This window comes from Paenibacillus antri (genome assembly GCF_005765165.1).
GTDB classification, from domain to species: domain Bacteria; phylum Bacillota; class Bacilli; order Paenibacillales; family YIM-B00363; genus Paenibacillus_AE; species Paenibacillus_AE antri.
Window position 1 is genome coordinate 1 of record NZ_VCIW01000017.1, and the last position, 115,343, is coordinate 115,343.

The 115,343-nt window shown below is 48.7% G+C and carries 118 protein-coding genes, 3 pseudogenes and 2 riboswitches (1 of these 123 running past the window's edge); of the genes and pseudogenes, 19 read left to right on the plus strand and 102 right to left on the minus strand.

Translation table 11 applies throughout. The features are described from left to right. Positions 1 to 194: hypothetical protein (locus tag FE782_RS32980; RefSeq protein ID WP_238392606.1), on the plus strand; the 194-nt coding region annotated here is incomplete at its 5' end. Between the two features lie 13 nt (positions 195 to 207). Here FE782_RS32980 and FE782_RS21780 read toward each other — a convergent pair. The 16 genes and pseudogenes from FE782_RS21780 to FE782_RS21855 all read right to left on the minus strand — a co-directional run bounded on the left by FE782_RS21780 (position 208) and on the right by FE782_RS21855 (position 13,985). Beyond that, a complete protein-coding gene (locus FE782_RS21780; protein ID WP_138196462.1) occupies positions 208 to 1,626 on the minus strand; it encodes a hypothetical protein in 1,419 nt (472 codons plus the stop codon). A gap of 95 nt (positions 1,627 to 1,721) precedes the next feature. Further along, the gene (locus FE782_RS21785; protein ID WP_138196463.1) at positions 1,722 to 1,952 is read right to left on the minus strand and encodes a hypothetical protein; all 231 of its coding nucleotides are present in this window, start codon (positions 1,950 to 1,952) and stop codon (positions 1,722 to 1,724) included. Positions 1,953 to 2,185: 233 nt separating this feature from the next. Next, positions 2,186 to 3,576, minus strand: a pseudogene (gene ltrA / locus FE782_RS21790) (group II intron reverse transcriptase/maturase). Positions 3,577 to 4,059: 483 nt separating this feature from the next. Next, positions 4,060 to 4,395 (minus strand): rhodanese-like domain-containing protein, encoded by a 336-nt coding sequence (locus FE782_RS21795; protein WP_138196607.1) that lies wholly within the window; start codon positions 4,393 to 4,395, stop codon positions 4,060 to 4,062. 55 nt (positions 4,396 to 4,450) lie between these two features. Next, the gene (locus FE782_RS21800) at positions 4,451 to 4,711 is read right to left on the minus strand and encodes a metal-sensitive transcriptional regulator (protein ID WP_138196464.1); all 261 of its coding nucleotides are present in this window, start codon (positions 4,709 to 4,711) and stop codon (positions 4,451 to 4,453) included. A 59-nt stretch (positions 4,712 to 4,770) separates the two neighbouring features. Then, complete coding sequence (locus tag FE782_RS21805; RefSeq protein ID WP_238392607.1) at positions 4,771 to 5,250, minus strand: DsrE/DsrF/DrsH-like family protein; 480 nt, start codon at positions 5,248 to 5,250, stop codon at positions 4,771 to 4,773. Between the two features lie 107 nt (positions 5,251 to 5,357). Further along, a complete protein-coding gene (locus tag FE782_RS21810) occupies positions 5,358 to 5,654 on the minus strand; it encodes a sulfurtransferase TusA family protein (RefSeq protein ID WP_338016912.1) in 297 nt (98 codons plus the stop codon). After that, positions 5,628 to 6,194, minus strand: a pseudogene (locus FE782_RS21815) (sulfurtransferase TusA family protein); the annotation flags it as partial. The gene FE782_RS21810 and the pseudogene FE782_RS21815, both read right to left, overlap by 27 nt. A 23-nt stretch (positions 6,195 to 6,217) precedes the next feature. After that, complete coding sequence (locus tag FE782_RS21820; RefSeq protein ID WP_138196466.1) at positions 6,218 to 6,538, minus strand: rhodanese-like domain-containing protein; 321 nt, start codon at positions 6,536 to 6,538, stop codon at positions 6,218 to 6,220. A 20-nt stretch (positions 6,539 to 6,558) separates the two neighbouring features. After that, a complete protein-coding gene (locus FE782_RS21825; RefSeq protein WP_138196467.1) occupies positions 6,559 to 7,344 on the minus strand; it encodes a sulfite exporter TauE/SafE family protein in 786 nt (261 codons plus the stop codon). Between the two features lie 93 nt (positions 7,345 to 7,437). Beyond that, positions 7,438 to 8,583, minus strand: a complete 1,146-nt coding sequence (locus tag FE782_RS21830) for an MBL fold metallo-hydrolase (RefSeq protein ID WP_238392608.1) — start codon at positions 8,581 to 8,583, stop codon at positions 7,438 to 7,440. 615 nt (positions 8,584 to 9,198) lie between these two features. After that, on the minus strand, positions 9,199 to 9,765 hold the full coding sequence (locus tag FE782_RS21835; protein WP_138196468.1) for a DUF1541 domain-containing protein: 567 nt from the start codon (positions 9,763 to 9,765) through the stop codon (positions 9,199 to 9,201). Between the two features lie 494 nt (positions 9,766 to 10,259). After that, on the minus strand, positions 10,260 to 10,895 hold the full coding sequence (locus FE782_RS21840; protein WP_138196469.1) for a nitrite/sulfite reductase domain-containing protein: 636 nt from the start codon (positions 10,893 to 10,895) through the stop codon (positions 10,260 to 10,262). 13 nt (positions 10,896 to 10,908) lie between these two features. Next, positions 10,909 to 13,341, minus strand: coding sequence for a heavy metal translocating P-type ATPase (locus tag FE782_RS21845; protein WP_138196470.1), 2,433 nt, complete (start codon positions 13,339 to 13,341; stop codon positions 10,909 to 10,911). 108 nt (positions 13,342 to 13,449) lie between these two features. After that, positions 13,450 to 13,650 carry a copper ion binding protein gene (locus FE782_RS21850; protein WP_138196471.1) on the minus strand — a complete coding sequence of 67 codons (201 nt, stop codon included), beginning with the start codon at positions 13,648 to 13,650 and terminating at the stop codon, positions 13,450 to 13,452. Between the two features lie 20 nt (positions 13,651 to 13,670). After that, complete coding sequence (locus tag FE782_RS21855) at positions 13,671 to 13,985, minus strand: metal-sensitive transcriptional regulator (RefSeq protein ID WP_138196610.1); 315 nt, start codon at positions 13,983 to 13,985, stop codon at positions 13,671 to 13,673. A gap of 155 nt (positions 13,986 to 14,140) precedes the next feature. On the opposite strand from FE782_RS21855, the gene FE782_RS21860 reads away from it, so the two are divergent. Then, positions 14,141 to 14,488, plus strand: coding sequence for a four-helix bundle copper-binding protein (locus tag FE782_RS21860; protein WP_138196472.1), 348 nt, complete (start codon positions 14,141 to 14,143; stop codon positions 14,486 to 14,488). Positions 14,489 to 14,628: 140 nt separating this feature from the next. Here the strand turns inward: FE782_RS21860 and FE782_RS33350 are convergent, their stop codons facing one another. The 6 genes from FE782_RS33350 to lgt all read right to left on the minus strand — a co-directional run bounded on the left by FE782_RS33350 (position 14,629) and on the right by lgt (position 19,280). Then, positions 14,629 to 14,937 (minus strand): DUF2933 domain-containing protein, encoded by a 309-nt coding sequence (locus FE782_RS33350; RefSeq protein WP_138196473.1) that lies wholly within the window; start codon positions 14,935 to 14,937, stop codon positions 14,629 to 14,631. A 233-nt stretch (positions 14,938 to 15,170) separates the two neighbouring features. Then, positions 15,171 to 16,562 carry a sensor histidine kinase gene (locus FE782_RS21870; RefSeq protein WP_138196474.1) on the minus strand — a complete coding sequence of 464 codons (1,392 nt, stop codon included), beginning with the start codon at positions 16,560 to 16,562 and terminating at the stop codon, positions 15,171 to 15,173. Then, the gene (locus FE782_RS21875; RefSeq protein ID WP_274388745.1) at positions 16,559 to 17,272 is read right to left on the minus strand and encodes a response regulator transcription factor; all 714 of its coding nucleotides are present in this window, start codon (positions 17,270 to 17,272) and stop codon (positions 16,559 to 16,561) included. Before FE782_RS21875 ends, FE782_RS21870 begins: the two co-directional genes overlap by 4 nt. Positions 17,273 to 17,314: 42 nt before the next feature. Then, positions 17,315 to 17,515 carry a hypothetical protein gene (locus FE782_RS21880; RefSeq protein WP_138196475.1) on the minus strand — a complete coding sequence of 67 codons (201 nt, stop codon included), beginning with the start codon at positions 17,513 to 17,515 and terminating at the stop codon, positions 17,315 to 17,317. An 84-nt stretch (positions 17,516 to 17,599) separates the two neighbouring features. Then, positions 17,600 to 18,394: a C40 family peptidase gene (locus FE782_RS21885; protein ID WP_338016910.1), complete on the minus strand. Its 795-nt coding sequence runs from the start codon at positions 18,392 to 18,394 to the stop codon at positions 17,600 to 17,602. Between the two features lie 82 nt (positions 18,395 to 18,476). Next, positions 18,477 to 19,280, minus strand: coding sequence for a prolipoprotein diacylglyceryl transferase (gene lgt / locus FE782_RS21890; RefSeq protein WP_138196476.1), 804 nt, complete (start codon positions 19,278 to 19,280; stop codon positions 18,477 to 18,479). 145 nt (positions 19,281 to 19,425) lie between these two features. Between lgt and FE782_RS21895 the strand changes: the two genes are divergently transcribed. Beyond that, positions 19,426 to 19,812 (plus strand): AI-2E family transporter, encoded by a 387-nt coding sequence (locus tag FE782_RS21895; RefSeq protein WP_138196477.1) that lies wholly within the window; start codon positions 19,426 to 19,428, stop codon positions 19,810 to 19,812. Between the two features lie 51 nt (positions 19,813 to 19,863). Here the strand turns inward: FE782_RS21895 and FE782_RS21900 are convergent, their stop codons facing one another. The 6 genes from FE782_RS21900 to FE782_RS21925 form a co-directional block, all read right to left on the minus strand. Next, entirely contained in the window at positions 19,864 to 20,958 is a 1,095-nt protein-coding gene (locus tag FE782_RS21900; protein ID WP_138196478.1) for a YncE family protein, read from the minus strand. A gap of 79 nt (positions 20,959 to 21,037) precedes the next feature. Beyond that, on the minus strand, positions 21,038 to 21,421 hold the full coding sequence (locus FE782_RS21905; RefSeq protein WP_138196479.1) for a NusG domain II-containing protein: 384 nt from the start codon (positions 21,419 to 21,421) through the stop codon (positions 21,038 to 21,040). A 28-nt stretch (positions 21,422 to 21,449) separates the two neighbouring features. Continuing rightward, positions 21,450 to 22,607 carry a murein hydrolase activator EnvC family protein gene (locus tag FE782_RS21910; protein ID WP_138196480.1) on the minus strand — a complete coding sequence of 386 codons (1,158 nt, stop codon included), beginning with the start codon at positions 22,605 to 22,607 and terminating at the stop codon, positions 21,450 to 21,452. A 217-nt stretch (positions 22,608 to 22,824) separates the two neighbouring features. Then, a complete protein-coding gene (locus tag FE782_RS21915) occupies positions 22,825 to 23,571 on the minus strand; it encodes a sulfite exporter TauE/SafE family protein (protein WP_138196613.1) in 747 nt (248 codons plus the stop codon). Between the two features lie 462 nt (positions 23,572 to 24,033). Beyond that, positions 24,034 to 24,570 (minus strand): hypothetical protein, encoded by a 537-nt coding sequence (locus FE782_RS21920; RefSeq protein ID WP_138196481.1) that lies wholly within the window; start codon positions 24,568 to 24,570, stop codon positions 24,034 to 24,036. 26 nt (positions 24,571 to 24,596) lie between these two features. After that, positions 24,597 to 25,679: a KamA family radical SAM protein gene (locus FE782_RS21925; protein WP_138196482.1), complete on the minus strand. Its 1,083-nt coding sequence runs from the start codon at positions 25,677 to 25,679 to the stop codon at positions 24,597 to 24,599. Between the two features lie 198 nt (positions 25,680 to 25,877). Between FE782_RS21925 and FE782_RS21930 the strand changes: the two genes are divergently transcribed. Beyond that, positions 25,878 to 26,561 (plus strand): YdcF family protein, encoded by a 684-nt coding sequence (locus tag FE782_RS21930; RefSeq protein ID WP_158299501.1) that lies wholly within the window; start codon positions 25,878 to 25,880, stop codon positions 26,559 to 26,561. A gap of 169 nt (positions 26,562 to 26,730) precedes the next feature. Continuing rightward, a riboswitch (cyclic di-AMP (ydaO/yuaA leader) is annotated at positions 26,731 to 26,862 on the plus strand. A gap of 4 nt (positions 26,863 to 26,866) precedes the next feature. Beyond that, positions 26,867 to 27,376, plus strand: coding sequence for a C40 family peptidase (locus tag FE782_RS21935; protein WP_138196484.1), 510 nt, complete (start codon positions 26,867 to 26,869; stop codon positions 27,374 to 27,376). A 90-nt stretch (positions 27,377 to 27,466) separates the two neighbouring features. Here the strand turns inward: FE782_RS21935 and FE782_RS21940 are convergent, their stop codons facing one another. Next, a complete protein-coding gene (locus FE782_RS21940; protein ID WP_138196485.1) occupies positions 27,467 to 28,588 on the minus strand; it encodes a sensor histidine kinase in 1,122 nt (373 codons plus the stop codon). Positions 28,589 to 28,874: 286 nt separating this feature from the next. Between FE782_RS21940 and FE782_RS21945 the strand changes: the two genes are divergently transcribed. After that, positions 28,875 to 29,102: a hypothetical protein gene (locus FE782_RS21945; protein WP_138196486.1), complete on the plus strand. Its 228-nt coding sequence runs from the start codon at positions 28,875 to 28,877 to the stop codon at positions 29,100 to 29,102. 57 nt (positions 29,103 to 29,159) lie between these two features. Here the strand turns inward: FE782_RS21945 and FE782_RS32985 are convergent, their stop codons facing one another. The 12 genes from FE782_RS32985 to FE782_RS22005 all read right to left on the minus strand — a co-directional run bounded on the left by FE782_RS32985 (position 29,160) and on the right by FE782_RS22005 (position 41,334). Further along, positions 29,160 to 29,258: a dihydroorotate dehydrogenase gene (locus tag FE782_RS32985; protein ID WP_138196487.1), complete on the minus strand. Its 99-nt coding sequence runs from the start codon at positions 29,256 to 29,258 to the stop codon at positions 29,160 to 29,162. A gap of 247 nt (positions 29,259 to 29,505) precedes the next feature. Beyond that, a complete protein-coding gene (locus FE782_RS21955; RefSeq protein WP_138196488.1) occupies positions 29,506 to 30,564 on the minus strand; it encodes a D-alanyl-D-alanine carboxypeptidase family protein in 1,059 nt (352 codons plus the stop codon). Between the two features lie 12 nt (positions 30,565 to 30,576). Further along, positions 30,577 to 31,434 carry a M56 family metallopeptidase gene (locus tag FE782_RS21960; protein ID WP_138196489.1) on the minus strand — a complete coding sequence of 286 codons (858 nt, stop codon included), beginning with the start codon at positions 31,432 to 31,434 and terminating at the stop codon, positions 30,577 to 30,579. After that, positions 31,431 to 31,862, minus strand: a complete 432-nt coding sequence (locus FE782_RS21965) for a BlaI/MecI/CopY family transcriptional regulator (protein WP_138196490.1) — start codon at positions 31,860 to 31,862, stop codon at positions 31,431 to 31,433. The genes FE782_RS21960 and FE782_RS21965 overlap by 4 nt, the downstream gene beginning before the upstream one ends. Before the next feature lie 99 nt (positions 31,863 to 31,961). Further along, entirely contained in the window at positions 31,962 to 33,812 is a 1,851-nt protein-coding gene (asnB, locus tag FE782_RS21970; RefSeq protein ID WP_138196491.1) for an asparagine synthase (glutamine-hydrolyzing), read from the minus strand. 351 nt (positions 33,813 to 34,163) lie between these two features. After that, positions 34,164 to 35,447, minus strand: coding sequence for a D-alanyl-D-alanine carboxypeptidase family protein (locus tag FE782_RS21975; protein ID WP_138196492.1), 1,284 nt, complete (start codon positions 35,445 to 35,447; stop codon positions 34,164 to 34,166). A 143-nt stretch (positions 35,448 to 35,590) separates the two neighbouring features. Beyond that, positions 35,591 to 36,232, minus strand: a complete 642-nt coding sequence (locus FE782_RS21980) for a glutamate ligase domain-containing protein (RefSeq protein ID WP_138196493.1) — start codon at positions 36,230 to 36,232, stop codon at positions 35,591 to 35,593. 119 nt (positions 36,233 to 36,351) lie between these two features. Further along, positions 36,352 to 37,038 (minus strand): Mur ligase family protein, encoded by a 687-nt coding sequence (locus FE782_RS21985; RefSeq protein ID WP_138196494.1) that lies wholly within the window; start codon positions 37,036 to 37,038, stop codon positions 36,352 to 36,354. A gap of 621 nt (positions 37,039 to 37,659) precedes the next feature. Further along, positions 37,660 to 37,863, minus strand: coding sequence for a hypothetical protein (locus tag FE782_RS21990; protein WP_138196495.1), 204 nt, complete (start codon positions 37,861 to 37,863; stop codon positions 37,660 to 37,662). Further along, positions 37,844 to 38,851: a C40 family peptidase gene (locus FE782_RS21995; RefSeq protein ID WP_138196496.1), complete on the minus strand. Its 1,008-nt coding sequence runs from the start codon at positions 38,849 to 38,851 to the stop codon at positions 37,844 to 37,846. Before FE782_RS21995 ends, FE782_RS21990 begins: the two co-directional genes overlap by 20 nt. A gap of 118 nt (positions 38,852 to 38,969) precedes the next feature. After that, a complete protein-coding gene (locus tag FE782_RS22000; RefSeq protein WP_138196497.1) occupies positions 38,970 to 39,878 on the minus strand; it encodes a WD40/YVTN/BNR-like repeat-containing protein in 909 nt (302 codons plus the stop codon). A gap of 259 nt (positions 39,879 to 40,137) precedes the next feature. After that, positions 40,138 to 41,334 carry a murein hydrolase activator EnvC family protein gene (locus FE782_RS22005; RefSeq protein WP_138196498.1) on the minus strand — a complete coding sequence of 399 codons (1,197 nt, stop codon included), beginning with the start codon at positions 41,332 to 41,334 and terminating at the stop codon, positions 40,138 to 40,140. 96 nt (positions 41,335 to 41,430) lie between these two features. On the opposite strand from FE782_RS22005, the gene FE782_RS22010 reads away from it, so the two are divergent. Both FE782_RS22010 and FE782_RS22015 read left to right on the plus strand, forming a co-directional pair. Continuing rightward, complete coding sequence (locus tag FE782_RS22010) at positions 41,431 to 41,835, plus strand: rhodanese-like domain-containing protein (protein WP_138196499.1); 405 nt, start codon at positions 41,431 to 41,433, stop codon at positions 41,833 to 41,835. A gap of 75 nt (positions 41,836 to 41,910) precedes the next feature. Then, positions 41,911 to 42,771: a C39 family peptidase gene (locus FE782_RS22015; protein ID WP_138196500.1), complete on the plus strand. Its 861-nt coding sequence runs from the start codon at positions 41,911 to 41,913 to the stop codon at positions 42,769 to 42,771. Here FE782_RS22015 and FE782_RS22020 read toward each other — a convergent pair. The 4 genes from FE782_RS22020 to FE782_RS22035 are packed head-to-tail and all read right to left on the minus strand — an operon-like array spanning position 42,735 to position 45,286. Next, positions 42,735 to 43,472, minus strand: coding sequence for a prolipoprotein diacylglyceryl transferase family protein (locus FE782_RS22020; protein WP_138196501.1), 738 nt, complete (start codon positions 43,470 to 43,472; stop codon positions 42,735 to 42,737). The two genes, FE782_RS22015 and FE782_RS22020, sit on opposite strands and share 37 nt — an antisense overlap. Before the next feature lie 13 nt (positions 43,473 to 43,485). Further along, positions 43,486 to 44,004 (minus strand): TlpA family protein disulfide reductase, encoded by a 519-nt coding sequence (locus tag FE782_RS22025; RefSeq protein ID WP_138196502.1) that lies wholly within the window; start codon positions 44,002 to 44,004, stop codon positions 43,486 to 43,488. Next, complete coding sequence (locus FE782_RS22030) at positions 44,001 to 44,858, minus strand: M56 family metallopeptidase (RefSeq protein WP_138196503.1); 858 nt, start codon at positions 44,856 to 44,858, stop codon at positions 44,001 to 44,003. The genes FE782_RS22025 and FE782_RS22030 overlap by 4 nt, the downstream gene beginning before the upstream one ends. Beyond that, entirely contained in the window at positions 44,855 to 45,286 is a 432-nt protein-coding gene (locus tag FE782_RS22035) for a BlaI/MecI/CopY family transcriptional regulator (protein WP_138196504.1), read from the minus strand. The genes FE782_RS22030 and FE782_RS22035 overlap by 4 nt, the downstream gene beginning before the upstream one ends. Before the next feature lie 252 nt (positions 45,287 to 45,538). Here FE782_RS22035 and FE782_RS22040 point away from each other — a divergent pair, with 252 nt between their 5' ends. Further along, on the plus strand, positions 45,539 to 47,221 hold the full coding sequence (locus FE782_RS22040) for a multicopper oxidase family protein (RefSeq protein ID WP_138196505.1): 1,683 nt from the start codon (positions 45,539 to 45,541) through the stop codon (positions 47,219 to 47,221). Positions 47,222 to 47,624: 403 nt separating this feature from the next. Further along, on the plus strand, positions 47,625 to 47,873 hold the full coding sequence (locus tag FE782_RS22045; protein ID WP_238392609.1) for an SHOCT domain-containing protein: 249 nt from the start codon (positions 47,625 to 47,627) through the stop codon (positions 47,871 to 47,873). A gap of 389 nt (positions 47,874 to 48,262) precedes the next feature. Here the strand turns inward: FE782_RS22045 and FE782_RS22050 are convergent, their stop codons facing one another. Beyond that, a complete protein-coding gene (locus tag FE782_RS22050; RefSeq protein ID WP_138196506.1) occupies positions 48,263 to 49,123 on the minus strand; it encodes a cell wall-binding repeat-containing protein in 861 nt (286 codons plus the stop codon). A gap of 166 nt (positions 49,124 to 49,289) precedes the next feature. On the opposite strand from FE782_RS22050, the gene FE782_RS22055 reads away from it, so the two are divergent. Next, positions 49,290 to 50,159 (plus strand): cupredoxin domain-containing protein, encoded by an 870-nt coding sequence (locus FE782_RS22055; RefSeq protein ID WP_158299502.1) that lies wholly within the window; start codon positions 49,290 to 49,292, stop codon positions 50,157 to 50,159. Between the two features lie 70 nt (positions 50,160 to 50,229). On the opposite strand, the gene motB is transcribed toward FE782_RS22055, so the two are convergent. The 10 genes and pseudogenes from motB to FE782_RS22100 all read right to left on the minus strand — a co-directional run bounded on the left by motB (position 50,230) and on the right by FE782_RS22100 (position 57,779). Then, entirely contained in the window at positions 50,230 to 50,991 is a 762-nt protein-coding gene (motB, locus tag FE782_RS22060) for a flagellar motor protein MotB (RefSeq protein ID WP_202914586.1), read from the minus strand. Between the two features lie 293 nt (positions 50,992 to 51,284). Beyond that, positions 51,285 to 51,524: a hypothetical protein gene (locus FE782_RS22065; protein WP_138196508.1), complete on the minus strand. Its 240-nt coding sequence runs from the start codon at positions 51,522 to 51,524 to the stop codon at positions 51,285 to 51,287. 159 nt (positions 51,525 to 51,683) lie between these two features. Continuing rightward, a complete protein-coding gene (locus FE782_RS22070; protein ID WP_138196509.1) occupies positions 51,684 to 52,190 on the minus strand; it encodes a DUF2269 domain-containing protein in 507 nt (168 codons plus the stop codon). 4 nt (positions 52,191 to 52,194) lie between these two features. Continuing rightward, entirely contained in the window at positions 52,195 to 52,473 is a 279-nt protein-coding gene (locus FE782_RS22075) for a hypothetical protein (RefSeq protein ID WP_138196510.1), read from the minus strand. A gap of 158 nt (positions 52,474 to 52,631) precedes the next feature. Then, positions 52,632 to 53,675: a HAMP domain-containing sensor histidine kinase gene (locus FE782_RS22080; protein ID WP_138196511.1), complete on the minus strand. Its 1,044-nt coding sequence runs from the start codon at positions 53,673 to 53,675 to the stop codon at positions 52,632 to 52,634. Position 53,676: 1 nt separating this feature from the next. Next, the gene (locus tag FE782_RS22085; protein WP_138196512.1) at positions 53,677 to 54,384 is read right to left on the minus strand and encodes a response regulator transcription factor; all 708 of its coding nucleotides are present in this window, start codon (positions 54,382 to 54,384) and stop codon (positions 53,677 to 53,679) included. A 146-nt stretch (positions 54,385 to 54,530) separates the two neighbouring features. Next, positions 54,531 to 55,592, minus strand: coding sequence for a C40 family peptidase (locus tag FE782_RS22090; RefSeq protein ID WP_138196513.1), 1,062 nt, complete (start codon positions 55,590 to 55,592; stop codon positions 54,531 to 54,533). Positions 55,593 to 55,743: 151 nt separating this feature from the next. Next, on the minus strand, positions 55,744 to 56,919 hold the full coding sequence (locus FE782_RS22095) for a hypothetical protein (RefSeq protein WP_238392610.1): 1,176 nt from the start codon (positions 56,917 to 56,919) through the stop codon (positions 55,744 to 55,746). Between the two features lie 162 nt (positions 56,920 to 57,081). After that, positions 57,082 to 57,453 (minus strand): annotated as a pseudogene (locus tag FE782_RS33355) (TniQ family protein); the annotation flags it as partial. A 2-nt stretch (positions 57,454 to 57,455) separates the two neighbouring features. Continuing rightward, positions 57,456 to 57,779, minus strand: coding sequence for a hypothetical protein (locus FE782_RS22100; protein WP_138196515.1), 324 nt, complete (start codon positions 57,777 to 57,779; stop codon positions 57,456 to 57,458). A gap of 150 nt (positions 57,780 to 57,929) precedes the next feature. Here FE782_RS22100 and FE782_RS22105 point away from each other — a divergent pair, with 150 nt between their 5' ends. Then, positions 57,930 to 58,271: a helix-turn-helix domain-containing protein gene (locus FE782_RS22105; RefSeq protein ID WP_138196516.1), complete on the plus strand. Its 342-nt coding sequence runs from the start codon at positions 57,930 to 57,932 to the stop codon at positions 58,269 to 58,271. Between the two features lie 34 nt (positions 58,272 to 58,305). Here the strand turns inward: FE782_RS22105 and ku are convergent, their stop codons facing one another. The 13 genes from ku to FE782_RS22170 form a co-directional block, all read right to left on the minus strand. Then, complete coding sequence (gene ku / locus FE782_RS22110; RefSeq protein WP_138196517.1) at positions 58,306 to 59,118, minus strand: non-homologous end joining protein Ku; 813 nt, start codon at positions 59,116 to 59,118, stop codon at positions 58,306 to 58,308. A 54-nt stretch (positions 59,119 to 59,172) separates the two neighbouring features. Then, positions 59,173 to 61,140: a TniQ family protein gene (locus tag FE782_RS22115; RefSeq protein ID WP_138196518.1), complete on the minus strand. Its 1,968-nt coding sequence runs from the start codon at positions 61,138 to 61,140 to the stop codon at positions 59,173 to 59,175. Positions 61,141 to 61,164: 24 nt separating this feature from the next. After that, positions 61,165 to 62,088, minus strand: coding sequence for a TniB family NTP-binding protein (locus FE782_RS22120; RefSeq protein WP_138196519.1), 924 nt, complete (start codon positions 62,086 to 62,088; stop codon positions 61,165 to 61,167). 93 nt (positions 62,089 to 62,181) lie between these two features. Next, entirely contained in the window at positions 62,182 to 64,269 is a 2,088-nt protein-coding gene (locus FE782_RS22125) for a TnsB C-terminal domain-containing protein (protein WP_158299503.1), read from the minus strand. A 3-nt stretch (positions 64,270 to 64,272) separates the two neighbouring features. Next, positions 64,273 to 65,016, minus strand: a complete 744-nt coding sequence (locus FE782_RS22130; RefSeq protein ID WP_138196521.1) for a hypothetical protein — start codon at positions 65,014 to 65,016, stop codon at positions 64,273 to 64,275. A 202-nt stretch (positions 65,017 to 65,218) separates the two neighbouring features. Next, positions 65,219 to 67,123: a DUF4962 domain-containing protein gene (locus FE782_RS22135; protein WP_138196522.1), complete on the minus strand. Its 1,905-nt coding sequence runs from the start codon at positions 67,121 to 67,123 to the stop codon at positions 65,219 to 65,221. Positions 67,124 to 67,139: 16 nt separating this feature from the next. Next, positions 67,140 to 68,414 carry a Gfo/Idh/MocA family protein gene (locus FE782_RS22140; RefSeq protein WP_138196523.1) on the minus strand — a complete coding sequence of 425 codons (1,275 nt, stop codon included), beginning with the start codon at positions 68,412 to 68,414 and terminating at the stop codon, positions 67,140 to 67,142. A 41-nt stretch (positions 68,415 to 68,455) separates the two neighbouring features. Then, positions 68,456 to 69,322, minus strand: coding sequence for a carbohydrate ABC transporter permease (locus FE782_RS22145; RefSeq protein ID WP_138196524.1), 867 nt, complete (start codon positions 69,320 to 69,322; stop codon positions 68,456 to 68,458). Beyond that, positions 69,316 to 70,227, minus strand: coding sequence for an ABC transporter permease (locus FE782_RS22150; protein WP_138196525.1), 912 nt, complete (start codon positions 70,225 to 70,227; stop codon positions 69,316 to 69,318). Before FE782_RS22150 ends, FE782_RS22145 begins: the two co-directional genes overlap by 7 nt. 77 nt (positions 70,228 to 70,304) lie before the next feature. Then, the gene (locus FE782_RS22155) at positions 70,305 to 71,861 is read right to left on the minus strand and encodes an extracellular solute-binding protein (protein WP_138196526.1); all 1,557 of its coding nucleotides are present in this window, start codon (positions 71,859 to 71,861) and stop codon (positions 70,305 to 70,307) included. Between the two features lie 197 nt (positions 71,862 to 72,058). Next, on the minus strand, positions 72,059 to 74,299 hold the full coding sequence (locus tag FE782_RS22160) for a helix-turn-helix domain-containing protein (protein WP_138196527.1): 2,241 nt from the start codon (positions 74,297 to 74,299) through the stop codon (positions 72,059 to 72,061). 207 nt (positions 74,300 to 74,506) lie between these two features. After that, positions 74,507 to 75,493 (minus strand): hypothetical protein, encoded by a 987-nt coding sequence (locus FE782_RS22165; protein ID WP_138196528.1) that lies wholly within the window; start codon positions 75,491 to 75,493, stop codon positions 74,507 to 74,509. Further along, complete coding sequence (locus tag FE782_RS22170; protein WP_138196529.1) at positions 75,483 to 76,058, minus strand: sigma-70 family RNA polymerase sigma factor; 576 nt, start codon at positions 76,056 to 76,058, stop codon at positions 75,483 to 75,485. The genes FE782_RS22165 and FE782_RS22170 overlap by 11 nt, the downstream gene beginning before the upstream one ends. A gap of 154 nt (positions 76,059 to 76,212) precedes the next feature. Here FE782_RS22170 and FE782_RS22175 point away from each other — a divergent pair, with 154 nt between their 5' ends. Together FE782_RS22175 and FE782_RS22180 are read left to right on the plus strand one after the other, a co-directional pair. Next, positions 76,213 to 77,118 carry an aldo/keto reductase gene (locus tag FE782_RS22175; protein WP_138196530.1) on the plus strand — a complete coding sequence of 302 codons (906 nt, stop codon included), beginning with the start codon at positions 76,213 to 76,215 and terminating at the stop codon, positions 77,116 to 77,118. A 69-nt stretch (positions 77,119 to 77,187) separates the two neighbouring features. After that, a complete protein-coding gene (locus tag FE782_RS22180; protein WP_238392611.1) occupies positions 77,188 to 79,689 on the plus strand; it encodes a WG repeat-containing protein in 2,502 nt (833 codons plus the stop codon). A gap of 74 nt (positions 79,690 to 79,763) precedes the next feature. Here FE782_RS22180 and FE782_RS22185 read toward each other — a convergent pair whose 3' ends face one another. Both FE782_RS22185 and FE782_RS22190 read right to left on the minus strand, forming a co-directional pair. Continuing rightward, on the minus strand, positions 79,764 to 80,255 hold the full coding sequence (locus tag FE782_RS22185) for a DinB family protein (RefSeq protein ID WP_138196532.1): 492 nt from the start codon (positions 80,253 to 80,255) through the stop codon (positions 79,764 to 79,766). A 94-nt stretch (positions 80,256 to 80,349) separates the two neighbouring features. Further along, a complete protein-coding gene (locus FE782_RS22190) occupies positions 80,350 to 81,825 on the minus strand; it encodes a protein adenylyltransferase SelO (RefSeq protein ID WP_138196533.1) in 1,476 nt (491 codons plus the stop codon). Positions 81,826 to 81,998: 173 nt separating this feature from the next. Between FE782_RS22190 and FE782_RS22195 the strand changes: the two genes are divergently transcribed. Further along, complete coding sequence (locus FE782_RS22195; protein ID WP_138196534.1) at positions 81,999 to 82,424, plus strand: DUF2935 domain-containing protein; 426 nt, start codon at positions 81,999 to 82,001, stop codon at positions 82,422 to 82,424. Between the two features lie 250 nt (positions 82,425 to 82,674). On the opposite strand, the gene FE782_RS22200 is transcribed toward FE782_RS22195, so the two are convergent. From FE782_RS22200 to FE782_RS22260, 13 genes are all read right to left on the minus strand, one after another. Next, complete coding sequence (locus tag FE782_RS22200; RefSeq protein ID WP_138196535.1) at positions 82,675 to 83,454, minus strand: creatininase family protein; 780 nt, start codon at positions 83,452 to 83,454, stop codon at positions 82,675 to 82,677. Then, positions 83,454 to 84,635, minus strand: a complete 1,182-nt coding sequence (locus FE782_RS22205) for a M20 metallopeptidase family protein (protein WP_338016911.1) — start codon at positions 84,633 to 84,635, stop codon at positions 83,454 to 83,456. Before FE782_RS22205 ends, FE782_RS22200 begins: the two co-directional genes overlap by 1 nt. A gap of 176 nt (positions 84,636 to 84,811) precedes the next feature. Further along, positions 84,812 to 85,156, minus strand: a complete 345-nt coding sequence (locus FE782_RS22210) for an ASCH domain-containing protein (RefSeq protein WP_138196536.1) — start codon at positions 85,154 to 85,156, stop codon at positions 84,812 to 84,814. An 81-nt stretch (positions 85,157 to 85,237) separates the two neighbouring features. After that, a complete protein-coding gene (locus FE782_RS22215; protein ID WP_138196537.1) occupies positions 85,238 to 85,873 on the minus strand; it encodes a pentapeptide repeat-containing protein in 636 nt (211 codons plus the stop codon). Between the two features lie 11 nt (positions 85,874 to 85,884). Further along, on the minus strand, positions 85,885 to 86,853 hold the full coding sequence (locus tag FE782_RS22220) for an NAD(P)-dependent alcohol dehydrogenase (protein ID WP_138196617.1): 969 nt from the start codon (positions 86,851 to 86,853) through the stop codon (positions 85,885 to 85,887). A 26-nt stretch (positions 86,854 to 86,879) separates the two neighbouring features. Beyond that, a complete protein-coding gene (locus FE782_RS22225; RefSeq protein WP_138196538.1) occupies positions 86,880 to 87,113 on the minus strand; it encodes a helix-turn-helix transcriptional regulator in 234 nt (77 codons plus the stop codon). 1 nt (position 87,114) lies between these two features. Then, positions 87,115 to 87,561 carry a hypothetical protein gene (locus tag FE782_RS22230; RefSeq protein WP_138196539.1) on the minus strand — a complete coding sequence of 149 codons (447 nt, stop codon included), beginning with the start codon at positions 87,559 to 87,561 and terminating at the stop codon, positions 87,115 to 87,117. A gap of 148 nt (positions 87,562 to 87,709) precedes the next feature. After that, positions 87,710 to 88,363: a FusB/FusC family EF-G-binding protein gene (locus FE782_RS22235; protein ID WP_138196540.1), complete on the minus strand. Its 654-nt coding sequence runs from the start codon at positions 88,361 to 88,363 to the stop codon at positions 87,710 to 87,712. 240 nt (positions 88,364 to 88,603) lie between these two features. Beyond that, positions 88,604 to 89,416, minus strand: a complete 813-nt coding sequence (gene nadE, locus FE782_RS22240; RefSeq protein ID WP_138196541.1) for an NAD(+) synthase — start codon at positions 89,414 to 89,416, stop codon at positions 88,604 to 88,606. A 1-nt stretch (position 89,417) separates the two neighbouring features. Further along, positions 89,418 to 90,893 (minus strand): nicotinate phosphoribosyltransferase, encoded by a 1,476-nt coding sequence (locus FE782_RS22245; protein ID WP_138196542.1) that lies wholly within the window; start codon positions 90,891 to 90,893, stop codon positions 89,418 to 89,420. Positions 90,894 to 90,905: 12 nt separating this feature from the next. Then, complete coding sequence (locus tag FE782_RS22250) at positions 90,906 to 91,460, minus strand: cysteine hydrolase family protein (protein ID WP_138196543.1); 555 nt, start codon at positions 91,458 to 91,460, stop codon at positions 90,906 to 90,908. Positions 91,461 to 91,504: 44 nt separating this feature from the next. Then, positions 91,505 to 92,281 (minus strand): NUDIX domain-containing protein, encoded by a 777-nt coding sequence (locus FE782_RS22255; RefSeq protein WP_138196544.1) that lies wholly within the window; start codon positions 92,279 to 92,281, stop codon positions 91,505 to 91,507. A 256-nt stretch (positions 92,282 to 92,537) separates the two neighbouring features. Continuing rightward, positions 92,538 to 92,864, minus strand: coding sequence for a hypothetical protein (locus tag FE782_RS22260; protein ID WP_138196545.1), 327 nt, complete (start codon positions 92,862 to 92,864; stop codon positions 92,538 to 92,540). 155 nt (positions 92,865 to 93,019) lie between these two features. Between FE782_RS22260 and FE782_RS22265 the strand changes: the two genes are divergently transcribed. Beyond that, positions 93,020 to 93,856 (plus strand): DUF92 domain-containing protein, encoded by an 837-nt coding sequence (locus tag FE782_RS22265; RefSeq protein ID WP_138196546.1) that lies wholly within the window; start codon positions 93,020 to 93,022, stop codon positions 93,854 to 93,856. 38 nt (positions 93,857 to 93,894) lie between these two features. On the opposite strand, the gene FE782_RS22270 is transcribed toward FE782_RS22265, so the two are convergent. Further along, the gene (locus tag FE782_RS22270) at positions 93,895 to 94,974 is read right to left on the minus strand and encodes an NAD(P)H-dependent flavin oxidoreductase (RefSeq protein ID WP_138196547.1); all 1,080 of its coding nucleotides are present in this window, start codon (positions 94,972 to 94,974) and stop codon (positions 93,895 to 93,897) included. 85 nt (positions 94,975 to 95,059) lie between these two features. After that, positions 95,060 to 95,653: a class I SAM-dependent methyltransferase gene (locus FE782_RS22275; protein WP_158299504.1), complete on the minus strand. Its 594-nt coding sequence runs from the start codon at positions 95,651 to 95,653 to the stop codon at positions 95,060 to 95,062. A 463-nt stretch (positions 95,654 to 96,116) separates the two neighbouring features. On the opposite strand from FE782_RS22275, the gene FE782_RS22280 reads away from it, so the two are divergent. Further along, positions 96,117 to 97,853, plus strand: a complete 1,737-nt coding sequence (locus tag FE782_RS22280) for an ABC transporter ATP-binding protein (RefSeq protein WP_138196549.1) — start codon at positions 96,117 to 96,119, stop codon at positions 97,851 to 97,853. Positions 97,854 to 98,208: 355 nt separating this feature from the next. On the opposite strand, the gene FE782_RS22285 is transcribed toward FE782_RS22280, so the two are convergent. Continuing rightward, a complete protein-coding gene (locus FE782_RS22285; RefSeq protein WP_238392612.1) occupies positions 98,209 to 99,189 on the minus strand; it encodes a phosphotransferase enzyme family protein in 981 nt (326 codons plus the stop codon). A gap of 73 nt (positions 99,190 to 99,262) precedes the next feature. Next, entirely contained in the window at positions 99,263 to 99,451 is a 189-nt protein-coding gene (locus tag FE782_RS22290) for a hypothetical protein (RefSeq protein WP_138196550.1), read from the minus strand. A gap of 217 nt (positions 99,452 to 99,668) precedes the next feature. Beyond that, positions 99,669 to 99,800, plus strand: a riboswitch (cyclic di-AMP (ydaO/yuaA leader). Between the two features lie 5 nt (positions 99,801 to 99,805). On the opposite strand from FE782_RS22290, the gene FE782_RS22295 reads away from it, so the two are divergent. Further along, on the plus strand, positions 99,806 to 100,429 hold the full coding sequence (locus tag FE782_RS22295) for a CAP domain-containing protein (protein WP_138196551.1): 624 nt from the start codon (positions 99,806 to 99,808) through the stop codon (positions 100,427 to 100,429). An 82-nt stretch (positions 100,430 to 100,511) separates the two neighbouring features. Here FE782_RS22295 and FE782_RS22300 read toward each other — a convergent pair whose 3' ends face one another. From FE782_RS22300 to FE782_RS22355, 11 genes are all read right to left on the minus strand, one after another. Next, on the minus strand, positions 100,512 to 101,279 hold the full coding sequence (locus FE782_RS22300; protein ID WP_138196552.1) for an ABC transporter permease: 768 nt from the start codon (positions 101,277 to 101,279) through the stop codon (positions 100,512 to 100,514). After that, a complete protein-coding gene (locus FE782_RS22305; protein WP_138196553.1) occupies positions 101,280 to 102,041 on the minus strand; it encodes an ABC transporter ATP-binding protein in 762 nt (253 codons plus the stop codon). It abuts the gene before it with no gap. Positions 102,042 to 102,056: 15 nt separating this feature from the next. After that, positions 102,057 to 102,728, minus strand: coding sequence for a pentapeptide repeat-containing protein (locus FE782_RS22310; protein WP_238392613.1), 672 nt, complete (start codon positions 102,726 to 102,728; stop codon positions 102,057 to 102,059). A 113-nt stretch (positions 102,729 to 102,841) separates the two neighbouring features. Continuing rightward, on the minus strand, positions 102,842 to 103,507 hold the full coding sequence (locus FE782_RS22315) for a TetR/AcrR family transcriptional regulator (RefSeq protein ID WP_138196554.1): 666 nt from the start codon (positions 103,505 to 103,507) through the stop codon (positions 102,842 to 102,844). 434 nt (positions 103,508 to 103,941) lie between these two features. Continuing rightward, a complete protein-coding gene (locus tag FE782_RS22325; RefSeq protein WP_138196555.1) occupies positions 103,942 to 104,397 on the minus strand; it encodes a phosphotransferase family protein in 456 nt (151 codons plus the stop codon). Positions 104,398 to 105,047: 650 nt separating this feature from the next. Next, positions 105,048 to 106,262, minus strand: a complete 1,215-nt coding sequence (gene fdhA / locus FE782_RS22330; RefSeq protein ID WP_138196556.1) for a formaldehyde dehydrogenase, glutathione-independent — start codon at positions 106,260 to 106,262, stop codon at positions 105,048 to 105,050. A 649-nt stretch (positions 106,263 to 106,911) separates the two neighbouring features. Continuing rightward, positions 106,912 to 107,781, minus strand: a complete 870-nt coding sequence (locus FE782_RS22335; protein WP_138196557.1) for a sugar phosphate isomerase/epimerase family protein — start codon at positions 107,779 to 107,781, stop codon at positions 106,912 to 106,914. 143 nt (positions 107,782 to 107,924) lie between these two features. Next, on the minus strand, positions 107,925 to 108,914 hold the full coding sequence (locus tag FE782_RS22340) for a Gfo/Idh/MocA family protein (RefSeq protein ID WP_138196558.1): 990 nt from the start codon (positions 108,912 to 108,914) through the stop codon (positions 107,925 to 107,927). A 242-nt stretch (positions 108,915 to 109,156) separates the two neighbouring features. Beyond that, a complete protein-coding gene (gene ant(6), locus FE782_RS22345) occupies positions 109,157 to 110,011 on the minus strand; it encodes an aminoglycoside 6-adenylyltransferase (RefSeq protein ID WP_138196559.1) in 855 nt (284 codons plus the stop codon). Between the two features lie 375 nt (positions 110,012 to 110,386). Continuing rightward, entirely contained in the window at positions 110,387 to 111,622 is a 1,236-nt protein-coding gene (locus tag FE782_RS22350) for an IS110 family RNA-guided transposase (RefSeq protein WP_138196560.1), read from the minus strand. 191 nt (positions 111,623 to 111,813) lie between these two features. Then, positions 111,814 to 112,590 (minus strand): recombinase family protein, encoded by a 777-nt coding sequence (locus tag FE782_RS22355; protein ID WP_138196561.1) that lies wholly within the window; start codon positions 112,588 to 112,590, stop codon positions 111,814 to 111,816. A 234-nt stretch (positions 112,591 to 112,824) separates the two neighbouring features. Here FE782_RS22355 and FE782_RS22360 point away from each other — a divergent pair, with 234 nt between their 5' ends. Beyond that, positions 112,825 to 113,031: a helix-turn-helix domain-containing protein gene (locus FE782_RS22360; protein WP_138196562.1), complete on the plus strand. Its 207-nt coding sequence runs from the start codon at positions 112,825 to 112,827 to the stop codon at positions 113,029 to 113,031. Between the two features lie 420 nt (positions 113,032 to 113,451). Here FE782_RS22360 and FE782_RS22365 read toward each other — a convergent pair whose 3' ends face one another. The 3 genes from FE782_RS22365 to FE782_RS22375 all read right to left on the minus strand — a co-directional run. Further along, positions 113,452 to 114,063, minus strand: coding sequence for a helix-turn-helix domain-containing protein (locus FE782_RS22365; protein WP_138196563.1), 612 nt, complete (start codon positions 114,061 to 114,063; stop codon positions 113,452 to 113,454). A 558-nt stretch (positions 114,064 to 114,621) separates the two neighbouring features. After that, entirely contained in the window at positions 114,622 to 115,002 is a 381-nt protein-coding gene (locus FE782_RS22370) for a hypothetical protein (protein ID WP_138196564.1), read from the minus strand. A 13-nt stretch (positions 115,003 to 115,015) separates the two neighbouring features. Beyond that, on the minus strand, positions 115,016 to 115,343 hold the end of the coding sequence (locus tag FE782_RS22375; RefSeq protein WP_238392614.1) for a polymorphic toxin-type HINT domain-containing protein. 752 nt of this gene lie beyond the right edge of the window; 328 of the gene's 1,080 nt are visible here — the last part of the coding sequence; its start codon lies off the right edge, out of view; the stop codon is at positions 115,016 to 115,018.

Here is a 115,343-nt window from a genome sequence, read left to right on the forward strand (position 1 = left end):
GCGGTGAATTGATAAAGAAGACAAAGAAAAAAAGACCGCTGAATGTCTCAGCGGCCAAACTTGAAAAAATTGTATGCGTTTTTCAGTGCTCTTCCTATGTATGGGGTGCCCTTTGGGTGATCATGTTGGAAATAAATGCTTTTAAACCCACTTTAGTAATAAAGAGAAACTACCTCCTGACTACTTTTCAATAAGATAGAATTAGATTCACTTCTTTCTTTGCATCTTTTTTTGTACTTTCTTCGCTTTCTTTCCCCTCTTTTCCTGTCTTCTTTTGTCCCTTAACTCTTTCTTCTTTTTAATACCCAATTTACTGAATTCATTAATAAAAACATCTGGACTAACGGGTTTCATCCCTTGACTTACATATACATGTTTTTCTGTTTGGTAAATCAATTCCCAAATTTGGACAACTGTCTGAAAAATCGATAGGCATTTTCCGGCAAACTCCACTAGAAACATTGATTGAATATCTGAAGGTTTATTTTTACCAACGGGATCATATTTGATTTCTTGAGTTATACCGTCAAACTCGTAAGTATTATGACCAATGGCGTTACGGATTTTATTATCAATTGCATTTTCTAGAATTAATTTATCAAAAATCTCAGTCCCATCTATATACTCAATTTTCTTGCCCTTATGTATTTCAAAAAACCTTTCAAAGTCGTACTGGGGCTTAACACTGGACATCTTTTTATAATCATTACGATATTTCAAATTATTATAGGCAACAATAATTGGAAGAAGTTCAGCTACAACTTCATATGTATCGATGTAAAATTCTTTAATGTCTTCAAAAGCAGCCGTGGTCATACCTTTTTCCCGAAACAACTCTTCATTTACCGTTACATAAAAGGTTAGACCATACGCGGGTATAAGAAATTTGAAAACTTCTGTAAAGTGCTCCATAATGCGTAATATTCGTTTTTCGTATCTCCTAAAATGTCCATTAAAAAAACTAGATAGTTCTAGTAAGTTCGATGGATTTTGTTCTAAAAGTGATTTTAGTTCTCTGAATATCATTTCGTTATGTTTATAGTCAATTATTGGTTGTAAAAAATACCTCGTTAGAAAATGAACACCTCGAAGATTTTCAAGTTTGTTATTCATAGGGAATTGCTTTTTGGGCAAAATGTTATGGACTTCCTGGACTAAATATTTCTCATTATCATTTTGCCAAAGTTCATTTATCCGTCGAATTTTATGCCAATCGTTTTTTATCATGTATAAAAAATTCAAAACGTTTCGTTTAAATCTTTCAAAGTTTTCATGCCCACTTTGAAGGTTATTAGTGTTATTCATTGCCCATAAACTTTCAAAAAATGGAGGGGGTGAATACCAATGCCGCTGGGCATCAAAGGGCTGCAATTTTTCAGTTAATAATTCTCCTGATGTTTCAATATAAAAATTTGCTTCATTCTCCGGGGAGATAAAAATTGCATTTTCAATATCAATTCTAAAGTCTGCATTTTCTTGGTCGAGAGTAGCGGTCCCCTTTATTAATATTTTGCAATGCCCACATGTATATCTGATGGGGTGACTGTCAAGCCAACCATATTGAGCGCGTACTAGGGTTATGTACCCACAAACATCACATTTAAAATAGGACCGAATATTCCCCATATTTTCCTCCACGCTCCAAGTTAATTCTATGATACTTATTTTATACACTAAAAAAATAAATTAAATCCCCTTTTATTAAAAGGTTGATACTCGCACTATTGCTTTTCATTCAGCCTTCCCGCTCGTGGGTATTCCGTCCTTCCGTTTTTTTGCAACAGTGCGGTTATTTTTTGCTTTGCGCTCAACACCCAAAACGTATAAAAATCAAATAAGTACTTGTTGCATGAGAAAAAATAAGCCGAAGGCGCGCGGCGACCATCAGCCTTGATATGAAATGTTTTGATTACGCTGAGATACTCTTCGAAAACCAGATCCACTACTTGCATCCCGAACACTCTCTTGAAATTTGCTTTAGAACTCGAGGGAAGAGGACTTGAAATAAGTTAAGTTGTCTTTTGTTGATCCTTACCGGCGGAAGACGACAAAAACTTGACCCTTTTGTCGATTTCAGAACATATATTCGCATTATTTGCCTCCCCAATCGAGTAGGTGAGGGCGGTGAGCCCTCGACCTCTCACACCACCGTACATGCGGGTCCGCATACGGCGGTTCCAAAAGGTTAATAAAGCTCCAAGTAACGAGAAAGCAAGCTTTTCAGCCCTTTCGCTTCCCAGTAGGAAGTCGGGAGGGCGTTGTTTGTGTTACGAGACATTTCCCATACTCCACGCCTAGAATTGGCCATGACGAAGCATGCCCACTCCGGGACGCCGAGTGCTCGCAACTCGCGTAGTCGAGTCCGCACGCGTTTCCATTGTTTCCAAAGGCACATGCGAAGTCTCCTGCGGATCCATTTATCAAACATTTCGCAATGGGTTTTGGCGGATGCGAGTCGGAAATAGCCAATCCAACCCATGAGGTAGCGGTTGAGTTGGACAATCCGGCTCTCCATCGACATAGAACGAGTTCGGTTGGTCAGTTCCCGGATCTTGTCCTTAAAACGAGCGATCGTCTTCGGTGCTAACCGTATGGTCGCCTGCTTGTTCGGCAGAAAGCTAAACCCGAGGAACTTCCGTTTCCAAGGTCGATCTACCGGCTCTTGTCTCGATTCACTCTCAACTTTAGCTTTCCTTCCACAAAGCGAATCACCGACTCCAATACGCGTTCACCCGCGCGTTTGCTGGCAACGAAGATGTTGCAGTCATCCGCATAACGGACGAACCGCAATCCACGCCTCGTTAATTCCTTGTCCAGATCGTCCAGCAGGATGTTTGCCAAGAGCGGGCTTAGCGGGCCGCCTTGTGGCGTGCCCTCCTCCGCCCTCTCCAGCACTCCTTCCGCCATGACGCCTGCGTTCAGGTAGTCTCGGATTAGCTTTAGAACTCGCTTGTCCGTTACTTTCCTCGCCACCCTTGCCATGAGCATGTCGTGGTTTACCCGGTCAAAGAATTTCTCCAGGTCCATATCTACCGTCCAACGGCATCCCCTCTGGATGTAGATTTGGGCTTGTTTCACCGCGTCGTGCGCTCGCTTCCCCGGCCTGAAGCCGTAGCTGTACCATGAGAAATGCGCGTCGAAGATCGGATTCATCACTTGCAGCAGCGCTTGTTGGAGAAACCGGTCCATCACGGTCGGGATTCCGAGCAGCCGTACGCCGCCTCCGGGTTTGGGGATTTCCACCCGTCTGACTGGCGCAGGTCTGTACGTTCCCGTGAGGAGTTCGGCTTTCACCGATTCCCATTGTATTTTCAGGTAAGCTTGTAGCTCCGCTACCGTTACGCCGTCCACTCCGGGTGCTCCTCCGTTCTGTACCACCCGCTTGTAGGCGAGCCGAAGGTTCTCTCCTTCGAGCATCTTCTCCAACAGGTCGTTCTGGTCTTCGCGAGAGGAATGGGCGACTGGTGCCGACGAAGAACTCGGCGCTCCGGCATACCCTTGCGGCTTCACCGCTGCCCTTTGCCGCGAGCTCCCTTGCGGGATATTCTGCTGTCGTTGCTCTTCGTGCGAACGCATCGGTTTCCTCTCTCCTTTCGGTTCGGCCCTTCCGCTTTCCGGCGTCCCATACTCGCGTACTATGGCCTCTGCTGACTCCTGCGGATTCAGCAGAGCCTCTCGACTCTGGTTACGAAGTAACTTCGCATATTCCGCAGGCCTCCCCAGATAAGAACGTCATCTGTCTGCCCGCGACCACCCAAGTCTACAGGATTAGCCCTTGGCGGCTTTGGATTTCGTTGTGTTATGGCAACTCATCCGACTAATCCTGCCTCAAATTGGGTTCGTGTACCTTGGCCCGTGCATTTGCCTTCGGCTTCCTCTAGATTCCGCCTCGCGACGGACACCCTTGCCTTTGGCTACGGTAGGCGCTCGCCAGCCCCCATTCGGGACTTTCACCCTAAAGATGACGCCCATGCTGGGCGTACATACATCAAGAAACGGCTGCCAAGTTAGGCAGCCGTTTCTTTGCGTATTATTTCGTCATTTGATTGTAGATTCCTATCATATCTCTAACTTTTGGATCGGACCGCTCCAAGACATAATGCCACCCCTAAGCTCTGCGACATCAGCGTAACCGTTGCTTCTAAGAATCTTAGCGGCTTGCTTGCTCCGCATCCCGCTCTGACAGTACAAATATACTGGACGATCTTTGGGGATGTCCCCCATGCGCTGCCGAAATTGGCTTAGCGGTATATTTACAGCTCCCTTTATATGGCTACGCTTATATTCATGGATCTCCCGTACGTCAATCACCTTATTGCCCTTGGATTCGCTTTGGAATTGCTCCGGCGTTAAGGTACGCAAACCTTTCACCGGAGCGAACTGTCTATACAGCATCCAGAAAACGAATAAGAGTAGTAAAATATAAAGTGCGTAATCCACGTTTCTTCACCTACCTGCTTTTTACCAAGAGTTCCACTGCTTCCTGGACGACCTTATGGGTGTCCCTGCCCTTCTCTTGCTCCTCCAGAATACATTGCTCCAAGTTTACCGCTACGACAAGCGCCATCGTTTTGTCGATGGCGCTGCGTACAGCGGAGAGTTGGCTTACGACATCCTTGCAGTTCTTGTTCTCTTCCATCATCTTCAGCACGCCGCGTACTTGTCCTTCGACTCGACGCAAGCGTCGTTTCATATCGTCATCGTATTTCATGGATGAAATCCTCCCCGTACCTGTATAGGTATATTATAATCACATCGGGGGGCCTGGCATCAAATGAATAAGTTCACTTTCGCGTCCGCAGCATCCCCTAAATACGCCGCAACTCCGGCATATTCGATTCCGTCCAGCAACTCTTCCTTTTGGAGACCTAATAAGTCCATCGTCATCGTGCATGCGACCAACTTCACGCCTTGCTCCCGTGCCAGCTCGATCAGTTGCGGCAGGCTTAGCGCGTTTTGCTTTTTCATCACGTGCTTGATCATCTTCGGGCCCATACCGGCGAAATTCATCTTTGAAAGCCCTAGTTTTTCCGGTCCTCGAGGCATCATCATCCCAAACATTTTCTCGAAAAAGCCTTTCTTCACCGGTACCTGTTGATCCTTCCGGAGCGTGTTCAATCCCCAGAACGTAAAGAATATCGTCACTTCATGGTCGTAAGCTGCCGCGCCGTTCGCGATGATAAAAGCCGCTATGGCTTTGTCCAAGTCCCCGCTAAATAAAACGATTGTCGATTTTTCTTTTTCAGCCACGTAAGCCACCCTTTCATCTACCATTACTTTCCGGATAAGTTGGACTCAAAAGTGCAACTCTAATCGAGAACTTTCTCTCTTTATCGATAAAATGGGGTAATTTCAGTTCACCCCTTCTTTACGACGAACTTGAACACGCCGTTCTCTTCTTTGGCTTCTACGAGTTCGTGGTTCGTTTGGTTTACCCATGCTTTGAAGTCGTTCATGGAGCCTTTATCCGTCGTATGAAGCTCCATCGTTTGCCCGCTTTGAATCGAATCGATCCCCTTCTTTGCTTTGACGATCGGCATCGGGCACGCCAAGCCTTTCGCGTCGATTACGATATCCGCCATTTTATATTCTTCCTTAAAATCCCTTGATGTGGTTGGCTCGTCGCGCTCCGTGGGTCCTTCCCACGTGGACATGCCTGGCACGACATTCGTCACTTTGGAGTACCCTCGGTCGGAAAGCAATTGGCAGGCAAGATCGCTTCGGGTGCCTGTTCTGCATACGACGATATATTCGTCGTCTTTCGGGAGCGAATCGAGCTTTCTCTCCAGTTCGCCCATGGGAATCGAGATTGCTCCCGGAATTCGGTTGAAGCTGTATTCCGCCGGTTCTCGGACATCCAGTACTTTAAAGTTTCCGCCAGATTTTAGTTTTTGTCTCAATTCTTCGTTGCTGATGACGTGCGGATGCTTCGTTTCTGACTTGGTCTCGTTTTCCGAGGACTTGCGCAGAAAGTGGCGAAAGACGCCGCCCTCTTCCTTCAAGCCAATATATTGGTGCCCCGTCCGGTTCGCCCAGCTCTGTAAATCGGCCACCGACCCTTTATCCGTGGCCCGAACTTCGAGTACTTCGCCGGCGTTCATCTCTTCGATCGTTTTCTTTGTTTTCACCACCGGCATTGGACAAGCCAAGCCTTCGCAGTCTAACGTTCGATTCGTTTGAATTGTCGCTGTCATGTGTCGGACCTCTCTCATCTGTATTAAATCCCGTAAGCTACTTCGCCTTGCCAGTGGGACATGCCCCCGGGCATATTCGTAACGTCATAACCCAACTCCTCAAGCAGCTCGCAAGCCAATCCGCTGCGGTTTCCACCCCGGCATACGATGATGTACGATTGCGTTGGATCCAACTCGCTAAGTCGTTGCCCGATCGAACCAAGCGGAAGATGCTTGGCGTTCGGGATATGACCCGATTCCCACTCTTCCGGCTCGCGCACATCAAGAATGTTCAGCTTTTCGCCCTTCGCTAACCGTTCTTTTACTTCCTGCGGCAGCATGTCTTTCGAGTATTTTCCGGCCATTCCGCTATACACTCCCTAAGTCAAGATAAAATATCGAACCAAATTTTAATGACCGTTGTCGTAATCAAAGAAGCGAGGATCCATTGAAGCGCCTTTATATTCATCTTCTTCCCGGCTTTCGCGCCGATCGGAGAAGCAATAATGCTGGCGATCACCATGGCGACCGAAGGAATCCAAAGCATATGTCCTCCCATGATCTTGCCGGCTGTCGTCCCGATCGAGGAGATGAACGTAATCGCCAAGGAAGACGCGATCGCGACCCGAGTCGGGATTTTGAGCAAGACGAGCATGATCGGGACGGTGATGAAAGCGCCTGCCGCGCCGACGACCCCGGACAAGATACCGACCACCACGGCGGAGACGGAGGCCAACCGTCTATTGAACGTAAGCTTCCTGTAATCCCCGCCCTCGACGCCCTTCTTCGGCAAAAACATCATCACTGCGGCTGCCAACGCCATAACCGCATAGGTGATATTAATGGCGCTGTCCGGAAGAAACTTCGAACCGTACCCGCCAAGGAAACTTCCGATGACGATCGGAATCCCCATAAAGAGGACTAGCTTTGTATTTATGAAACCGCCTTTGCGATAAGCGAACATCCCCGAGAGCGTCGCGAAAAACACTTGAATCGCGCTCACGGCCGCGACTTCCTGCGCCGTAAAAGCTAAAAATCCTAATGCAGGCGGGATATAGAGCAGCATCGGATATTTAATGATCGCCCCGCCGATCCCTACCATGCCCGATATTAAGGACCCGACAAAACCGATGGCAAATAAAACGAGAATCCACATGATATCCAGGTCCATAACGGAAATCCTTTCAGTTGTATGATTTGGGTATATCACATCATCCATATACCCCATGCGGTATTATTGCAGGCAAAAAATATTGTTATTACCTTACTTATCGTGCACGGCACAACGGTTCGGTCCCATTTCCAACTCCCGTTGTTCTTCTTCGTTCGGCGTCATCCGGCCCATATTGGTTTGACGAATTTCTTGATATGCATTCGGCTGCGGCGGAAGGTTCTCCGTCACCAACGTTCTAAAATCATCGTCGCTCTCAATGTTGAGTCCCGGATTGTACGTAAACAAGTCGCCGAGACGAGCGGATACTTTGCCCCCTTCGCCCAATTCGGTTACCTTGCCGAAGTGCGCAGGAAGGACAACCAGATCATCCGAGAGATTTTTGTACGTCTCGTACAGCGTCGTTCTGAGGTCTGCTACCCAGTCTTCAGCCTTACCGGCCAAGTCCGGACGCCCGATGGACTCGACGAATAAGATATCCCCGCTAAGCAAATAATGTTCGTCAATGATAAAGGACGTGCTTCCGATTGTGTGACCCGGAGAATAGATCGGCTGGATCCGGATTTTCGAAAGACCAACCGCAATTTCTTTTCCTTCCTCCAAAGGCTCGTAGTCGAAGGTGACTTCCGTCGCGTCCTTCGGAGGAAGCCAGTAGGTTGCACCCGTTTTCTCCGCTAACAATCTGCCGCCCGAGATGTGGTCGGCGTGCAAGTGCGTATCGAGCGTATGCTTGATCCTCGCGCCTTTGTCATTGGCGAATTGCTCGAAGACATCGATCATACGCTGCGTATCGATCGCCGCGGCCTCGCCGCCTGACAATATCATGTAGGACAAGCAGCCCTTGCCGATGCGAACGAGTTGGTACAACTCGCCTCCGTCCTTCAGATCGCCGACTTTGACGGGTTCCAGGTATTCGCTCCAGGCTTTCATGCCGCCTTGCAGATAATAAATTTTGGTTCTCCCTGCTTCGACGAGCTGCTCCGCAACGAAGATGGAAGACCCCTCTTTCGCGCACACCACGAGAATATCTTTACCGTTAGGGAGCTTATCCAGCGCCTCATCAACGCCGTCCAACAAATCGAAATAAGGAATGTTCAAGATCTCTGTCCCAATTCCCTCAATTTTCCAGTTGTCGAACTCCGACGTGTTCCGAACATCGAGGATGAAGAGCTCCTGGTGCTCAAGGATTTTCTTCGTGAGTTGTTGCGGAGTCATTGCTTGCATTGTCGTTGTTGCCATCGTAACTTCCCACCCGTATATAGTCTTTTTAGTTTTTCCTTACATGATCCTTGCCACCTTTATATACCCATATGGGTATATTTTCGAGCAAAATTTTATACCCCTTGGGGTATGTGGTTATATTACAACGTTCACTTTGTGCTGTCAACTCATTATCGAGATTTTACGTCTGGTTCCGATTCTTGGATTTGCAAACGGGCGAGTTGTTCAAGAGTGAAAGACTCCAGAGAAAGTGCGTAAATACCTCCCCATAATCTAGAATCGGACAAGTTCTTGTCGCAGGCCCGCGACAAGAACTTGTCTGATTCAAATTAAAGACCCGCATTTTAGGCTGATTTTAATCGTTGCACCATCCTTAAGGGAGCACGAAATTTCATCATGTATGAGGTTAGTCGTTCTTTCTTTGAGCATACGAACGGCCCGGTATGCGGCAGCGTTGGTGATCGGGGCAGCCCCATATTTTTTAGACACATTGAGAATAAAAAAGCTACCCAGACCATCGTGAAATGGTTTTGGATAGCTGATGTTTAATTAAAACCTCCGCAAGGCGCGGACGTTTCTCTACTTCACATTAGATCTTCATACATTATCACGAACTTCTACTTCATTTCCGACTCACTTCGCAGTAAGTTCGGTTTCGGTTACCCATTGATGATTGGTCACTTTCTCGCCACCTGTAGTCGGAGTGTAGTCAACCATATACACGGTCATTTGATCACCTGAGACAATTTCAGCGGTTGCTCCCATCATACCAGGCATGTGATCTGCTTGTAATGTAACTTGCGCACCTGACTGCAAAGGCTTATCACCTGCATCTTTTATCTCTTGATGAATCACCCATTTATGATTGGTTACGCGCTCTCCGCCTGTTGTCGGGGTATAGGAAACAACATAGGCTACAGTATCGTATGCTCCGACAATTGTTGCTGTGGCGCCCTTCATGCCGGGCATGTGATCCGTTTGCAGAACCGCTTCGCTTCCAACTTTAAAGGTCGGATTCTCCGCTTCCTTTAACCCCGGAGGAACTTCACCGGATCCTGAATGGTTCATCTCCCCATGGCTTATGTCTCCATGGTTCATCTGTCCGTTATTACTGATTTCCTGGTCAGATGCATTATTTCCGCATGCAGATAATACCACGATCATTATTGCGGTGATGATTAAAATCAGTTTTCTTTTCATCCCTATCCCTCCATTATACTTTACAACTTCTCCTTGTTTGGCGATTATACTCCATGTTTTACCACGACCCGAAGTAATATACACATTTTTGCTTCCGGTAGCTATGGCAATTTCTTCTTCATTGGTTGGACTTAGATAAGCAGACGCTTACCGTCATTCGAATAACCAAGACCATGAATGTGCATAAACGACTCATTTTCCATAACATGAGGGTTTTCGACTGAACATGCTGAGAATGTCGCTGCTGCAACAAATAACCACCGCAAGTTGAATCCATCTTTTCAGATAACTTTCCCCCTAGAATTAATGCGATATAAGAGGTAATTAACGTTTAATATACCCACAATTTGTGTGGAAACTGTGAAGATGAATATAATAGTCTCCAAGTTAAACTTTATCACGTTAGTCGGGGAATTTAAGCTTGGCAACCTTCGCACAGGCAGCCAAGCTTTTGTATGAGCTATTTTATCCAATAATTTTCTGGATTCTTCCTGTTAAGTCGTTCTACCCAACTCACATGCATTTTGCAGCTGGTCAAGCGAGACGCGGGTTAAGAATTTGCTGAATTTTTCTTTTCCTTTCGCATTTCCTTTATAGTAATGAATTATCTTGCTTATCAACGGAACGAGTTGATCTTCAGATAAGTCAGAGGCGAACTTTTGGGCAATAATTGTTTTCAGCCCCTTGGGCTCTCCACCGACATAAACATCATAGGTATCCCGTATTTTTACGACACTGATATCCTTGAGCAAAGGTTCGCTTGTTCCGAGAGCACAACCTGCATAACCAATTTTAAGTGGAGTCGGCGTTTCAATCCCCGAGAATGCTTGGTTCAATTTGCGTGCTGTCTCCAAGCCTGCCTCCTCCGCTCCTTTACAGAAATTGCAGGCAATCAAACTCTTGACCACAAAACCTGCCGGATAAACCTCGAGGCCGGTTCGCACTAGTTCTTCTTTTACTGTATCGTATCGATCCGATGGAACTTCCACATAAAGTTGCTTGAATGGAGTCATTTCAATTTTTACTTCCGTATCTGCGATCGATCCGATCTTGGCCAGCTGCTGTGGGGAAAATAAGCTTCCTCCGACTTGTATAGGAGGAGCTACCGCGATTTTCATGGTTTCTGCCATAATATATCACCCCTTAATGAAGCTTCACTCGTTGGAGACGAAGCGCGTTAAGTACGACGGACACCGAACTTAATGCCATCGCTGCACCGGCAACCCATGGAGCCAATAAGCCGACTGCCGCAATCGGAATTCCCAACGTGTTATACCCTAGCGCCCAGAACAGATTTTGCTTGATGTTGCTCATCGTCTTGCGGCTCATGTAGATCGCGTCCGGAATGCTGGTAAGTTCGCCGCGCATGAGCGTCACATCCGCCGCTTCCATCGCCACATCCGTTCCCGTACCGATGGCCATGCCAATATCGGCTGTCGCAAGGGCAGGTGCGTCGTTAATGCCGTCGCCGACCATTGCGACAGTCTTGCCTGCCGCCTGAAGCTTCTTGACTTCCTCGGCTTTTCCTTCCGGAAGAACTTCTGCCAGTACATGATCGATTCCAACTTGAGTGGCGATGGCCTTTGCCGTACGTTCGTTGTCGCCTGTGATCATAATTACCTGGATGCCCATTTCCTTCAATCGGGCAACTGCAGCCTTCGAGGTTTCCTTAATCGTATCGGCAACGGCGACCATACCGGCATAACGGCCTTCTATAGCCGCGAGCATTGCCGTCTTCCCGGCCTCTTCAAGCCGCGACATGGTTGCATAGGCCTCACTTGCGTCCACTCCATATTTCTCCATTAAGCGACGAGTTCCAACCAAGATTTCTTTTCCTTCAATAACTGCCTTAATGCCGAAGCCTGGGATCGCTTCGAACGAATCCGTCCCCGGAAGCTCGATATTTCTTTCACGGATTCCGGTAACGATCGCTTCCGCCAGCGGGTGTTCCGAAGGCTTCTCCGCTGCTCCCACCATCCGAAGAAACTCCGTCTCCTCCAGATCCGTTACAACATCGGTAAGCTCCGGTTTCCCTTTCGTGACCGTTCCCGTCTTGTCAAGAATAATTGCATCGATTTTATGGGTCTGCTCTAGATGTTCGCCGCCTTTGAACAGAATGCCGAATTCGGCGGCCCGCCCCGAACCGGCCATAATGGAGGTTGGCGTCGCCAAACCTAGCGCACAAGGGCATGCGATGACGAGAACGGCGATCGCTTTTTCCAAAGCGCCGGCGAAATCGCCTGGGGTAACGAAGAAATACCACACCAAGAACGCTACGACCGCGATCCCGACAACAATCGGGACGAAGATCCCGGAGATGACGTCGGCCACCCGTTGAATCGGCGCCTTGGAGCCTTGCGCCTCCTCGACCACCTTGACGATCTGCGCCAGCGCCGTCTCTTTCCCGACCTTCGTCGCTTGAATGCGCAGCATCCCGTTCTTATTGATCGTTGCGCCGATGACGGTGTCCCCCGCCTTCTTCTCTACCGGAAGACTTTCGCCCGTCAGCATTGATTCGTCGACCGAAGATTCGCCTTCCAACACTTTGCCGTCAACCGGCACTTTATCTCCAGGGCGTACCAGTACGATGTCCCCGACGATGACCTCTTCCACCGGTACCGTTAACTCTTGGCCGTCCCGTACAATAAGGGCCGTCTTCGCCTGCAGTCCCATCAACGATTTAATCGCTTCGGAAGTCCGGCCTTTCGCAAGAGCTTCGAACAATTTCCCCAAAATGACGAGCGTGATCAAGATCGCGCTTGTTTCATAATATAGGGAAGGTCCATGATGCACGTCGGCGCCTCCGGTAAACCATACAATCGTTAGATACAAGCTATAAAAAAAGGCGGCGGAGGTACCCAACGCGATCAATACGTCCATGTTCGCGCTGCCGTTGCGCAACGCCTTATAAGCTCCAACGTAAAATTGCTTCCCAATGTAGAATTGAACTGGAGTCGCCAAAATCAGTTGGAACCACGGATTCATAAACAGTTCAGGCGTATAGATCCACGAGGTAAACGAAAAGTGTCCGACCATCGCCCATAGCAACGGAAGCGAAAGAATCGAAGAAATCAGCAGCTTTCTTTTCTGATTGCGCACTTCTTTGATCCGGTGGTCTTCCGCATCCTCGGCTTCCTGCTTCGGAATCGCTTTATATCCCAGCTGCTTCACTTTGTTTTGCATATCGGCGATCGAAACATCGCCGGGCGTATACTCCACCATCGCCGTTTCCATAGCGAAATTGACAGTTGCGTTCGTTACGCCGGGTAGCTTATTCAATCCCTTTTCGATCCGGTTTGCGCAAGCGGCGCAGGTCATACCCTCGAGTTGAAATTGAACGGATTCCTTTACCGTTCCGTAGCCCAATTTTTCGATCGTTTGCTCCAGACCACTAACATCTACCTTCGCCGGATTGTACGTAACGCTAGCCTTCTCTAAGGCAAAATTGACATTCGCGGAGGTGACGCCTTCCACTTTGTTTAGGCCTTTTTCAATCCTGTTAGCGCACGCTGCGCAAGTCATTCCTGTAATTTGAAGTGTCGTTAGCTTTTGATCCCTGCTCGCCGTCGCATCCATTACCTTTCACTCCTTAGTGGTATATCAAAATTTTCATTACGGTACCTTAGTACCCTATATTATATGCCTTATAACAGAGACCATCCGGCGACGGTCTCTGTATGTTATTTACGCCACGTCGTATCCTTGTTCTTCAATGGCTTCTTTGACTTTCTCGATGGACACTTTATTTTCATCGTATTCTACGGAGACCGAGTTGCTCTTTAGATCCACGCGACCCGAGACTCCGATTTCCTTCAATGCACCTTCAATGGAATTCACGCAATGCTGGCAGGACATTCCGTTTACTTGGAGCGTCGCTTGTTTCATTTATAATCCCTCCGATTTTATTATTTCATTAATTTGTTTACGGTAATCAATAATTCGTCGATCACTTCATGCTCGCCCGCCTGAATTCGCTCTACGATGCAGCTCTTCATGTGCCCTTCAAGCAATAGCTTGCCTACACCGTTTAGAGCCGATTGAATCGAAGAAATTTGGTTTAGCACATCATCGCAGTACATATCCTTTTCGATCATGCCCTTTATCCCGCGAATCTGACCTTCGATCCGATTGAGTCTGGAGATTAACGAGTTCTTCATCTTATCCGAGTGATGGCTCTTTCGCTCGTTGTCCGAAGCGCAGCAAGCATGATTGGCTTCCATTGTAAACACTTCTTCTTTAATCACTTTGAATCACCTCACACCGAAATCATACTATACCCCCCATGCCTATGTCAACCGCCATTTGCATAACGTTTTGAAACAAAGTACACATTAACCACGAGATCTAACCTACTCACTTGAAAAGGAGCAATATTATGCCGACGGTAATCGACTCAACGGTAACCCACTTTCAAGCTTGTATTGATGCATGCAGTAAATGTATGCAAGCTTGCGAAGAATGCTTGACCTCTTGCCTGAAGGAACCGGACGTTCAAGCACGGCAGCATTGCATCAGCATGCTTCGCGATTGCGCGGATATTTGTTCAATGGCGGCACTATGGATGTCGCGCGGAAGTATGCATGCGAAGCAGCTTTGCCAATTGTGCGCAACCATCTGCGACGCATGCGCTGCTGATTGTGCAAAGTTCCAAGACGCGCACTGCAAGGCATGTGCAGACGCCTGCCGTAAATGCGCGGAAGAATGCCGGAGAATGGCAGCATAACATTTTGTGTCGTGAAGGCCGCAAGCCCAACTGGCTGTGGCCTTTTTTCCGCACTAACGATATGGTGCTCTTGTCGAGTAAGGGCAAATAGAGCAAAGATCGGATGGTCCCTCAAGTCCTTACATTTTGGGGATGGTCGATTAATGACGATGCTTCCTCTTACCCATCATCAGAGGCATCATGACAAGGTGCATCAACGGGCAAATAAGTACCAATAAAATTGGCAAATAGTTCCCCCAAGTTCCAAGGTCGATGCCTGTGAAGAGGATTACTGCAACAAGGACAATGGGCAACACGCAACCTACAATCATCAACCAGCTGTGCAATCGACGATGTTTTTGGGGGGCCTTGCCTTCCTTTGAATGATCTTCATGGCAGCAATTCATTGCTCTTCCCTCCCGCTTATTAGCTTGGATCTTCTTGACACCATCATTGTAAACAGGAATCATGGGGTTTCTGTGTGGGTTACCGCTCCATTCGAGCTACTTCCGGCGATTTCTTTGTTTCATCAGAACATACCCGATTCCGACAATGATTAGCGGAATGGCCATCCACAAACAAAGCGACAGCAAGGTTCCTAAATACGATAATGTGGGGCGCTCCAACCAGGACGTTGCCGAAGCGGACATACATATGATTCCCATGCCAATAAAGATGGCAACGATCGCCCAATCCATACGTTTCATGGCGTTTGCCACCCTTTGGAACGATTCGCGGGAAACGTGATGACAACCCGGGTCCCTGCCGCAACTTGACTGAAAACTTCGATCGTCCCGCCCTGCAGTTCTACCAGCTTCCTCGTAATGGCTAGTCCGAGCCCGGTTCCTCCATATTGCCGGGACCTCGACTTTTCCACTCGATAGAACCTTTCAAAGATGTAAGGCAGTTCATCGGTCGGGATGCCGACTCCAGTGTCCTCTACCGTCAGTTGACAACCGGATTCTCCATTCCGTAGTCGCACTTGAATGGAGCCTTCCTCTGTATATCGAACTGCGTTCTCCAGTAAATTCAACAATACCTGCTCCATACGAAGACCATCGGCTATGATCGGCGGAATGTCGTCCTCTAAGGAAGACAAGATGGAGAGGCCCTTCTCCCGTGCTCTCAGACGCACCTTTTCCACAGCCGATTCTACAATTTCTTTCAAATCGACCCGTTCCAGCGTCAAGTTCAGTTGTCCCTCTTCCATCTTCGCCAGTTCAAACAGGTCGTGAATGAGTCGGTTCAACCGGAACGATTCCTGGCGAATAATCGCAAGGTATTTTTGTTTCTCTTCTTCGGTTTCATACAATTCGTCGGACAGTACCTTTGCGTACCCTTCCAAATAGGTGATCGGGGTCCGAAGTTCGTGGGAGACGTTAGCGAAAAATTCTTGGCGCGTATCCCGGTAATGCTGCAGATCCTTCGCCAAATCGTTGATCGCCTCAGCCAATGTCCCGACTTCGTCCGATGAGCGTACGGCAAGTCGGGTTTCCAACTCTCCTTTGGCAATTCTCCTCGCCGCTTGTTCCATCTCCAGCATCGGTCGGGATAACAGCTGGGAAACGATATACGTAAAGCCCAAGGCTAAGAAGAGAGCCCCTGCTCCGGATAAAGCCAACAAGCTTCTCACTTGATTCAAAGACTGTTCCATATTGTGCATGGAAGATAGGACGTAAATCGCCTTTCCTTCCACCCCGACGGGCTCTGCAGCTATGAAAAACCGTTCGTTTTGAGCGGATTCAAACTCGATGAAGACGGATTGCCCTGCAGCTAATCGCTTGAGATCGGAGCTCCGGATAAAAGAAAGATCGGAAACCTCCGTCTTTCCAAGACTGACTGTTTCCTGCTCCGTCCCGTCTGTCAAATAGATGCTTACGTTAGAAAATTCCGCGAACGTCTGAATCATATCGCCTTCGTCCGTATTCGCCATGCTTGCAAAGTGAACGGCCAATTCCTCAACCTCTTCGCGCATCTCTGCATGATAGAAGTTGGAGAACACTCGATCGATTACAAACCCTAAAGCGAAAAGTACGATTACGAACAAAGCGATAATCGTCGCGCCAAGTTTGAACCCGATCCGGTTGATGTTCATCCGCGATCCTCCGGGACATGAAATTTATATCCCACGCCCCATACGGTTTGAATCGGATTGTAAGAGAGCCCTGAGCGCTGCAGCTTTTCCCGAATGTTTTTCACATGCGTATCGATCACTCGGGTATCTCCCGCATAATCGAACCCCCACAAGGCTTCAACCAGAGCATCCCGCGCGAACGCTTTTTGACGATAACGGGCTAACATTAGGAATAAATCGAACTCCTTCGGCGTCAATTCGACGGAATTTTCCCGAATCAATACTTGACGGCCCTCCGGATAGATCGTACCTTCAGGAAATTCGACCATTTCTTGTGCGGATACATGTGTCTGGTTCGGATTTGCCCTGCGAAGCAAGGCATGGATTCGGGCGATCAGTTCCTCCGGTTCGAACGGTTTCGTAACATAATCGTCTGCCCCGACTCCAAGCCCCTGTACCTTGTCCTTCGTTTCGTTGCGGGCTGTCAGCATGATGATCGGAGTTTGATGACGTTCGCGGATTTTGCGGCATACCTGCCACCCGTCCATATCCGGCATCATGACATCCAAAATGATCACGTCGAACGGTTCGTTATTCGCGAAAGCGACAGCCTCGCTGCCGTTCGTCGCTTCTTTGACTTCAAAGCCCTGCTTCTTTAGGTAAATCCGGAGCAAATTTCGCATATTCCATTCATCGTCGACGACTAAGATCTTCACGACATCACCGCTTATCTTTCAGAATTCATCATAGTCCCATTATAGACCAAAAGTCCGTTACACTTCGTTTCCTTTCATCTCTCTAAGCTCTTTTTGCATGACTTCATTTTGCCTCTTTAATTCCGCCAATTGTTCGATGAGATGGCTTTCGTGGTCTTGTTTAGAGTTTGAATCCGATTTATTCCCTCTTAACATCAGGAACACCATCGGGAGCATCATTAGCGGGCATAACAGTAAGGCTAAGTAAGACCACTCCATTTTCGTTCCCTCCCATATATCTTCTGTATCGAATAACTTCACTTTAAAGCAGACGTGTGTATTTTCTGTGTGGGATGCGGGTTGTTACAACGGGCTTCCACCAAAGAGAAATCTCTTTTCCCACTGAGATCCCTCGATCGTATCGATTCGAACTCCGCCGGATTTTTTGGAGTATGTCTGCAGGATTTTACCATTGCCGATATAGATTCCGTTGTGCGTAATTCGTTCGGACAACTTGTCCACGTCTTTATAATCTGAAGCTTTCGAACCCTCGTATTCCATAAAGAACATAATGTCCCCAGGCTCTAGCTCTTTCCAATCCGTCTTGACGTCGCCCTTCCGCTTTATATATTTCCCTTGGCTTCTGGAGTCGGAAGGCAGCTTCAACCCGATCCCGTCAAGATAGGCTTGTCTTACAAAATCTGAGCAATCAAACGTTTTCGTATCCGATCGGCTGGAACCAAATTCATAAGGCGTGCCCAAATATTCTTTGCCGGCAGCAATAACCTTCCTTGCAGCTTCCGTTGCGGTTACCTTTGTGAAAGATACTCGAGAAGTCGGCGCTTTGTACCCTGTCCTCACATATTTAGAGTTGCTGCTAATGTACCCTGTCGTGCCCCGTACGTCTCGAACGTGAAACCAATAATCATTCGTTTCATTGAGGATTGTAACGTTCTCCCCTTCTTTTAAATAGCGAATTTTGTCTGCTTCGACGGATGGAGACGTACGGAGCGAAACGGCGCTCGCAATTCTAGCTTTCGTATAATCGGAAGTGACTTGTCCCGAAGCAGCGAACGCTTGTCCGGGAAGTACGGCGGCTGTCCCAGTAACAAGAGATAAGGAAAGAACGGCGTGGATCCATGGTTTCATCTTCATCATCATCATCCTCCTTTATTGTTACGCTTACATTGTAAGGAGAAGATGTGTAGAACCTGTGTAGATGCCCAAATTATCGGCCAACCTAAACGACTTTGTTTGTCCCTGCTGATGATGCGACCGACTTTGAACGATCGCGAAGATAAAAGCAGCCAACCAGGATCACTGAGATCCCGATCATGACTGCGCTTGTCCATTGCCCTGCAGTCCAATCAAAGGTATAACGAGGGGAATCTCCGCGGAGGTACTCAAGTACGAAACGCCCGACTGCATACATGATGCTATAGATCATGAAATGAACTCCAACTGGGAATTTTATGTTTCTAAGAACGATTAACAGGGCGAAGATAATCAGGTCCCATTGGCCCTCCCATATCTCTGCCGGCCACAACGGCTGTGCTCCATAACGCTCGAAAGCCATGGTGCCTTCCGGGTAAACGACTCCGAACTGAGAACCTGTGGGAGAGCCATATGCGTCTCCGTTAAGAAAACATGCGATTCGGCCAATGGCTTGCCCTAATACGACAGCAGGAGCAAGATGATCGGCAAACTCCCAGAAATCCAATTTCTTTCGCCATGTGTACAGAGCCATTCCGCCTGCCCCGCCGATTATGGCCCCCATAATGGAAATACCGCCGTTCCAAATCGCGAAAATTTCGGTGAGGTTTTTTGAATAATAACCCCATTGGAAGAAAAACACGTGCCAAAAGCGTGCACCCACGATAGCGGCGACAAAGACATAAAAGAACGAGTTCATGATATGGGCTTGATAAACCGTACCTCTCGTTAGGAAATGCGCAACACCGATTGAAAGTAAAACAGCCAACGCGATGACAAAGCCATAGGACGCTACGGAAAAGCTTCCGATCTCAAAAAGTGTTACTCTCATGTTAATCTTCCCTTTCTTGACTAATACCTTTCACCATTTCAGAATAATCGATAAATGTGTTCATCCGATGAAGAAGCTCAATTGTCCTCTTCATTGTTTCTTGATATTTTCGTATTACACTAGCGTTAGGATGGGAGGAACATAAATGACTAAAGAGAATAAACCCTTAACCCTGCTAAAGGGAGCCGGCTCCGTTGCATTCGCGATCGTCGCTTCTTCGCATCATTGGCTTCATACCTTGCTGGTAGCACTTGGATTAACGACTTTGGGGGCCGGATTGTTTTCACTATCTCCACAGGTAAAAATGATTTTCTTGGCCGTATCCCTTGTGGTATCCCTCTGGTTTTTACGGGTGACCAAGCGGAAATGGAGGCGAAATCGTCCTGCCGCCATCGTTTACTTAATTTCTTCTCTAATCTCCATCGTGCTTGTACTTACCGCGCTGCCGCAAACGATCTCCGATTTTACCCAAGTACCTGATCAAAAAGTAATAGATGAGGCAGATCACGAGAATCATCATACGCCACAATAAACAAGATACACCCTAGATCCTCCGTTTGAAGGATCTAGGGTGTTTTATTGATCACGGGGAGATTGTGATACCATTAGGCATTTCGCCTGTTTGTAAGGTATCTATCACACGGTGTGTTTCGTTGTCGATAATGCTTAGTGTATTTTCAAACATGTTTGTAACGTATATTTTTTTCGTATCGGCACTGGTAATGACCCCATGTGCCCCTGCACCTGTTTCGATCGTGGCGACGGTTTTCTTATCGGCAAGATCGATTTTCGAAACAGTGCGAGAGGGATTGTCTGCCGTGCCCTGGTTCGCCACGAATGCGTAGAGATTATCACTCTGTATATAAACCTGGGCAGGACCTGACCCCACACCGATCTTTTCGATTTGATCCGTTGCTAACGTGACGACAGCCAATGCGTTCTCTGCATTCAACGTTACGGCAAGCAATTTTCCGTCCGATGTAACGCTAGTCGTGACCGGTGCAGCCCCCACTTTAATTCGCCTGTTTTCCTTTCTTTCGATCAAATCGATTACACTTACCGTATCCTCGCCCATATTCGCAATATAGGCGAATCGATTGTCTGCGGAGATGCGAAAACCATGAGGCCCTTTACCGGTTGGGATTGTATCGACAACGGTATAAGTGCTCGTATCGATGATGGACACATTGTTTCCTTCGTTATTTGTAACTAATGCAAGCTTCCCATCGCTTGTATAAACTACATGAGCTGGATGTTGTCCCACTTCCACGCTTTCGATCAGATTCCCAGATGCAGCATCATAAAAATTTGCAAGTCCGTTCATCGTCATTCCGTGACCATGTGCGTCATCGCCATTTTCCGCATGTCCCGAATCTTCATCATTCATCTCAGGTACGACGGTTGCGGCCAATACTTTTCCGTCGGGCGACAATTGTACATTATGGACTGAACCTGTTGCCTCAATGCTAGCCGTAACCTTGTTATCAGTTAGATCGATTCTCGTGATACTCCCGCCTTCATTGGCTGTAAACAACCAACCCGACGAACTCTCGTCGACCGGATCTTGGGTATTATCTCCACTCGTCTGCTGTGGAGTCGGTTGTTCGGCTCTTTCGCCCCCTTGAACACAACCTGTAATTAGAATCAGGGCAGCTATTACAGCAAGTATCTTGCGCATATTTACCTCCAATAACAGTAATTATTTGTGATAGCATTCCATCAATCCAATCGAATCATCCGTTACTCTGCTTCTACCCCTAAGCAGAAAGTGCATCAATCTCTGGTTGACCGCCGTCAACAATTTTGATAAACATTCGGTTCGGCAAACAAATGATGACTTCCCCCACTCGATCGATTTTCCCATAGCTCATGCAGATTTTCTCGGGGCAATCGGATTCGGCCACTTCGATCCCGCCGTTGTCCACTTTCAGAAGGTCGTAACCTTTGGATGTTCGAATTTCGATCATCTCGCTCACCCCTGACAGTTCCACGTCGCGATATAACTTGCCATCCAGTTCAATTCTTGCGATGGTTGGCTTTTGAAGCGCTTCTTCAGGTGATTGATGAAGCCACTTCAAAATATACACGGACGTGACCATGAGGAGCATCGAGAATAAAATCCAAAGATCCCCCTTCTTCATGCTTCATCCCCCATGTCGGTCGATCCGCTTATAGCCCAAGGTAAGGTTTCGGATCGACAGCTTTTTCGTTTACTCTGACTTCGAAGTGCAGATTGTTTCCTGTCGCTTTACCAGTCGCCCCCACCTCCCCGATAACCTCGCCTTTTTTCACGTTATCTCCCTGACGGGCATCGATACTCCTCATATGGGCGTATAGGGTCCAAACCCCTCCGCCATGGTCGATGATCACCGTATTCCCATATCCACTGATCCAATCGGTAACCAATACGGTTCCTTCTTTCGATGCGAGAATGTTCGTGCCCGCCGGTGCGGCAAAGTCAACGCCTTTATGAGATGCACCTTTCTTGCCGGTTACAGGATCCGTTCTGGTCCCGAAGCCGGAAGAAAGCCTCGCCTTTTTCACAAGCGGGTAGGCAAACTTCACCGAACCGGAAGCCGTCTGTTTTCGGAGCAGCTCGCTTTCCGTCCGAGCGACTTCAAGGAGGAACGCCTCTTGTTCTTCCGTTAGTTCCTCCAACTCCTCAACCTCAGACGCTAAGCTCGCAATCAGCACCTCTTTGTTTTTTTCTTTCACTTGCAAGGTCTTTTTTATAAATGTCAGTTCGTTATAACTGGTTGATAATTCGGAAAGCAATCGTTCCATTCCATCTATCTTTTGTTCGACAATCCGCTTTTCCCTCTTTGCGATTTCGAATAATTCCTTTTCCCTTCGGATCATGAACAGCAAGCTGTCCGCACGCTGCAAAAAATCGGAAAAGCTTGCGGAATGCAGCAGGACATCAAGATAAGGTACATAACCCTCTTTATATATCATGACAACCCTGGATTGAACTTGTACATTGCGTTCGTCCGCGTGATGAATGGCCGTTTCCAATTGCTTTTCGGTCACAAGGAGCTTCGCTGTCGCAGCGTTGATTTTGCTCTGTATATTCATTAAATCGCTGGAGGCTTCCTCGATTTGCTCCATCAGTGTTCTCATATCCAGTACCGCTCTTTCTTTCTCCTTTTCAATCTCTTCGATTCGGTTCGTCGCAGCTTCGGCTTGTCTTTTCACAGCTTCTTTTCTATGTATTAACTTTTGAAGTACGATACTTTCGGACGATATAGCGCTTGCTCCACTTATAACGGGTAAGTTGTATTCGAATAAGATTCCAAGGAAAGCAAAGATAAGCAGTATCTTCTTCAAGCGAAAAAGCCTCCTTCACTGTCACAAGAACCCATAGTCAACTGGTGTGGCCAGTGTATTGGATAAATGTGTGGTTTCAGTGTAGGAGGTTCGAGGTTCACAGGATCGACAAACATCCTATTAAGTGACGCTGCCCTTCCGGCCCGAATAATAAAGTTTTAATACTATGCCGCTCTATGCGGATTATACCCTGTCGCGAAGACACCGCATCCACCTATTAAAAAGGCGTTATCCAATATGTCGCGGTATCAGCGATTCCCAATACAAACATCAGAAACCCTGCAAAACGTTGAACAAGCAGCCCCATTTTTTTTGTTCTATGAATCACGATTTGATCTAATCCGAACCCCACCATTAAGCCTACGAATAATAAAAATGGCATCGCGGTTCCGACTGCGAAGATGGTAGGAAAAACGAATCCATACGGCGCACTTATGCTTAAGGGCATCAAAGAACCGTAAAACAAGACAAACATCGTGGGACAGAAGCCTAAAGAAAACGCAGCTCCAAGCAAAAACGCACCGCCCTTGCCGCCTAACCGCCTCGACTTTCCTTGCAACCATTGAGATAGCCGTGTACCCAAGCTTACCTGCAGACTTATCAGTCCAAGCATAAACAACCCAATGATAATCAAAAGCGGACCCAGGAGTTTCCTGCTCCAGGAAAACAGCGGGATAAAATCAGTGGAGAGCTCCCGACCAAATAAAAAGAATATGATTCCAAGTACGCTGAATACTGCCACTTTGCCGAGCAAATACAGCAAGATTTCTACCCAACGTAGTCGGGCTTGTACCTGACGGTTCCCAAAAAACATGGCCGCTGCCGCATTTGCAGAAATTTGACACGGAGCTACTGAACCAACAAATCCCAGAAATAACGCCGAAAGCACGGCGATATCAGTTTGCGCGACGCTGAATAAAGGGCCGCTGATTATATTGCTTATCTTGCTAAAAAATTCATACATCACTATTCGCTTCATCTCCATGCGGATATGGTGTTCACATTCGGTTATCAAATCTGTCCCCATGTTCATTCGAAAATTGCTGAAGCAGAAAAGCGTACCAAAGCATATCATAGATCAACAATTTACTTTGAAGGAGTAAATGAAATTTGATGGAGTCCTTCATCACCCCAGAAATAGAACGTTTTATAGAACTACTAAACCTCATCGAAATTAAGAATGTAGATGTAATTCGAGACGATCTTTGGAGCATTCATTTTACCTTGGACAACCATGATTACGAAATGGAACATTTGCTTATAGATCTTAAGGGCAATGCCCGCCCAGGGAATATTTCTCATAAAAATTCCTGTACTGAGGCGGTATGTCCCTTTTGCGATGAGCCAAATTCCGTGTACTGTAAGTTCCTTAACAATAATAACTATTCAATTGTCTTATTGATTGCGCTTATGTCTAATCTTGATCTCATCCATCATGCATGGCTTCAGCATGCAGACTAAGTCGAGACAACAGCAGCGCTAGTAATGTAAAGAGTCGCGGTTTTACTTGTTCCAATAACTCTCTTTCATTTGGCCCCTGCGTAAAGTGCGGAGAAACAGTTGTCGGACATGGTACCCCCAACTTTAGGGCTTGTCCGATCGAAAGGCGCTTATCTGCGGCAATAGTATAACTATTCCAATCAGGAATCGATAAATGGCAGTGTTTTCGTATCTCATTCTGATGCTTCACAACGACTCTCATCGTATCGTCATCCATTGGGATCAAAACATTACATTCTTCCGAGATTATCGTATGCATGATCCAGGACAGAAACGCATGCTCCTCTTTGGTTGGATCGGGATAAACTTTGGAACTAGCCGCGAATTTTGATAACCCGCTTGTATGCAGTTTGATCTTCTCGCCAACTATCATTTTTGCGCCTTGAGATCCCAACGAGCGTACCACCGCCAACGTCTTGCTTAACATTCCATTTGTACAGAGCACGGTTAATGGCTGCAGCAACTTACCCTCTTCTCCGTTCAAGGTAATCATGAACCGTGACCAAGTAGATCATCATACCAGGCAGCCGTTTCAGGACAAGGAAGAGCTATCATTTTTCCGTATTCCCCGGATTTCGATTGATGGTATTTTAAATATATTTGCCCATCGGTTATGCCCAAAATTTCTATCTTTCCTGTTGAATGGCTCATTACAAGACGAACGCGCTTCCCTAAACCGGAAGTTTTGGATTTCGCAGACTCGACTATATCGTAAATTATCTTCAAGGGCAGAACGAAGTCTGCATTTCCAATGACAGGTCGGTTGACAAAAAAGTAATAAGGCGCAACACCTGCATAAGTTAATTTATCCAAAAGCTCCGCCAATACTTCAGGATCATCATTTATACCTTTTAAAATAGGCGTCTGATTCACCATTACGGCACCGGTTTGGTGAATCGCATAAAATCCCTTCATTGCTTGCTCTGTAATCTCTCTTGGATGATTAATGTGCATGACAACGTATATTTTCTTCCCTTGGTTCATGGTTTCATTAAACGCCGCTTGTAATTCTGAATCCTCTGTAAACCGCATCGGGTTAAAGACCGGCATTTTTGTCCCGATGCGAATAATTTGCACATGAGATAAACCGCTTAATTGTTGTAATATGAATCGTAAACGGGATGTAGAAAGGGTTAAAGGGTCGCCTCCGGTCAATAATACATTAGAGATCGATGGATGGTTTTGAATATATTGAATAGCCGGTTCAATGTCCGTAATCGTTTCATCTTGGCCTGTTTGAAACAACCGCTTGCGAAAGCAATATCTGCAATAGGCTCCGCATACGTTCGACACTAACAATAAAGCTGTTGTCTGATATTTATGTTGGCAACCAGGTACTACATAGTTATCCTCTTCGTCTGAAGCATCCCATCTCCCATATTCCTTTAGCTCATGGAGACTTGGAATGATAAGCCTCCGAATGGGATCATCTGGATCTACCCAATCAATCAAATTCAAATAATAATCATTTGCACGGAACACATAGGAATTTGTAACCTCCTTTAATTGTTCCTTTTCCTCTATGGACAAACCCTTAATTTGATCTATGCTACGGAAATATTTAACGTTCACGAAAAAGCACCCCCATAAGCATCCGAATAGTACATCATGCTTTGGTCAAACTATACACTGTAGTATAATGTTTTAAAAGCTCTAGCTCAATCAATCAGTTTATTACAAGATGACTCAAGGAAAGGTGCTCACAATATAATGTTCTTACTTCAGTTTCTTTTATCCTTCGTAGTTCCCCCGGGAGTTTTCTTACTGCCTTTGCTGATTTGGTGGATTCTTATGCTTCGGAAGCGTACTCGCGTTCACTTACTTATTCTGTTTTTCCTTGTGAGTTTCTATGCAAGCACAATCTCACTCGTTTCGGATACGATATTAGGTCGACTTGAACAACTCTATGAGCCGCCTCAAAACATCCAGGGCGAAGCAATTATCGTATTAGCAGGAGGAGCAACCCTCGATACATTAGGGGCCGGCGGTCCCGGTGATCCATCCGGCGAAACGGCCAATCGTCTACTTGCCGCCGCTGCTCTGTATAAAAAACTGGATATTCCAATCATTATTTCCGTCGGCAAAGTATATCCGGATACTGGTTTTGAGGCCATGGTAAGCAAAAATTGGTTGGTTGCAATGGGAATTCCGGAAAATAAGGTCTGGGTGGAAAATAAAAGCCGTAACACAGAAGATAATATTAAGTATGTGAAGAGTATCCTTGATGAAAACAAAATAACCGAACCAATATTAGTTACATCAGCATTGCACATGGCCCGTTCCGTTCAACATTTCGAGGAAGAAGGTATAGAGATCATCCCATACCCTACCGGTTATATGGTAAGCAAATCCTTGAAATTGTATCCCGAGAGATTTCTGCCTTCATACGAAGCCGTAAACAAACTGGGCCATGCATTGAAAGAATATCTTGGGTTGCTATTATTGCGTATCTAATCGATGAAACACTGCAATGAAGCCAAGTGATCTAAACTACGGTGTGTAGTATAATAGAAAAGTTATTATTTTGTCAAATAGAAACTATAAAAGTGGGGCCTATGATAGACTATTAATGTCGCTTTTGTGAATTGGGAGGAAACCGTAGAACGCTGTCGAATTATGTATCCTTGAGATTGTGCCGAACTTCATAACGAAGACGGGGGATCCGTATTGGGTGAATTGATCTCGATTGTCGAAGATCATAGGGAACCTTCAACCGAACCCTTAGCTAACCTCGTAGGCAACTGAAGGAGGATACATAAATGAAGAAGGTGAGTTTGTTGTTGTCGGGTGCATTGCTGGCCATGGCATTTCAGGCCAACGTTGCCCTAGCTGACGACACGAAGTTAGAGAGTGCAGTTAATGAAGTTGTTGGTACGCCTTACCTATGGGGAGGCACGACAACCGAAGGATTCGACTGCTCCGGATTTCTTTCGTATATTTTCAAACAATTTAGCACCCAACTCCCTAGAACCTCCAAATTGCAAGCCGAAGCTGGAGACAAAGTAGCGAAAGCAGATTTAAGACCCGGCGATCTTGTGTTTTTTAATACGGATGGAAAAGGGATTTCCCACGCAGGTGTCTACATTGGTGACGGTCGCTTCGCTCACTCTTCCAGCAGCTACGGCGTACGCATTAGCGGCTTGGACGAAGAGTACTATAAGACTCGATACGTAACAGCAAGGCGTATTGTTTATGGTCAAAATTATTTGTCGATGGAAGAAAAGCTATCCCATGAGTCCGAGACGACGGTATTGACAGAGTCCAATTAATCTTTCGAACGTAAATAGACCGCCGAGACGGCGGTCTATTTACATAGATTAATTTGCAGAATAGATTGTCCCTTCCCTTCTTGACACACCTCACATTGTAAATGGGAATTCCATTGTAAATTTAGTCTTTTCTCTGTTGCTATCGCAATAAATTCTCCCACCATTCTTTTCTATGATCTGTTTACAGATAGCTAGACCGAGACCCGTACCTTCTTTTTTATTCGTCACAAACGGTGAAAACATCTGATCTCTGATTTCTGCAGAAACTTCTGGGCCATTGTTTTCGATACACAAAAAGTAGTGGTTTTCTTTATTGTAACCCGTAATCTTGATTTCTCGTTCTTTATCGATCTCTAACAGCGCATCAATACTGTTATTAATAATATTAGATAATACCTGCTGGAGCCCCACTTTCTGTACGTTTAATTTACTGTCTGAAATCTCGATTGTAAACCTTATGTTTTCATTTACTAGTCTGGGGCTTATTAATGCATAAACGGATTCAACACCTTCAATGATTCTGATCATTTGCAAAGGTTCTTCGACGAGTTGTTTCTTAGTAAAGCTTAAGAATCCTGTAATTTGCATCTGAATTTTTTCAAGTTCTTCTTCAACAATGGATAAATAATCTTTGGACTTCCGGTGTAATTCCCTTGATTTGGCTGTTTTCGCCAGATTCACGAACCCTAAAGCAACAGTCAAAGGATTTCGAATTTCATGTGCCATGCTTGCGGCCATTTTTCCTATAATGCTCATTTTCTCTTCATGGAGTCTGCTGATCGTTTTATCTTTGTCCTCCAAGGTTGTATTAATATAATTGTAGTAATATTCAAACATAGCTATTTCAAACTTATCAATGCGTGCCATGATTTCTCTGAACTGATTCCAGCAGAAACCCAAATTACTATATCCTTGAGAAACCAGTATAAGAGATTCTCTCCATACATGATTACTATGAAGAATATGACTGATTGGTATATTCCCCTTTATGAAAAACAAACAAATTTCTGGTATTAATCGAAAGAAATAATGTTGCTTATACGGGATATGTATATCATATACGTAGCCGCAATAGATACTTGTCTGTTCGATAAGCTGCTTCAATGATTGCTCTGAGTTATAAAAATCAGGGAATTGTGGTAAAAAGTTATCCATCCAACATTGAATAATTGTTTCTTGATGTTCTTTTAGATATGTGATTAAGTCTGACAAGGAACGCCCCCCTAGGTCAACAAAACTCAACTATAACATTCGACAGGTATCGGGCATTTCCTTGTCGTCACTACATACCGTATAGTGGTATTATTATCCAATTATCTTTGTGAAGTAACCGTGAGAATTGCTCCTCTGCGAGCACTTCTCATAAATCGTAAATCACTTTCTTATTCGCGAATTGTATTTCATGGGCGATTGCCCGATTCCTTCCTCCACTTAGGTGAATAACATGAGACTGTGTAATGAGCAAACCAATCAAATCCTATTTAAGGAAGGCGATAAAATGCACGATCAAATGTTGAGAAATTATGTACTCGGTACCGTTGAACCAGTCGTTCGGTATGGTTTATATGAAATGAAATACACGTCAGTCGCTCATTCCATGTTCGAGATTTCCGCCATCACATTTTTGATGGGAAGAGGTTATGATTTTCCTAACGCAAGGCGTATTGTCGAGTCTTGGGAAGTTAATGAATCTTTCCCTCCTTATCAAATCACGCCCGGATTTTAATGAAGTGGAGGAGATCCCCGTTAGTCAATTGGGGATCTCCTTTCCGTCAGATGATCTTTAGAGCACAAAAGATCTGGAAATGATGACAAGAAGAATAAAGAGTACCAATATTGCACCGGTTGATGTGTACAAACCTGCTCCAGCGACATGGCTCATCGAAATCACCTCTTGTTTGTTGTTATTTTTAACGTGCACGACAATGTATGCAGATGAATTACAGAATTCCTGTGCTATCGTCCAATTAGCGGTATGAGTTGCACGTTCTTACCCTTCTCACCGCAGGAGGGGCACGCTGATTTCGCAGCTTCGCTATTTTTAACTGGGGTACAGCAAACCACGATTTATCCATCCGCTAAATATTAAATTCACTTTAACCGAGTACAAAATGCACAATTGATTCCCGTCAAGATTCATGACGTTCCGAGTTTATCCGGTAATCACGTCTCGATTTTTTCCATCGAAGAAAAGCAACCATCACAATAAATAGGTTCATGGTAAACCACACAATCGCAAGCAACCAGTTGGAGTAGTTGGGCACACTAGTCTCCTTGATTGGTGCCTTTTCTATAACTATCGGTTCTATAGTTGTTGCCGGCACAGCGGGCTCTTCCTTCTCAACTTCTGGTTCGATCGGGGAAATCTGTAACAACTCGAATCCGTAATCCAATAAATGTACGGCATCATCGTATACAGCCTCGCTGGAATCTCCCTTTAGCAAGACCACAATCAGTTCGTTTCCGTTTCGTTCCGCCGACGCGACCAACGTATTTCCGGACTGGTCTGTGTATCCGTTCTTAACCCCAGTAGCACCTTCATATCGCCACAGGAGTTTGTTATGATTCACCAGCTCCGAATCCCATTCTTCCCCATCCCAGGGGAGCGTCTTTGTAGCAACAATCTCGCGAAACACGGAATTGGCCATTGCGTACCTAGTAATAAGCGCCATATCTATTGCTGTTGTATAATGCTGGGACTCGTGCAACCCATGCGGGTTCGTAAAATGGGTTTGTTGCACACCTATTTCCTTAACAAATTCATTCATCCGATCAGCAAAATTACGCTTTGAACCGTCAATATGTTCTGCAATCGCTGTTGCTGCATCGTTTCCTGAATTCAAAAGAAGTCCATAAAGAAGCAGTTTCATCGATTTCTGCTCGCCTGGCGACAGATACACCCTTGTCCCCTCTTCATAGCGTGCTTCTTCCGAAACGGTGACGATTTCTTCCAGTTCTGAGATTTCCAATGCAACGATGCCCGTTACAATTTTTGTAATGCTAGCGGGGTACATTCGCTCCTTTGCCGCTTTTTCAAATAAAATCGTTCCCGTTTCCTTTTCCATGATTATCGCCGATCCGCTAGATATTTTTGGTGCGACGGGAGCTTCTGCTGCTGTAACCGAAATGGCATTGCCGAAAACCGCAGCACTAACGATAGCGAAAATAAGTAACATACGTAAAAACATGATGTGATCTCCTTATGATAAACACCCACCGATCATCCCGTTCATCATGACCAGGATGCCAATACACGACACCGTGAAGGCCCTTCTGCTAACCGCTCTAATTCGAATCGGTTCTTCAGGTACCAATAAGTGCTTAATTCTATAATTCACTGCATAATCCGCAAAATGTACGGCGGAGGGTAATGAATCGTTTTCTTCGTTACAGCGTATCATCTTCAACAAAGCGCTTCCTAACGACTGTAAGTCACCCGTCTGATCAAGTGCATAACGGTCGGCTTCGATTTCCGTCCAGCACTTATAGTAATGCTGAACTTGCCGAAATATGGGCAAATAGGAGAAGCCTTCGGCAAATAATGTAACTATGAGTAACTTTACAGGGTGGAACCTATTGCTGTGATACACCTCGTGAAAAATAACAGCTTTCAATTCTTCTTCTGATAAATTTGATACCATCGCTGACGATAGCGCAATTTTGGGTTTCCACATTCCAAATACAAAGGCAAACCACGTTTGATGTTTAACGACAACAAGGCTATCGTTGCTGAACTGTTTCCTTATTTTCTCCGTTAAAAGACAATCTTCCGCGAACCTCAGATCATATAGCCAACTCCTATGTTGCTTCCATTGTCTGTACAGGCGTATACCCATTTTAGCGAACGTATAAGCTATAAAGATATCAAACAACACTGCGGTTACGATTGGCCGCTGAAGTAACCCCTGAACAGCAGTTAAGCAATACTGTACAATATTCCATCCTGCATCTACATCCCATATTTGATGAACGATAAATAAAATCATCTGTGATAAAAGGAAAAAGCCTAGTATAACAACACTAATGAAAGTTACTCTGTAACCCGCAAACCGCCTCATTTGGAAGACCTGCTTTTCAGCGACGATAGCTTTTCCTCTAATTTTGTAATCAATTCCGGATCTGCCTGTTCTAATGCATCAAGCATGTGAGGCACGACATATTCTCCATATTCGTTCATCAGACCTTGCGTAATGGACCTTGTTTGTTCCAGAATAAACTCATCTTTATTTTGTACTGGGAAAAAAATTGAAGCTCGTCCTCGACCGCTACCTTTTTTTTGCTTTTTCAAATATCCTTTCAATGAAAGGCGATTCATGACAGTCATTACCGCATTAAAAGAGATGGGGTTTTCAGCGCTTAATTCCATCTGCATTTCCTTCGCCGAATACCCCCCTTTTCTCCAGATCAGTTCCATAATTTTTGCTTCCAAGGGACCGAAAAAAACATTTAACCCTTCTTCTTTTACGTTTACTCTTTTTACGGTCAAATCACATCCCCCCAAACGATAAAAATCTACAAGTTGAAATTCACCATACTACAAATTGTAGTTAATAGTGTTTAGTAGGTCAATTGTTGTATTACAAACTTAATGCTCGATGTACATTTCATGCCAGAGACTAAAAATGTATAACACCCACAGTTTTCTGGAAAAGTCCCCTCGACCGGTTAAGTGATCCTGCACCATGCGGTCAATGTACGGAAGATGGAAATACCGCGCCATGGAAGGCATTAGTAATTGCTCACGGATGACGGACATCCTTTCTTTGTTACGAAGCCAATCTCGGAGCGGAACCGGGAAGCCCAGTTTGGGGCGATTCACTACAAAATCCGGTACTACACCTTCCATTGCCTTTCGAAAAGCTAACTTTGTTGTCCCTTTCGCAATCCGGTAGTGAGCCGGTATTCGTTTAGCTGCCTCAAACACTTCTTTATCAAGGAAGGGGACTCGTAATTCTAGCGAGTGTGCCATGGTCATTTTATCGGCTTTCATCAGGATGTCCCCGGTTAACCATAAGTTCAAGTCAATGAGCTGCATCCGGGTAACCGAATCATGGTGAACCGATTCTTGGTAAATTTTTTTCGTAATATCGCTTGGCCTTCCCACTTTATGAAACCATATCTCCCAATTCGTAAGTAAATCCTGCTTCGCATCTTCATGAAAAATATTCGCATTGCCAAAAAAGCGCTGTTCAAGAGGCGTAAACGCTCTTATTAAATAGTTTTTCCCTGTAAACGACCATGGCGCACTGGTTAGGATGTTCTTCATCATTTGTTTCCACTCCGAAGGAAGCCAACTTAACGCTCGCAAAGAGTTCGGCTCTCGGTAAATGCGATACCCGCCGAACAATTCATCGGCACCCTCACCCGATAGGACAACAGTGACATGCTCTTTAGCCAAGCGAGCTACATGGTACAGTGCGACAGCGGCCGGGTCCGCCACCGGATCGTCTTGGTGCCAAACTGTCTTTCTTACACTTCCGAAATACTCTTCTTCTGAAATAATGTGATCGTAGTGATCTGTCCCCAATACGGAAGCTGTTTTTCCTGCAATAACGGTCTCATTGTTCGAGCCCTCAAATCCTACAGAAAAGGTTCGAATCGACTCGAAGGAATTCATATGGGCCGCTATCGCTGAAGAATCGATGCCGCTAGATAAAAAGCAGCCTCGAAGTACGTCGCTTTGCATATGAAATTCAACGGAATTGCGCAAAGACTCACGAATATCTTCGATATAGTCGTTCATGGATCGTTCGGATGGTTCAAAAATGGGTGACCAGTATTTACTTACTTGTACCCTCCCATCAGAATCTACTCGCATACAATGCCCTGCCTGCAATTGATGCACGTTCGAAAACATTGTGTTGGGCTGAGGGACATATTGGAAGGTCAAATACGCAACCAAGCTTTCCATTCTTACTGTTTTGTTCACTCTCCCGCTAGCAATGAGTGCTTTGATTTCGGAAGCAAAAACGAACCCCTCTTGATCTAAAACATAATAAAATGGTTTTATCCCGAAATGATCACGTGCAGCAAATAATGTTCGTGTTCGAGAATCCCAAATCGCAAAAGCAAACATACCTCTCAAATAATCGACACAGTCTCCCCCATACTCTTCATAAAGATGTACAATCGTTTCGGAATCGGACTGGGTAGAAAACCGGTGTCCCTTCTCGATCAACATACTCCTTAACTCTTTGTAATTATAAATTTCTCCGTTAAAAACCAACCAGACTGTTCCATCCTCATTCGAGCAAGGCTGGCGCCCTTCGTCAATATCTATGATCGACAACCTTCGGAACCCTAAGCCGATCTGACCATCGAAGTGATAAGCCACGTCATCCGGTCCCCGATGCATAATGGTTTCTGTCATGTTTCCCAATACTTCCGTTTCTGCTTTCCCTTCACCAAAATACATCAGCCCTACAATCCCGCACATGTTCACTGTCCTTCCTGGTTGATTACTTCATGAAAAAGAATAATGAAACAATCATGCCACTACACATTGTAGTATATTTATTATAAGAGATCACACGTGTTCTTCCTCTTCTACACTTCGAGTTTCTTATATAGTTTAATGAACCCGTATATCATAATTCCAATCAGAATGATCCAGAAAACAAAGGCTAACGTTGTAATCGTCATCACACCTTCAATCATTCCAATCACGGATTATATCTCCCCATTATTTCATTTTCGAGTCACGACACTACATAGTGTAGTTTTTGTGCGATGACTCGTCAATCTATGGATTGCGGCCGCTTTTTAGTCAACCTCATTTATAAAAACCTTATCCGATCAAGCCCGTGATGCCGGAGAACAGATTTGAGAAAAAGTCCCCCATACCACGCAGCATCATTTGGAACCATCCGGCTTGTTCCACGTCCTCCGCTACAACGAGCGGGACCTCATAATCGCTGCCTTGATAGGTTACCGTTACGCTACCCACTTGAGCCCCAGCTTGAAGAGGGGCAACCAACTTCGACTCTTCGAACAGTTGATATTTCGTCGTCCTCGTGCCCTCTTCACCCTTCCTACCCACAACGACAAGCCCTTCGCCAATCAAGACCGGGGCTTCCCGATTCACTGCATTGCGAATCTGAATCGATGGGAGGTCGGGTAATTCTGTCTTTGCCGAAAGAATTGTTTTAACTTCAAAATTGTTAAACCCATAGTCAAGCAGTTTTCTAGTTTCGTTAAACCGTGCGCTTATCGAATCCGCGCCCATCACGACACTCACAAGACGCATACCATCCTGCTCCGCCGTACCTGTAAAGCAGTAACCGGCCGAATTTGTATTGCCGGTTTTCAACCCGTCAAGCCCTTCATATGCAAATTGTTGTAAGCTCACGCTATCCTTATTTCCTTCGACCATCCAATTCCAATTGACCATCGGCTCAGCGTCGGTTTCTTCGAACTTCAGTTGTGGGATCTTTGTAAATTCGAGCACTTCCGGATATTCCGTAATAATCGCTCTCGCGAGAATAGCCGCATCCTTGGCGGACATGAGCGTTTCACCCTCGATGGCAGGTTCTTCGACCATGTCGTCTCTCTCCAAACCCGTGGAGTTAATAAAACGAGCACCTTCCGACATGCCAAGCTCTTTCGCCGTCTCGTTCATCAGTTTCGCAAATCCGTCCTGTGTCCCTGAAATATGTTCTGCCAACGCAATAGCGGCGTCGTTGCCGGAATAAATGGATAGTAACTCGAACACTTTGCGAAGAGGGTAGGTCTGTCCTTCCGCCATTAGCTGTCCCGAACCGATCGCATCCGCTGCGTTCTTCGACGTCATCACCATGTCATCCCAGCTGATCTTCCCGGTCTCAATCTGTCTCATAACCAAGTACTCTGTCATCATCTTGGCCATACTCGCAGGAGGTCGCGGTTCATTCTCGTTAAGACCATATATGATTTGTCCTGTCGTCAGTTCCATCAAAATGGCGGACTTCACGTTTAAACCAAGGTCAACATTATCACTCTCCGCTTCTACCTTCTGGGGAGATAATATTAAGCCTTGAACAAACAAGGCGCATAATAATATGAAGACAGCTCGAACGGTACGTTTCCGTAACATTATTCCTACTCCTTTAATAGTCTATCGCGATGCTGGGTTTCTCGCCCAAATAACAACAAAAGAGTCCAATGACAGGTCATCACCAAATTATACACTTGATTCACACTACAGATTGTAGTCCTATGTGTGCGATGAGGTCAAATTCATAATTTATTTTGGGGTGTCACTCTCTCACTAAGCACACGAATGGTTTCGATATCCGAGGAAGTCGATAATATGAATGGTTCCGTGTATGGCTCCGGTCCTTTTCCCGTAATCACGATCCAATCTCCTTTCTTGACAACCTCCCACGCATGGGAGATGGCCATCGTGCGATCTTCAATGACTTCGCAACGTCCACTAAAGCTTTGGTAACTTTGTAGAATCTTCTCCTTGGGAACGCCATTACGGTCGTCAAATGTAAGAATTGTCTTACCACAATAACGATTCGAGATGTTCAGCATGACGCCCCACTTCGAATCGTCCTTGTTTCCGCGAAACCCAAATATGTGTAAGATCCGTTTAGGTTTCATCGCTCGTATTGTCTCAAGGCACTGGAGCAACCCATCGGGAGTATGTGCATAGTCAACAACGACCACTGCTCCGGAAGGATGTTCAAACTTTTGAAAACGCCCCGGGACACCGGGAAAAGAGGCGATTGCTTCGGCGATTGTATCATATGGAATTCCCCTGCGTCTCGCCAGCAGAACGGCTCCGATCGAATTCCATACGTTATAATGCCCCGGAATCGGCAAATGGAGCGTATATGGTTCCCCTTGTTCGCGAAAATGAATTATCGGTTTCATTACATTTTCGACGCCGGTTACCTGAATTGTATCCTCGGTGCGGAGTCCCACAGTGGATACCGGTATGTTTCGCTGTATCAAATCATCTCTTAGTTTCGTTCCCCAGACGGAGTTCGTATTTACAATCGCTTCCCCCCACTCTTCAGCAAGGAGAACAATCTTCCTTTGGATTCAAAGTATTTCTCAAGCGTTCGATGAAAATCGAGATGTTCATGGCTAAGGTTTGTGAACAAGGCGTAATCGAATGAAACTCCATCCACCCGGTGTTGTGCTAACCCGTGAGAGGACGCTTCCATGACTACATACTCATCATTACTTTCAGCCATCCATCGCTGTAATTGAACCGCATCATAAGTCGTCATTTTTGATGGAAGCGACTTCCCATTTACATAACGTTCAACGGTTCCAAATAACGAACAAGAATGTCCGGCATATTCGATTATATGTCTTATCATGTGAGCCGTTGTGGTTTTTCCGTTTGTCCCTGTTATTCCAATCACCGTATGATTAGACGAAGGATTTCCATAAAATTCGGATGCCAGCTTTGCCAATGCAAGTCTCGCGTTACGCACGCGAAAATATGGAACCGGCAATGAGTTCATTTCTTTCTCACCTATAATCGCAACAGCACCGGCAGCCAATGCGTCTTGAATATAACGATGACCGTCAGAAGCAAAGCCGCTGATCGCGAAAAATAAATCACCTTGTCTCACTTCCGCGGAATGAAACGTAATGTTGTCGATCTCTTGATCTTCCACGACTGGCACTGGAATGGTTAATTGTCCCAAAAGCTTGGATAGCTTCATCTTGAAACCCCTTCAATGATGTCAAATTACACATTGTGTCCTTAACATATAAAACACCAGCCGCTGTAAGCGGCCGGCTTGGGTTCTGTTCAGCTTTATAACATATTGCTATGGTCCATGTTATCCATGTTATCCATATTTTCAGTATTATTTTCAGTTTCTCCACTGCAAGCTACTAATATCAAAACTAAGGAAAACGTGAAAAATAAAATCAATAATCGTTTCATTTGCTGCGGCAATATATTCAGCCCCTTACATATGAAATGAGATCAATCATTGGTCATCAACTGTCACAAATTATATACTACATTTCGTAGTATGTCTAATGGACGAATGGCACACGGCTCTTGCCAGCTCGGAGCTTATTCACTTTCCGAATAACGGTCCGGCAGGGGTACAAGTGATTGAACATAACCTGTCTTTTGTACCGTTCGGTTCCGTTGCCTTGGCGATTGTGGCCGCCCCCTTTTCCCACTTGGGTAAACACGCCCCGATGCTTTGGGTAGATCCTGGCGGGGTTCCGGACATTGTCAAAAATTACATCGTATCAATTCAAGTAAAATACAGGAATTCTCCCCCGAGGGACCATATAACCATGCCTGGATCACCGGGGACGAATCACTAATCCATGACGACGTTCAGGCCAACATTGACGAATGGCTTGAAATCGTGTCTCAATCCGGAGAAGATCATGGAGACATGACCGAAGACGGAAATATGTCCGATATGCCAGGTATGCAACATTGAATGGTGTTGAAACACCAAGACGCTGTCCCAGAAAAACTGTTCAGCGTCTTCGTATTTTTTATAAAACGCTTCCGCCAAAAATAAACCGATACTCCCAATGATCATCGCCGATCGTATCGATACGAACTCCGCCTGAATCTTTAGAATATGTCTGCAGGATTTTGCCATCCCCTAAGTAGATTGCATTATGGGTAATCCGCTGGCCGCTTTTATTAATTCCTTCGTAGTCGGTTTCATCTGAGCCCTCATACGACATAAAGAACATGATATCCCCCGGCTTCAAATCTCTCCAGTCGGTCGTCGTCTTCCCAATCGAGCGAACATAATCCGCTTGCGTGCGGGAGTTGGACGTAAGTGTAATTCCGGCTCCGTCTTTATAGGCTTGTCTTACGAAATCTGAGCAATCGAAGGTACGCGTGTTGCTTCGGCTTGAACCGAATTCATAAGGTGTTCCAAGATATTTCATTCCGGCGTTAATCACTTTTTGTACGGATGCACTTGGTTTTGTTCCATTTGGTTTCGTCTCTGTCGGTTTCGTCTCCGATGTCTCCACATTACCTTTTATATCTATGTATTTACTGGAAGATGAAACATATCCCACCTTCCCTTTCGAATCTTTCACTTTCAGCCAGTAGCTATTAACTTTTTCAAGGATCGACACCTTTTCACCAGTTCTAAGATACCGGATTTGATCTCCATCCACCGATGGTTCTTCTCTAAAGTTTACAGTCCGTTCAACCACGGCAATCGCTGCGGATCCACTGGAAGCAGTCGTTCCTGAGCCATCTTGAATATCTACGTATTTACTGGAGGAAGAAACATACCCGACAGTACCTCTGGAATCCTTCACTTTCAACCAGTAGCTATTAACCCTTTCAAGGATCGATACCTTTTCACCAGTTCTAAGATAACGGATTTGATCTCCATCCACCGATGGTTCTTCTCTAAAGTTCACTGTACGTTCGACCTCGGCAACCGCAGCGGACGCGTAAGGAGTAATGGCTAACGATCCGCCGAATAAAACCGTTGACGTCACTACGATATGTAGTATTTTGTTTTTGTTCATAATAGCCTCCATATCTTTGTGAGATAAGGCTATTATAAATGAATGATAGTAGCTTGTATGCCAGTAAATATAACCAAATAAGAAGAGAACCGAAGTTGCCTTGGCTCTCTGAAGGAGATTAATTTAATGGATTCCATGTCTGACCGTTATCCGTACTTTCGTATGCGGTAAACTGATTGGTAACGATCAATAATTGATTTGGATTTTGTTTCGATGCTTTTATTCCAAGCGGCATCTCATCTTTTAGCTCAAGATCCATTGGCGACCAATCCTTCCCATCGACTGATCGATACATGCCGCTTTCAGTTAATGAAATGATCTCGCCGTTAACTCTGGTCAAAAGCCCATAGGTTGGTTCTGAATTCAACGTTTCAGTGGAATTTAGTTCCGTACCTAACCTATAAAGAAATAATCCCTCCTCCGTACCCACCAACAGAGAGTTTTCATTGACCGGGCGGTTGGCCGGAACCGCAATGGTATACGCTCCCGCGGACACCTCTCCAGCCACTGACCACGTTCTGCCTCCATCTAACGATTCGTACACGTTGTCGCCTTCCTGATTGATGAATACGAAAAGGTGTTCCGGGTTGTTCGGATCGGTGGTCAGCAAATGAGCATCCGGCACATTCGGTTTCGGTTGGTTCGGTACTCCGTTTTCGAAAGCGGTCCACGCCCCCCCTCCATCCGATGTTCCCGCGATAAACCCATGTCCAGAGGCAACAATTTTATTCGGATCAGACGAGTTAATTTCTAAACCCATAATATCATTGTCTCTTAAATCCTCCACTGCCCTTCTCCATTTACCGTCTGATAACTCGTATATCCCTGTGTGCGTCCCCATCCATACACTATTCTCATCAGGAGAATACGTAAACGTATGAGGATGCGTGGACGCCGGATCGAACTCATCCGAATTCGCTTCATCCCAACGATCGACGATCCCCCATACGCCACCGGTTACGATTATCGAAAATACGGTCAATACAATGGTTCCCGTGCCGATCTTAAACGATTTTTTCTGTGTCATAAACGCATCCCTTCATAAAAGACAGTCATAATATACTACAAATTGTAGTAAATATGCCATAGAACTTCAAACCGAACAAAATTAGCATCTGCATAAGAAGGGGAAATTATGATTAGACAACTGCAACATTTCGCACATATGATCCTAATCGTGTTCGCTCTTATCGCACCATTGATGTACTGGCAGATGTAATTTCCGAACTGACCATAAAAGCAAAAGCTGTAAACAGTTCCTTGTAACTTTCGTTACATCACAATTACTATTTTAAGTACGATAAGGGATCAACGTTCTGATTATTTACGTATACCCCAAAGTGCAGATGATTGCCTGTCGAGGCGCCGGTGGAGCCGACTTCGGCGATCTTATCTCCCGCGGAGACCTCATCTCCGACTTTTACTTTTATACCGCCTGTCCGAATGTGAGCGTAAAGGGTGCGAATCCCATTTTCATGCTCAATGATGACGCAGTTTCCAAAATCGCCATACCATTGAGCAAGAACAACGGTTCCGGATGCGGCCGCAACAATTGAATCACCGTTCGGTGCAGCGATGTCAAGCCCGTTATGATTTTTTTTCTTCCCTGTGATGGGGTGAATTCTCGGTCCCCACATCGAGGTGATTCGGTCACTGGACGGCACGGGCCAAGTCATCTGTCCTCCGGAGTACTTCACAATCTTTTTCTTCGGTTTTTTCTGTTGGTTTTTCAATTCCGCTTGTTGTTTTACTAGCTTCCCTTGTTGGTCTGCCAGTTGGAGGATTTCCTTTTCATGTTCTTCTCGGATTTCCTCCAATTGCTCTTCTTTGGTCTCCAACGATGCAATGGCGACTTGTTTATTTTTTTGCTTGCCCTCAAGCTGCTTCCTAATTTCTGATGTTTGCACGACCAAGTCATTGACGTAACTTAATTGAGCTTCTACATCCTTCTTTTTATTCTCCACTTCCTGCCTATCTATTATATTTAAAGCTAGCAGTTGCTTGTCCTGTTTCACAATCGATTGGATTGCCGATACACGATCGAGAAAATCCATAAAACTGGTTGAACTTAATAAAACATCGAGATAACTGACAACACCGTTCATGTATAACAGCCTTATTCGATTATTTAACAATGCTTCTCGTGTTGAAACTCGTTCTTCAGCTTGTTCTAGAAGCCCCGTCGTGTATTTAAGATTCTCCTCAACTTCCTTTACTCGATTCGATAATTGCAGTAATTTTCGGCTAGAAGTATCAATGTCGCTTTGGATTTGTTGAATTTGATCCGCGTATTCTGATTTTTGTTTCTGAATTTGTTCCATCTCAGATCTAGCTTTGTTGCCAAGACGTTCAGCCTCTTTGAGCTGTTTCTTCACTTGGTTTAACTGTTGATCAATTTTATCTAACTGCGTATCTGCCAGTACGGTAGGTCCTCCCGATAAAAGCAAACTGATAACGACGCAAGTCAACAATTTTTGTTTCATGCTTCACTTCCTCCAAAACTAGCTCAATCGTTGTGACGATCATACCGCTATGTTACACTACTTAATGTAGTATACACGTTAATGGAGTGAAATGAAATGATAGATTATCAAAATCGCTGGTATCTCGGTGCAGTGTTAATAACGCTGTTTATCGGAATCATCAGCGCCATCATTTACTACAGCTATGCGCGAAATGAAGAGGTGCCATATGTCCGCATGATTACAATAGAACAGCTTAATGAGATGGTGGATGAAGACCAAGGAATCGTCATCGTTGATTTAAGAAGTCCGGATTCCTTTCGACAAGGAAGAGTTTCGGGTGCAGTCAATATACCAATTGACCAATTTGATGCTCATGTAAATGAGCTTGTGAAAGAGGAAAAAGTCATTCTATTATCCCTTACCGAAGAAATCAGTTTGGAATCTGGGAAGATGCTTCTGGAACGAGGCTCTAAAGAAGTTTATGTACTCGAAGGCGGGATTGCCTCATTAGGGAATTAGTTTTACATAAATTGGCGAATAATACATACCGAAATACGGAGTATCCATTATAATTTGTTCGAGGTGATTGATGGTATGTCCCGCAAACACCTTATATTGCCCGTATTTTTGCTCGGAGCAGTTGTAGGAGGCTACATCGCCTACAATGTCCCTTTACGCCCCCCGACAGAAACGGGAGCGGTTGAGAAGCCATCCGATGAACCGTTGGAGGCGGCATTTAATACAGAAGATGATATCATTCCTGCTTCCAAAAATCCGATTCAATTCGACCGGCAGGAAGTCCCTTCACCTGAAACTCCGATCAAAAAAGACACTGCCCTACTCGATGCTCCGATCATAGAACAGCTCCCGGAATTTCGAAACGGCTGCGAGGTCGTGTCGTTAACGATGCTCCTACAGTACTACGGAATTGATAAGAACAAGATGGAACTCGCTGAAGAGATGAAGAAGGATCCCACGGAAAGAAAGGAATCCGCCGATCGAATAATCCTGTATTGGGGTAACCCAAACACAGGGTTTGTGGGGGATATAACAGGGAAAACGAAAGGATATGGCATCTACAACAGGCCCTTGTTAGAATTGTTGGAGAAATATATACCCAGTGCCCTTAATTTAACAGGGAGGTCGTTCGACGAAATCGAACGTTCTATTTCGGATGGTCGCCCTGTTGTTGTTTGGACGACCGTATCGTTCGAAAAGCCTCGAGAGGATCAATGGTTAACATGGGATTCTCCCCAAGGAGAGGTTCGCGCAACCTTCCAAGAACATGCCGTCCTATTAGTCGGTTACGATAATGATTACGTATATGTGAACGATCCGTTATCAGGCAAGAAACAACTCAAACTTGAAAAACGCACTTTTTTACCGAGTTGGGAGGCGCTCGGTAAACAAGCCATCTCTTATTCATCTGCCCCTGTTGCAGATCGTACTCGTTGACGGACACCAGATAGAGCTACACCTAAAATGGCAAAACTCAATGCCACCCATTGAGTCAATGACAATCCAAAGAATTGAAAAAGCTCAGGTTGGAAAAAGGAGACGATAAACATTCCGACGCCTAGGAGCAACATCGCATCCGCTGCAACGATTCCTTGTCCAATTTTCGATAATGGTCTTTTCAAAGTCCAGATTAAGACGGTGAATGATGCGATGATCATATATACATTAATTGGATGGTAGCGATATGCGCGATCGGTGATCGTAATCCCCCAGGGCAGGCTTGTCTGGACTCCGTATCTCCACCCCAATACATTAAATACCGTAATTGAGGCAATCAACCCTAAAACGACAAGATCGGCAAACAACCATCCATTCATGTTTTGCTTTCTTAATCCCCTCATTACATACATCGCGGAAATGAAAAATCCTAGCCAAAGCCCTTCTCTTGTGCCAGGTATAATGAGAAAAGAAACAGGGCTCCTCATAATTTCAGGGAAGTTTGTAACAATAGGACTTACTTTCCATGCGATAATAACGATGAATAATGCCTGAAATATAAGATCAGAAATCCGTTGATCCCACAATCCTTTTCTTTTTGCGAAAACCTTGAGCGCCTGAAAACCGACTACCCCCGCGATGGCCCACTTCAATAATATGCCTTGTATCATAAAAGGCCCCAGTGTGATTACTTCCGGCAAAAAACGTCTCCCCCTAAGGCAAAAGTTGACGAAACTTCGATTGGAGATCGGAGGGGCTTGCCAAACCGATGACTATATCCTGAATGGTTCCATCTTTATTGATGAAGTACGTCGTCGGAACGGCTCTTGTTTGGAATAAATCGCTTACTGTCCCCTCCTTGTCCAACAATACCGGAAAAGTAAATCCGTATTCTTCTGCGAACTCAGCAGCTGCCTCGGCAGAATCCCCTTCCGTTAAGTTGACAGCCAATATTTCTATCTCTTCCCCGTATTCCTTATAAAGCTTGACTAGTTCCGGTGCTTCAATCCGGCAGGGGTTGCACCAAGATGCCCAAAAGTTAACAACCACAGGTTTATTACCTCTTATGTTGTCGAAGAAGTAGCTCTCACCGTTCAAATCTGACAACTGGAAGCCCGGAGCTTGGAACCCGATTTTGGGCAATTGTTCTTGATTGGAAGCCTTCCCGCTTTGGAACATGGCCACGCCGGCCAAAATGAGCACAAACGTTAAGATGATAATATTTTTCCTCATAATAAACAGCCGCCGATCATTCCGCTCGTCAACGCAAGTACTCCGATGCTTGAGACAGCGAAAGCAAATTTGCTAAACGCCCGGATCCGAACCGGTTCGTCGGGCACTAACAAGTGTTTGATTCGATAATTTACGGCGTAATCTGCGAATTGTGCGTAAGCGAACTGTCTCCCTTGGTTTTTATGCGAACGAACGAGCTTAAGCAAAGCGTTTCCTAGCGATTGCATATCTCCTGTAGCGCGAACCGCATAACGGTCGGCTTCAATTTCCGTCCAACATTTATAGTAATGCAGGACTTGTCGAAACACAGGTAAATAGGAAAAGCATTCGGCCAGTACCGTAAGAATAAACATTTTTAAAGGATGAAGCCTATGACAGTGATATCGTTCGTGGGACAGAACTGCTTTCAATTCATCATCGGATAAGCTTGAAATAATGGCCGAAGAAACAGCAATGCGAGGCGCGAACAAACCAAAAACGATGGCGTACATGTTTTCATCACGCACAACAACGAGTCGGTTCATTCCGAACATCTGCCTCACTTTATTCGTTGCCATAATATCTTCGGCTTTATGCAGATGGGATACCCACTGTTTGTGATGCTTACTTTGTTTAAACAATCGCAGTCCGATTTTTACGAACGTATAGACAATGAATATATTGGCTAACATCGCTAGTATTTTGGACTCGCCAGCCAGATTATTAAAAGCGTCGACGCAATACTGAAGGACATTCCATGCAACGTTCACATCCCAGATCTGGTGGACAACGAACATAGTCATCTGAGATAAGAGAAACAGGCCAAAAAAGACCGCAATCATGAATGTTACCCGATAGCTCATAACCTGATTCATGTTGACGGCCTTCTTTTGAAATCTGCGAGTTTTTCCTCTAATTTAGCGATCAATTCCGGATCCGCTTGCTCCAAAGCATCCAACATATGCGTCACAACGTACTCCCCAAACTCGCTCACAAGACCATGCGTTATCGTTTTCGTTTGGTCCGAGATAAATTGTTCCTTTTCCTGTACCGGGGAAAATACGGATACCCGGTCACGTCCTGTTCCCTTCTTTTCCTTCTTTAAATATCCTTTCTCCACTAACCGGTTCATTACCGTCATTACGGCATTGAACGATATCGGATTTTCCTCGCTGAGAACGAACTGCATTTCCTTCGCTGAATACTCGCCTTTCTTCCAAAGTAGTTCCATGATTTTGGCTTCCAAAGGTCCAAAAAAAACATTGAGGCCCTCTTCTCGAATATTGACCTTTTTAATATTCAATTTGCTTTCCCTCCACCATAGTAAAGTGAAACAACTACTCCATTATAACTTAGTACTACGAATTGTAGTACTTTTTCGCTATGCAGGTCAATTGTTAGTTAATTGAAGAGACAAATTGAAGATTGTCGCCTCCCTCATTAACAAGACGTTCACAATTGAATTTTTCGGTCTTCACACTTTCTGCACATTTGACAATTATCATACAAAGAAAGCAACAAAGAAACAAATGTGGATAGGAGGATCACACATACGATGCGGCGAAACATTTCAAAAAAGTATGCAAAACCATTGCTTGTTCTAGGTACGCTAACTGCCTCCTTGCTCATCGTTGCGGGTTGCAACACCGACAGTATGGAAGGCATGGATCATAGCAACATGCCTGGAATGGAGCAGGAAAACACGAACGATGCGGGATCAAGTGGGATGGAGAATATGGATCACAGTAACATGCCCGGTATGAGCGAAGGGGCCCAAGGGTCGGTAGATGTGCCATTTGAAGTGTTAACCGGCAACTCATTCACGCTAACCGCTCAGGAAAGTCATTTGATGGTAAACGAAACGAACATGCGTACAGCGTGGACATTTAATGGTACGGTGCCCGGTCCCCAATTGCGCGTTCAGCTTGGCGAAGACATTGAAGTGAATCTGAAAAATGAGTTGAAGGAACCCGTTACGATCCACTGGCATGGCTTGCCTGTACCAAACAATATGGACGGTATCCCCGGCGTAACAATGAACGCCGTTCAACCGGGAGAGGTATTCACGTATAAATTTAAAGCGACCGTACCGGGTACTTATTGGTATCATTCCCATCAGAACGGCGTCGTACAAGTGGATAAAGGACTTTACGGCTCCTTCGTCGTAGAAGATCCGAACGAGCCTAAGGCGGATCGCGATTACACTCTTGTTTTGGACGAGTGGATGGAAGACGGAGAAATGGACCACGGTTCGATGGATATGGACGCTATGAACATGGAGACAGACACTGAGGCTGGCGGAAATGAAGGGCATGCCGGTATGAGTGAAATGAGCGATATGGGTGATCCGAGCGGTATGAGCGACGCTGAGATGATGCCTCTGATGTATCCGATCTTTACGGCGAACGGTAAATCTGGCTCCTCTATCTCTCCGCTTGCGGTGAAGGAAGGCGAAACCGTGCGTATTCGACTTGTAAACGCTGGTTTCTTATCACATCCGCTTTATCTCCAAGGTCACGATTTCAGAGTTGTGTCTACCGACGGACAAGCGATAAACAACCCGCCGCCTGTAGATGGGCGTTTGTTAAATATCGCCCCCGGCGAACGTTATGACATAGAGTTTATCGCCGATAATCCGGGGAAATGGGTGCTTGAAGAACGCAGCAAAAACCCGGGGGCGGGCGGTTTGGCGATTCCACTCGTATACGAAGGCGCAGAAGGAGAATTTACACGCGATACAGAGCAACGAACCGTTCTTGATTTGACCCAATACGGGGAAGCGGCTGGAGCACAGTTCTCTCTTACCGACGCTTATGATCTTGAGTATACGATGGACTTGAATACGGAAAGCGTTGACGGCCATGCGTCTTACACGATTAATGGCGAGGCGTTCCCGGAAACCGATCCGATTATGGTCAACGAAGGGGACCTAGTGAAAGTTAGACTGGTGAACAATTCTCCGGAAGACATTCATCCGATGCATTTGCACGGTCATTTCTTCCAAGTCTTAAGTCGAAATGGTCAGCCGGTTGAAGGATCTCCGCTTATAAAGGATACCATTAACATTCTTCCCGGCGAGGAGTACGTAATTGCGTTTAAGGCGGATAATACCGGCAACTGGATGTTCCACTGTCACGACCTTGGCCATGCTTCGGAAGGTATGGTTACCCAGGTTAATTACGAAGGGTTTACACCTGACTTCTCTGTTGATCCAAACGCAGGAAATCAGCCAGAATAATTCAAAGGACTACAGCCATTACTACCAATGGTTGTAGTTCTTTTTGCATTGTCCTTGAACAGCTTTTTATCTAGAGGGTCCGGATTGCAGTAATGCTGCTGATGTCCGGTAATTATGATCGCTCTCTTTAAAGGCAGCCTTTTCTGTCTGGATTGTTTTTTTGCCGTCTTCTTGGCCGGCCGAATAAACACCAATTATTGAACTAGCTTTCGAGGGAGTTTAAAAGTCATTTCATCGATTTGGCTATCTTGATCATCTCATCTCCTTCTTGGACAATTCGCCACTGCCAATCCAAGGCACCAGATTCCCCTTCTCTTATCATTCCATCAAGTGTTTAGTGAGGACCACGCGAACGAATAAAGATGCCCAAGTTAATGAATTCTAAGTATGGGAGGAATTCACGATGATGGATGACAAGATGTTGGATGGATCGATGACGATGATGGTTATGATGTGTGCCATAATGTGCATCGGGACGCTCATCCTTGTACTTGTGCTTGGAGCAACGGTATACGTCGTTGTACGTTTGCTGATGATGAAGAGCCGGGTCGTGGATCGCCCCTTGATGATGCTGAAGGAACGGTATGTCAGAGGAGAAATTAATGATGACGAATATTTGCGAATGAGAAAAGTAATCAATGATGAGAAATAAGGGAGTGCCTGCCATAGATGAGGCCTCATTTAAAAGAGTCTGACAACGAAGCCCATCCTCCCAAGTCCTTAAGCAACGCTGCCATCTGGTCTGCCTGAAACAAATCATCCACACGGTTACGCGCTCTACGTCATACACACTACAAATTGTAGTAAATATGACCATAAAGATCAAACGGCGCCGTGTTCACATCATATTCATATGTTCCATGTCCCCAGCCATCAAAATCAATCTTTTTTCAAGCTCAACCTGGACTCCGAACGAGATATCATTGTAATTTCCGATAACAAATCCGTGCATAAACGGCGGCATCGGAGGTTCAGGACGGATCGGGTTTAAAGCATGCAAATATTGCTGTATCGCTTGGGGAACTCTCGATGGTTCAATGACTAACGCTGGAGTGTGCTTTCCAATGTGCGAAAAAATAGTTCCTGCAATCGCGTGATGCCAGTTGTGGAAAGGAACAAACGTAAACGCATCTCCCCTTCCTTTCTGATTGCGATTCCATCCAAACCGAGTCGCAGGGTCGTGATAAGCTGCGAAATGTACACTGAGTTCGAACGGATCCGTCCTTTAATCCTGTTCAACTTACCTTGCGATAGTTCGCTGATCTCCGTCTCAACTCTCTCCCCTATCGTGTGACGGGATCCAATCAAATACCCGTTCCAATCCAGATGACGTTTAATCCATTCCACTGTCGCTGCGGGCAATCCTTGGCGTGTGGTAAACAGAATCGGGGTACCGGAATGCGCGGCATAACCCGGAGCAGGCAATGCCTCGCTGAACGTTTCTTCCGATACGATCATGTAGCTCTTATCAAGCGGCATGTTTGCCATTCGTGTGATTTCTTCTCGCACATCAGCTACTGCATAAGCCGTATATGCAGGATCTTGATTGCCTATACGTGCTGTCGTCATTCCTAATCGTTGGACGTCTCGCTCGACTTGCTCGGGTATAGGCCCAACCAGCAATACCTGAGCCGGGGATTGTTCTCCTGAAGGTACTAGCCGCACCAGTTCCTGTCGAGTAACGGCCGGCATGAATCGCTCAACAAATAGTATTGGAGCTCCCATAGGATGATGAATTAGCCCTGTGGCGGCGAACGCAAACCGAAAATCGTGAGCCGGGCATAAAATAACGGCCTTCGGCTTCCAAGGCACGTTCCGATCCGGAAAGCCGATTTGCGACGTATGTACCGCCAATGAAAACGGATCATCCGCGTAAACTCGTGTTGTATCAATCGTATACATATGCATCCCTCCGCTCTAATCTATTCAAGAGAAAAGGCAGAGTGAACCGTCATACATAATTATTTCAACATATGCGTAGTGAGCTGTCAGTACTTATCCTCACCCCAATCATAATTACATCGGCCAAGCATATGCATGAGAATAACCAAATAGGGGGATGGACTATATGAGTGTATGGTACGCTTTAACGTTAGGGGTTCTTTGTATATGGACTATCGGATTTATTGTTTTTTTCCGAAAACGACTCTCTTGTATGGCGGGAATGATGGCTGCGATGGCACTTGGCATGATGGTAGGACTAGGGTTCGGCGTGCTAGTGGCAAGTTGGATGCCCGGACAATTATTTCAATCTACTGTTCTAGGAATGCTGATTGGCGGACTTATTGGTGCCTTTGCGGGGTTACCCATAAGCATAATGGCTGTTCTTGACGGTTTACTTTCAGGAATTATGGGTGGAATGATGGGGACGATGCTCATCTCAATGATTCCAAGTTCCTATAGCATTCCGACATTAAAGATCGTGGCATTGTTGTGTTGTGGCGTTATCTTTTTAGTATTGCTTATGCTTCAGGGGGAAATAAAACCTGATTATCTAAAGACACATTCTTGGCTGTTCTCCAAGCCCGCTCCGATGTTCGCTGTTATTGTTGTATTACTTACGGTCAGCAATTTATCATCAGTACCACAAAGTACTATGGGGGTGGGTGAACATGCTCATCAAGATCCAATAGCACAGCACCTCCAGACCCCCGACCTCAATCAAAAAATAGTTATCGTGGCAAAGGAGTTTACATTTTCTTTGCAAAATCTGAGCGTAATTGCAGGAGAACCTTTTCAACTTATTTTGCAAAATACTGGTGAAGTTGAGCACGATTTTGAAATTGTTGGGACTAACGTCCATATTCATGCGGGACCCGATAAAATCGCAAGTCAAATCGTAACCTTGAACAAACCTGGTACATATCAGGCGATTTGCACTTTGCCAGGGCATCAGGAAGCAGGCATGGTTGCGGTTGTCCATGTCAACCCCCGTTAGATGTACGGTTAACGTATCCCTTCGACTACATCAATCAAGTGGTAAGAGTAGAACTCTAGTGGCACTTGTTTTATTGAACGTTGCGTATGATGGATACCTCAACGCGACGGTTCTGCGCACGGCCTTCCGGCGTGTCGTTAGTGGCTACAGGCTTGTTCTCCCCGTATCCGATAATTGAGAAGCGCTCCTTACCGACATCAGGATTTTCTAAAAGCACTGACATAAACGCAAGCGCTCGATCGGAACTAAGATGGAAGTTGGAAGGGAAGTTCGACGTCTTGATGGGTACGTTATCGGTATGACCTGCGACAATGACCTCATAATCCGGGTGTTGTTCTAAGAGTATTGAGATTGTGCCGGCCAACTGGCGCGATTCTGGATTCAATTGCGCGCTGCCGGAAGCGAACAGCGTGTTATCACTAATTGTGATCCTAAGCTGATATTGGTCAAGCTGGGTCTCAATCCGAGTCGTCATACCGTTCTCCTCAATATATTGATCGATTTGGCGCTTCAACTCCAGTAGCTGCACGCTTTCTTTTTGGCGCATCTGTTCATCAGTAGATTGTTCCTTCTCCTCTGCGGCACCCTCTCGTTCCACGCCGACCTCTGTGTTGGGGGGAACGGGGGACATGTTCTGGAAGAAGCTCGGCCCGCCGCTAAGCGCGGCTTGAAACGACTTTCTGATTTCATCAAATTTCTTCTGGTCGATCTGACTCGATGCGAACAGTACGATGAACATCGCCAACAGGAGTGTCAGCAAATCGGCATACGGGATAAGCCAAGATTCGTCCATATGCTCTTCATGATCATGCTTGTGCCGCTCTTTGCGCACGACTCCATCCCCTTTCAATTCAACTGCCCACTCTGTTGGCGCTCTGCGCACTGAGCCTACTAACCTTAATTCCATATAAAAACGCGACAAAATCTCGGTGAATGAGACTCCAAACATGCAGTTCGCAACCAAATCTCTAACTTTTTTATAAATGATACTACATCATGTAGTGTCATGACCATACCATTAGTTCTGGAATCAACAAAAGAAAAGTGCAACGTATCCCATTGTAGATACAGCACTTTTCTTATAACATCTTACTGAATCATTGTACCAGGTGGTGTAACATTGCCTTAGTACATCATGCCTCTGGAGCTACCATTCATCATGTTCGAACCGTTCGCTTCGCTCCCATGACATGCGTTGTACATGTCCTGCAGCTGACCTTCAGTTAATTTCGGGTGCATCTGTTTTATGAGGGGGAACATCTCCTGAAACGAATTGTCCCCGCCCGCAGCCGCAGCTGCAAACGCTCCAGTACCAACAGCTGAAACCGCAACTGTAATTCCAAGCACAACTAATATTTTTTTCATTAGCTAACGCCTCCTTGAGTTTCATCTTACAAATAAAGCATGTAGAAAGTATGTGGGCTTGAACTCCTCCAATAACAAAATGCAACCGCATTTACTCTTAATGCGGTTGCCAACCAAATATATTATGTAGTTAATTTAATTCATTCTGCTGCCTTGGCTTTAACCCTTACGCTGCTCCTGCTGTTTACGCCACCCGTACCGGGTCATTCCCCGCGGCTTGTACGTCGACAGTGTCATAATCACAAGCAACAACAACAGGCCACCCCCAGGGTGAAGGAATTGACCCCAGCCCCCCAGCCTGCCGAGATCAGTGGTGGGATCAGCCGCTGCGCTTGCCAGGTAGCTTATTGGTTCTAATTGCGATAGCAAAACTTTGAAGGCAACAACTGTCAGCATGAGTTTCGTTATGACCCAATAGTGTCGGAATAAGCCCCATGGGGTACCAAGAGACATGATTAGACCAGTTACCAGCGAGGCAGCAGACAACGGCACGAGGGCGAACCTGGCGATAGGCTCCATCGCGATAAAGGCGGCGCGCACCGTTTGTGCATCTTGGCTGGTCTGAGTTGTAACAACAAGCGCTAGGTATGCCACGACCCCGCCGATCCAGCCGACCGAGAAGGTAATATGCGCGGTGAGTGCGAGCTTACGCAGACCGGGCTTCATAGTCTTAGTGACCTCCCTCGGGAGGGGTATGCTGTTCAGGTCCGTCCCCCCCAGACATCTCCTGCTCGTTCTGCTTAGCGGGACCGAACCCTTGTTCGTGGCGACCAGGACCATGTTCACCACCGATGCCCGTGAATTTGATGACCACGACCAGCAAGATTAAGGTGATTACGATGATTCCAAACACTTTCACCCAAAGCGGTGTCCTTGGAGGTCGATCCTCGGTCGGTCGTATGTCGCCTTCACTGCCGGTATCACTGTTGGAGTATGGTGTTTTACTCATTGGGTTATCCTCCTCTTTGAAACGTCAAGCCTATTCTAAACGGAGAAAATAAAATATTTATAAATTGAAAATGAAAAGCTATAAAGCAAATCTAAAAAATTTGAATCTGAAAAAACAAAAAACCTTCAGTAACAACTGAAAGTTTTTCTGAACAAAACCTATACCGAAAGTGGAAGGGTGAACCGGATTCCCAATCCCCCGTAGTCTGAACGAAATGCGCTAATTTCGCCGCCATGATGTTCAATAATCGATTTACAGCTTGCGAGACCAAGTCCTGAACCGCCATGATTAATTTGTCTGGACTTATCCACCGTAAATAATTTATGAAACAAAGAAGATAGTTCCTGATCCGGCACTCCCGTGCCGTCGTCCTCTACCTGAAAATAGGAATGATTGCCCGAAACATAGCCGGTGAAATAAACGTTAAGCTCCTTCTTCCTGCCATATCTCACAGCATTGCTGAAAAGATTCCCAAACACGCGACGTATCATATGTTCATTTATCAAAATGAACTGATTCGGAGCGAAGGAATGCTTCCAAGTAAGCTTATAATCGAATCCTGATAATTCAGTTTCATATTCATCAGCAATATTTTCAAAAAATCTACGTGTTTCCAACGGCTTCAAATCAATCTTTTCAAGCATAAGCTCGTCCTTAGTAAACGCACTAAAAGCATTGATCATCTCTACCATATGCTTTGTTTTTTTGATGATAAGTTCATAATATTCCTGTATTTCCTTATCGGTTAGGTTCTTCTGCATGGATAGCAGCTCCACAAAGCCTGTAATAGACGTCAATGGAGTCTTCAAATCGTGAGCGATGGCTGCAATCATATCAACCTGTTCCCTATGTGCCTGATAAAGCCTTTCTTCCATCTCATTGAAATGATTGTACAATTGACCAATTTCGTCCTTCCTTCTTGATTGCAAGGAGGTCCGAGAATTCCCGATCTTTACTTTTATCAGCCTCAAATTAAGGATCTGAATCGGTTTCGTAATGTTAAAATGAAAATATATGATTAATGCAACGAACATCAAGCCCAATAGTACACTTAAAAATAAAAGCATCTTGAAATGAAGCGGACCAAACATATTTCCATGCAGCATATGTCCTACATAGAAAACGAAGAAAACGGCGATCAGTGCAAGCATCAGTATAAACATAATTACAAAAAGTAAAGGAAGCTTGATTTTCAGCTTCATGTTATTCGTTCCCTTCAGTATATTTGTATCCGACACCCCAGACTGTTTTAATAAAATCGTACTTCACGCCTAGCTTTTTTCGGATATTCTTGATATGCACCGTGACAGTGTTTAATTCTCCGTATTCGTCCCCCCAAACGTTCTCGTATATTTGGTCTCGGGTTAATACGTGATTCGGATGATTCTTCAGAAAAGATAAAATCAGAAATTCTTTCGCCGACAATTCCAATTTTTGATTATCTACGTAAACTTCAAACGTCTTTTCATTTAAGACAAGCGGTGAACTTGGAGCTTGAGTATTCGTATCCTTTTCCTGCTTGAGAGCATTCCATTCCTTATACAAGCGGTCCACCTTTCTAAAATGAGCTTTGATCCGCGAGGTGAGTTCATGAATGCTAAAGGGCTTGGTCATATAATCGTCAGCGCCTATTTCCAGTCCGATAATCTTGTCTATGTCCCTGTCTCGAGCGCTTAGCAACAGAATAGGGATGTTGTACTCGCTTCTGATATTCCTGCAAACTTCCAAACCGTTCATTTCCGGCATCATAATATCAAGAACAACAAAATCAATCTTTTTTTCTTTCATGATACGTAAAACTTCTTCTCCTGAATAAGCAGGTATCGCATGAAATTGTTCGAACTTTAAACTTTCAGTGATTAGCTTCACGATATCTCGGTCGTCATCGGCAACCAAAACCGTCTTATCCATTGTTTCACCAACTTATAATTTTTCATTTATGCTTTGATATTAACAAAGGTGTCCGAATTGATGAAACATATTTCAACTCTGTAGATCATTTTTCATCGGGTAAGAAAAAGGAGGGGACCATTACGTCCCCTCAACAACCGCTTGATTTAGTATGCAACTCGTTTGGCCCAAAGGAAGTTCTTTCTCCAAAATGGGATGTTAATACTTCTGTATTGAACTCCGTCCTTCGGCTCATTCAACGCATGGATCATCCTTCCGTTCCCTATGTATATCCCAACATGACCAGGAATGTTTTTAGACTTAAATCGGCCTGGGATATGGAAGAACAATAAATCTCCTTTACGAAGCGATCTCCTGCTAACGGTTTTCCCCACCTTCCCTTGGGCACGAGCTGTGCGGGGGAGTTTAATCCCATGTTGGGCAAACACATACTGGGTGTATGACGAACAATCAAAAGTACGATCGTCCGGATATTCACTTCCGAAAACGTATCTCACCCCAAGGTATCTCCTCGCTGTACGAAGCATATTGTTGACGCTAATATTCTTTAACGCCTGAGCTTGTATATTTCCGTCTGTGACGCCAGCATCGTCCATGAAATCGACATTTCTCAGCGGGTCTGTGGGATCATCCGCAAATTCGTAAACATCACCGTACAAGGGAACATCTGCGTTTTCTTCGAAGCCCTCTTCCCCTACAGGTGCAATTTGTATCTGTCCATCCATAAACTTATAGGACATATCTTCACCAAAAAGGTCGCTGACTGCAGTAATGGGGAGGTACGGCTTTCCCTCGATCATCTTCGGAGCATCGCTTAACGAAAAGGGTTCCCCTTGTTTCAGGGCTTGTACCTGATCCATTTGTATTTCGTACTCTACACCCGTATCCCCGATGGAGTACTTCCCATTTTTGTTGGCCATTTGATAACCCAGAACAGATATCAATTCCTGAAGTTCAACATACTCCTCGTTTTGTTGTGTGGTTGTCGAAATGGTAGCTCCTGCGTTATTGACATTCTGTGTTTGAACGTTGGACCGATTTTTCATGTCATTGGCGTTTGTCGAAGGTTCTTGCGCCCCGTTCTCATTACAGCTAGTCAGTAAGATCGCACCAGCGGTCAGCAATTTAACAATCCGTATTTGACTGGATCCCATTTTTGTTGCCCCCCATTTGTTTTCCTTATTTTCTTCTTCCCTTGTCCAATCCATTCAAATAATCTCTGCTAATGAAAAAAAGCTATCCGCTGCCATATTTCGTGGCCTTCGGATAGCTACGCTACTTCTCAACGTACTGCAATGCACTGAATAACCAACATTTACCAAATGGTTGTGTTGTTTTTCTAGAGCTCTACCCTTCTCATTAATTAGCCTTCTTTTTTTCAATGCAATATCGAATTTTATCAACAGTGTTACATTTAAAGTATCTCTTTTTTCTCCCATCAGCAAAATAAATAGTTAAATCAGCATTTATCTGGTGCTTTTTCAAGACCGCATGAAGCCCCTTTTCACCAATCCTTAACAATGTACAGACCTCGGCAAAATAATAACCTCTCTTTTCTTGACGATCATTTCTAAGCAAACTAATGCACTCAATCACTTCACTTTCTAAGTACAAGTTGTCCGCTAATGTTCCAAATCCGCTCATGCAGAAAGGATTCAACAACCCTCTCCTTGTAAATTCGAGGATCTTTATAATTGATAGCGAAAATTTATTGTAACCGTAAATGAGTTGGCGAAATGGTGTCCCTACAACGTTTTGATTGCTCACTTTTCCACGAAATTCCTTCAATATATTATCCACCTCAAGCACATCAAAGACGGCATACTGCCTCGTATTGCTGCATATAGGCGTGAGCATTCCTGAGGTAATGAGCGCTTCCACGGAGGTAACATGAATACCTAGTAAAAGTCCAACCTCTCTCTTTGTGAGGAGTGCATGCTCGGAAGTTATTGCTTTGTTCAACGAATTGCGATTAATTAGATACTTACCCTTTCCGCCCTCTTTAACAAGTATTTTTAGACTTCCGGATCTAGCAATCTTTAATAGTTTATCATTGCTCACTCCGGTAATTGTTCTTGCCTCCTCCTTCCTAACGAAATTTCTCTTTTCCAAAAGTTCAGGACTCGTCTTAAAGATGGAAAAGTCCCTCCTAATTTCGCCTGCATCTATTTTTTTGATTACAAATGAACAGTACGTATCTCGAATAGGCCTAAATCTTTCGTTTTCAAACATCCGTTCATAATTTGCTTTATGCATATACATAACTTGACCCGATTTAATCTCAAAGAATTTCGATAAAACCATGTTATAATTTTCAGGGAAGTTGTTGTACATCCAAAATACATTTGCAAATGCATTTGATATTCCGCTACTGCACTGCTTTTTCCCGTCGCGATTGTAAAAACTGGATATGAGTTGCCTGCAGCCCAAAAAGTCTGGCAGTCCCTCCAGCAGATATAGGGAGCAGTGAGCTAGCTTTAAGTATTCATCGATAGAAAACTTAAATGGTAGCGTAGAACCACCTTCGAATATCAACTTAAATAATTCCTTTTGAGACTCCAAATACATCTTGTTGTAAGGCAATACCAACGTCGACTTAGTGAATGAATTACAGCAATTTGGACATTCTCCTGAATGAAAAGCTTTCGCCGAAATATCTCTGTTACAACTTGCACAGGAATCGATTAACATGATGTCATGAATATTGCACATGTTCAAGGGGAGCAGCGTCCAATGAATTTTATGAAAGTACTTTTCCTGTATACAAACAGGGCAAAACTTGACCTTATTTCGTTGTATGATCGTTTTGCTCATGTATTGAGGAATTCTACCCGAAGTTTTAAGTGAAATATGATTATAGAATTCCTCCGGTTTTTTCATTACCAACTTTCCTAACTCGGTGATTGATTCAGTGCTTAGCTCGCTGTTATTAATCTGGGTGGTTGTAGCGCGAATGATCGCGCTTATAGTAGAAATATTAGGATAGTGGTTCAATTCTGATAAACGATAGATATAGCTTGACATACTTTCTCCTCGTTGAATCTCCGGTCGCTTTGGGAGCACTTCCATGATCAATTCCCTTTCCTCCGGTATTGCAATCGTTTTTGTTTCAAATGGTTAATCAATTGATAATACTCCAAATGGTTACCGGGATTCTGATCATTAGGGTTTACCTTATATGCCAAACTTAAAGTCCCATCCTTTATCGGCAAGAGAATGTACTCGTCCGACCAGACATCCATAAAGATGGCAATTTTCCACGGCTGAACTCTTGCCTTAAGGAACCATTGCTCTTTTAACGCAGTTTGACAACTGTAAATTTTCCCCTTATATGAGATTCCTGCCCCGGTGACGTTTGCTTCGGCCGGTTTCAAAATGTCCGGATTTTCCTTCATCCTAAACACCCTCCTAATTCTATTACTATTACTTTGCCCATTTTCTATTAAAAATAATACTAATAGATAGTATTTTTATAATTTTGCTAACTATACGACTGTGTTTTGTTCTTCCCTGGTTGACTACACTTTTAATTAAGAGGTGTATTCATGCCAGAAAATGTACTCGTTTTATTAGGCAAACGCATACGCGATCTAAGGAAAGAACAAGGGTTGTCCCAAGAACAACTTGCCGAACTCTCAGGCTTTCATTACACCTATATTGGTGCAGTCGAACGTGCAGAAAAGAATATAACTGTAATGAACGTATCTAAGATTGCTGCAGCATTAGCTGTGAGTGTTTCCGACTTGTTTTCGTACTCGAAAATAAGTGACACGACACAGAACAAGTCAAGAGATATCGAGGACATCGTTCAGTTACTTCTAAAATCCGATCACCAGCGAGTACGTAAAATCAAAAACGTTATTCTTCAGATCCTTGACGAAGATTAAAAACGGATGTGGCAACTTAGCCACATCCGTTTTTTTAAGACGCTGTCTTTTTTCTTTTTTTTGGCTTCTCCGTCTTCTTCTCGTTCTCCTGAATACTCGCTTTTAGAGCTTGAACCAGATCCAAAATCTTTTCAGTACTTGATTTCGATTCCACGAACACCACTTGTTGACCGGCCACCTTCTGCTGGATCGCATTTTGTAGTCTTAATCGGTATTCGTCTTTGAACTTAGAAAGGTCAAAAGATCTGCTCATCTGTTTAATGAGCAAGTTAGCCAACTTCAACTGATCCTCGCTTACCTCTTTATTGTTCTCTAGGTTAGGTACATGCTCAATCTGACGAACCTCATCGGAGTAATATGCTGTCGTCAGGACCAACCCGTTTTGAAGCGCCTGGATAAGTGCCACACTGCCTCTCGAGCGGATCGTGATAGTGCACACAGCTGCTTTCCTCGTCCCATTAAGAGCTTGTACGAGAAGCTTATATGCGTCCCCTCCAAGTACATCCGGGCCAACATAATATGACTTTTGAAAGTAGACTGGATTAATGTCCCCTAGGTTTACGAATTCGTGAACCTTGGCTTCTTTGATCTTCTCGCCGGCAATAACATCCAATTCATCTTTCCCGAACAACACATATCGACCAAGATCATATTCGAATCCCTTTTCGATATCATCCCATTTCACTTCTGTCTTGCACGAAGGGCATGTTCTAATGCTCTGGACTGGTGTTCCACATTCTTTATGCAATTGTTGAAATGTGATGTCTTTTTCATCTGTTGTCGAGTATAACTTGACTGGTATCTGAACCAGACCGATATTAATCGTTCCCTTCCAAATCGTGTGCATGGGGAACCTCCTAACTTTTTAGTAGGAGTATTCCCATTTTGTCCACCCGAAATACTAATAGTTGAATTGATCGCCTTTACTTTGAATTTTATGCATTAGCCAGTTTCCTGCACCGACTACTGCGAACGTTCTCTCTAACCACTCCAAGGAAATGGTTCCATTTCTCAGGTTATCCCTGACAAAAAATAATGTTTCTGTAATGCCATGTAGTTTAAAGTATCTTTCATTCATCCCATTCTTGGTAATCAATTCCTTAATACTGGAGCATCCATCTATCCCGTATTGTCTTATTAACGCGGCAACCATTTCTTTTTGCCTATCCATTTTCATGTCAGTTTTAAGTTGCTCCACTAAAACCAATTTCTGTTGGAAAAACCATTCTAAAATCTCAGGAGCATATCTTCGTAACCATTTCCTCCCTCTACCTAAAAATTTAAAAAACCTTAGATCTCCCGGCTCTTCTTTACTTTTCAAGCATTTCAATATGTACTCCTTTGTTTTCTTCCATAAATCCAAAATTTCAGAAGAATCTAATTGTTTTCGCTTCACTTTTTTTGGGGGGAGCTTTGCCGACTGCTTTCTTTTCGTTTTTAGACGTTCATCATGTATGATAAATTGAATTTTAGGATCGTAGCAATAATAGTAATACTCGAATTGATCCCAACCGTATAACAATTTTGCATTCCAAACTTTTCGATTCATCGTTCGCAACACACGAATCTTTGAAATCGGGTCATCGTCTTCTTGAAATCGCCGAAATAATTTGAACACCACTTCATCATCAAATACATTATTTTTACTTAGGAAAGCGGTCTTTTTAACAACTTCTGTGGTCGAAATATTTAACTCGTTCGATATTCCCTTAATATCCCACCCATCTATTAGTAGTCGTGCCACTTTCTTTCCAACACGTACCATATCCCCAACTTCGCACCAATCACCGTTTATATTCTCTCCAAACATCATTCCACAATCTTCGCACATATGGACGTTATAATACGGTTCACCCAAACACACCTTTGCCCGAAAATAAACTCTGTGTAAACTATCCATGCTTTTAAAGGACTTGCACCAAGGGTTTAAACATTGAATCTTGACTCTTCCTTCTCTTATAATGCTTTTCACGTAATTGTTGGGTATATCAAGATTGAGAAGTTGTTCGAAGGTTATTTTTTTTCGAAGAGTCACATCGATAATTAAGGGGAGTGTTACTCTTACAGCCATCCCCCCTACCTTACCCTTTTTTACATAATTAACTAATCCATGTACATAATGAGTTGAATATTTGATTTCATTCCTTCTTAATTTTATAGCTTTATCTTGCAACACAAAAAGTATCAAGGCTGCAAGCAATCTCCCCTGAGCATTTTTTCCCTTAAGATTATTATTTTCTTGAAATGTTACATTTGAGTTGGGATCCAATAGGTAGCGCCAAGCGAGGTATTGCGATAACTGATCTTCAATTAAGTCCCAGCTACCTACTATTTCAGATTTGTTTTGGAAAAGAAAGGAATTGCAATATGGACATTTCCCTTGTGCGAGGGTATCGCTAATATATGGGATGGAATTAAAGCAATACTGACAATGATCCATTAATCGAACCTTATGATCATCGCAGATTTCGATCTTCTTTATTTGCCATATCAATTTATACGCCACTTTGTTAGAAATACAATATGGGCAAAATCTCCTATTGATTTTTTCAACGGAATTACCAATGAATGTGCTAACGTCCATCTCGTTCCCTGACAAAAACTTTGCACACATAGGCGTTAACGTCCCCAAGTATATTTGTCTGTCATTGACATCTAGGTACTCAGACAGCAAACGCATATTTATTAATGAGTCAGGTTCCCAATCAATTTTCCAACGAATACGGGGGGCATCTTGCTTTATTCTGACTGACGAGAAAATATCTCTTGTTAAACAATGGTTATGATAAGCAACACGTATCAAGTAAGACGATAAAGACTCATCCTTCATCATCAATGGTTTTTTGGGGTAAGACTTTTTTTCCACCACCAACCGACCTTCCTTCCGAATAAATTATGATTGTGAGAATATTTTTTTAATATCTTCGTCGGCAAATTCGCCCATGACATTATTTCTCGCTTGAATCAGTATTGAAGCATTCAAGTTGTTTAAAAGGCTAAAATCGTTGAAATTGTTATCTAGGACACCTATTATACGAAACGCTTCCTGCAGAATCGGAGTTATCCACCCAACAAGCCCACCTGTAAGTTGATGTATTAACGCAGGATATTCAAACTCTTGGTCACTTAGATAGAGTTTCACTGGTGAGGCGACTTGGTTCTCAATTTCCTTAATGAATTGCACAAACCGATCGTCGCATTCATCAAAATGATTTAATACCGTTTTAGGATATCTTCTAATGTGCTGGGAATTTAGTGTACGTAGTACTTCGGTCTCTTGAGTACCAACGCACACCAAACATATATCACCTGTATTAGCAATATCCTTAACATGTTCCATGATTAGTCGCCGTGTACTATCAGGGTATTTAATTGCATAATCCAGTTCATCAATAATTAACATTTCAACCTTCAAATCTCGAAGTAATTGAAATGCTTGATGTTTGATTGTTCCAATATCTCGAGTTCCAGGATTTACAGGTACTCCCAAGGCCCTTAAAATATTAAGGTATAATTCTTTTTGTGTCAGTGGCATTGGCATAGTTATTAAAAGAACCGGAAAGATTTCAGTTTTGTTCCCTTCTTGGTCTTGCTCGGTGTAATTTTTATTTCTTTCAACATATTTTTTTACACATAATGTTTTCCCTGAACCTGGTTTACCCTGAATAAACAGGCAAATAGGAGAAGTCGTCGTAACCGGGCTATTTCGTTTTAACCAACGGTTATAATCCAATCGTTCCCAAATCCTTTTAACCTCTGAGTGCTCGACATATACTCCAAGCATTCTTTTCTGAAGGGCTTTATATGGGTTATCCATGTCAGTTCTCACCTCTCACTTAGTATTTACGAAAATAAGTTTTGAAATACAAAAGAAAAAGAGAATATGGTTCGACCATATTCTCCAAAATAGCTATTCACGTACTTGATTAAGCTTGGTATCTATTCTTTTTACTAATTGTTCAATGCTCGAAACCTGCCTTTGTATAGTTTCTGATGTAGTGGTTCCACCAGCAACTTGAAGCCTAAATCCTTGCCTCAATGCAGCGCGCCTTGCTTTAGTATTCGTACTTACCATTTGGTTATATTTTTCCTTAATTAAAAGCTTTCCTTGCCTAATTAATTCGGAACCTGGTATTTGTTGCTTCGTAAGTTTCCCTTTTTCAATAAGTATTTTCCGAGTGGCCTGGTACTCTTTCCTGCTCATTCCCCGAATTTCATCGGCCGGTGGACTAATTGACGGAACCTCAACGTATATTTTTGATCTTGGGTCTAACAAGTATATTAGCGATATATCATCAACATTGTATTTTACCTTGCAGTTGTTTTTTTGTTTTCTGCTTATAAACCCGCTAGTTTCCTGCGAAGCATATTTGACGTTTTCTAATCGTATGCCATCGCTGCGGTACGATTTCAATTCAGAGGGCAACAGTTGAATCCGATAATATGCTTCGTCTTCTTCAGGAATTGCCGGAAGGTTCCCCATGACGTCAAGTGCAGTATACAACCTTGCAGCGGGAGTATTACATTCCAACGGTAGACCGGAATGCTCACTATGATGATAAACATCGGTGATGTAATGAATCAGCAATTCCCTTAAATTGTCTAACGTTAAAATAGCCTCAAGCTTGGCTTCCTGACGTATTTCCTTGTCCGAGGTACTCTTGTCACGATAACCCAATAATTTTTGAAGAAAAGCCACGTTTATCGTACCGAAATATCGTTCGATGTTGCCGCCATATCTAGGAGTTGCGATAGGCCGATACCTTACCTCAGCTTCGAGTACATCTTCAATCATACTTTTTACATATGTACTCTGAAAATCTGGACCGTTGTCCATGAGTATGACTGAGGGTTTACCGTGCATTTCCCAGTCATTATGTGTCCCGTAACTCTCTTTCGTTTTTTTGAAAAACAGACCATGTAATAACGTTCTCATTACTTTGTGACCGGATGGATCCTCAAAAGATAAATCCAGACCCCAAACCATTCGAGTATATACACAAAATGCTACAGTCAACCATGGTTCTCCAAGTTCTGCTCCTGTTTCTGGATCAATTAATGTGATTGGAAGTTTGACGTGATCGATCTCAATTAAATGCAACGGGGCTTTTGCAAACTGAGATGCCGCTTTTTCCTGTACAAGTTGTGGATCTACGACATCGCCCTTATGGACGCGCTCCATTACATACTTATCTATTCTGCTCACGATCTTATATACAGTATCGTAGGACAGAGGAGGTAAGTCGGCTTGTGTACAAGCAATCTCAAGATCCTCATGGAGGATATTTACTTTGCGCCGCTTCTTTATAATAAATTTCTCTAACGCAACTTTAAGAATTGGAGCATATTTTTCCGGTTGCTTTAACCGAATATAAATTGTGTCCAATACCATATCTTTTTTCTTTGGATGGGTAAGTTCGATTGCATATTCGTCATTTCGATTATGGGCTTTTAAATGGGCCTTCGACACTAACGCCTCAATACCGTGGTTCGACCGTTCCGATTCAGCCTTCTTATAATCGGCTAAATATCGCTGAATTTGTCTTTCAGATTTTCCGAATTTATGTGCGATGCGCTCAAGAAGATCCTTTCTCTTTAGCGAGTATAAGTCCTCGCCTGGGGCGAAGTAGTATTCAAACTTCTCATTGAAGGTTTGGGCACTATACATATTGCCAGATTTCGCTTCATCATATATTAAGATCGGCAGTATCGCCGCCTTTTTTTGAAACGCCTGTCCCCTCCTTTCATCGGATAAGCTATCCAATAGTGCACTTGTTAAAACATCTTCCTTTGCTTCTTTCCGCTTAAAGTGGAGATAGCTCTTGTCATCAATTTTGAATGTTTTATCTGTAATGACAGATAAATAGTTAACCTTAACGAGTTTCCTTTCGCCTTCCTCTCGATAAATGAGAACATTAGGTGGCTCTATTGCATGTACATGGAACTTTGCGCCCTGCCATTCAAATTCATCGTCAATTTGTAAACGGATAGTTCTCATCATTCACTCTCCTATTCCCACATACGGGAGCAATTCTTGTGATAAATCACCTAATCTAACCACGCTTGATGGACCAATCGGTGCGAGTATATTTGTGCTGAGTTCCCCAAGGAATATTAAATGGTATATTGCAGGAAGGATGTTTCTGAAGTCTGTTTTAGCGCTAAAACTTCTTGCAAGATAGTCTACTGTTGGATTTTCATAATACGCCATTTTCTTCAGGATCTCTGGTATCCAAAGTGGATAATCAACTCTTGGATTTTTAAAGTGCATAATAATTTGAAGATTGTCCTTAACAACTTTAGGGAGAGTCTTCGGTCGTTCGACCGAATATTTCCAGCCCCTTTCGTTGCAATAGTCTAAGCAAGCTCTGTAAAGATGCGGTTGCTGTTCAATAATCTCGTCCCCACCTTTAATCTGGAATAGATGTGGAACTGACCCTCTCCTAAACACAAGAGTATCCGGTACATGTTCTTTCTTCTCTAGCACAAACTGTCGATTCACCTTTTGATGGTGAACTATCACCGGTTGTGGGTAATATCTGACTGTCAATGGGTCAATCTCAAGAAAATAATAAAACAAACCTTCCCCCCACAAAGATTCGTAAGAGATATGTCTACTCATCTTCCTGCTTGGGATTGAGCCAATAACGTGATTGAACTCCCTACTCCCCTTGTTATGTACTTTCCGTTTGGGAGCATAGAGCTGATCCTCATGATCCCACGATATTTTATTTCTCCAATCCACCAACACGCCCCCTTTAAAATGACAATTGATGATATTGCCACCCCCTATTACATTCCTCATTATTTCCAAGTTTTGAATAGGCTAAAATTGGCACGGGAAAAATGTAAAAGAACAGAAAAAGGCCCGAATCATAAGGATTCGGGCGATGACACAGATATTCAATTATGGTGACAAATCATTTTCCGATCGGTGACATTTCAAGTTACAGATGACACATCGCTTTCGTCAGATCCGCTTTGTACGCGGCCGACGCGTCGCCGGTGACGGCGTCGAAGTCGGGATGCGTCGCGAAGCCGAGAACGGCGCCGTCGGCGTCGATATTTTCGATCGGCTGGCCTCTGCGTCCGTCGAACGTAATCGCGTTCGCCGAGAACGTCTGCTTCGTGAAGCCGCGATGATGCGGGCTGTCATAGAAGTCGTAGTATCCGCTCTTGACCGCGAGCGGTTCGCCGAACGCATGAATAATGAAGGAGTTCTGTTCGGCTTGCACGTGGCTGTAGCTGCCGTACGGACTGGAGCGGAAGTACAACGACGTCCGATCCGGATCGTACAACTCGGAATGCATCGCGACGTAGCCCGTCGTCTCGAACCACTTGCCCTTCGGCAAATCCATCGGCGGACGCGAACCGAGGTCGGCATCGCCATAGAAATATTCCTGAAGCCCGGTCGTCGGAACGCCGATCGCTTCGGCTTGCCATTTCAGCCTAACGTCCTGATACATCTGCGCGAGGCGGTTAAGCATCGTAACGCTCGGCGCGCCTGGCGTGTAATGGGCATCGTTCCCGAAGACGCCGGTCGGGCTGCCGTGCGGGAACATGTACAACGGGTACAATCCTTCGTTTCTGGAAAACGCTTTGTCGTACAAGTTGATGACGCCCGCGCTAAGCAAGATATCCATCAACTCTTTATTGGAAGAGGATGACCATTGCCAATAGCCGGTCCCTTGCGACCAGGAGCCGTCTTCCCCGCCCCACGGCGGCAGGATGTTGATATAGGCCGGGACCGTTCGGGCGAACCAATCGTCCGCTTCCGGAAGATCGTGCATCAGCGCGACGGAAATAATGGCGATATACCCCATCGTCGTCCAGCCGTGAGAGTCGTACGGGTTTTGCGGGATGGCGTGTTGTACGAGAACCTTGTCGATCAGCGTCCCCGTCCGCGTCTGGATCATGTTCTGAACCGTCTGCCGCTCGGTCGGCGAAAGCAGCTCATAGATCCAGTCGTACACGATCGCCGAGCGGTACGCGATCGCGCGGTGCACTTGGTCCTGAATTTCGTATTTCGTCGAGCCGAAAGGATTCCACGAAGCGATCTTCAGGAGGCGGGACTTCGCGTCCGCGCCGTACGCCGCATTCCCCGTAATCAGGTAGGCGAACGCGCTGTCGACCATCAGACCGAGCGCCGCTTCCGAATAGTTGCGCAGCACCCGCTGCGCCTCTACGAACTGAGCGGAGCTCGTCGGCACCTCGTTGTTCATGTACGGGAACGTCGGCTCGTTCGGAACGTTCTTATTGAGGTTCGCGATGACCGACGCCTCGAGCGTATCGAAGATTTGCTTCGACTTGCCTTCCAGTCGCAACGCGCGGAAAGCCGCAAGGTCTTCGGCGTTCGTCCAGATGCGGGGGTGACCCGCCTCTACTTGACTGATCAGGCCCTGAAGGTCCGGAACCGGGAACGGCACGGCGTTCTCGTCGATACGGAACTCGCGGACCGTACTCCAATCCGACCAGCCGCTTGCGGTCCGATACCGCACCTGCCAGTACCAGATGCCCGTGTCGAACGTGACCGGGAAGTTATGGTAGTTCACGTTCAACGTCACATCGAACTCCGGCGCGGCCATCGACGCGTCGCGGCCGACTTGAAGCTGATATTGACTCGCGCCGGCGATGTGCGCCCAGCTGAAATCCGGAGGATTTTGCGTCGTGACGAGCCCGTCCGTCGGACGGAACGGCATGTTCAATCCCCGGAGCTTGTCGGCCGGCCAACCGGAGTCAGCCGCTTGCGCAGTCGGAGTTTGCGTTGCGGGACTAAAGTTTAACGAACCGAACAGTACGAAAAATAGCAACGACCAAATCGCTTGCCTTTTCAACCTTACGTGTTTCGTCAACTTCACTTCATCCTCTCTAAGATGAAAATACGCCTTCCACCGCTTCCTTCATGTAGTCCCGGATCAGAATCGATTGATGCGCAAGCCTGGATCGCTCCGCGGCGAATGCCATGACATGGCTTTGCACGGAGACGGCGGCCGACGACACGCTCTCGCTCTTCCCGCCGCTTCGCACGAGCTCCGAGAAATCCTTCATGATCCCGCGATCCCCGCCGCCATGGCCGTGCGCGGCCATCGGAAGCTGAATCGTCTCGACCCGTCCGGTCTTGAAATCCGAAATTTCGATAACGCCCTTGCCCATATGCGCGCGAATCTGCCCCTTGGTTCCCATCAGCTTGACGGTGCGACCGCCGTCGGTCGTGAACGCCGTCATCGTGAACGTCGCCGTAATGCGGTTCTCGAACTCCATCGCGACGACCTGGTGATCCACGACGTCGTTGTCGCAATGATAGACGCATCGGCCGTAAGGTCCGGTGCGAAGCGCTTCCATGATGCCTTCGACGGAGGGATCGTTCGTGAGCGCGAGCCCGAGCCCCTTCGCGTCCTCGACGCCGAAATAAATGTCGGGCGCATAGTACGCGCACTCGTCGCGCGCGGGGCAGCCGTCCAAGCAGCGCAGCGGCGCGCCTTCGGGGGCGTTCTCCTTCGTGAAGTGCCGCAGTCCCCCGTACGATGTGAGCTTGGCGCAATCCGCGCCGGCGAGCCAGACGAGGATGTCCATGTCGTGGCAGCTCTTGGCCATGATCATCGGGTTGGATTCCCCGGCCTTGCTCCAGTTGCCTCGAACGAAGCTATGCGCTTGATGCCAGTAGCCGACGTTCTCGATCATGTCGATCGTGACGAGGTCGCCGATGCGCCCCTCCTCGATCACTCGCTTAAGCGTGGAGAAGAACGGCGTATACCGTAAGACGTGACACACGCTGAAAACTCGATCAACCCGTTTCGCCGCCTCGGCAAGCGAGACGCACTCGCGAAGATCGTTCGACATCGGCTTCTCGAGCAGCACGTGGTACCCTTGCTCCAACGCGCGAATCGCAGGCTCGTAATGCATCCGGTCCTGCGTGCAGATGAGGACGGCGTCCGCCATCCGAGGCTGGGAGAGCAACGTCTCCCAGTCGTCGAAACGGCGCTCTTCCGAGATGCCGTGCATCTCCGCGAACGTCCGTCTTCTCGCCTCGTCCGGCTCGGCGACCGCGACGATGTTTAATTCATTCGGAAAATCCAGGGCATATTGCGCGTAGGCTCTGCCCCTGCCGCCCGCCCCGAGGACGATCGCCGTGACTTGTTTCATGTTGTACTCTCCTTTGTAAGCGCCTGGCCGAAGACTCCGGATTACCCTTTCACGGAGCCGATCAGCGCGCCTTGCTCGAAATGCTTCTGGATGAACGGGTAAATGATCAGGAGCGGCAAGCAGCCGAACAGAATGACCGCATACTTGAGCGAATCCAAGACGACCTTCTTCCCGCCTACGCCCGTCGCCTCGAGCACATCCCCCGCCTGGCCGACGACGACCAAATTACGGATGACGAGCTGTAACGGGAACATCGTGCTGTCCCGTAGCAATATGAGCGCGCTGGTGAAGTCGTTCCAAATGGCCACGGTGTAGAACAGCCCGATCGTCAACAACACCGGTTTGGAAAGCGGAATGACGATACGCGTCAGAATCGTCAAATCCGAAAGCCCATCGACGCGGCCCGACTCCTCGATCTCCTTCGGCAAGTTCTGGAAGAACGTCCGCATGATGATGAGCCACACCGTATTGATCGCGTTCGGCAACACCACGGCCCAGATCGTGTCGAGCAGCCCGTACGACCTCGCGACGAGGAAGAACGGAATCATGCCGCCGTTGAAAATCATCGTGAAGACGATCATGAGCATGATCGGGGCGCGGAATACCAGATTTTTCCTCGACAGCGAATAGGCGGCCGAAATCGTAAGCGACATCGAAATCGTGAGAGCGAGCACGGCGTAAATCAGCGTATTCCGATAGCCGACCCACAACCGAGGATCCTGAAGCACCGCGTTGAGAGCGTCTAATTGAAAGCCTTTCGGGAAGAAGGTGATCTCGTTCCGAACGACATATTCCGGCGCGCTCACCGCGACCGAAGCCATGTGAAAGAACGGAAACAGACAAGCGATCGCCACGAAAGCGAGCAGCAGGAAGTTGACGACATCGAATATTCCGATCTTTTTTACCATAAACTCGTGTCCCCCAATCTCCTGCAGATTCGGTTCGTGGTATACACCAACAAGAGGGAGAAGACCGCCATCGAAATGTCGACCGCGGAGGCTTGACTGAAGCTGCCGCCCAAGATGCCGAGCCGGTATACATAGGTTGAGACGATATCAGCCGTATCCATGTTCGCCGGGTTGCCGAGCAGGAACGCCTTCACGAAGTCGATCTCGAGAACGCTGCCGATCGACATAATAAACATGATGACGATGGCTGGCATGATCCCTGGCAGCGTCACGTGAATCGTCTGTTTCCAGCGACCCGCGCCGTCCATCCTCGCAGCCTCATACAGCTGCGGATCGATGGCCGCCATCGCGGCAAGGAAAATAATCGTCCCGTACCCCGCCCCGACCCAAATATCGGAGGCGATAAAGATCGTGCGGAACCATTCGGCTTTCTGCAAGAAGTAGATCGGTTCGTACCCGAAGGATATGAGAGCTTTGTTCACAAATCCCGTGCTCGGCGACAGCAACATGATCAGAAGGCTGGACACGACGACCGTAGACAAGAAGTACGGCAAATAACTGACGCTCTGAACGAATCTCCGATATTTCTTCCAGCGCATCTCGTGGAACAAGATCGCGAGGATGATCGGCGCCGGAAATGTAAAGATGAGCTTATACAAGCCTAAGATAAGGTTGTTCCGAACGACGTTCCAAGAGTTCGGGTTCGTGAAGAACGCCTCGAAATGCTTGAAGCCGACCCATGGACTTCCCCAAAATCCCTTGAACAGATTGAAGTCCATGAAGGACACCGCGACCCCGAACATCGGAGCGTATCTGAACATGATGTAGTGTATTAAAGCGGGTACGAGCAACAGCAGGTACACTCGGTCTCGCTTGACCTGGTCCAGGACGGATAAACGTCTCATGGCTCCACTCCTCCTGAAAGCGGCGCAGGGCCGGACGCTCCACAGAACGCCGGCCCTGAGGCTTGCCTATTTCTAAATTATTTCGTATTCGCGATTTGACGATCGAGCGCAGCTTGGTACGTCGCCTTGATTTCGTTCAGGCCGTTCTTGCTGAGATCGGCGACGAACGTCTCCCACTCGCTCATCGGACGCTCGCCGTAGATGAACTTCGCGACTTCGCCCGTCCAGAACTTCCAGATCTGGTCGTTCAGCGGAGCGACCGCTGCGGCTTCGTCCGGCGTCAGCGCGGCGCGCGAATATGCGACCGGGTGGCGATACTTCGGCGCTTCGACATATGCCTCTTGCTCGCTTTCCTTCACAAGCGACAGCCATGCGTTGAAGTCGAACCAGCCGTACGTCGCGGCCGTCTGGATGCCGGAGATGATACGGAGGTCGTTAGGCTCCTTGTAGTTGTCGTTGAACTTGCGCTTGCCGTCCACGACCGTATACGTCTCGCCTTCTTTGCCCCAGCTTTGAATGTCTTTGCCCTTCTCGGAGAACACATAGTCCAGGTAACGGAACGCTGCGTCCATGTTCTTGGACGTGGAAGCCACCGCCATACCGTAGCTTTCCGTACCGCCGCGCGGCAAGTACGGCTTGTCGCCTACGCCGATTGGAGGCGGCATGAACTTCAGATGCTGGCCTTCCGGCAGCTGGTTGTTCATGATTTCGATCTGACCGATGAATTGGACCGTGATGAACGCCTGATTGTTAGACATAAATTGCGTCCATGCCTTGTAGTCCATCGTTAACCAGTCCGGGGGGATGAGCTCTTCGGCCAAGAATTTGCCCAGCGTCTCCACCAACGTCTTGGCGTTCGGATCCTCGAGGCCGAACTTAACCTTCGTCGGATCCGCCGGGTCCGGATGAATTTCCGGATAGAAGTTGAAGGACGGTCCGAACGTGTCCAGCGTGCCGATGCCGTGGCGGAACATGAACGGATAGCTGTCCGGATAAAGTTCCTTCAGTTGCTTCGAAACCGTGTACAATTCGTCCCACGTCTTCGGCACTTGCAGGTTATGCTTCGCGAAAATATCGTCGCGGTAGAACCATACCATCTGGCTGCCTTCGCCCGCGCCGTCGTTGATGATGCTGTAGATTTCGCCGGTCGGCGTGACGACGCGTTCTTTCACGCCTGGGTGGGCGTCGAGGAACGCCTTCACGTTCGGCATCTTATCCATATGCTGCGACAAATCGACGAACGCGCCTTGCGGACCATACTTCGAAACTTCGCTCGGGAATACCGACAGAATGTCGGGCATGTCGCCCGAGGAGATGGCCAGGGCCAACGATTCCGGACCCGTCATCAATTCTTGTTTAACCGTAATATTCGTTTCTTCTTTAACCCACTTCCACACGCCCCAATCTTCCTTCGGAGGCCAAGCCGTGCTGTTTTCCGTCAGGATGCGGATCGTCGCCTCTTCAGGCAACGCCGGCTCCGCCGGCTGTTCCGGCTGTTCCGGCTGCTCGCCCTGCGCCGCGGGTTCCGTCGGCTCGGTTTCCTCGGGAGCCGATCCGCTTCCTCCGCTGCAAGCGCTGACCAAAAGGGCCAGCAGAAGGATCGACGACGATAAAGTCAGCTTATTTGTTTTCAAATCTGATCCCGTCCTTTTTTGTTGTATGTTTGCGGCGGGCGTCGCGCCCCTCTCGCTTGCTCCCATCGTAGACGCCCGGCGCCTAGAGGGTAAATAAGCCGTTGTCGTCGTCGGTTGCACTTTTTTCGGATAGATGAAAAAAGGCTCACTTTTCCCCAAAAAAGATAAAAACGACGGCAGGCCCAGGGTATGCCTGGTTATCCTGACGTCGTTTCGCCGTCCGGGCGGTCGTGGTCGCCTTTGCGATAATCGCTGGGCCGGAGCCCCGTGTATTTCTTAAACATTCGATTGAAGGACGTAATGTTGCGGTACCCTACGGCTTCCGCCACCTCTTGCACCTTCATTCGCGTATCCAAAAGCAGCTCCGCCGCCTTCCGGATCCGGGTCTCGTTCACGTACTCCACGATATTGGTGCCGGTCTTCTCCTTAAAGTAAGAGGACAGGTAACCGCTGCTTAGATTCAGCTTTTCGGCCAGCGCGTCCAGATAAATCTCCTCCGCCATATGGTTCTGTACGTAATCGATGACGAACGAGGTCACTGCATCCTTCGGTTCCGCCTTCTTCTCTTGTACCGCATGGGCGGTTAACGTTACCCATTCCAGGAGCTGACGCTCCAGCTCCGCCACGGTGACGCAGCGCGAAATTTTGTCCGCGCTGTTGGCCAAGATTTCGTCCAGCCTCGGGAGGCCGATCCTCTCCAGCGCCGCAAGCCGGATTCGTTCCTCCACCCGTTCGGCGAATCGATGCCACGTCGCGGCCGTCGCCGCCGGGGAACGCCATTCCGAGAAGAAGTTCCGCACGATATTCGAGGCGGCTTCCTCGTTCCCTTCGCGGATATTCGCGCGGAATTGAACGTCCTGCTCCTGGGTGAACGCGAGCTCGACCGGACCGGTCGGCGCCGCGCTCACGATTTGCGTCTCGTCGACGAGCAGCCGCTCCTCGATCCGTTCCCTCACTTCCCGGTACGCTGCGTTCATCTGATCGGAGCTGTCGTACGTCGATGTGACCGCGATCGTAATCGTACCGCTGTCCCGGTCCTGATCGAACACCGCCTTCATGTCGCGCAGAAGCGCATGCAGCTCGTCTCCGTCTTCGATGAAGACCATGCTTAGAATTTGGTTATATTCGGTCTGGAATGTTAGCGCATCCGGGAACGATCGGTTCAGCTTGTCCTCGATAAATACCTTCATATAATATAGCCAACTCTGGAACGTGCCCTCCGGCCACGCCGCGTTATTCTTCTCGATAACGTGGAACAGTACGAACACGTACGGCTTGTCGATAAATTCGAGCTTCGCTCGATCGTACTCGCTGTCGCGGATATCCTTCAAGTGATTTAGGAATGCCCACTGCTTCATTAATCGGTTCTTGTCACGCAGCTGACTGCCGATGATGTCGAATTCCCGGATACTCGAGCGGTACTGTTCGCCCTCTCCGGGACCGCGAATCGAATCGATCAGCTTCCGGAACGGATTGTTTATACGAGCGGCGAGGAACAACGACATAACGACGCTGAGCGCGATGACCGCGATGACGACGACGACGACGGTGAAGTTCAGCTGCGTCTGAGACGCCAGCTGCGCGGCCGGGAGGCGATGCAAGTATGTCAACCCGCTCGAGGGATCCTTCATATAGAAGTGATACTTGTCATCTTGGATGAATGCGGAATTCCTAGACGCGAGCTCTTCGAGCGCAGGATATTCCTCGTTCGCGGCGCGGTTATAAATCACTTGTCCTCGACCGTCGTAAATGACAAGATCGTCGTTGGACGCCTGGTGGAAGGCGTTGTACATCTTCGCCGCATCGAGGAAGACCACCATATAAAAATCGTGGTTGTCCGCGCGTTTGAAGACCATCGGGATGTAATTCCCGAGCGTCTCCTTCCGACCTTCAAAGATGTTCGAATAAAACGTATCTGCAGGAAACATGCGTTGCGTATAAGATTCGTTGAATTGTTGTTCCCAGAACTCCAGCGGATACCGTTCGCTCGCCATGAACGCCTTGAACATCGTATCGTTCGACGAGCTCGTCCCCTTCTCGACCGCGAACCGGCCGAGCTCGCTATTCTGAGCATAAAACACGATATTGTTAATATAGAGGTTCGGATTGCCCACCCACGTTAGAATGTCCGAGATGACCTTGGGAAAAAACGTATAACGAGGATCGCTTTGCAGCCGCTGAACGTTATCGCTGAAGTAGAAAAAATACATCTGCTTCGTTATGATTTCGAAGTGGTTCTCGTAATTTTCCATCGTATTCCGCAGCATGAGCGTATTGTATTTCACGATCTCATGTCGAACGTTGCTCTTCGACACGGAGAGGGCGTACGAGGTCAAACAAACCAGCAGCAGGATGATGCAAAGAAATCCCGCGACCAATCGCAGGAACAGCGAATTGGATCTCATTCGAATTTGACGGAGTCGGCGGAGCTTCGGCACGGGTCATCCTCACTTTCTGTCAACTGCCGGTTCTGTGCGCGGGATGCGGTCGAGGATCGATTATTCCCATGTTACTAAAGAACTCCGGTGCTGACAATAACCCGCTCCGCTTCGCTGCGCGATCCGATGCGCCGAGGCTTTCCAGAACTCGTAAGGGAGCGCAGAGAAAGACCGGCCGCCTCCGCGTCCGGTCTTCAAGGTATACAACTATGGAATCAGTTCCTCGATCAATGACGCGAGATCGCCGGCGGTCCATCGTTCGGAAGCGGCGGCGAGTTGGTACACCACCGGCTTCTCCTCTTCTCCGCCGACCCAAGTCACACTTTGAACCGTACCCGTCGGAGATAACATATGATACGAGCTTGTGTATTGAATCTCGGTCCCGTTCGACGCCGTCGGCGCGTGCTCCTTGGCATTCGTCGCGAGCGAGAGCTCCGATCCCGCGGGAAGAAGTTGGGCGGTCAAAAATAATTGTTCGCCGGCGTCATTACGGTATTCCGTCGTCAGGAACGATGCGACGAGCGGCTCCGTCTCCACCGCCTTCCATAAGATGCGGTCCCCTGTCTTCTCGCCAAGCTTCTTCAGCTCCTTTAATGCCTGCGCCCCTTCAGGTCCTAACAGCCCTCCGAAGGGAACTCCCAAGAACCCCGAAGCGAACGAAAATCCGCCGGCTAACCGTTCCGGGATGCGAAGCGAAACGGAAGTTTTCTCCGCGATCCCGTTCCACTCCGTCCAATTCCGGACCTGCTCCTGGCGGCTCACGCCAACGCCTGGAACTTCCCTAAGCATCGGATGACGTTCCTCCGCGAAAGCGGCGAAGTAGACGACGGCGCTCCCCCCGACCGGCAACTCCGCCTTCACCCGCTCCGCCTCGCGACGCACCTCGTCGGCGCCGATCCGCGTAAGCTGCAGACTCGTATCGGAATAAACCTGCAGTCGGACTTCATGCCCGTTCAACTGGTATAAGCGCTGCATTCCGTAGCCGAATCCGCTTAGAACGATCAAGATACAAGCGGCGATCATCGCCGATTTCCAATACGTTCGGCGCCCCGGCTCCCGGGTGTTGCGGGCCTGTCGCTTCCACTCGAGGACCGGGATCGCCGAACGATACACCTTAGCGTCCAAAGCGGGAGCGGCGCGCACCTGCAGCGCTTCTTGCCGAAGCTCGGCTTGCAAACGACGATCAATAGACATGTGCTTTCGACTCCTTCTCCTCCGTCTTCGTTTCCGTCCAAACTTTCAGTTTCTTCAGCGCTTGATCATGTCTCGACTTGACGGTGCCGATCGGTATGGCCAGCGTCTCCGCGATTTCCGGAAAGCTCATCTCGTGGTAGTAACGCAACACCACCACCGCGCGCAGCTTGCCGGACAATCTTCTCACGCGGTCCGTCAGCTCCAGACGCCTTTCTTTACGGAGCCAGATTTCCTCGGGGATCTTGGCGGCGGGCGACGATATATACCTTTTTTCTTTCTCCGCGATTCGGAAATACCGCCACACCTTCCGATTCCAATTCGCCGTCTGTCTCGCCGTAAGGCCGTATAGCCATTGGCGGAACGGCAGCTTCTCGTTGTACGAATCGATCGAGCGAATCAGCTCCACATATACCTCGCTCACGATATCGGGCACATCGCTCGGCCGATTCGCCAAGAATGCTGCGGTCCGAGTCACCTCGTCCTTCGTCGCCTCGTAGATATGCCGGAACGCTTGCTCGTCTCCCTCCTTCAGATGCGGGATATGGTTCTCAACCTCTTCCTTCATAGGGGCCGGCCTCCTATTCGTCTTTCACTATGTATTGGTCCGATTCGGCCGAAAGGTTCGATGCCGGGCGGCATTTCCCTCCGATATTCGAAGACGATCTATTTTCCTACTATAATAAGAACATACGGATCGACAAACCGGAAGGAGCGATAACATGAAGCGCAATCGCTTGGGGACCTCCGACCTGATGGTCGGCGAGATCGGATTGGGATGCATGTCGTTGGGAACGGACGAAGCGAAGGCGCTCTCGATCGTCCATGAGGCGTTGGACCGCGGAGTCAACTTCCTCGACACGGCGGATTTGTACGACGAAGGACGCAACGAGGAGCTGGTGGGCAAGGCGATCGCCGGCCGGCGCGGCGACGTCATCGTCGCGACGAAGGTCGGCAACCGGCGCGTTCCCGGAGCCGAAGGCTGGACGTGGGACCCGTCGAAGGCGTACATCCGTTCCGCCGTGAAGGATAGTCTGCGCCGGCTCGGCACCGACTATATCGACTTATATCAGCTTCACGGCGGCACGATCGACGACCCGATCGACGAGACGATCGAAGCGTTCGAGGAGCTGCGCCGGGAGGGGGTCATCCGGTATTACGGCATCTCCTCCATCCGGCCGAACGTCGTCCGGGAATACGCCCGGAGGTCGAACATCGTCAGCGTCATGAACCAATACAGCATCTTGGATCGCCGAGCCGAGGAGGAGATCTTGCCGCTGCTTCAAGAGCGTGAAATCGGCGTCATCGCCCGCGGCCCTCTCGCCGGAGGCGCGCTGGCGGAAGCGAAGACGCCGACCAAGGGCGCAATGGATTACAGCCTCGAGGAACTGCTCGACCTTCGGGAGCGGCTCCGAGCGATGTCTTCCGACACCCGCGGCGCCATGTCGCATCTGGCCGTGCGGTATTCGCTCGCGCATCCGGCCGTAGCGACGGCCATCCCCGGAGCGAGCTCCCTCGAGCAATTGCGGAGCAACCTGGCGGCGGCTTCCGTTCCGCCGTTGACGCCGCAGGAGCTCGAGCGCATTCGGGGGTTCAGCAAGGTCAACCGTTACGCGGCGCACCGGTAAACCTAGGCACAAATCCCGCATTCCCGACATACGCTGTGTCGAATACGACAATGAGGTGTTGGCATGGGAATGCAAGAGCATGTAATCATTCGGCTTGTACAAGCGTACTTACCGCATCAGGCGGAGCTCCTGTTTAGCGGCGGCGCAACGCCGCAGGCGCTCGCCCGCGAGGCTGACTTGGACGGAGACGGCATGCCCGAGGTCGTTGCTGCGTACCGCCAGGGGCAAGGGCTGTATCTTATGGTGTTGAAGCGGTACATGTCGGGCTGGCGCGTCGTCGCCGTCGCGAAGGGTCCCGGCTACGACATCGAAGCGTTCCTTGTCGCGCCGATCGTCGCACGCTATCCCGGCAATCTGGTCGTCGGCTGGCGCATCGGCGCCGCCTGGGCGAAGCTGTCCGTCTACGCTTGGTCGCCGCACGGGCTCGTCGATCTGGCGCCCTCCGATTTCAGCTACAGCCGTCTGGAGGTCGGCGACTTCCCCGGCGCTCCCGAACACGCTCGGAAGGCGGAGCTCGCTCTATGGATTCACGACACCGCCGAAGCATATCGCGTGGACGTCCTCCGCTGGGATCGCAATCGCTTCCTTCCCGCGACGGACGTATATCCGTATTACTTCGGCCGGGTCGCGGCGTATTATGCCGAGCTCGTCTCGCGGCACCCGGACTTCCGGGTATATTGGTATTACTTAGCCGATGCGCAGGAGAAAGCTGGGAACCTGGACGAAGCGCTGCGCGCCGTCGACCGCGCCCTCTCGATCGATGCGCCGTATCCGTCGCAGGAGACGTTGACGGCGCTTCGGAACCGCATCGCAGGGGCCATTGCCGCGACGGCCGCCGGCATGCGCGTTCCGTTCGGGGAAACCCGCGCCGCGGCGCTCTTCCCCGCCTCCGTGAAGGAGGTCGGCGGCACGAGATGGGGCTTCGTCGACGAGCGAGGCGCGTGGCGGATCCCGCCGACGTATTCGTATGCGACGGACTTCGCGGATGCCCGCGCCGTCGTGCAGCTGGCCGGCAAGTACGGCGCGATCGACGCGTCCGGACGGCTCGTCGTTCCGGCGGAATACGAATGGCTCGATTCGTTCGCCGAAGGACGGGCGACGGCGTTCGACCGCGAAGGCGCTCGCGTCGTCGACGAGAACGGGCGCGTCCTGACGAAGAAGGCGTACCCCTTCATCGCCAAATACAGCGAAGGACGCGCGCTCTTTTCCGCGCAGGAAGGGGATAAGTATCTCTACGGCTACTTGGATCGGGAAGGCGGCGAGGTCATTCCCGCAACCTTCCTAGAGGGGAACGACTTCGCGAACGGGAAGGCGATCGTGAAAGTCGCCGATGGGGAATATGCGCTCATCGGGCCGAACGGCGAGCGGAAGGCGACGTATCGGTACGACTACGTCGGCGCCCCGGGAGACGGTCTGCTTCCGTTCCGGAAGGAAACGGACGGGAAGTACGGCTATATCGACGAAGCCGGGAAGATCGTCATCGAACCGCGGTATTCCGAGGCGCGGCCGTTCCAAGCGGGCCGCGCGGTCGTGAACGTCGCGGAAGACTTCAAGAGCGAGTACGGGCTGATCGACCGAACGGGCGCGTTCGTCGTCGAACCGAAGTATAACGAGGTTCGTCCGCTGGGCGACGGCCGCGTCGCGCTCGGGCAGGCGACCGATCCGGAGCAGCCGTTCATCGGGTCGAAGTACGCGATCGCCGACGCGAACGACGGCCGCCTGCTGACGGACTTCCGCTTCTATGCCGTGAACGACTTCCAAGACGGGTTGGCCTCCGTGTCCGACGACGCCCGGACGTACTTCATCGGGCGCGACGGCAAGCCGGCGGCGGGTTACCCCCGCTTCGACGGCAGCGGAACGCTGACGCGGCACGGCGACATCATCCAAGCGAATATCGACCAGCGTACGTTCTATTACGACCGGCGGCTCGGCAGCGTCGTCTGGTCGCCGAATACGACGATTCCGCTCTCGCCGCCGTACGTCGTGAAGGAGCTGAAATACAAGCCGAACCGGGATTACCTGGTTTACTACCCCCAGGTGGAAGGCATGTCCGACGCCGCCGCGCAAGAGCAAGCGAACCGACGTCTCCGCGAGCTGGCGGAAGTGAAGCCGGTGCCGTCCGGGCAGCTCGAGTCCAGCTATACGGGCGATTTCGAAATCCCGTTCTTCCGCGGTTCGCTGCTCGTGGTGGAGCTGAACGCATATGACTATCCTTGGGGAGCGGCGCACGGTATGCCGACGCTCGTCTACGCGCACCTCGATCTGAAGAACGGCCGCTTCTACGAACTCAAGGACTTGTTCCTCCCCGGGAGCGATTACGCCAAGAAGCTAAGCGACATCGTCGGGGAACAAATCAAGACCGACCCGCAATACGACTTCTTGTTCCCGGACAGCTACAAGGGCATTAAGCCCGATCAACCGTTCTATGTCACGGCGGATGCCCTGCATCTGTATTTCCAACCGTACGAGATCGGACCGTACGCGGCCGGCTTCCCGACGTTCCATATCCCGTTCGATCAGCTGCGCGACGTGATCGATGCGAACGGGGAGTTTTGGAAATCGTTCCACTGACCCGCCGCCGAAAATGCGCAACGCCCTCCGCTCCATAAAGGGAGTAGAGGGCGTTGTCGTCTTCCGATGAATCGTTATTGACGCATCGCTGCGGATTCTTCCTCGTTCGGGCCGTACACGCCCGGAGGAACGAGACCCGCTTGGCGAATCAGGACGGTCATTTGTCCGCGATGATGAATCTGGTGACGTACGATCAAGTTTAACAATCCGCCGTACGTCGTATCGATAAAGCCGAACAACATGAGCTTCTCCGACAGCTTTTCGTCGTTCCAGTGCTGCTTTAACGCTGCGACGGCCTTCTCGCTCACCCGGCGATACCCTTCGACGATCTCGGACGCGTCGGTCGGCGTCGGCGAATCGAACCCGGGACCTTCCACTTGCAGTCCCCCGGCGCCGAGCATGCCGCTAACGCTGCTGACCAAGTGCCAGCCGAGATCTCCGAGCGTTCTCTTCCCGTCCGATACCGCCTGCGGCAGCGACGCGTCCGTCAACGTCTCGAGCACCTTCAGCGTAAGCGCCTCTTCCTGAGCCCAATCCTGAAAAAAATCGTTCAAGCTTCGATACATCCGAATATCGCTCCTTCTGGTGTCCGTTTTCAGGAAAAGCATACCATTCCGCGAGCCGGCTTCGCAAATGTCGCGACATCCGTCGCCGAACGCTTCAAGTCCCGCAATACGTGCGGTACGGACGAGCGGATCTCGCAGCCGGCGCGGCGTATTCCGCCTGTTCCGGGGCGTGCGCGTACGGGGTCGACAGAACGCGAAGCAGCCGTTCCATGATGCTGTAGTCCCCGTTCGCCGCGGCTTCCAGCGCCTCCTCCACTCGATGATTGCGCGGAATGACCGCCGGATTGCTGCTCCGCATCAACCGGATCGAAGCGTCCTTCGCTTCCGGCTGCCGGTCCACTCTCGCCTTCCACTTCTTCTGCCAGTTCGCGAACTCCGACGTGCCGAACAACGCCTCGTCTTCCCCCCGATCGAACGTTAACGCGAGGAACGTATTCGTGTAATCCGCTCGAAGCTGCTGCATGAGGCTCAGCAGCTCTTCGATCAGCGCTTCGTCCTCCGCTTCTTCGCCTAAGAGGCCTAGTTTCGCTCGCATCCCCGACAGCCATTCCCGCCGGAACGATTCGGCGAAGCCGGCGATCGCCCCTTCCGCTAGTTTCACGGCTTCGTCTTCGTCGTCATGCAGCAGCGGCAGCAAGCTTTCCGCCAATCGCGCCAAATTCCAAGCGGCGATCGGCGGTTGATTGCCGTACGCATAGCGGCCTTGCCTGTCGATGGAGCTGAACACCGTCGCAGGGTCGTACGCGTCCATGAAGGCGCACGGGCCGTAGTCGATCGTCTCGCCGCTGATCGTCATATTGTCCGTGTTCATGACGCCGTGGATAAACCCGACGAGCTGCCACTTGGCGATGAGTGCGGCCTGCCGCTCGACGACGGCTTGCAGCAACGCGAGGTAACGGTTCCCGCTCACTTCGTCGATCTGCGGGTAATGTCGTTGCAGGGCGTAATCCGCGAGCGCGCGCAGCTCCGAGGCCCCGCCCCGGCCGGCGGCGTATTGGAACGTGCCGACGCGAAGATGGCTCGCCGCGACGCGGGTCAACACGGCGCCTTGCAGTTCTTCTTCGCGCACGACGGGCTGTCCGGTCTTCACGACCGCCAAGCTCCGCGTGGTCGGAATCCCGAGCGCGTGCATGGCCTCGCTGATGATATACTCGCGCAGCATCGGTCCGAGCGCGGCGCGCCCGTCGCCCCCGCGGGAGAACGGCGTTCTCCCCGAGCCCTTAAGCTGAATGTCGAACCGCCCGCCGCACGGATCGATCTGCTCGCCCAATAATAAGGCGCGGCCGTCTCCCAGCATCGTGAAGTGTCCGAATTGATGGCCTGCGTACGCTTGAGCCAACGGGTCGGCCCCTTCGGGAACCCGATTACCGGCAAGCGTCTCCGCGCCTTCCGCGGATCGAAGCGCTTGGGCGTTCAGCCCTAGCGCGGACGCGAGCGGTTCGTTCAAGACGACCCATTCGGGCGAACGAACCGGAACGGGAGGCTGCTTGGCATAGAACGTCGCCGGAAGCCGCGCATAGCTGTTATCGAAATTCCATCCGACATCCGATCGCGTCGGGTTATCTTTCATCTTTCGGTTCCCCTCTTCCTACGTTGGATTGTGAATTTGTCGATACCTGAAGTATACCCGACTTCTCCTCCGATCCGGAAATTTCATTCACCCTCCGGCCGAGCGCGTCCGGCCGTTCTAATCGCCGGAACGGCTTCATAGGGTGGAATGGGATCGATCGGGAGGTGAAGAGGATGCAGTTTTATTATGGCAATCAGATGCCGCTTAGAATCTTAGATGAAGCGGAGTTTTGGAAGCATCAGGAAGAAGAACATACCGTCGTCATTCGCGAGTTGGTCGCAGGCTTGGAACAGCCTTACGTCGATGCGTTGGAGCAATGGGAGAACGTCTTGTCGGCGACGCATCAAACCGTCGTTCGATTCATCGAGTCCGTCGTTCGTTCCGGGGGCGTCTTGTCCCCCGCGCTGCACCAAGAGGTTATGAAACTGGTGCAGGGTTGCTTGAATCAAAGCCTTCAATTTATCGAGTTCTGTCGGCATGTCAAGGAAAACAGCGCGCCGGTGCAGAGCAACCCGACCGCCGTCGTCGTCATCAATCATATTATTCGAGAATCCGAGTACTTCGTGGGCATCGCCCAGACGCTGTTGTACTCGGCGTAGGCGAACAGATGGAGCGGGCCGGAGGCGGCGCGCTCCTTTCTTTTTCCATCCTGAAAACGTAAAAAAGGCCCTGCCGCGAGGGCAGAGCCGAACACGCAATATCGAATTACCCTACAAACCGTTCCTTGGTGGAGACAACCTATGATTTCTCGCGTTAAGGGGTGTGGAAAGAAGACATCCTTGTGCTCTAAGTGACATTATGGCCCAACGCATGAAGAAATATACCACCTTAATACAAAAAAACGCATCCTTAGTAAATATTCGCCGCCGATTCCCCTTCGTCTTCCGTTCGCGATCTCGCCGCGATTCTCTCCCGTTCCCGGCCGATCGCATCCAAATATTCCAACGTACATTCGATCGTCAGCTCGAGCAGCCTCCGCCCCTTCTCCGCCGTCGCATCCTCCGGATTCCCCCAATACCCGTCTTCCGTGATGTCCGTTACGTCGAAGTAATCCATAAAATCTTGCGGCGCCGTCGTATGGTGCTGCTCCGGAACGAACTCGTCGACATGCTCGGGGCATAAGTACATCATGATCGAGGTTTCTTTCTCCCCGGCGTGAAGGTCATGCTGCACTTGCCGCACCACCTCGTGCTGCCGCTTCAACGCGATATTGGAAGGAACGAGAACCACCTCCATCGCCGCGCCTCGTTCCTGGAAATCTCGGTTCAGCTGCCGCACGGTCGGCTTCAGAATCCAATTGCCGCCGTGGCCGCTGAACACGACGAGCCGCCGGAAGCCCGTATACCGGAGCGACTCCGCGATGTCCCGTACGACGAGCGCGAGCGTATCCGCTCGCAAATAGACGGTCCCCTTCGCTTCCCGATGCTCGATGGAGGAGGACACGCTTAAGCATGGCAGCAAGTACCCGTCCAGCCGTTCGGCCAACCGGGACGCGACTTCCCCCGCGATGATCGCGTCGGTTCCGACCGGCAGATGGCTGCCGTGCTGCTCGATCGCGCCGACGGGGAGGACGGCCGTATGGCAAGGGTGCGTTTGAAAATCCCGCTTCGTGCTGTACAGGTTCAGCATCAGAGCCCCTCCAAGTAGTCGATCGCAAGGGAGGCGAGCATCGCCGCGCCGAACGGCATCGCGCTTTCGTCCAGATCGAACGACGGATGATGAAGCGGGTAGGCGGTGTCGTCCCCGCTCCGGGTGCCGAGTCGAAACATGACGGCAGGCACGCGTCCGGCGACGAATGCGAAATCTTCGCCTCCCATCGTAGGGGGGATCTTCTCCCGATTGCCGGCGCCCATCACTTCGTCGCTCGTTCGCGCGAACCGTTCGTACATGGCGTCATCGTTCGCGACGACCGGATACCCGTCCCGCAGCTCAAGCTCGTACCGTGCGCCGAACGCCTCCGTTACGCCTTTGACGATGGACTCGATCTTCCCGCGCATCTGCTCGCGCAGCTTCGGGTTCAACGTTCGCACCGTGCCCAGAAGCTCGACCTCCGGCGCGATGGCGTTCATGGCGAAGCCTCCATTGATTTGCCCGATCGTCACGACGACCGAGTCGAGCGGATCGACCTGTCGGCTTGCGATTTGCTGCAGCGCCGTAACGACTTGGGCCGCGATCGGAATCGAGTCGATCGTATGGTGCGGGCTCGCCGCATGTCCGCCTCTTCCGATGATGTTAATGCGAAGTCCGTTGGTCGCCGCCCAAGCGGGCCCTATCGAGGCCGCCGTCTTCCCGAGGGGATGGTAAGGCGAGACGTGCAGCGCCGCCGCGGCGTCGACCTTCGGATCGTTCAGCACGCCGTCCTCGATCATCGCCTTCGCCCCCGCTCCCGCTTCCTCGGCCGGTTGGAACATGAACTTGACGCTGCCGCGCCCTAAGCCTCGCTCCGCGAGCAGCTTCGCCGCTCCCATCAGCATTGCCGTATGGGCGTCGTGCCCGCAAAGATGCGCCTTGCCTTCTACCGTCGAACGATACGGCACCGCCTTCGCGTCCGGAATCGGCAGCGCGTCCATATCCGCCCGCAGCAAGAAGGTCGGTCCCGGCTCCGCGCCTCGCAGCAGGCCGACGACGCCCGTCTTCCCGACTCCGGTTCGGACTTCCAGACCTAGGCTTCTTAGATGGTCGGCGACAATGCCGGACGTCCGGCGTTCCTCATACCCCAACTCCGGATTTCGGTGGAAATCCCTTCTCCAGGCGATCATTAGTTCCGCGATCGCTTTCGACGACTCGAGCATCCGTTTCCCCTCCGCCACGATACCACAGTCCTTCCCCGTCAATGATCTTCGAACCTGCCTTTTCTCATCATATCAGAGGAACATGTTCATTTTTTTCGAAGTTCTCTAACATTATTTAAGATCGAAGAAGCGAAAAAGGACGGCAGAGCCATTCTTATCGAATGACTTGCCGTCCTTTTCCCAAACCCATATGCTCAAACCTCGCGGAACTCGTGCACCCACACCTTCATGTGCGGCAGCCAAGGCATGCCGGGGTGGTACGAGAGGATCGCTTGCTTGTATTCCTCCACGCTGTCGTAGCCTTCCTGTCTTGCATGTGCGTCCGTCAAGTCGCCGAGCGACTGGCGATACACGCGTTCGACCACGAAATCCCGCCCCTGCAGCGACATTGTCTCCCCGACATCCGCGTACCGCCCGTTGCGGCGCGTCGCGGTCTTCGTGCCGGCTAATACCTTTCGGATGTCCGCTTCCTTCGTGACGAGCTTCTCGATCGAGCACGTCTTCGGCGGCAAAACGTCTTGAGCTTCCACTTCCGACATGGGCTTCCTCCTTCGCGTTCGTTCCCACACTGTATCACAACCGGACCCCATTCACCAAAAAAGGGCCTTAGGCCGACCGGATTATCGCACGACCATCCCCATCAGCCCGACGAAAGCCGCGGCTTGATCCGCCGATATCGTACACCCGTCCAAGTCGTCGAGATTGACGTGCACGACGTCGAAGCGGCTGTCGCTAAGGTCCACTCCTTTGAGCTTCGTGCCGTTCAACGCAGCCTGATCCAAATTGCAGCGCGTAAAGTTCAAATTTTTAATGGTCGACGAATAAAAATCGGCGCTCGGCAACGAGCAATCCTCGAAGCTCACTTGTTTGAAATTCGCGAATCGGAAGTTCGAATAGTCGCTCAAGCAGTTCACGAATCTAACGTTCTGCAGCCTGCTCTGCGAGAAGTCCGTTCCGATGAGCTTGCAGTCGATGAACTCCGATCTGAGCATGAACGCACCCGACATGACGACGTTGGACAAATCGCAGCCTTCGAAGACGACATCGGTCAGCTCAAGCTGTTCCAAGGACGATTCCGTCACCGTGACATTGCGTAACAGCATTTTATCGAATGAAACTCGGGTCGCCTCTTGACCGTCGATCGAGACGTTTTCCAACAATCCGCCGCCGATTTCCTCTCTCGGCTCGAGCGAGCGGATCGGTTCGAGCGGTTGCAGCTCCGTCGGTAATTTCGGTTTTTCAAGTTTCGTTTTCATATTCGCTCCGCCTACAGTGTGATGATTACATTTCCTCGTTTATGGCCTTGGTCGACGTACCGGTGCGCCTCGGCCAAGCGCTCTAACGGGTACCGGCGGTCGATGATCGTCTTCAGTCTGCCCGACTCCATCAGTTCCTTAAGAAAGACCAGATCTTCCGCGTGCGCGACGGCCGTCCCGCCGATCACGCGCTTATCCGACGTCAGCGAATTCCACAATACGTTCAGCTCGGATCCTACCAGGCCTGTGTGTAGATAATACCCCTTGCTCTTCAAGAGGTGCCTGCACCGAGAGAACGTCGTCTTCCCCGCCGCGTCGAATATAATATCATATGTTTCGCCGGAAGTCGCAACATCCTCTTTCGTGTAATCGATCGCTCGATCCGCACCGAGAGACGATACCAAGTCGAGATTCGAAGCGCTGCACACCGCGGTCACTTCCGCCCCGAACGCCTTGGACAGCTGCACGGCGAACGAGCCTACGCTGCCCGAGGCGCCAATAATGAGGACGCGCTGGCCGGACCGGATGTTTCCTTTCCTTAGAAAATGCAGCGCCGTCCCCGCTCCGATCGCAAGCGCGGCCGCTTCCTCGTACGACGCATTGGCCGGTCTCGCGACGACCGCCCCGTCTTCCGGCATACATTTGTACTCTGCGTGAGCGCCATACTTCGCCTTGAAGGTCGATGCGAATACCTGGTCTCCGATCTTGAATCGGGCGACCCGTGCGCCCACGGCTTCCACCTCGCCGGCCAGCTCCATGCCGAAAATCGGACGTCTCGGTTTAAATAACCCTAGGGAGATCCTCCCGGGCAGCCAAAACATCGGAGGAACCGCAAACCCCCGCATTCTGCAGTCGCCGACGTTCACGGTCGTCGCGCGTATCTTTATCAAAATTTCATTGTCTTCGGGGATCGGTTTGGCGACCTCCATAAGCCGAAGCACGTCGGGAGAACCGTACTTCGCCGCCGCTACCGCTTTCATGCGAAGCGTGCCGCGAGGCGTCTTCATCATCCTTTATCTCCTCCCTGTTCTTCCCCATAGTAGAACACTTCTTCCAACGGCAAACGGAAGGCATGCGCGATGCGGAACGCCAGCTCCAACGACGGAGAGTAGTTCCCTTTCTCTAAGGCGACGATCGTTTGTCTCGTGACGCCTACCCTGTCAGCCAGCTGCTGTTGGGTCATCTCGTCGCGGTTGAACCGCAATTTCCGGATGTGATTGCCGACGACATGCTTCCCCATGTCAGACGCCTCTCCGATAGTGATACAGCCTCGTCAAGGAACCGGTCACCTCGGAGACGAAGCCGGAGCCGATCAGAATCATGAACATCACTTGCAGCGGCCGGTCGATGACCAGCGAACCCATGGCGAGCAGAAAGCCGAGGATAAAGATGAAAAAGGAATTGCGGAACGCCTTCAAATCGATGAGCCGATCCAGTTCATCCGCGAACGACGGTTCCTTCTCCCCGGTCGTGATCCGAAAGACGATGTTGAACGCGATGCCGATCGCGAGATGCGCCACGATGGAAAAGACGGCTAAGTAAAGCACGAAGGAACCCCAATAGCGCAAGGCTTCCCCCGATTCCGCTTCGCCTGCGGGGTACAGCGGGTACATGTACAAGCAGAAAGCGCCGAAGATGAAAACGGCGGCGATCAACGACACGATGCTTTTCTTTTCTTGATACGTCATAGGTCACGCCTCCTGTATACGACCCTTTACATAATGTAAAGTTTGTTATACATATCGTAACCATGATTATCCATTATGTCAAGTTTATTTTACATCATTGTACATAAAGAAGGCCAACCGGCGGATACCGGCTGGCCCTCTTGACTTGCTACCCTAGAACGGAGTGCAGAAATCTCTCTAACGGGGTCACATCGGTCATGTTCTTGTTGCATTCATGACCGTTCATGCATATATAGTTGCCGACCGAATTGTAGTAGTCCGGCGATGCGTTCGCCGGTCTCTTCTTGGATACGGCCGAGAACAACGTCAATTCTTCGAATCTATTGCACACGAAGCAAAAGCTCTTCTTATTCGTCGCCGTGAATCTGCCTTCTACGCCGACGAATCGTTCGCCGTCCGGATATACGATGAACATCTTGTTCGACGAAATATCGGTCCAGCTCAAGTAAGAGACGAAGCGGAAATCGATTTGCGACAGGTCGGGCAGCTTCAGCTTCTTGTTTTTCGGGAACAGCTTCCGAATTTGCGCTTCCGTGATTTGCGGAAACGCAAGCAGATACGGCTCGAGCCCCTGCAAATATTGCTGAACGTCTTCCGCCGTCTTCAACTCGGAAATCGATTCCAGCATCGTCTTCCGGTTGTCCGTTATGTCGGGAAACAGCTCCGCCGCCTTGGTTTGCGCGCTATAGCGGACGGACTCCACTACTTTCCGGTCGTTGACCGATCGGAGCGCATGAAGCACGGCGTTCGCCTGGTTTTTAATAAAGTTATATTGGTGGTTTCTAATAAATGGTACGTGCATAGCCGTCATGCCCCTTATTTATAGTTTGAAAAGCAAATAAGGTGCAAAGCCAAATATTAGAAACGATAGATGCCGATTCGGGCGAATTCGTAAATCTCGTTCTGCCCATGCAAAGTATCGCCTCTAACTTAGGCTTTGCATGAGGCTGCGCCAATCCGGCAATCTCTGATCGCCATCCGTATCACCACCTTGCAAGAAATATGAATATTATAACTGAATCGATACGACGGCGGCAACGACTTATTTCCACCACGAATCGTACATCGTTACCGGCAGCTCCCGTTTATGCTGCGTCGCGGCATACCTCTTCTCGATCGCCGTCCGGGCTTCGCCGTCGACCGGCTTCCCTTCCAAGTAATCGTCAAGGACGCCATACGCGATGCCGAGCTCCGTTTCGTCGGCTTGCAGCGGCTTCGCGTCGAGCAGATCCGCGGTCGGCGTCTTCAGATATAAGCGCTCGGGCGCATGCAGCCGGATCAACAGTTCGCGCCCTTGCCGCTTCGTAAGCCCCGAGAGCGGCAGCAAATCCGCTCCGCCGTCGCCGAATTTGGTGAAAAATCCGGTTACGGCTTCGGCGGCGTGATCCGTTCCGATCACGAGACACCCGTGTTCGCCGGCGATCGCGTATTGCGCCAACATCCTTACTCTTGCCTTAACGTTGCCTTTTTGAAAATCCGAAATGTCGCCTCCCGCCGCCTGACGATACGTCCGAACGAAGGCATCGACCGACTCCGCGATATTCAATACGATCGTTCGGTCCGGTTCGATGAAAGCCAACGCCGCTTGCGCGTCGGCTTCGTCCTTCTGTTCCCCGTAAGGCAGTCGAACCGCGGTGAACGTCGCATCGTACCCTTCCTCTCGAAGCTCGCTCGCGGCGAGTTGGGCGAGTCGCCCGGCAAGGGTCGAATCTTGCCCGCCGCTGATGCCGAGAACGAATCCTCTTCCGTTCGCGCGGCGGCAGTACGCTTTGAGGAAGTCGATTCGCTCCCGAATTTCCCGCGACGGATCGATGCTCTCTTTCGTTTTCAATTCGGCCATCACTCGTCTTTGCATCTTATTTCCCCTCCCGCTCTTCGTTCGCTTCTACCTTCGCCAATACCGAACGAATCATACGCATCTTTTTATCCCAGCATGCTTGGCTAAGGTCTACGGGGTATTCCACAGGATTCAATGCACGCTTGTATTCGTCCCATAATAAATCCAGGTTCGCTTGAACGAAGGCGCGAATCTCTTCGATCTTCGGCAATTCGTACGTCAACGTTCCGTCTTCGAAGATCGTTTCGTAAAGCTCCCTCGCTTCGAAGTCGGTCACGAACTTGGCGATATGCGTATGAACCGGATGGAACATCTTTAACCGCGCCTCGCGCTGCGGCTCCTCGTGCTCGAGGGCGATGTAATCTCCCTCGGCCATCCGATTGTCCCGATTGACGATTCGGAATACGCGCTTCATGCCCGGGGTCGAGACCTTCTCCGGATTGGAACTGATCTTGATCGTATCGACCATGCGACCGTGTTCGTCCTCGATCGCTATAAGTTTATACACGGCTCCCAGCGCCGGCTGGTCGTAAGCCGTTATGAGCTTCGTCCCGATTCCCCAGACGTCGATCTTCGCGTCTTGCGCCTTAAGGTTCAAGATCGTAGTTTCGTCCAGGTCGTTGGAGGCGTAGATTTTGGCGTCCGGGAATCCGGCTTCGTCGAGCATCTTCCTCGCGGTTTTCGACAAATACGCAAGGTCCCCGCTGTCGAGCCGGATTCCCTTGAACCGAATTCGGTCCCCGAACTCCTTAGCGACCCGAATCGCGTTCGGAACGCCGGATTTCAACGTATCGTACGTGTCTACGAGGAATACGCAATCGACATGCTCGCTCGCATACTTGCGGAAGGCGGTATACTCGTCTCGGTACGCTTGGACCATGGCGTGCGCATGCGTGCCCGCCGTCGGAATGCCGAAGAGCTTCCCCGCCCGTACGTTCGATGTCGCATCGAAGCCGGCCAAATATGCCGCACGCGTCCCCCAGATGGCGGCATCCATCTCCTGCGCGCGTCTTGTGCCGAACTCCATGGCGACCTCTTCGCCTACGATCTGCTTCATTCTAGACGCCTTCGTAGCGATAAGGGTTTGGTAGTTCACGATATTGAGCAGCGCCGTTTCGACCAGTTGGCCTTCCGCGAGCGGCGCCTCGATGCGCATAATTCCTTCGTTCGCGAATACGAGCTCCCCTTCCTTCATCGAGCGCACCGTACCCGTGAATCGGATCGTCTTCAGGAAATCGAGATACTCCTCCTTGTAGCCTTCTTCGCGAAGGTAAGCGAGGTCGTTTGCCGTAAACCGGAACTCCTTCAAGTAATGCACGACCCGTTCCAAACCGGCGAACACCGCATACCCGTTCCCGAACGGGAGCTTGCGGAAAAATAACTCGAATACGGCCTTTCGACGATGCATGTTATCGGCCCAGTACACCTGCGTCATGTTAATCTGATATTTATCCGTGTGCAGCGCGAAGCCGTCGTCCTTGTAAATTGCTGTCATTCCCGCTCCCCCTTAGCGAATGGCTGCGCCAAGCGCGTTCTTGAAGTGCCGCAGCGCCCATTCATGACCTTCCGCATCGAAGCTTGCGACCGCGCGCTCGTGAACGACGATCGAAAAGCCTTTGTTATATGCGTCCACGGCCGTGTGAAGTACGCAAATATCGGTGCATACGCCGATCAAGTGGACTTCCGTAATGCCCCTGGCTCGGAGCCGGAGCTCCAGATCCGTTCCCGCGAACGCGGAATAACGGGTCTTATCCATCCAGTACACCTGTTCGGCGGCTTTGTTTCGTTCGTACCAAGCGCCAAGCTCCCCGTATAACCGGCGCCCCGCCGTCCCGTTGATATTGTGCGGCGGAAACAGTCGGGTTTCCGGATGGAACGGATCCGACGCTTCGTGCCGATCGATCGCGAACACGACGAAATCTCCTGCATCGAGGAACTCCTTCGTGACGTCAACCATCGCCTTCTCGATCTTTCGCCCGGGTTCGCCGCAGGTCAGCGCCCCGCCTTCGGCTACGAAATCGCACGTATAGTCGATGTTAATCAAAGCCCTCTTCCCCGTCATCCTTATAACCTCCCTGAAAAGATAAGATTTAAACCTATAGGATATTAATAAGTTGCCGAGTAGATCGATTTGCTGACTTCTACGTCTTCGAACCGGTAGAGCTGTGTCGGCTTCTTCGACGTTCTGGTCGTCTTCTTCCCCTCTACCTCCCGAATGAAAGGAAGCGTCTTGATCTTCCTTGCGAAAGCGGGCTCGCTCGCGATGACGGAATCGGTCGCGACGGTTCGCAGCACCGCTTGAAGCTCGGAATACGTAAACTCTTCCGGCAGGAACGCCTTCGCGACGGTCGTCTCGAGCAGCTCCCTCGATATGACGGCGACGGCATCCTCTACGATCTCGCGATGATCGAATGCAAGATCCGATCGCAGCGCTTCCTCCACGGAAAATAGTTCGACCTCCGCGGCGTCGTCGTTCGCTTGCCGGCTCGACAACCGATGCTCCGGAACGATCGCGTAATGCGCATTCGAGATGATCCACCCTCTCGGATCGCGGCCCGGGCGGTCGTACACTCCGAAATGTTTGATATGGAGGCCGCCTACTCCCGTCTCCTCTTTCAGCTCCCGCTTCGCCGTCTCGAGAGACGTTTCGTTCGGGTCGACGAAACCGCCCGGCAGCGCCCACTTCCCGGCCTCGATGTTCGGACGCCCCTCGCGATCCGTCATGGACCGCTGAATCAGCATGATTTTAAGCTCCATCTTCGGCGGTTTATAATCCTCGTTCTTCGTGGAGATGATTGTGAAGACGGCAATATCCGCAGTGTACCCGTCGGGAGTGCGGTATTTCTTTACGTCGTACTGGGCCAGCGCTTGTTCGTTGGACAAGGGACTCACGTCTTTTCTTTTTTAATTAACATTTATCAATTTGTTAATTGTAAATATACTCCATGCCATCTTCTTTGTCAAGGATTTCCTTACCGCAATTTTCGCTGCCGCCGCTTGGATGCAGAACGAGTCCGCCGATCGTCGTCGGCCGCCTCGAGCATGTTCCTCGCTACTACGTTTCCCCGGCCAGCCTGCCCAGATGGCCCGCGCGAAAGCGGCCGTTGATTTCGCTTTGAGCACAACGTCCTGGCGAGGTTCAAGACCGTCTATCCATGACCATCAACATGCCGGATAACAGGTACATCACGGAAATCGCTCCGAATAATTTAAAAATGCTTGGCGTCATGGCGGCGTACATACTTATGGGGAGCGACCAAACGAACGAAACAAACATGTATGAAGGCTTCTTAATTAAGGAAGCTATCAACGCTACGAGGGCTGGCAGGAGAAGCGTAAAAAATGTAGTTACTAAAGGTTCGTTTCCAACTGTTGCATGAGTATATGGGTTATAAAATGCAAATAACACCCAAAGAAGAATTGAGCCTCCTGAAGCAAGGACCCCTACGAGCTTCCATAGTTTCATGTTCCTCCATCCTCCTTCGCGCGTCTCCAGGCTTCCCTTTCGCCTACTTCTATGACGCACCCGAAAGTTGGAGAGTTGCGCGCCGGGGAATCTGTATTCTATCGAACGGACAGGGCAATCGGGTATAATGGGTGAAACGAAGGGGGCGGAAATCGGTGGAGTGGTTCATAGGTTTGGCGGGCAGCGTCGCGATTGCGGGAGCGGCTTATGCGAAACGGTCGTTGTCCGGCACCGGCTTCCTTGCGGCGGTGGCGCTGGGGACATGCATGTATTCGCTCGGAAGCGCGATTTGGTTCGGTTCCCTGATCGCCTTCTTCATCTCTTCGACATTGTGGTCCAAGTGGAAAAAACGGGCAAAGGAAACGGCGGAGAGCGCCTATGAGAAATCCGGGCGGCGCGATGCCGGCCAAGTGTTCGCGAACGGCGGGCTGGGTTTGCTCCTCTGCGCGGCCCACTGGGCGTGGCCGCATCCGCTGTGGTGGTATGCTTTCTTAGGCGTAATGGCGTCGGTCACGGCCGATACATGGGCGACGGAAATCGGCGGATTGAGCCGGACGCCGCCTAGATCCATTAAGACGGGACGTCGCGTTCCGCCCGGAACGTCCGGAGGCGTCTCCGGTCTCGGACTGGCCGCTTCGCTGGCAGGCGGCTTGTTTATCGGGGCGGCGGCGTGGACATTGTTAACGGCGATACCGGGACAAGCGGCGCCGGATGCGGTCGCCGCTCCGGTCAGACTCATCGCTTGGGTCGGCGTTGCGGGTTTGGCGGGAATAATAGGCTCGTTGACGGATTCGTGGATCGGCGCCGCATGGCAGCAGATGTATCGGTGCGCCGAGTGCGGTCGCGAAATCGAACAGGTCCGCCACTGCGACAAACCAGCCGTGCGGATCCGCGGTCGCGCCGGCTGGAACAACGATGTCGTCAATGTCGCCGGTTCGCTTGCAGGCGGCTTGTTCGCCGCGTCGCTTGCGTTCGTTTTCGGTTTGGCCTGACGGAAGGAGCCCGGAGATGTGACCGGGCTCCTTCGAATTCATTTTCCAAGGGTGGAAATCATTCCGACGACATCGTTCGCTTGCTCGATCGTTCGATCGATGATCGAAGCCGCGGAGCGGTCGTCGGCTAACCTGAGACCTTGTCCCGCCCATAACGACATATATTCGGGGAGATTCGCTTGCGCTGCAGTCTGGCGAATATCTCTCGTCATAGCGTTTTGAATCGGGTAAGGCGGGATGGCGCCTTGATAATTCCGGAATTCCTCCATAAATTTCGTACGAATGCCGCGTGCGGCTTTCCCTGAATAGGCGTACGTAACTTCGGTACAATCCTCGGTAGACGACATAATCTTCTGTTTATAAGCCGGGTGGGCGCCGCTCTCGGGGCTTGCTAAGAAGGCGGTCCCCATCTGTATGGCGGAAGCCCCCAACGCGAGAGAGGCGATAAGCCCGCGTCCATCCATAATACCGCCCGCCGCGACGACCGGCACCGAGACATGCTCGACGACTTGGGGAACCAACGCCATCGTTCCGATCAAAGCATCGGCGGCGTCCTTTAAGAACGTCCCCCGATGGCCTCCCGATTCGCTTCCCTGCGCTACGATGGCGTGTACGCCGGCCGCTTCCAGCGCTTGGGCTTCTTCCACGGTCGTTGCCGTTCCGAGGACCGTCGTTCCGCGCGCTTTCAACGCTTGAATTACGTCTTCAGACGGCATGCCGAAGGTGAAACTGACTACAGGGACGCTCTCTTCAAGCAGGATTCGGATTTGATCCTCGAACGACTCCGCGGACTTAGGAGTCGACGGGTTCGAAGCGATGCCGAGTTCCACGCGGAAGGAATTCAGAAAATCGTTCATCTCCGCGATGGTTGCTTCCGATGTGCAAGGTTGTTCCGGGACGAACAGATTGATGCCGAACGGCCGATCCGTTCGTTGCCTGATCTCCCGAATGGTATCCCGGATCCGGTCCGGCGCGAGGTATCCTGCCCCGATGCTGCCTAATCCTCCGGCGTTCGAAACCGCCGCCGCCAAATCGGGGGTAGTCGGCCCTCCCGCCATAGGCGCTTGAAGAATCGGGTGTCTTATGTCGAGCATACGCGTGATTTCCGTCTGAAACATGAAAGTCCTCTCCTGTATTCACCATGTAAACACAGTATCCATTATACCGCCCGCCCCCCTATCAGTAACTTATAAGTTTGCCGCCTTACGGTTTTGCCGAGAAAAACAACTCGTTGTACAAGAAGCATTTGCGAAATTTTTGATGGATGTCGCAGGAAAACTGGTGATCGGCAAAAAATTTCACGTACCCGTCTTCTCCCCGGATATGCCGCCCTCTGTCCCACCATCTCATGAATCGGTTACTCAGCGGCGTCCGATCCGATAGGAAAGGCTCCATGACGATCACCCGGCCGCCAGGCTTCAGAATTCGACGGAATTCCTTGACGTAAGCGGGAATCGAATCGCAGGGGATATGGTGCAAGACGGCGATAATCCATACGTAATCGATCGATTGATCGTCCAGAGGCAATGTCTCGGATGCAAGCGGATGGAACGTATATCCAGGATGCAGCCGGCTTGCGAAACGGGTTCTTCGGTCATCCGCATCGACCCCTACGTAAAATTCCGGGGAAACCATCGTGCAGTTGGCCCCCGTGCCGCAGCCGAAATCCAACACGGAGCGCCGGTCCAGCGGGAAATGCATCGAGATCGGGTCGTGGATATATTTCTTGGTAAGCCACTTGGGACGGACAAACCGGTGATACAGTCCTGGGGAAAATTGAAAGTCGATGGAGTTCACCCTCCGAGATATCAGCTTGGAAATTATTGTGCGGTAACGATTGGAATTTATTCTCGCGCGGCTTCGGTTTATTTCGGATGTCGAACATCCTGTATGAGCCATCGTGCGCTGGCGAAGACGGTCACATTGCCCAATGGAGTTACGGCCCGGCGGGGATCGCACTTTGAGCCCGGCGCAACTGGAGGGCATCGCCGTAACGGTGGCAAAGCTGTAAACGAAAACGGGGCAGCGAATGACGGAGAAATCAAGTCCTTCGCTGCCCCGTTTTTTGATCATCATAGGCAAAAATAATTATAGTGAAAAGTTGAATTGTCTGTGCGGTGCCGGGGTGCTACCATCAACATAACGAAACCGAATGGAGTGAGAATGATGAGAACATTTGCGATCGCTTTAAATAAGCACGTTGTCGTCGGTTATGATGAAACGACGATCCCTAGGGGACGCATAAATCGGAGGTATTTCCTTGGAGACACTGAAAAAGTTTTTGGCTTATTACAAGCCTTATAAGAAGCCGTTAATCGCAGATTTGTTCTTTGCGGCGCTCGCTTCGGCGACCGTACTTGTCTATCCCCTGCTGGTCGATCGAATGACGACGAAAGCAATCAGCGTTGAAGGAATCGATACGGAATTCGTTTTAAAAATAGCCGGCGCCTTCTTGGTTTTAATCGTCGTGGAGTATGTCAGCAACTTCTATACGGACTATTTCGGGCACGCGATGGGCGCAAAGATGGAATCCGACATGCGGGACGATTTGTTTCGGCACTATCAGGAGCTGTCTTTCCAGTATCACGACAATACTAGGACAGGGCAGCATATGTCGCGAATCACATCGGACTTGTTCGATATATCGGAGCTGGCGCACCACGGACCGGAAGACTTGGTTATCTCTTTTGTGAGGATCGTAGGAGCGTTCTTTATTTTGGTTCAAATGAATTGGAGCCTCACGTGCGTCATTTTTTTAATTTTTCCTCTGATGCTTATTTTCGCGTATCGCAACAGCATCAAGGTGAAAAACGCGCTGAAAGAGAACAGGGAACGCATAGCGGACGTGAACTCGCAGGTCGAAGACAGCCTATCCGGGATCAGAGTCGTGCAGTCGTTTGCCAACGAAGCTATTGAAATGGAGAAGTTCAGAAGCAGCAACCGTCGTTTCTTGGAAAGCAGGAAAAGAGGGTATTTCGCTGAGGCGGTGTTTTACAATGGATTGCTTTCGTTTATTTCTTTTATCAATATTGCGGTTGTGATCGCAGGCGCCGTTCTGATCAGTTATCATCTCCTGCAGCTAACTCAGCTGATTACCTTCCTCTTATACTTGAATACCCTGATTGATCCGATCAAAAGATTAGTGAATTTCACTCAAAATTTGCAAAACGGAGTCGCGGGCTTCGAACGGTTCGTCGAGATCATGGATGTTAAGCCGGACATTGCAAGCGCCGAAGACGCCGTCGCGTTAACGGATGTGAAGGGCAAGGTGGAGTTCATCAACGTGGGTTTCCAATATGCCGGCGACTCGAACCATGTATTCAGGAATATTAACATCACTGCGCATCCCGGGGAATATATTGCGCTCGTAGGTTCTTCCGGAGTCGGAAAAACGACTCTATGCAGCCTAATTCCGCGATTTTACGAAACGACAGAAGGAACGATTCGAATCGACGGCACCGATATAAAGTCGATCCGGCTTACGTCTCTGCGAGACCATATCGGGGTCGTGCAGCAAGATGTTTATTTGTTTTCGGGTACCGTGAAAGAGAACATTTTATACGGGAGGCCAGAGGCTACCGACGAGGAAGTGATCCAAGCCGCCAAGAACGCCGACGCCCACGATTTTATCATGGGTTTGCCGGACGGCTACCATTCCCACATCGGACAACGCGGCGTTAAGCTTTCAGGCGGTCAGAAACAGCGCATCAGCATCGCGCGCGTGTTCTTGAAAAACCCTTCCATCCTCATATTCGACGAAGCTACTTCCGCCCTGGACAACGAAAGCGAGCGGGTGGTGCAGGAAAGCCTCGACAAGCTGGCGAGGAACCGCACGACCTTCGTCATTGCGCACCGGCTGTCCACCGTCCGAAATGCGGAAAGAATCATCGTGCTTTCGGAGCAAGGGATTGCGGAGGAAGGAACGCACGAAACGTTGCTAAAAAATAACGGGATGTATGCCAAGCTCCATTACATGCAGTTCCAACCGGTTGGATAAACATATCTACAAAACAGGTAAAATGACCATCCGAAAATCGGATGGTCATTTTTGGTCCAACCCTGCCTAAACAAGCGAATATTGCAAAACGATGCGATTCCGCACGATCCATGCCGCTGCCCGCGCTCTCCATGCAAGCCCCCAAAGCGGCCCGTGACAGTCTGGAGTAATTCGTTGCTCAATTGCTTCCTCGGCTGTCTCGCGTACAACTACCTCTAAGATCAGATCGTACAGTTCATGCCTCTGTTTCGGATCTAAACCGTACGCATCCACAAGAAGCCGAAGTTGCCGGGCTCGGACGTCAAGCGGAGGCAAACCTACCCTTTCGGCAACATCGTCCGAAATTGCTTGTAGCTCAAAAACTGTGAAAGATCCTTTCGTCGTTGAGGAAGGGCACGCACCGTTGAGCGCAAAACTGCGGCATCCTTTCCCGAATCCATGGATGGACAGCTTCGTTTTCCATCACGAAAGCGTAATATCCTAACACTGCGGAAAGCATGAAACCTTCGATTACCGAGTATATTCCCTCTTGCGGCGGCTCTTGGCCGTAGTACCCATTGACGACTTGCTCTCTAGTTTCTCTCGGGGCATTTAAAGCCGTCATCGCTACATCAAACAGACGATAACCGAAGCCGAATAAGCTGTAATCGATAAATACGGACCTCCCTAGCGGCGTAACCAGCAAGTTACCCATGTTTAAATCCGCGTGGATTATCCCCTGCTTCAACATTTCAGGACGTCCGGCCTTCAACCGATCAACGATGAGTTCGAGCGTTTGCTCCACCACACCGTAAGTCTCATCCGAGAACAATTCAAGTTCGACGCCGCGCCGAATTTGCTTGAGCATCTTTTGGGTTCTACGAATACCGTAATCTGGCCGATCCTGAAGGACGACTTCGTTATAGTTACTAAAGAACTCATGTAGGCTCGCTACCTGAGCGCCCAAGTTGTATGCTGCATCAGGAGTCGATAAGTCCTCCTTCGTCATATTGCGGCCTTCGATCCAGCGGAGCAACGAGCAGCATAGACTCCGCCCGTCGAATTCGATCTCGGTTACGAGTTGTCCGGATAGACTCTCTACGGGTGTTTGTACAGCCAGGTTCGTCCTGCGAGCAATCGCCTCCAAAAGCCGTAACTCGGACTCAACTCCTTGTTTTGTATGCTGTATGCCGGCCAAATTAACGGTTATCGGATCGTGCACGCGAAGAAGATACGCATCGCCGTTCGACCTATCGATCACTTTATAAGTCCGGTTTTCGTTATGCCTGAGCATCGTTGTTTCTGGACGGGCGATGCCATACTGGAGCAGAAGCCCTGCGATCTTATCGTCCGTCATGCACCCCGATTCGTGGGATTCAAGAAACATATGTTCTTCTCAGCCCTCCTTTCTAAATTCGTCTGAATTCCGGTTATTGGTTTTTCTCAAGTGTTTTTACAAGATCCTCCAAAATGTTGTTGAACATATTGAATTCATCTTCGTAATTGGGACCATAATTTGTTGATTTTATTGCATTAGAAATCTGGCACGAGCCTAATAAAATGGCAATGCCTAGAAAGATAATTGCACCTGTTAGTGTAAATTTAGGTTTATCGTGCATCTTCTCCCCCCTAATATCCTTTATATACTGACAAATCTGGAAAAAGTAGCGTTTAGATATTACAAGCCTCTTATGCGCCCATCCACGATCGGATCACTCCTCGCCTAAGAACTTTGGATATTTTTGTGCAATGCCCCTCCTATTCTCCTATGCTAAAATAATTCGCATCTCAGAAAGGCATCTAAAAGTCATGTCTCTTTGCATCTTTTTCTGAGAAATTTCATGAAAGCCGAAGCTTCTTAAGAAGCGCGGGGGATCCATTCTATGGGGTGAAGCCACATCGTGGCAGGGTGATTGCTCTTTGACCCGAACCCGTCAGCTAACCTCGCAGGCTGTTTAAAGGAGAAGATTTCAGTGAGAGGTTCAAAGAAGATCGTTTTAGCCGGAGTTCTTGCCCTAAGTACTTTCGCTTCCGCCGGTTCGGCTTCTGCCGCCTCGTATACGGTAAAGGGCAGCGATACGATGTGGAAAATCGCCGCTCGTTATGGAGTCACCCTCAACACCCTAATTTCCGCGAATCCTCAGGTGGCCAATCCGAATAACATTCGGACAGGTATGGTGATTAATATTCCTGCCGCTCAACAAAGCACAGGGACCCAATCGACTGCATCGACCTTCTCGCAGCAAATCGTTACGTTGGTGAACCAAGAACGCGAGAAAGCTGGCCTGAAGCCGCTATTGAGCAATAATAGCTTATCCGTAATGGCATTAGATAAAGCGAAGGAAATGTACAACAGTAACTATTTCAGCCACACGTCCCCGACTTACGGGTCTCCGTTCCAGATGATGAATGCGTATGGCATCCGCTATACGTACGCCGGCGAGAACATTGCCAAGGGACAGAGAACCCCGCAGGAAGTCATGAATGCTTGGATGAACAGCACGGGGCATCGGCGGAACATCCTATCCCCAAACTTTACCCACATCGGCGTAGGCTACTACAACGGAGTATGGGTGCAAGAGTTTATCGCGAATTAAGAAACATTACTTCAACCAAACAACAGGAGCAGCTGCCGCGGCGATCTGCTCCCAGTATTATTGCGCTATCGTCTCCGTATTCCTACCCCCGCTTTTTATACGCCCTCATGGCAAAGAGATAAGCTACGAGCGTGATTCCGACGCACCATGCAAGGGCGACCCATATATCATTGCCCACCGGTTGACCCGACAGCAGCGCACGAATCGCGTCCACGATCGAGGTCACCGGCTGGTTTTCGGCAAAGACGCGTACGACTTTCGGCATCGTATCGGTCGGCACGAACGCCGAGCTGATAAACGGAAGGAAGATCAGCGGATAGGAAAATGCGCTTGCGCCTTCCACCGATTTAGCGGTCAACCCGGCAATCGCCGCGACCCAAGTCAATGCCAGCGTAAACAGCACAAGGATACCTGCTACGGCAAGCCATGGCAGCACACCCGCCGACGAGCGGAAGCCCATCAAGAGCGCTACGAGAATGATGACGACCAGAGAAATGACGTTGGATACCACCGATGTCAGCACATGTCCCCACAGCACGGCGGAACGCGCAATCGGCATCGTGTGGAACCGCTCGATGATGCCCCGTTGCTTATCCAGAAACAGGCGGTACGACGTATAGGCAATACCGCTTGCAATCGCAATCAGCAGGATCCCGGGCAGAAGGTAGTTCACATAGTTATCCGTACCGGTCTGGATCGCACCGCCGAACACATAGACGAACAGCAGCATCATCGCAATCGGTGTGATGCAGACCGTGACGATGGTGTCCATGCTGCGGAAAATATGGCGCATGGAACGTCCGAGCATTACGCCCATATCACTGAAAAAATGTTTCTTTGTCGCTTCCATTTACATGGCCTCCTTCTTGCCGACGATGGCGAGGAAGATTTCCTCTAACGACGGCTGCTTTTCCACATACTCCACCTTTGCGGAAGGGAACAGCTTTTTCAGCTCCGAAAGCGTGCCGCTTGCGATAATTCTGCCCTCGTGCAAAATGGCGATTCGATCGGCGAGCTGTTCGGCCTCCTCCAAATACTGCGTGGTTAGAAAGATCGTCGTTCCGCCGTCGGCAAGCTCCTTGACGATCTTCCAAACCTCGATGCGCGCCTCGGGGTCAAGCCCGGTCGTCGGCTCGTCGAGGAAGATGATCTGCGGTTTTCCCACAAGGCTCAAGGCGATGTCGAGCCTGCGCCGCATACCGCCCGAATAAGTAGATGCCTTACGGTCCGCGGCATCCGTCAAGCCGAAGCGTGCAAGCATATCGTCCGCAACCTGACGCGGATTTGCAAGATGCCGCAGCTTGGCGATCAAAATCAGATTCTCCCGCCCGGTTAAAATCTCGTCGACCGCGGCGAATTGACCGGTCAAACTGATCGACTGCCGCACATGGTCCGGCTTTGATACAACATCGAATCCGTTGACGACGGCGGTTCCGCTGTCCGGTTTGAGCAGCGTGGTGAGGATTTTGACGGTCGTCGTCTTACCCGCCCCGTTGGAGCCGAGCAGGGCGAAAATACTGCCCTTTTCCACCTCGAAATCTACGCCCTTTAGGACATGAAGCTGCTTGTAGGTTTTTTGCAGCCCTTTTACTTGAATGGCCTTGGATTGCATATTCTTTCCCCTCCCTTATATAACTGTAACTTTGGACAAATCGGCTTCCATGCCCTTGAGCAGCGCATAGGTCAGTTTATCCATCGTTGCGCCGTCAAAGCAGATGGTTTTGATCATACGATAGTACTTCTTAGACAACGTAAAACCCGGGTGGAAAGAAACGTTTTTGAATGTAGCGCCCTTGAACGAAACTTCGGTTAACGCCGCTTTCTCAAACTTGACGCCGATAAACGTCTGTCCGTCGAAACGCTGCCCGCTCAGATCGGAGTTCGTGAAGTCGACCCCGTCAAATAAACAACCTTCGAAAATCGTCTTTCTAAGATCGGTTTTCGTTAACGTTACGTCGGTCAGCGTTACTCCTGCGAATTGGGTTCCGTTAAGATTCGCGCCGCTGAAGTCGGTGCGCACGAGGATCGACTTGTGGAAGCTTGCATTCGACAGGTCAAGGGCGGATAGGCTGCAGTCCGTCAGATTCGCGCCGTCAAACTCGGCATCGCGTACGTCGCTGCCCTGAAACGAACTGCCGGTCAAATCCGCGCCGGAAAAGTCGGAGCCTCGCAGCGCGCTGCTTGTAAACTGCCCTTTATGAGCCGTAACGCCGGCAAAGTCGCTCTCGGCCAAGTTACTTGCGCTAAAGTTCGGTACTGCTTGCCGCTCCGGCGAGCGGGAGGTCATTTTCTGATTCATTACATTCACTTCTCCTTTTAATAGGTTTTCTAACAAGCGCTTTGAACCCGGATCACTTGTACATACCAACCGATGGTATGTATTGGTTTAAAAATAAGCTGCCTCGCGGCAGTTTAGGTTTCTTTGCTGACTTCTCTAGCTGACAAACGCAACAGTTCCTCGTAGCGTTGAAACATTTGCTCATCGAACAGGTCTAACCCTAGGCCTTTCAATATTTCATCGAACAGCCTTATCTTGCGCAACATCGTCTCGGGCGATGCCGGTATGACCGCCGGGTTTAGCCAAACGTTGGTGAGAATCATCAACACTTCGCTTAGCTCCCTTGGATGATCGGTTCGGATCGAGCCGTCTCGCATCCCTTGTTCGATGATGGGCTGGATATACACGGGTACGGCTTTTTCGATGATGTTCTCGATCTGTGCCGCCAGCAGCTTCGGATTGCGTAAGAGGTTCGGCGCCGCCGATGCCAGTTCGTTCTGGGCGGGATTGTCGAGAGAGACGCGGGAAATCTTGCGGAGCTTCTCCCGGCCGGTCAGCCCATTGTCGTCCCTGACGGGGGACAGCACTTCGTCAATACCTTTGAACATATGGTCGGTGACGGCCTGCCAGATCTCTTCCTTCGACTTGAAGTGATGGTAAATCGCCCCTTTTGTCAGCCCGCCCAGCTCATTAATGATATCCTGAACGGAGGTCTGCTCGTATCCTTTTTCTATGAACAGGTTAAGAGCTACGGTTAGGATCTGGTTGATGGTTTCTTCCGGATATTTATTTCTTGCCATTTGTTCGCCTCCTTTCATACATTCGGTTGGTATGTAACAAATATATCCGATCGACTTTACGATGTCAATCCCTCCCAAAAAAATATTTTTTATTGGGGGGCTTTGTACAACTAACGTACCCGTTAACATGACGATCGCTTACTATCTACTGACCCGGCAGGAAGATTCCAAGGACTTAGGCTCGGATTACTTTGAGAAGCGACACCAAGACGCCATCGTGAGACAGACGGTTCGAAAGCTCGAAAACCTTGGTTTTACCGTAACACTAGCCACATCTGAAGCGTTCTGACCCTTCCCCTCCCATACAAAGAAGACGCAGCTTTTTAAAAACCATTCAAGCTGCGCCTAGTTTGTTATTGTCTTTTTTAGGGGTACGTTATGCGTTATTATCAGGGTAGTTCTACGCATTGTTTAAGAGTAAGATCCTCTAAAGCTTAATCGTCAAGGCAATGGTGCATCTCCTCAAGCTCTTTGGATAGTAAGGTCGTGGTTTCATGTTGTTGTTCTTCGGTTTGCTGATCGTAGACAAGTTGTTCAATAAACTCCCAAATGTCTTCCAACTTCCGTCTGCCCTTATAAAACTTGAGTGCATTGCGCTGAATGGAAAAAATTTCATGTTTATATATATTTACAAATTCACTGTAGTTTGAACGGTTCACCAAGAACATGAAATCCGCTTCGATTGGGGACAGCCGAAGCCCCTCCCAATCGATCAGGTACAGACGTCCACACGAATCAATAAGATTCCAGTTATGCAGATCCGTATGGCATAGTACCATTCGCAGATCATTGCCCCTGAGTTCATGCGCAAGCGATTCAACGGTACTGAATAACTGTTTTAAGTGTATCAGATAAGGACTTATCATACTCGCTGCAGACGTCGGCAACATGTTCCACCCTTCACCCCAAATATAGCTAAGGTGTGGCAAGAATGGAATAGAAAAATCCTCTCGGAGTGCGCCAGTTGGAACAGGAATTTCCTCGCCATAAGAGTGTAGTTCCGCAAGAATATGACGCTCTCGTACCCGTTAGTTGAGCGACCAGGGACTGCGAATTGCTGAAAGTAGGCGCCGCATGCCAACCACGTGCCCGCCCGTGCCAATGACGATCCATCGGTATTGGCAGCCGGCTAGGCCGGAAAAGGCAGTTCGACTTTCGGCGCGTAACCCTAATCGATCCGGACTAACGTGTTCGAAGCGAAAGGTCAGGGAGTAGGACTAGAAACGATGGCACCCGTCGAGGACCAGCTCACGTCCCGGGACAGCAGTGATTACCTGAAAACCAGGAAACGTCGAGCCCACGGTAAGGGGCCATGGCCGACACGCTGTGCAGTCTGCGGATCCAAGCAATCTCGCGTAAATGGCCATACTAGGAGGCGAGAAGGATCGGTCCAGTGTTTCGCCCAGATTACGCCTAACGTCGGCGTGGCTCCCCTGTACTTTTAACCGATCATCGATCTCGGCTTAGTTAATTGGTCTGTCGTAGAAAAAAACGGCCGTTCAGGAGCAGACTCCTGATCGACCGTTTTCGTGTTATAAGTTTAATTCGTCATGCCGTGCGGGTCGATCACGAACTTGCGGGAAGCCCCGCTGTCGAACGCCTTGTACGCCTCCGGCGCCTGATCCAGCGAAATCTTCGTCGCGTTCACGGCTTTCGCGATTTGCGCCCGGCCGCTAAGAATAGCCATCATAAGGTCTCGATTGTATTTCATGACGGGCGTCTGCCCCGTCACGAACGTATGCGCCTTCACCCAACCTAACCCCAAGCGGATCTTCAACGTGCCGATCTTGGCATCCTCGTCGACGGCTCCCGGATCGCCTGTGACGTACAGACCCGGGATGCCGAGACGTCCGCCCGCGCGCGTCACCTGCATGATGGAGTTCAAAACGGTGGCCGGCGCCTCCCCTTGCCCCGGCCCATGGCCGCTCGCCTCGAAACCGACGCAGTCGATCGCGCAGTCGACCTCGGGGATGCCAAGGATTTGTTCGATCTGCTCGCCCAAATTCGGATGCTCCCTCAAATTCACCGTCTCGCATCCGAAGCTTCGCGCCTGCGTCAGCCGTTCCGCGTTCAGATCGCCGACGATGACGACGGAGGCACCGAGCAGCTGCGCCGAATGCGCGGCCGCGAGTCCGACCGGGCCGGCTCCGGCAATGTACACCGTCGCGCCCGGCTTGACGCCCGCGCTTACCGCCCCGTGGTAACCGGTCGGGAAGATGTCGGACAGCATGGTCAGGTCTAAGATTTTCTCCATGGCTTGTTCCTTATTCGGGAACTTCAACAGTTGGAAGTCTGCGTAGGGCACCATGACGTATTCCGATTGGCCGCCGACCCAGCCTCCCATGTCCACGTAGCCGTAGGCCGATCCAGGACGGTCGGGATTTACATGTTCGCAAATATGGGTGTCTCGTTCCTTGCAGCTCCGACAGCGGCCGCATGCGATATTGAACGGGACGGACACGAGATCCCCCTTCTTCATAAACTCGACGTCGCGCCCGACCTCGATGACTTCCCCTGTAATTTCATGGCCGAGAATCAATCCGCTCGGGGCGGTCGTTCTTCCCCGAACCATGTGTTGATCGCTTCCGCAAATATTCGTCGTGACGACCTTCAATATGACGCCGTGTTCGCACTTCCGGCCGACGTTCAACGGATTCACGCCCGGTCCGTCCCGCAGCACCAAATCCGGATAATCGGTTTCCCTAACTTCCACCTTACCTGGTTCTACATACACAACCGCTCGATTCCCAGCCATCCCTTCATCGCTCCTCATCGAATATGCTTTGCGCGTATGTAAGTCGCTTCCGTAGGTCTACTTCATTATACTAGAGATTCGGCGAGGTTTATGATATCGCTTTCATATTTTTTCGTCAAAATAAGGAAGTAGACGCGGCGAAACGCCTCCCGCGCGTTTTATTTTCGGAAATCTAGGGTTTATCCTATCCTAAACTATCCTGCCCAATTACTTCAATGAACAACGGCAGCCGATCGCGTTCCGGCTGCCGCCATGTGGTGATTGTTGTTTCCACAAAACCGCCACTAAATTCTTTTTATTATTAATAATTTCATGAATCAAACCATTCTTGATTCAAAATAAATTACCTCCAACACTATTTTCTCCTTACACTACATACATCTAAGCATTGAGAAATAACTAGTAGCGCAGAAGGGAATTACTCGAAGCAAGCCTAGAGAACGGGAAACAATAGCGTAAAAGATTTTCAAGTTCTTGGCCGCCGCTGTATCATTTTGGAGTCAATCTAATGCGGACGACCGCGGACGTCCCCCTTTTTTATCGGTGCAATTAGATTAGTTGAGCCAATTAAAATTTCGGACCTACCGCCACAGCTATACGGGATCCAGAAGCGCGTTTTCGATCATATGAATGCGAGTAGTTTGTTATGTTATCGGAAATACAAGGCCAAATGGGCCGCAGCTTTCAAGATGCCTTCGCGCTCCTTTTCCAGCGTTCCCCAGAAGCGGTGATCCTCTAGCTCGATGCTGACCGCGCCTTGATAGCCAAGACTATCGAGCCTAACAGCAACCTTGCTCCATTCAACGGCGCCGTGTCCGGGAATCGTATACCGCCAGGAGCCTTCCGAAAATCCGTATTTCGCCCCAAAGGTAGCCGGCAGGACGCCGCATTCGTAGAGCTCGTCATTCAAAATTTCCGTATCTTTGCCGTGGCAATGGTTAACTCGTTCGCCGAATTCCGTTAAAGCCCGCAAATAATCGATTCCGAGCCGTACGAGATGGGAAGGATCGTAATTGAGTCCGAAATGCTTGGAAGGGATCGCTTCGAACATGGCGCGCCACATCTCCGGCGTGCAGCCGATCGTCGGGTAATGGGGAGCCGGTCCCGGCCAGCCCTCGATCGCGATGTAAACCCCCTGGCTTTCGGCATGTCGGACAAGTTCTGGGAACGTATCTTTCCAGATCGCGAAGCTCTCCCGGCGCGGTGTCGTATGATCCTCTGGCACGAGGCACATGAACATGACCTTGGCTCCGAGCGCTGCCATGCTGGTCATTTGCTGCTTGACAGATTCCGCTGCGGCATCCCGGCGGGCTTCGCTTTTGCTCAGAAGCGCGCCGGTTTGCGCCGCATCAACTGAGCCGATGCCGATCCCCGCCGCATCGCAGATTTGCTTCAATTCCGGATTCAGCTTTGGAACATCAAGCACGTCCATGCCCGCTCCAGCGGCCCATGCGGCTACTTGCTCCATACCTTCCGCGCCGATCTTCGGCGGAATGCGCATACCGATTTGCACCTTCATCTCGTACCTCTCCTAATTATTCCGAATGGTCTTCCCGTTTCATAAGGCTTATACCCGGCCGCTTTGAAACGATGGTTGTATACTTCGAAAAGCCGCCGTTCGCGGCCTCCCGGATCCCGAACAAATAACGGAACGCTTGCCTGTTACAGGCGGATCACTTGGCTGCCGTTTGCCGCGCTCCTCCATGCCGCTTCCGTCAAACGCGCAATTCGCAAGCCGCAGCTCGAAGGAGCTGCCGCTTCACTTACTTTGCCGAGGATTAGATCAACAAAGTCGCGGTTCGGGTCGCTGGAAGCCGGAAGCTCCTCCTTGACTTCGACGATTTCCCTTTGACCTTCCCTGGCGACAAAGATTCGACTGTTGCGGAACAGCACCGTCCCCTTGTCGCCGTGAAAGGATACGTCTTCATGCCATCCGATCGTGGCGCTTCCTACGACGTTGAACGTCGCAATTGCGCCGCCTTGAAAACGTACTGTAACCGCAGAATCGATATCGACCTGCGTCCCGCGATTGTCGATGAGGGCGGATACACTTTCCGGCTCGAGACCTGTCGCCCACAACACAATGTCTAGCAAATGGCTGCCAGAATCGTTAAGCTGCCCGCCGCATGACAATGCCGGATTTTGCCTCCAGGTGCCGGTCGTGCCTTGCTGCCAGTTCTGTGCCTGATACGCGCATATATAATTGATGTTGCCCAATTCACCCTTTTGGATCAAATTCCGAATGTAAATGTATGGCCCTTGCAGGTGGCGCTGATAAGCGACGGCGAGATGCTTGTTTAGTTTTTCCGCTTGAGCGATGATGCGTTCCGCGTTCTCGGATCCGTCGACAAACGGCTTCTCCATAAGCACGTGCAAGCCGCCCTCCAAGCAAGCCATTCCTTGCTCGAAGTGCATGCTGTGCGGCGACACGATCACGGCGGCATCGGCGTTCACCTTGGCGATCGCTTCCCGGTAATCCGTAAAAACCGCTACGCCCGCAAGATCCGGAAAACGCGATCTCACTTGTTCGAGCGCCGCCTCGGACGGATCCGCGAGCGCCGCGATTTCCGCTTCTGGCACTTGCAGCAGCCTGCGAATATGCTCTCTTCCCATACCACCGACGCCAATCATTAAGAAGCGAACCTTTTCCATACAACAGCACCTCCAGAGTAGGTTGTAAAAGCTACTTTTTGCCGTTCCATTAATCAGCATTATTCTCTACGCATGTTCAGCAATCCTTCCAAAGTAGCGCCTAAGCATTTTTTCTTTTATAAAATTTGTCTATGTTAAATTTTAATGTTGATATTTGACCATAAGAAAACCGCCTTGGTGGAAAGGCGGTTTATTGAGCTATCGTCCCCGTTTACTTCAATAAAAGCAACACGTAAACCAGTTCATGTTAATGAGGTGTAAATATTATCCGTATACTTAGTAATGGCTTCATCATAATCTGGATACTTATAGCCGAGACATTCTGACACAGCTTTTGAATATTTTCTGAATAACTCATAACAAGTGAATAACGACTGCCACATTTCCTGATACCCATTCTCAGAATAGGTTGATAGGAGCTTTTCCCAATCTTCATTAGGAAGGTAACGATTAATAAATTTATAGTTCTTTCCTACGCTAAAAGTATATCCGTGTTCCGAACCGATTTGCCAAGCCATCATTCTTAATAAATTAGGTCTTCCAATCTCGTTTAAATGGTCAATCGCAAAGAGTATTTCTTTTCTGGCTAATCCTTTTACTACGTAAGTCGAAACCATCCAGAACTCATTACAACAATCATCAAATGCCCTTGCGGTCGGCTTGCTAATCCAATATTGACGATCGTCTGCGATCACTTGTTGATTGATTAGAGTATCCTTATCGAGCAGGACCTCAACTAAACCGTCGTTCTTGGCAAAATAACCACCCGCCTCGTTAATGGGGATAAGTGTAAGGTCTAATTTATTACCATCCTCAAAGAGAATGATATATGAAAACCAGTTACCTAGCTCTGACGGAAAAAGCTCCATATCCTCGGGTTTTTGCATCATAATCCGATTCCCAAAATAATCAAGCCAGTGGTCATTCTCCTTGAAAAACTCAATATCTGTCACAAAGTAAGAAATGTCATAATCCTGGAATATATCAGGAGGAATATTTTTGTTTGTACGTGACCCTTCCAATGTTACCAGTCGGATTCTATCATCTCTTATAGCAAAACCCAGAAGTATACTCATCATTTCTTGTTCGCTTCTCAATAGATAGCCCCCCGTTCTAACCATATTCTTTTGATTCATCGATACTCTTGATAATAACGGGACGAGGCCCGGCTTGCTGCAGTTTCTCCGAGAGACGTGGGTCTCCTTACCAGTTGCAGCTTGCTGGACTTCTGCAAGAGGTGGATTCCGTGAGCCCCCTGCTCGTAGCATTGGTCTATTTTACCTTATTTCTTCATATTAAGTTGTTACGCATAACTGCCCCGTCCCTTCAACGAAGAAGGGAGCAGCTCCGCGCGGCGCTCTGCTCCCCGGTTATTGCGCTTTCGTCCCAAGTGTCCTAGTTTATAAACCGTACTATTCCTAAACAAAAGGGCGGTGACTGTTTTCGTACAATCGCCGCCCGTCCATATTGTATCATGCCGCTTCTTTACTGGGCACTACTGGAATTTCGTATGCTGCCTTAGTCTTCATCAGATAATAGATGACGTTGACCAATTTTCGCATGATGCAGATTATCGCTTGTTGCTTGGTTTTCCCTGCCGCCAGCCGCTCCCCGTAGTAGTTATAGAAGAAAGGATTTCGTGGCTCTTTTTTCGTCCTCGTAACGGCAATTTGACGAATCGCAAGGGCTTTAATGATGTCGTGCAATTCCCGATTGCCCTGCTTGCTCTTGTAGTTCCTGAACTTGTTGCCTGACGCTGCTACCACCGGAGCGGCTCCGGCGAATCGGGCTAGCTTGTCCGGTGAAGCGAATCGGTGTATGTCTCCGATCTCGGACACCAACTCTGCCGCAGTAACCAGTTCTATGCCCGTCATGGTTTCTAGTTGAAACCCTAACTGTTTCATCAGGCTTTCGATTTCCCGTTCAATACGGGTCAATTCACGCCCGTAGAAGCGGATGTTTCGTACAAGCCCCTTCACGATGAAATCACGCTTGTCTTGGAAGTCCCTTGTCGTATCGCCATCTTCTGCTACTAGGCTTAGAATCTGCTCAGCCTTCTTCGTGGAAAGACCGTTGTTGCTTAACTTGCGAAGGTACTTCGCTAGTTCCTCGGCCCCCACGCCTGACAATCGACTCGGAGAGGGATACTTATGCCAAAATGCTAACGCTGTTTTGCCGTCAACCTCAGAGAAGAACTTCTTATAGCTCGGGTAATGGTAGCCTAACTGCTGATGGAGTCGTTTAACCATCCCTGTAAGACTCTTCGCTTGCCACTTCCGCTGAGTCACAAGCTGACTAATCGCCCAGTACAGGTCAATCGGCTTTGCATCCGGCAGATTGTAAAGTTCGTCCCGTAGCACCCTTGCCACGCATTCTGCATCCCATGCGTCGGACTTCTCGACCGTAACATGGCTTTTCCGTCGGTTGTTCGCCAGTTTCGCGTTGACTTCCTTCACCCAACAGTTCTTCTCGGTCAGATAAACCGCTAATGCCCTGCCGAAGCCGCCCACGTCTTCAAGACCGTACACAACAGAAATGCCCTTCTTGGCATGCTTCTTTACTTCCTTCTCAAGCTGCGGAAATGCGGAGGGCTTGTTATCGAACTTGATTTCACCTAACTTCCGATTCCAACAGTCAATGATGACTGCGGTATGATGCTGCTTGTGCAGGTCAACGCCTACGTAAATCAGTTTATCCGGCTGTAACATGCTCGCTCACTCCTTAGATGTTTGGGATTGAATGATTACTGCTGCGTTGGAACGTCTGCGGCTCCAACCCACCAGTAACCACCCAATACGGATGGTTAGGATCAAGTCGGTAAAACAGGTCGCATCCTCAGTTCGAGCGGACAAAGCCGCAAAGACACGTTAGCGAATCCTCGTTTTACTTCTATGCTCCGTTAGATGATTGCCTGATGAAGCCCCTCGACCTCAATGCCGCCGTAGTGGTAAAGACCTCGGTAAAACTCTCTGCGGTCAAGTATCCGCTTGACCTGTACTTTGCCAAACGGCTTGCCCTGTTGCGTGGTAAAGCCTTCAACGTTCAGCTGTGCTGCTAATTCCGTTAATGTCCAACTCGGGTACTGTTCCCGTATGTCAAAGAGCCGTTTTACTGCTAATGCTTGTCTCTCGTTGACTGCTATCGACTTCTGACCTTTGTTGGCCTTATAACCGAACGCCGCTCGACCTCCGGCATAGCCGCCCTGCTGTGCTTTCTTGCTTCGGCCTCGGCTTAACTTCATGCTGATCTCTAAGCGTTGGTAAGCGTCGAGCAACTCCATCAATCCGTTAATCAGAAAGTCGGACGGGTCTTTCTTGTAGATGGAGTAGGTCGGCTGCTCGATGCTCTTTACGTCTACGCCGTACTTCTTGAACTCCCGATGAACAAGCACCTTCACGATGTCAGACCGCCATAAACGGCTCGTATTCAGCACCACAACTGCGTCATAATCTCGGGTGGCTAGTGCGGCTAACATGCTCTGAAAGCCAATTCTGTCCACTTCAAGCGCATCCTCATCCACCTTCGCCCCACTAATACCTTCATCCGTAAAGATGTCCTGCAAGTTCCATCCTTGCTCCTGACAATAGGAGCGGATTTCATCCTGTTGGTACGCTAAACTGTAACCGTCTTTAGCTTGTCCGCTTGTTGAAACTCTGACGTAACCGATGACATTCATGCTTTTCCTCCCCCTCCGTTACGATAATCACAATTTCCGTTACGTTACAACGCTACAACGTTACAACGTTACAACGTTACAACGTTACAACGTTACAACGTTACAACGTTACAAAACCATTATATGACGTTACAGCGTTACAAAACCATTATATGACGTTACAGCGTCACATGCAATGTGCTTTTTCGTAAATCATGATATAGTGGTTCATATACCGTTGGGGGAAAGTATGCTATGAAAATCAAGATTAGATTGCAGGAACTGTTAGACGAACGAAATATTTCTCAACGTCAACTTGCGCTTATGGTCGATATGCGTCCCGGCACAATAAATGCTCTTTGCAGGGGAACGACGGATAGAATTTACATCAGCACCCTTGAGCAGATATGTAACGCCTTGAACGTACACATCCATGAGTTAATTGACATGGAAGATAAATAGTGCCGCCTCTCAGAGCCATTAGGAGAGCCGCCCAACGGGACGGAAGGAATCGACGGCGGAACCCTATCTCTGACTCTTGAGTAAAGTAACCGTAAAGTTATCCGCCCGTCTTTACCAATCCCCAAAAGAATCTAGAATCCCCCTGAAATGCAGACCGCCGCTCGGCGTGTCTGCTGTTTCTTTTTCAAGTGATTCTTAGCTTGATTCTTCTTTAATTGAATGTTGTTAATGATTATTATTAGTGAGACTCTTTGACGGTCTACAACAGACTTTATGTCTGCCTTTCAGACTCTCAGTCTTGCATAACCGACTCTGCGTCAAATCCGTGGACACATTGTCTACAGCCCCTGTTTTCTAGCCATCAACAGATTGTATGGCGGTTATCAGGACAGAGAGTCTGATGAGACAACAGACTCGTCATTATTGACCGTTCATATCGGGCGGAAATCGTAATGCCGACTCCGATTTTAGGAACTGAGCATAGCTGTCGAGAATTTCCTTCTCAGCGTTTTTGTCCATTGGCAAGCGTCTTTCATGAAGTCTTTGAAGTCTAGTGATAAACGCCTTGTACTCATCACGCTTCATTATCCCTTGAACCCATAGCGTCAACTCTCTTTCATTGACCTGCTTCCGTACACTACCGATAAACTCATGGGTCTTTTCGCTCATCAGCAAATACGGGTGGCAATGGAGATAATTCGGCAGGTAATACGTATTGTTCTTGCCCTGACTGACGAGTATCATCTTCTTACTAGCCAGTTCCGTAATATGACGCTCTATGGTTTTTGAACTGCTATTGACATTTCGGGCAATCGCTTCGATGGTCGGATAGCAAAGGTTCTTATCGCTCATATAAGCGATGAGGTCAATGAGAATCAGCTTCTCATACGGACTCAGACCGTAGCACCGATGAATTTTATGCGGCACTTTGGTAAAACCCTTGTGCTGTGACGTGAATTGGCTTTCCTGACTTACCTCGTCCATGTAGGTATTAGCGGCTCTATTGCTCTTTATCAACCATAGTTCATTCATTTTCGTTTCCCCCTATTGAATGTTCCGCCCAATGGCGGCTATGAAGCAGGGGAGGCGGCTAGCCTGAAACGCATCCTTGCCTGCATATGTCAACTGCTCGTCAGCAGATTTCTTCCTTGCGCTGTAACAATCGCAACAATGGTCAGTTCTGTTGCGGTCAAAATTAAATAATTCGATTTCACCGCCCTTATTCTGAATTGTCTTGCTATCCATACAAGAAGATGCGACTTCTGAACTTTTCACCCTCCCTATCTTGAGACAAGATATTGTACAGTTGCGGTTTAAATTAGAGAAACCGCAAGAAAGCGAAGTTAACAAAAAACAGGTCAATCATGGTGATATCTGACCATAATGAACCTGTAATATGTAACGCTAAAGCGTCACTTAGGTAATAAAATTCAAACATTTATGTGCGTACAGGCATATTAGCGGAATGTCATACGGGGATGATGGGGATTAAGTTCTTTTTGACGTAGCTGCCCGTTTCATTCGGCACTGGGTGGGGGTAAAAGAAAGACCTTGAGGATTGATGCCCCCAAGGTCAACCTAACAATATTTTTATGTCTGCTCTCGAAACTTAACCTCCAAACGACTAGCACCAATTAAGCAACTAAAATCTTCCGGATAGTCCTCGGGAACAAACTTAAAAATATAACAACCCTGCTCAACCTGAAATTTCGTGTTTACTTTGGAAGCTTCATCTCCTTCAAGAATAAGAAATACAGCTCTCGATGTGTCTGTCCGCCATTCTACGGGTGCTGAAACGAAGACCACACCCTTAAAGTGAATTTCTAATTCATGAGGGTACGATAAGCTTTTACCGCCACCAACGACAAGTTCGTTTCGTTCATATCTAATAATTTCAAAATCAAACCACAGTTCTTTTTGGATATGACTATTTATTGTCTCAACTACTGAAGAAATACCATTCTCACTCACAGAATCACGTCCTTTAAGGAAGCTGAATATGTGTATCAGCCGCCGCTTGTGCGTTATAATTTGGACTCGATGGTTTTAATGTACTGGTATGATGCCATACTCCATTATGGTCAATATATTCCCAACCATAACCTTGACCGTTGGCATTTGTACCTTGTTGCCTCCGTGCAACCCTGTATATGTCCCCAGTCTTTCCGTAATTAGGGTCTGCTGCGTGAACCCTTACTTCAAAATCGTAACCATCTTGAGACCATTTTTGCTTTAATCCGTTAGCAGGAACACTAGTTAGATTTTGTTGTTTCAGTGCTTCATTGAGATAATGCTTGCCATCCAAGCAGTCA

Coding starts and splice junctions, on each gene's coding strand:
- FE782_RS21885 (WP_338016910.1), bottom strand. CDS start 18,394: ATGATGAAGATGAAACCATGGATCCACGCCGTTCTTTCCTTATCTCTT.
- FE782_RS22210 (WP_138196536.1), bottom strand. CDS start 85,156: ATGTCGGAAGTGGAAGCTCAAGACGTTTTGCCGCCGAAGACGTGCTCG.
- FE782_RS22065 (WP_138196508.1), bottom strand. CDS start 51,524: ATGAAAAAAATATTAGTTGTGCTTGGAATTACAGTTGCGGTTTCAGCT.
- FE782_RS21840 (WP_138196469.1), bottom strand. CDS start 10,895: ATGGCAGAAACCATGAAAATCGCGGTAGCTCCTCCTATACAAGTCGGA.
- FE782_RS22335 (WP_138196557.1), bottom strand. CDS start 107,781: ATGAAGGTGCAAATCGGTATGCGCATTCCGCCGAAGATCGGCGCGGAA.
- FE782_RS22040 (WP_138196505.1), top strand. CDS start 45,539: ATGCGGCGAAACATTTCAAAAAAGTATGCAAAACCATTGCTTGTTCTA.
- FE782_RS22225 (WP_138196538.1), bottom strand. CDS start 87,113: ATGGGGAAGCATGTCGTCGGCAATCACATCCGGAAATTGCGGTTCAAC.
- FE782_RS22235 (WP_138196540.1), bottom strand. CDS start 88,363: ATGCACGTACCATTTATTAGAAACCACCAATATAACTTTATTAAAAAC.
- FE782_RS22150 (WP_138196525.1), bottom strand. CDS start 70,227: ATGAGACGTTTATCCGTCCTGGACCAGGTCAAGCGAGACCGAGTGTAC.
- FE782_RS22190 (WP_138196533.1), bottom strand. CDS start 81,825: ATGAAAGATAACCCGACGCGATCGGATGTCGGATGGAATTTCGATAAC.
- FE782_RS33350 (WP_138196473.1), bottom strand. CDS start 14,937: ATGATTCCTGTTTACAATGATGGTGTCAAGAAGATCCAAGCTAATAAG.
- FE782_RS21780 (WP_138196462.1), bottom strand. CDS start 1,626: ATGGGGAATATTCGGTCCTATTTTAAATGTGATGTTTGTGGGTACATA.
- FE782_RS22215 (WP_138196537.1), bottom strand. CDS start 85,873: ATGAAAACGAAACTTGAAAAACCGAAATTACCGACGGAGCTGCAACCG.
- FE782_RS21810 (WP_338016912.1), bottom strand. CDS start 5,654: ATGTCCACGTGGGAAGGACCCACGGAGCGCGACGAGCCAACCACATCA.
- FE782_RS22200 (WP_138196535.1), bottom strand. CDS start 83,454: ATGCTGAACCTGTACAGCACGAAGCGGGATTTTCAAACGCACCCTTGC.
- FE782_RS22245 (WP_138196542.1), bottom strand. CDS start 90,893: ATGACAGCAATTTACAAGGACGACGGCTTCGCGCTGCACACGGATAAA.
- FE782_RS21960 (WP_138196489.1), bottom strand. CDS start 31,434: ATGAGGCGGTTTGCGGGTTACAGAGTAACTTTCATTAGTGTTGTTATA.
- FE782_RS21850 (WP_138196471.1), bottom strand. CDS start 13,650: ATGAAACAAGCGACGCTCCAAGTAAACGGAATGTCCTGCCAGCATTGC.
- FE782_RS21800 (WP_138196464.1), bottom strand. CDS start 4,711: ATGAAATACGATGACGATATGAAACGACGCTTGCGTCGAGTCGAAGGA.
- FE782_RS21900 (WP_138196478.1), bottom strand. CDS start 20,958: ATGCGCAAGATACTTGCTGTAATAGCTGCCCTGATTCTAATTACAGGT.
- FE782_RS22080 (WP_138196511.1), bottom strand. CDS start 53,675: ATGAAGCTGAAAATCAAGCTTCCTTTACTTTTTGTAATTATGTTTATA.
- FE782_RS21980 (WP_138196493.1), bottom strand. CDS start 36,232: ATGAAACCGATAATTCATTTTCGCGAACAAGGGGAACCATATACGCTC.
- FE782_RS21860 (WP_138196472.1), top strand. CDS start 14,141: ATGCCGACGGTAATCGACTCAACGGTAACCCACTTTCAAGCTTGTATT.
- FE782_RS22050 (WP_138196506.1), bottom strand. CDS start 49,123: ATGTATACGATTGATACAACACGAGTTTACGCGGATGATCCGTTTTCA.
- FE782_RS22015 (WP_138196500.1), top strand. CDS start 41,911: ATGTCCCGCAAACACCTTATATTGCCCGTATTTTTGCTCGGAGCAGTT.
- FE782_RS21935 (WP_138196484.1), top strand. CDS start 26,867: ATGAAGAAGGTGAGTTTGTTGTTGTCGGGTGCATTGCTGGCCATGGCA.
- FE782_RS22305 (WP_138196553.1), bottom strand. CDS start 102,041: ATGCAATCCAAGGCCATTCAAGTAAAAGGGCTGCAAAAAACCTACAAG.
- FE782_RS22070 (WP_138196509.1), bottom strand. CDS start 52,190: ATGAAGCCCGGTCTGCGTAAGCTCGCACTCACCGCGCATATTACCTTC.
- FE782_RS22230 (WP_138196539.1), bottom strand. CDS start 87,561: ATGACGTATCAAGAAAAGAAAAGCATCGTGTCGTTGATCGCCGCCGTT.
- FE782_RS21995 (WP_138196496.1), bottom strand. CDS start 38,851: ATGAACAAAAACAAAATACTACATATCGTAGTGACGTCAACGGTTTTA.
- FE782_RS22300 (WP_138196552.1), bottom strand. CDS start 101,279: ATGGAAGCGACAAAGAAACATTTTTTCAGTGATATGGGCGTAATGCTC.
- FE782_RS22290 (WP_138196550.1), bottom strand. CDS start 99,451: ATGCACGATAAACCTAAATTTACACTAACAGGTGCAATTATCTTTCTA.
- FE782_RS21845 (WP_138196470.1), bottom strand. CDS start 13,341: ATGGATGCGACGGCGAGCAGGGATCAAAAGCTAACGACACTTCAAATT.
- FE782_RS21880 (WP_138196475.1), bottom strand. CDS start 17,515: ATGGAGTGGTCTTACTTAGCCTTACTGTTATGCCCGCTAATGATGCTC.
- FE782_RS21835 (WP_138196468.1), bottom strand. CDS start 9,765: ATGAAAAGAAAACTGATTTTAATCATCACCGCAATAATGATCGTGGTA.
- FE782_RS22125 (WP_158299503.1), bottom strand. CDS start 64,269: ATGAGAACTATCCGTTTACAAATTGACGATGAATTTGAATGGCAGGGC.
- FE782_RS21955 (WP_138196488.1), bottom strand. CDS start 30,564: ATGTTTTTACGTATGTTACTTATTTTCGCTATCGTTAGTGCTGCGGTT.
- nadE (WP_138196541.1), bottom strand. CDS start 89,416: ATGCAAAGACGAGTGATGGCCGAATTGAAAACGAAAGAGAGCATCGAT.
- FE782_RS22025 (WP_138196502.1), bottom strand. CDS start 44,004: ATGAGGAAAAATATTATCATCTTAACGTTTGTGCTCATTTTGGCCGGC.
- FE782_RS22360 (WP_138196562.1), top strand. CDS start 112,825: ATGAAAATCAAGATTAGATTGCAGGAACTGTTAGACGAACGAAATATT.
- FE782_RS22325 (WP_138196555.1), bottom strand. CDS start 104,397: ATGTTGCCGACGTCTGCAGCGAGTATGATAAGTCCTTATCTGATACAC.
- FE782_RS22355 (WP_138196561.1), bottom strand. CDS start 112,590: ATGAATGTCATCGGTTACGTCAGAGTTTCAACAAGCGGACAAGCTAAA.
- FE782_RS21820 (WP_138196466.1), bottom strand. CDS start 6,538: ATGGCCGGAAAATACTCGAAAGACATGCTGCCGCAGGAAGTAAAAGAA.
- FE782_RS22180 (WP_238392611.1), top strand. CDS start 77,188: ATGCAAGAGCATGTAATCATTCGGCTTGTACAAGCGTACTTACCGCAT.
- FE782_RS22105 (WP_138196516.1), top strand. CDS start 57,930: ATGCCAGAAAATGTACTCGTTTTATTAGGCAAACGCATACGCGATCTA.
- FE782_RS22075 (WP_138196510.1), bottom strand. CDS start 52,473: ATGAGTAAAACACCATACTCCAACAGTGATACCGGCAGTGAAGGCGAC.
- FE782_RS22090 (WP_138196513.1), bottom strand. CDS start 55,592: ATGGATTGGACAAGGGAAGAAGAAAATAAGGAAAACAAATGGGGGGCA.
- FE782_RS22315 (WP_138196554.1), bottom strand. CDS start 103,507: ATGGCAAGAAATAAATATCCGGAAGAAACCATCAACCAGATCCTAACC.
- FE782_RS21825 (WP_138196467.1), bottom strand. CDS start 7,344: ATGGACCTGGATATCATGTGGATTCTCGTTTTATTTGCCATCGGTTTT.
- FE782_RS22085 (WP_138196512.1), bottom strand. CDS start 54,384: ATGGATAAGACGGTTTTGGTTGCCGATGACGACCGAGATATCGTGAAG.
- asnB (WP_138196491.1), bottom strand. CDS start 33,812: ATGTGCGGGATTGTAGGGCTGATGTATTTTGGTGAAGGGAAAGCAGAA.
- FE782_RS22010 (WP_138196499.1), top strand. CDS start 41,431: ATGATAGATTATCAAAATCGCTGGTATCTCGGTGCAGTGTTAATAACG.
- FE782_RS22175 (WP_138196530.1), top strand. CDS start 76,213: ATGAAGCGCAATCGCTTGGGGACCTCCGACCTGATGGTCGGCGAGATC.
- FE782_RS22140 (WP_138196523.1), bottom strand. CDS start 68,414: ATGAAACAAGTCACGGCGATCGTCCTCGGGGCGGGCGGCAGGGGCAGA.
- FE782_RS22120 (WP_138196519.1), bottom strand. CDS start 62,088: ATGGATAACCCATATAAAGCCCTTCAGAAAAGAATGCTTGGAGTATAT.
- fdhA (WP_138196556.1), bottom strand. CDS start 106,262: ATGGCTGGGAATCGAGCGGTTGTGTATGTAGAACCAGGTAAGGTGGAA.
- FE782_RS21945 (WP_138196486.1), top strand. CDS start 28,875: ATGCACGATCAAATGTTGAGAAATTATGTACTCGGTACCGTTGAACCA.
- FE782_RS21905 (WP_138196479.1), bottom strand. CDS start 21,421: ATGAAGAAGGGGGATCTTTGGATTTTATTCTCGATGCTCCTCATGGTC.
- lgt (WP_138196476.1), bottom strand. CDS start 19,280: ATGAGAGTAACACTTTTTGAGATCGGAAGCTTTTCCGTAGCGTCCTAT.
- FE782_RS22045 (WP_238392609.1), top strand. CDS start 47,625: ATGATGGATGACAAGATGTTGGATGGATCGATGACGATGATGGTTATG.
- FE782_RS22005 (WP_138196498.1), bottom strand. CDS start 41,334: ATGAAACAAAAATTGTTGACTTGCGTCGTTATCAGTTTGCTTTTATCG.
- FE782_RS22030 (WP_138196503.1), bottom strand. CDS start 44,858: ATGAATCAGGTTATGAGCTATCGGGTAACATTCATGATTGCGGTCTTT.
- FE782_RS21855 (WP_138196610.1), bottom strand. CDS start 13,985: ATGGAAGCCAATCATGCTTGCTGCGCTTCGGACAACGAGCGAAAGAGC.
- FE782_RS22220 (WP_138196617.1), bottom strand. CDS start 86,853: ATGAAAGCGGTAGCGGCGGCGAAGTACGGTTCTCCCGACGTGCTTCGG.
- FE782_RS21985 (WP_138196494.1), bottom strand. CDS start 37,038: ATGAAGCTATCCAAGCTTTTGGGACAATTAACCATTCCAGTGCCAGTC.
- FE782_RS21830 (WP_238392608.1), bottom strand. CDS start 8,583: ATGGCAACAACGACAATGCAAGCAATGACTCCGCAACAACTCACGAAG.
- FE782_RS22165 (WP_138196528.1), bottom strand. CDS start 75,493: ATGTCTATTGATCGTCGTTTGCAAGCCGAGCTTCGGCAAGAAGCGCTG.
- FE782_RS22310 (WP_238392613.1), bottom strand. CDS start 102,728: ATGAATCAGAAAATGACCTCCCGCTCGCCGGAGCGGCAAGCAGTACCG.
- FE782_RS22195 (WP_138196534.1), top strand. CDS start 81,999: ATGCAGTTTTATTATGGCAATCAGATGCCGCTTAGAATCTTAGATGAA.
- FE782_RS22350 (WP_138196560.1), bottom strand. CDS start 111,622: ATGTTACAGCCGGATAAACTGATTTACGTAGGCGTTGACCTGCACAAG.
- FE782_RS21915 (WP_138196613.1), bottom strand. CDS start 23,571: ATGTATGAATTTTTTAGCAAGATAAGCAATATAATCAGCGGCCCTTTA.
- FE782_RS22185 (WP_138196532.1), bottom strand. CDS start 80,255: ATGTATCGAAGCTTGAACGATTTTTTTCAGGATTGGGCTCAGGAAGAG.
- FE782_RS22270 (WP_138196547.1), bottom strand. CDS start 94,974: ATGTTTCAGACGGAAATCACGCGTATGCTCGACATAAGACACCCGATT.
- FE782_RS21870 (WP_138196474.1), bottom strand. CDS start 16,562: ATGAACATCAACCGGATCGGGTTCAAACTTGGCGCGACGATTATCGCT.
- FE782_RS22250 (WP_138196543.1), bottom strand. CDS start 91,460: ATGACGGGGAAGAGGGCTTTGATTAACATCGACTATACGTGCGATTTC.
- ku (WP_138196517.1), bottom strand. CDS start 59,118: ATGCACACGATTTGGAAGGGAACGATTAATATCGGTCTGGTTCAGATA.
- FE782_RS22285 (WP_238392612.1), bottom strand. CDS start 99,189: ATGACGGACGATAAGATCGCAGGGCTTCTGCTCCAGTATGGCATCGCC.
- FE782_RS22145 (WP_138196524.1), bottom strand. CDS start 69,322: ATGGTAAAAAAGATCGGAATATTCGATGTCGTCAACTTCCTGCTGCTC.
- FE782_RS22100 (WP_138196515.1), bottom strand. CDS start 57,779: ATGAAGGAAAATCCGGACATTTTGAAACCGGCCGAAGCAAACGTCACC.
- FE782_RS32985 (WP_138196487.1), bottom strand. CDS start 29,258: ATGAGCCATGTCGCTGGAGCAGGTTTGTACACATCAACCGGTGCAATA.
- FE782_RS21975 (WP_138196492.1), bottom strand. CDS start 35,447: ATGTTACGGAAACGTACCGTTCGAGCTGTCTTCATATTATTATGCGCC.
- FE782_RS22365 (WP_138196563.1), bottom strand. CDS start 114,063: ATGAATGAACTATGGTTGATAAAGAGCAATAGAGCCGCTAATACCTAC.
- FE782_RS22000 (WP_138196497.1), bottom strand. CDS start 39,878: ATGACACAGAAAAAATCGTTTAAGATCGGCACGGGAACCATTGTATTG.
- FE782_RS21895 (WP_138196477.1), top strand. CDS start 19,426: ATGACTAAAGAGAATAAACCCTTAACCCTGCTAAAGGGAGCCGGCTCC.
- FE782_RS22340 (WP_138196558.1), bottom strand. CDS start 108,914: ATGGAAAAGGTTCGCTTCTTAATGATTGGCGTCGGTGGTATGGGAAGA.
- FE782_RS22170 (WP_138196529.1), bottom strand. CDS start 76,058: ATGAAGGAAGAGGTTGAGAACCATATCCCGCATCTGAAGGAGGGAGAC.
- FE782_RS22055 (WP_158299502.1), top strand. CDS start 49,290: ATGAGTGTATGGTACGCTTTAACGTTAGGGGTTCTTTGTATATGGACT.
- FE782_RS21795 (WP_138196607.1), bottom strand. CDS start 4,395: ATGCTGTATAGACAGTTCGCTCCGGTGAAAGGTTTGCGTACCTTAACG.
- FE782_RS22260 (WP_138196545.1), bottom strand. CDS start 92,864: ATGAAACTATGGAAGCTCGTAGGGGTCCTTGCTTCAGGAGGCTCAATT.
- FE782_RS21785 (WP_138196463.1), bottom strand. CDS start 1,952: ATGCAAGTAGTGGATCTGGTTTTCGAAGAGTATCTCAGCGTAATCAAA.